The organism is Streptomyces deccanensis (assembly GCF_022385335.1).
Lineage (GTDB): Bacteria > Actinomycetota > Actinomycetes > Streptomycetales > Streptomycetaceae > Streptomyces > Streptomyces deccanensis.
Genome location: NZ_CP092431.1, coordinates 5,481,488 through 5,596,830, shown reverse-complemented (window position 1 = coordinate 5,596,830; position 115,343 = coordinate 5,481,488). Strand labels below are relative to the sequence as shown.

Here is a 115,343-nt window from a genome sequence, read left to right as displayed (position 1 = left end):
GATGCTCGATCCCGCCACCCATTCAGGGACTGGCGAAACGTGTGCATGGTCGGCCCCCTTTGGCTCCCGGCACCCCTACTCCCTCTCGCGTCAAGCAGCTTTGCATGATGCAAAATAGCATGGCGGCGTCAAGCGCCACCTGGGCGCGCAGATGCGGCGGGAGCCCTGTGAACGCTGCGGTGCAGGTCCGGTCGGGCCGGGGCGCATGGGAAAGGCGGCAGCCCGTCCAGCGAGCTGTTCCGGAAGGCGCGTGACGTGGAGGGCAATGATCGGCGCCGTCGGCGTCCGTCTCCCGCGGGGCCATCGCGCTCCCCAGGACGACGGCGGTCAGCGGCTCGACCCGTCTGCGGGACGGTGACGAGGAGCTGCTGCCGTCGGCGGGCGAGGACACCAAGCACCGCGCCGGCCAGTTCACGACCGGGTGACCGCGGCTCCGGCCGAGGACGCGAGGCGGGCCGAGCACTCCAGCAGTTGGGCGTGCACGAGCGCCTGCGGGAGGTTCCCGCACAGCTGGGGCGCTGGGTGACGTCGCACTCCTCGGCGAACAGACCGGCCGGGCCGCACGCCGAGCACGTCCTCTCGAACCAGCGCACCGCCCTGGCCTCCTGGCCCTCCACCTGGGTGGCCAAGGCCACCGACGGACAGACGTCCGCTGCGGGAGGAGCGTCCCGCCCGCAGGCAGTCGACGGACCGTTCGCGTTGATCTCGACCAGCGCATCGAGCTTCCCTCGCGAGCCGACCGGATGGCCCCCGGTTTCCGCCCCGAAGTGAGTCACACGATCGAACAGGGGCGGCCGATCCACGCGCCGCCGCGACGTTGAGTGATCATTTGATCGCACTCGCCCATGGGCCTTCCCGCAGGGCTCGGTCGCATGGGTACCGATCATCCACCGATCGCCAGACCGGCACTTGGTGGAAGTCTGAGGCTTCTCTGAGGAGAGTTACTGACTTCGGCTCGTCAGGGTGACGTTGGTTCGTCGAGGGCCAGGCCGGTGCCCGATATGAAGCGCACATCGCCACCGCGGTCGTCGCGTGATCGCCAACGAGGCAGTCGTAGCACTGGGTGATCACTCCCCGACGACTCCGCCGTCCACCTCTCGGGACACGGGTCCCCCACCGACCGATCGGTGAACCCGCCGATCGGACCCCTTGCGACAGGCGACCGGCCTCCCTCTCGCCACGAGCACCGCCTTCTCCCTCTCGGGCCAGTACCGTGGACTCCTGGCGGGTCGCCAAGCGGCCGTCCGGCACCTGCAGGCCGCCTGTTCGATATCACCGGGCGGACAGCTCCCTCCCCACCACCATGCCGAAGCCGCCATGGATGAGGTGACCGGCGTCGACGTGCCGACCACGACGTGTCCGATCCGTCAGATGCAGTCGCGCACGGTGGAGGCCAGCTCACGGTACATGGCACTCATCGCCTCCGACGCGGTCCGTCATGCCCGGGCGAGCTCCGCGGCGCCGAACGAGACGTCGAACCGGTCGCACCAGATGCTGACGCTGCTGAACCGGGCCGGGTCGACATCCGCAGGCAGTGGGTAGTTCTGACTGCCCTTGTTGCCCTTCAGCCTGCCGAGGCTGACGTACTCGCCGTCGTCGAAGACGTGCCACCCCGCACGGCCCTCCTTCACCGGCGCGTCGGTAAGCCAGACACAGAGGTCGGGCCCGTTGCTGGTGTCGAGGTTCTCCAGCCGTACGACGGGAGAGCCGTCGGCGAGCCGCACGAGTTTCACCGTGCCGGAAGTGGTGTGTTCATGGCTGATCAGCTCACCACTGGCCAACGTCTACGGCCCGGCGGGCGTCGGCGCGAAGGGCGTCGGTGAATCGGTCGGCGAGGTCGCTTCACGCCGATCCTCCTCAGGCGCCGCAGAGGGTTCCACGGCACCCGGCAGAGCCTCTGTCACCGTCTGGTCCTGCCACAGCTTCCACGGCTGGAACCAGTACGACCCCAAGCCGACGGCCGCAACCGCCACCACCAAGACCCCGACCACCCACGGCCTGACCAGCACGGCCCGTACGCGCCCCATCGCGTTCCTCTTTCGGAGAGTCTCTCGCCCACCACCACCCCAATCAACGCAAGGGTCGACCGTCTCGGACCCTTGAGCAGATGGCAGAACGCTTACGGCTCGCGTCTGCCAGGGTGTCCCCGATCCGACCTCCTGCCGACGCGACGCATGCCACCGCCGCCACGACGACACCTCCGGGTTTCGCTCATGTGTACGCCGGCACAGGGGAGTTGTACGCTGCAAAGGTGCAGGGGGACAAGCATCGCTTCGGGGAATACGAGCTGGACACGGCTCGGCACCAGCTCCACCGAGCCGGTGCAGCGGTCCACGTCGAGCCTCGGGTCCTGGATCTGCTGTGCCACCTCGTCGTCCACAGGGACCGTGTGGTCCCGAAGACCGAACTGCTGGACGAGGTGTGGGGTGACCGCTTCGTCAGCGAGGCCGCCCTCACCACGGCGCTACGGACCGCTCGGCTGGCTGTGGAGGACACAGGCAGCCGACAACAGGTGATCCGCACCGTGCACCGGCGTGGTTACCAGTTCGTGGCCGCGACGACGGTCGTCGGCGGCGGCCCGTTCAGCGGCTCCGGCCAGGGGGTCGATGAACGGTCGGCACCGGTCGGCAAACCGAGCGGCGCCGACCGTCAGACCATCCGGTTCTGCCGGTCCGGTGACGGCACACGCATCGCCTATGCCGCTGTCGGCTCGGGTCCGCCCCTGCTCAAGGCAGCCAACTGGATGTCCCATCTCGACCTGGAGTGGACGACTCCGGTGTGGTCGCACTGGCTGCGCGGGCTCGCCCGGGACCGTCGGCTGATCCGCTACGACGAGCGCGGGTGTGGCCTCTCCGACTGGGTGGTGCCCAGCTTCACGTTCGAGGACTGGGTCGACGACCTGGAGACCGTGGTCGAGGCCGCAGGGCTCGACAGGTTCCCTCTGCTCGGGGTGTCGCAGGGCGGTGCGGTGGCGGTCGCGTATGCCGTACGCCATCCTGAGCGGGTCAGCCGGCTGGTCCTCGCCGGGGCCTACGCGCGAGGACGACGGGTCCGGGCCCGAAGCGAGACCGAGGGGGCCGAGGCGGCCCTCGACCTGGATGTGGCCCGGGTGGGATGGATCCACCAGGACCCCAGGTTCCTGCGGGTCTTCGCCTCCCAGTTCCTGCCCGAGGGCACACCCGAGGACTGGGACGAGTTCACCGCTTTCCAGCGGAAGACGACCTCGCCCGCCAACGGGGTCCGTTTCCTTGAGGAGTTCGCCAGGATCGACGTGTCGGACATCGCCCACAGGGTGGCCTGTCCGACGCTGATCCTGCACTCCCGCGACGACGAGCGGGTGCCGGCCTCCCAGGCCAATGAGTTGGCCTCGCTCATTTCCGACAGTCGGCTGGTCCTGCTCAAGAGCCGCAACCACCTGCTCAATGGGTTCGAACCGGCCTGGGACGAGTTCCTGTCGCACATCGACGCCTTCCTGGCCGAGTGAGCGGCGTGGCCTGAGCACCCGGCAGCCGGGTAGCCGCCGGGCCCCGGGCACGCCACCGCGCTTGCGGGCCGATAGGCCGACGGGCGTCCGCCAGGACCCGGACGCCAGTGACCGCGTCACCAGAGACTCCGGGCCTACGCAGTCGGTCTGGTGCGCCCGGGGCGCAGAAGTCAGCCACCGCGATCTTCCCTGGTGATGATGGCACCGAGTCTCCCCGCGCCGTGCCCGGGCTGCCGGGAGTCACTCAACCTGAGCCTTCCGGGCAGGCCCCCGCCGACCTGCGGACGGGCTCGGCGCCAAGCGGCGACCCGCCCGTGTAGCAGGTGCCGTGAGCTGTGACGGGCTGGGCGATGGCGGGGGTGAGTGATCAACCCGCACCGTGGACAGATGGGGCGATCTCCGGTTGTCTGCTCGCCGGTGTTCGGTGTCGCTGCCGGCACCGCGCACAGGGGACGTCCCCCGTGCCTCACCCACCCCGTTCGCGTTTAGTCCGCCGGCCTTGGTGCTCACGCGCGCCTCATCAACCCGGCTCGCCGACTCAGGGAAACGCCCTCAGCCCGTCCTCAGACATGCCCTCAGACGAGCCTCAGACCTCCACCAAGCCTTGGCCCGTCGGCAGACCGGATGCTTGAGCGGTGCCGGGCCGAAGAGCGGTCGTGAGGACATCTCCCCCAGCCCGGCACTCACCTCAGACACGGGGCACATACGAGAGAGAAGGACAGAAGATGCGACTCGACACCACCAGGACGTCCGGCAAGGCCCGGGGTCGACGGGGGCTGGCGCTGCTGATCGCGACGGGTGCCGGGCTGGGCTCCCTGCTGCTGGGAACGGTTCCCGCGCACGCCAACGCCACCACCAAGCACGTTGCCGCGGACGGCATGTCGGTCCAGTTCAAGACGAGCGACAGCAGCAAGAACGTGCGGGGCGACGTCACGTTCACCGTGAACGCGGACGGCAACTGGGAGATCGACGCCGACGCGACCAACCCGCGGCCCGCGGGACGCAACGTCCACTGGGTCTGTGACCTGTCGTGGGACGCGGCGGACGTCAGGCACTCGACCGGCACGAAGTGGGTGCCCCGCAAGTCGACCCGCACCCTGACCGCGCAGGCGTACGACCCCTTCGTCCAGGCGGACTTCGCCACCATCGCCGCCCGCGGGACGGCCGACTGCGACATCGTCATCGGCTAGTCGCACACCGTTCGCACAGGCCGGCCCGACAAGCACACCGGCGTCCGTGAAGTCGTCCGCGACTTCACGGACGCCATGTCAGAAACGCCATGGGGAAACCCACGTAACCCGTGACGAGCGCGCTCACCATGGTTGCGGCGATCGCAGTGATCAGTTCGCCGTCTGTGGATGCGGAGGGCCGGCCGCCCGCGAGGAGTCGCAGGTGTGCCGCCGACCGAGACACGGCTGCGGGTCCGGCGGGTGGTGGTCTCCGGGAGAAACGGAGCTCTACAAGCGAGTAGCCGCGAAGCCGACGAGGATGATGGCGGTCGCGACGATGCCGATCAGGCCGGCCCAGCCTCCCACCAGCGCGCATACCGCCAGGACGGCGAAGGCGGCGAGCATGATCACGGCGAAGGACCATGCGGACCGACCGCGGTCGTCACCGTTCGTGGGGCTTGGCTTCTTCGTCGAGGTCACCGTGGACACGGTAGCCAGCGCGGTCGGCACGACCCTTCGCAGGGTGCCGCAGTGAAGGGTGGCGCTTTGCGGAGCGGCGTGGTGCGGGGCCCTCAAGGCCGACGACAGAGGTGTGGGCGGCTCTGCTGTCGACAGGAAGTCCCGAGCTCGCAGAGAGCTACACGCCAGCTAGCCGTAGCGGTACGAGAACAGGGCTGGGACTGTCAGTTGCCCCTGCCACGATGCCTGTCATGAGCCCGATACCAGAGCTGACGCAGAGAACCCTGACCGTACGCGGTTTCCGCGGCTTCGTGCCGTTCCGTGAGCTGCCCAGCAGCAACGTTCCTACCGGGCACGGAATCTACGTGGTGATCCGCACGCACACCTCACCCCCGTCGTTTCTACCCGTGAGCCCTGCCGGACATCTCAAAGGCCGCGACCCATCCGTGACCGCTGACAAGCTCGGCGATGCCTGGGTGGACGGAGCGACGGTCGTGTACATCGGCAAGGCCGCAGGCCAGGACGGACTGAATCAGAGGCTTGCCGACTATCGCCGCCACGGCACCGGCCTGCTGGCCGGCCACTGGGGCGGACGCTACATCTGGCAGCTGGCCGACTCGGACGCACTGCTCGTCGCCTGGCGGCCGATGACCGAGGGCGACGCGGGTGAGGCCGAGCAGGATCTGATCGACGAGTTCAAAGAGCTCCACGGAGGAGCTCTGCCTTTCGCCAACCTCCGGAACAACGCGCGAAGGACTCCGGAGGCGGACACCAACATCGGCTGAGTCCGGTCACCCTGTACCGCCCAGGAGCCACGCGTCGATGCCGACCGCAACTCCTGGGCGTTCAGGAAGACGAGCGCGCCCCCACATCGAGCCGCACTGCTGGTCCATCAAGATCACCTCGTGGCGGCTTCGGGGGACCTTGGCCGACATACCCGAGAGCATCGAGCGCTTGCCCCGGATGGCGACGGCCTGAACGACCGCCACGCTTACCGGAGTGCGGACCGACATCCGCAGTCAGTCGCCGAAACAGCCGATACAACCGTGCACCACGCCCTGCGGGGCCTCCCGTCGTCGTGGGCGTCCCATGAACCGGACTACTCGGAGAGAAAGTTGTGGAGATGGGTGAGGAAGGTCGGCCAGGCCGGGTCGTCCGCGGTGAACAGGTGGTTGCGGCTGTCGAGCAGGACCAGTCGACTGTCGGGGATGAGCGTGGCCAGTTCCAGGGCCTGTGCGACGGGAACGCGAGGGTCGTCACGTGAGTGGATGATCAGCGTCGGGCAGGTCACATCGTGAGCGATACCGGAGACGTCGATGCGGGTGAACTCCTCCAGGAAGCGCAAGCCGTTGGCGACCGAGGTCGTCTGCCGCTGGTAGGCGGCGAACGCGTCCCACTCCGCAGGAGTGGCGTCGGCGAGGAACTGGGAGGCGAAGTAGCGCACGAAGCTGCTGCTGTCCTGCGAACGCCACCCGGCGCGGGCGATGTCGAGGTCGACCTCGGCGGCGTCGCGCTCGGCGGCACTGCCCGCACGGATCTGCTGTCCCCGGGCATAGGCGGAGGTGAGGATCAGGTGGCTGACCCGCTCGGGGCGAAGCGCGGCGTAGGCGACCGCCACCGCGCCACCCTGGGACACCCCGAGCAGGGGGAAGCGGTCGAGGCCCACGGCATCGGCCACTGCGTCGAGGTCGTCGACCAGGTCGTCAAGCGTGAAGCCGCCCATGTCCCATGAGGAGAGGCCACAGCCCCGCTCGTCGTAGCGGACGAGCTGCCGGCCGCGGGTGAGACCGTCGAACCAGTGCGCCCACATCGGGTTGGTCCGGTCGAGGTCGAGGTGGGTCAGCCAGTTGGCGGTCTTCACCAGGGGTGGTCCCTCGCCGGTGAGAGCGTAGGCGATGCGGGTGCCGTCGGCGGACCGGCAGAACCGAATGACCTCGTGGTCCGCCTCCACCACCGCCGGGATGCCGGGGGCCGAGGACGTGGCGGCAAGAGTGGCGGCCGGAGTGGCGGAAGCCACCGTCGTCCGCGCGACGAACCGATGGCCGTGCGGGAGCATTGTGCGGATCAACTGTTGTCGTGTGTCGCTGTCACCGATCGCGAGACGGGCCGAGCGCAGCGATGCCGCGAGTGCGGCCGCGCTGACCTCGATGGCCTTCTCTCCGCGCCCCATCCTGTCGCGCAGCTCTTCTTCCGGCACGACGCGGCCACGGTGCTCGACCAAGTAGCACAGGAGTTCCAGGACTTGGGGCTCGACATCGACCCGTCGTCCGTCATGGCTGAGTCGACGGCGGCCCGCGTCCAGCGCGTACTGTCCGAATCGGTACACCGCGCTGTCCACACGAAAACTCTACAACGTGCTTTCGTCTACTGGGAGTTGGGTGCCCGCCGCGGTTCCTCCCTGAGCGCCGGGCCCGCGAGCAAGGACACCGCTCAGGAGCGTGCCTGCTCCCGCTCCCTCAGTCGATGTCGGAGGATCTTCCCGGAGGCCGCCTTCGGTATGGCCTCGATGAACTCGACCCGGCGGATCCTCTTGTACGGGGCGACCTGGTCCTCGACGTGGGCCTTCACCTCGGCGGCGGATATCGGCACCCCGGTCATGGGCACCACGAACGCCTTGGGTATCTCGCCCGCCTCCTTGTCCCCGACTCCGATCACGGCCGCGTCGGCGATACCGGGATGCCGCACCAGGATGGCTTCGAGCTCGGCCGGCGCCACCTGGTAGCCCTTGTACTTGATGAGTTCCTTGACCCGGTCGACGATGAACCAGTTTCCGTCCTCGTCGACCCGGCCGATGTCACCGGTGTGCAGCCAGCCGTCGGCGTCGACCGTCGCCTCTGTGTCCTCCGGTCGCCCGAAGTAGCCCTTCATGACCTGTGGTCCACGGATCCACACCTCGCCCGGTTCACCCTCAGCCACGTCCTGACCGGTGTCGGGATCCACCAGGCGTGCCTGCGTCGACGGAAGCAGCTGGCCCACGCACGCGACCGGCTCGTCCCGGTCGCCGTCGGCGTGGATGTGCGAGGCGGGGGACAGCTCGGTCATGCCGTACGCCTGCCCGACCTCCACACCCAGCCGGTCGGCCACGGCCGCCTGCAGTCCGGCGTCGAGCGGCGCCGCCGCGCAGATGACGCGCCGCAGATGCGACAGGTCCAGTCCGGCGACCGCGGGGTGTTTGGCGAGCGCCAGCATCACCGGCGGAGCGACGTAGGCGTGGGTGATGCGGTCGCGCTCCATGCTGGTCAGGAACGCGTCGAGTTCGAACCGCGCGTGCACGTACACGGTCGCGCCACGACGCAGCGCGTTGTTGACCAGCGCGGTCAGCCCGAAGATGTGGAAGAAAGGCAGGATCGCGATGACCCGATCGTTCTCGTCGACCCGATGCAGGGCACTCAGTTGTTCGAGATTGGTGCAGAGGTTGCGGTGGGTCAGCATCACGCCCTTCGGCACGCCTGTGGTGCCACTCGAATAGGGCAGCACGGCGATGTCCACGGCCGGATCGGTCGAGAAGGCCGGTACGGCGCCGTCGTTCAGCAACCCGAGTACCGACCGATGACCGTCCGCACTGTCACAGACCAGGATCTCGATGTCCCGGCCCGTCTGCCGCCGGACCAGCTCAACCGCGGTCCGCGCCGTCTCGACCAGCGCGGACACACTCACCATCAAGCGCGCTTCGGCGTCGATCAGCTGCTTGGCGATCTCGCCGGGCGTGGCCTGCGGCGACAGTGTGGTCACCGTCCCGCCCGCCGTGGTGGTGGCGTAGAGAACCACGGGAAACAGGACCGTGTTGGGCGAGTGCAGCGCGACCACATCCCCCTTGCCGATGCCCTCAGCGGCAAGGCCCGCCGCGAGCCCACGGACCAGCGTGACCAGTTCGGCGTACGTCACCGTCTGTTCACTGGACGCGTCCACCATGGCCGGCCGGGTTCCGCGCCGCGAGGCATCACCGAGCACCCACTCGTGGACGGGACGATCGACGGCGGCGACATCCGGGTATGTGCTCCTGAAGATCATGACGGCTCCCTGTCTCGGTACCTCGGTTTGCTGGACTGGTGGGTACAGCCGTTGGCACTGAGCGGAGCGACGACGGATCAGCGAGAGAGCTGCGCTCAGTCCGATCTCCCCGCCCCTCCTGGACGGGGAGATCACCTGACCGTGCCTCTGCCGACCCGTGTCGCTCCAACTCGGTCCCGGGGCTGGGCGGACCGGGACCGCTCGATCGTCACGCCCACCTCCGCATCGCGGCTTGGTGGAACTCTGAGGCTTCTCTGAGGAGAACCCGAGGGCGGACTCAACGCCCCACGGTCATGGAGGTACACATCGGTCACCTCACCCACAGGCCCTCCAGGTGGGACGAGTCGCACTTCGGTGTGAAGGTCTGTGTCCACTCGGTCCGGGCTCCCGGAGTCTCGCGCGCCCCGGCCTGGTGTCTAGTCGGTGGAGGCTGACCTGATGCACAGCCTTGGCAGCGGGAGACGACAGTGACGAGGCGTACGTGGTCGACCTGTGCGACCGGATCCTCGGTGAGACGTCACCGACCCAGCACCGTCTCACCGACTGTTGGGGCCCCGGCGCAAGCGGGCGGCGAGTCAAAGTGCCGGTCGACACGTACCCGGCCCGGACGCCGACATCGCCTACGGACAGCCGCGTCGCCGTATGACGAGCCTGGACGACCGAGAAGGATGCGCGCTCCCTCGCCCTTTCTCGTCCGTCAAGGCAACCGAGCGCGTTACGGTAAGGCACCTAAGGTGCGGAAGCCGGCGATCGCCGGCTGCGTCCCGCCCGAGCTGGCCCTCTATCGGGAGAAGGGCAGCCTCGCGGCTACTGTCTTACCGCTCCGATGGTTGATGACCTGCACATCTATCGCGAGGCTCCGCACCAGGGGCCAGCCGAACCCGCCCGGCTGCGTCGGATCCGCCGGGCAGGGCTGCGGCGGTACGCTGCTGGCGTCCTCCACCAGGACCTCGACCGTCCCCTGACCGGCTCGCAGAGCGAACCCGGTCATTCCACTGGCGTGCCGCACCGCGTTGGTGACCAGCTCGGACACCACCTGCAGCACGGACTCCGTCTCAGCATCGTCGCCGTCCGGCGCGAGGGCCAGAAGGAAGCCGCGCGTGACATCCCGCGCTCGCTGCGCCAGCTGAGGACCGACTCCGGTCAGAGACGCGTACTCCATGTCTTGTTCGGATGATCGCACCATCGCGGCCTCCGCCGCCGTCGACAAGCAGCACCACCCGGCTTCCCCGGACCGACTGATCCGTCCCAGAGCGTAGGGTCCGTCACCCAAACGGGTCTGCCGCCGCCCGACCGACCGAGGCTGACCACCCTGTAGGTGACCTTCTCGGCGCCCCTACCGCGAGGACGCATCAGCCACCTCATCGGCGAGCCGGACGCGGCAAGTCAAGCCGTGACCGAGGAGCCCTTGCCGACCGGGGTGTCCGAAGCCAGCGCCGACGTCGTCGACCCGGGGCACGTGCCGGGGACGACGCCGGTATCGACCGCCTGTTGGAGCAACTCGTCCGCATCGCGACCCCGTACGCGTTCTATGGGCTGCGCGGGCAGCTCGCCAGGGGGCCGGCGTCCCCGTAGAGGGCGGCGTGCAGGGTTGCGGCCAGTTCACGGGCCCGCTCTTCGCTGTCCACGCCGTGCAGGACGAAGTAGACAGGGCCCGCGTGGGCGTCCGAGCGGACCTCCCCCGCCTGGACCAGGCGCGTGATAGCGCTGCGAGCGGCGTCGTTCACGGTGTCGCCGACGGCATACCCCGGACCTGCGGTCAGCGTGTCCGCCTTCACGGTCCACCACTGGCCCTGGTTCTCGATGGCCACGAACACGGCATGCTCCGCTTTGGCCTGCCGGTACGCGGCAGTGAAGCCGCCGGCGCCGGTGACATCGGGAATCAGGTGTGCGGGGCACGGGATCGGCAGCGGTTCCATGAGGGCATCGTGCCAGGCCCGCAGGCCGGCGGCCCTCTTCCAGGACCGCGAGGAACACGACGGGGGCGAAGCGTGCGTTGGTCCGTCGCCTCGCCTCAGAGCGGGACCGTGCAGTCCGTGGGCCCGCCTCCCGTCCTGTGTCAGGCCCACGTCGACTCCCCGAGGCCGCACGAAGCACACGAAGCTCCCGCCAGGAGGATCACCGCGAACACCGGGACGGCCGTCCGCCGGCCTCCACCGAAGGCTCGACGTGGCACTGCGGGCCGGTCACCCCGGGGCCTGGTGGTGTCAGCCGGTCAGGGCGGCGAGGGTGGCGTCCAGGTCGGCGGATTTGGGCTGGTTGTGGGGGAGTTTCGCGAGGATCTTGGCCATGCCGCAGGTGTTGGTGAGGGCGGAGAAGACCAGGCCGCCGGCGACGCCCGCGGACAGCCGGCGGGCCGCGCTCCAGCGCTGTCCGGCAAGGAGTCCGGTCAGGACGAGGGATCCGGCTGCGAGGCGGACCTGGCGGTCCATGGCCCAGGGGGTGCGGGTGCCGGCGGGGCGGTGGGTGTCGTGGCCGAGCTGGGTCCAGGCGGTGGTGCCGCCACTGAGGGTGGCGGCGCTGATGCCCTGATCGGCCAGGCGCTGGCCGGCGGTGGCGGAGCGGGCGCCGGAGGCACAGACGACGAGGAGGTCGCCGCGGTCGGCGACGGCCTTCAGGGCGGGCAGGGCGGCATCGAGGTGGTCGAGGGGGATGTTGTGGGCGCCGGGCAGGTGGCCGGAGGCGTATTCACCGGGCGTGCGGACGTCGATGACCGTCAGCTCGTGCAGGCGGGCGTTGGCCTGGTCGGCGGTGAGGGCGGTGCTGGATGCCACGGGGGATTTTCCTTTGCTCGGTTGGGGTTACCCCCTTCGATAAGATACCCATAGGGGTATCTCGAAGGAGTGTGGGTTGTGGAACTGGCGATGGCGGCTGAGGAACTGAAGACAGTGGTCAACCGGCTGCGCCGGGCGCAGGGCCAGATCGCCGGCGTGATCAAGATGATCGAGGAGGGGCGGGACTGCGAGGACGTGGTCACGCAGTTGGCTGCTGCTTCCCGGGCGTTGGACAAGGCCGGTTTCGCGATCATCGCCACGGGGTTGCAGCACTGCCTGACGGATGGGGACATGGCCGCTTCCGGTGACCGGGAGCAGATGCGGGCCCGGCTGGAGAAGCTGTTCCTTTCACTGGCCTGAAGCCGTGGTGCCCGCCGGTATCGGATCGTCCGCCTGGTGTGTCACGTGAGAACGTCGATGAGCATGAAGGCGGCCACAGCCAGCAGCACGAGGGCGAAGATACGTTGCAGCAGGGTGCCGGTGACCTTGGCGGCCAGGCGTTTGCCGTCCCAGGCGCCGAGGATCGCGGCCCCGGTGAAGGGACCGATGACCGCCCAGTCGATGCCGGCGGTGGTGGCGCCGCGGGTGGCCAGGGAGGCCATGGAGTTCGCCGAGATGACCAGCAGGCTGGTGCCGACGGCGGCCTGCATCTCGAAGGCCAGCACGGTGACCAGGGCGGGGACGGCAAGGAAGCCTCCGCCGACCCCGAGCAGCCCGGTCAGCGCCCCCAGTCCCGCGCCGGTGCCAGCGGCCTTCGCCGGTTGCACCACAGGCGTCTGACCGGTGCCCGTCTCGCTGGGCCGCAGCATTTTCACGGCGGCGAGGGCGGCGATGGCTGCGAATGCGGCGGTCAGTACGGGCTGTGGCAGGCGGGCTGCGGCGGCTCCTGTTGCGGCGGCGGGCAGGAGCCCGGCGGCGGCGAACAGGGCGCCGGCTTTCCAGCGGACGTCGCCTGTGCGTGCGTGGGCGTACAGGGCGGTGAGGGAGGTGGCGGTGACGATGATCAGGCCGGCGGTGGTGGCGGCGGCCGGGGTGAAGCCGAGGAGGTAGATCAGCGCGGGCACCGCCAGCACACTGCCGCCCCCACCGAGCGCGCCGAGCGCGAGTCCGACCAGGGCTCCTGCGAGCAGGGCCAGGATCAGCGCGCTCACGCTATGACACCGCCGCCGCCCCGGCCGGTGACCGGCAGGCCCTCGCGCGCCCAGGCGGTCATGCCGCCGGTGACGTCGCCGGCCTCGATGCCGCGACCGGCCAGGAGCTTGGCGGCCTGCTGGGAGCGGTGACCGGAGCGGCAGATCGCCACCACCGGCTTGCTCCGCGCGGATGCCGGGAGCGATGCCCCGGCCATCAGGCGGGACAGCGGCAGGTGCAGCGCGTCGGGATCGTGCCCGGCTGTCCATTCCGGTGTCTCGCGGACGTCCAGCAGCACGGCTTGGCCGTCGCTGCTGCGCCGGTGGGCCTGGGTCGGGGTGAGGCGGCCGGGGCCGCGGCGAAAGAGCGAGAACATCGACTGATCCTTTTCGTGCAGGTGGTGCGGGCAGGGCGTGTCAGCCGGTGGCGTCGGGGCGGGTGAGGGTCAGCCCGGCCTCGGTGGCGGCGTCGAAACCGTCGTCGACGGCGACCACGTCACGGCCGGCGGCATCGAGCAGGGAGGCGGCGATCGCCGCGCGCATCCCGCCGGCGCAGTGCACCCACACCACCCCGTCCGGCACCTCGCCGATACGGCCGTGCAACTCGTGGATCGGGATGTGGACCGAACCGTCGATGTGCCCGCCCGCGCGCTCTGCGTCACGGCGCACGTCCAGCACGACCACGTCGTTGCCGCGCTCGCGCACCTGGGCGAGGTCGGCGAAACGGGCGCGAGGAAAGGAGGCGAGCCGCTCGCCGGGGCGGACCCAGTCGGCGGGATCGCCGGTGGCGGCGGCGGCCGGGCGGTCGATACCCACCCGCGCCAGCTCCCGCTGGGCGTCGGTGATCTGCTCCGGAGTGTCGGCGAGCAGGGTGACGGGCTTGCCCCACGGGATCAGCCAGGCCAGGTAGGTGGCGAGCTTGCCCTCGCCCTCGAAGTTGAACGACCCAGCCACGTGCCCCTCGGCGAAGGCCATACGGCTGCGCAGGTCCACCACCCACTCGCCCGCAGCCAGCCGGGACGCGATCTCCGCGGCCTCCGCACGCTTCGCAGGGGTGAGGTCGACCGGCGCGGGCCCCGCGGCGTTGGCCGGCCCCATGTGCGCGTAGTACGCGGGCACGTCCTCCAGCCCGGCGAGCAGCTGCGCGACGAAGGTGTCCACGTCCAGGCTCAGCGCCTCGTTGGTAGCGCGTTCCTTGCCCATCGTGGTCGCGTCCCCCTCGGCCTGCGAGGAGGAGCAGAAGCTGCCGAACCCGTGGGTGGGCAGCACCGGCACCTCGTCGTCCAGCTCGTCGGCCAGCCGATGCGCGGAGGCGTGCTGGGCTCGGGCCAACTGCTCAGTCAGCCTCGGTTCGACCAGATCCGGGCGGCCCACGGTGCCGATCAGCAGCGATCCGCCGGTGAACACCGCCACGTCACGCCCGTCCGCTGCAAGAGCGTAGGAGGTGTGGTGCGGGGTGTGACCGGGCGTGGCGATCGCCCGCAGAACCAGGCCCTCATCCACCGTCACCGTGTCGCCGTCGGCAACCGCGGTGCGGGCGAAGGACACCTGCGCCCCGGCAGGCACCAGGTACTCGGCTCCGGTGACCCGGACCAGCTCCAGGCCGCCGGTGACGTAGTCGTTGTGCACGTGCGTCTCGGCGACGTACGCGATGCGCACGCCGCGCCGGGCCGCCGCGGCGATGACCTGATCGATGTCGCGCGGCGGATCGATGACCACTGCGGCACTGGGTCCGCCGGCCAGGTAGCTGCGGTTGCCCAGGCCCTCGAATTCCAGGGTGTCGACAAAGAACACGACTACGACTCCTCTCCAGAGGTGTACCCCGGGGGGTATCTGATACTCACCATAACAGCTATACCCCTGGGGGTATTCCAGGCGGAACTACCCCGCCCCGACGTCACCTCCCTCGGTCGGGCAATCCCTGTTCGCTTACAGCTACGGCCAACGGGCGTGTAGGGCCGTGTGACCGCCGCAGTCGTCGAGTCCCCCTCGCCGGGCGCCTCGATCAAGCTGCACGAGTGTTTTCGAGTGAGGTAGAAGGGCACGGACACGGCAGGGCTGGGAGCAGGAGGACCTGATCGAGGTCGTAACGCTGCTCGAAGGCGCCATGAATCGGGTGGGAACGAGTCCGGGACGACCAGGCTCGGCTTCACGCTGCCGCTGAAATCCCTTTCGCGATGAAGGAACGGCGACAGAACCCCGTTTCCGGGCTCGGCCAAGGAAGTGCCGACCTCGCAGTGGAGTACGTAGAGCAGCAGGTGAAGGTATCTGCGGCATGGGCGGACTACGACCGGCAGAGCAAAGCGATCCAGCGGCACCGGGGACGAGATCCGGGTGTCCGGTTCCGGACGAACACCGAAAGGGACCAGGACCGGCTGACAGCGTGGCTGGCGGCCGAACCATGTCCGGTGTAGCTGTCGCGGGATCGTCTCGCGGCGGCGGTGGCCCGGTGCCGCAGCCGGGGCAGGTACGTCGGCTGGCGGTCAAGGAGTCTGAGAAGTGGTTCTGTCGTAGCACGACGGTCTGGCTCAGCCACCTCACCCGCTCCTGGCTGAAGGACCTGATCGCAGACGATGGCACCCAGCACAGCTCGGACAGCGCTGGCGCGGTGGCCAGGGGTCAGGCGGTCACACTTCGCCGAGTCGAAGACGGATCCCGGCGCCCCTGGCCCGGACCGCCTGTTGGCCGAGGTGAACAAGCAGAAGCGGGTGCGTCGGAGAAGCTGGTCCACGCCTGGCGGGGCTCGTGGGTCAAAGGATTACCCGGCGGACCTGGAGCAGATGCAGCCGTCGCTGCCGGCCACGGTGTGCCGTGTCCGGCAGGCGGACATCACCGACTCCATGGTGGACCTGTTCGTCCAGCTTGGAGAAGCGATGCTCCTGCGAGTGGCGGAGGCGACGTTGTCGGAGCCGTCCGGGACGGTACGGGGGGGGTCTTCCCGGTGGTCGGCGGAGAGAAAAAGCTCAAGGCCCTGCGGCGGAGGCCGCGGCGAACGAGACCGTCGATGCGAACGCCCTGCGCCGACGGGAGATCCGGGAGGTGGGCGCCAACCGGTGGCACAACCCGGAGGATCACCTACCCGCCGACTTCGAGGACAACCGGGACATCCGCTACGCCTCTCACCCTCTGTTAGCAGCCGCGGCCGGAGTCTTCCCGCATGGCCCAAAGAACGGGAAGCCCCACCTGCCTGCCTGCGCCGGTCAACCGGCCATGGCTGCCACGACCAGCGCGACGAACTGTGGGGCTGGTGTCTGCTCCACCGGCGGCCGCGACGCCGGACGTCCAGTCAGGCTGAGGCAGTGTGCGGAACCCGGCGCTGTCAGTGCCAGAAGGCACAATCGGCTCATGTGGAGCGAGCGTGAGTTCAGGATGGCTGACGGCGCGAAGATCGTCGGTCGGCAGGGCGACGAGATCCGGCTCGGCATCAGCATGCCCTTGGACGAGGACGGCTATATCGGCCGCCAGTGCCCGCAGTGCTCGCTGAGCTTCCGGATGAACGGCGAGGACTACGAGGCCCTTCCTGAGAATCCCGAGCTCTGGTGCGTCTACTGCGGTCATCACGGGGACCACTCCGAGTTCATGACCGCCCAGCAGCGCGAACGCATGATGCGTGCGGTGAAGGACCTCGGCATGCAGATCGTGGCCCAAGGCTTCAACAAAGCCTTTCGCCGCCTTGGCCAAGGTGCTTCACGCCGCGGCAGCGTCTCCTTCTCGGTCTCGTACAAGGAGAAGCCGTTCTACCCACGCCCCTTGCCGGGCGTCGACGAGGAACGACTGGCCCGCGTACGCATCTGCACCGACTGCCACACGCACTACGCCGTCTTCGGAGAACACCGGTACTGCCCGATCTGCGGCCGGATTCCCCCCGCTTCGGTCGCCTTCGACGCCCTCCAGGCCGACACTGCCCGCCTGGACGCGCTGAACGCCGTGCCCTCCGAGGCGAAAGCCGCACTGCGCGAACAAGGCGTGTTCACCCGCAGTTGGGTCGACACCATCGAGAACGTCGTGGGGATAGTCGAGGCCCTGGCCTCCGCGGTGTTCAAGGACGCGGTGACGGACGCAGCAGACCGTCTCAGAGGCAAGGGAAACGTGTTCCAGCGTCTGGACGACATGGCCGACCTCTTTGCAGCCGCCGGATACGAAGATCTCCGCACGGTTCTTGAACCAGCGGTCTGGCAGCACCTGATCGCGACCTGGGCCGCTCGCCACGTGCACACCCACAACGACGGGGTGATCGACGAGAAGTATCTGCGGAAGGTCCCGTCGTCGCCCGCCCAAACCGGCCAGCGCCTGGTCATCACCGAAGCCGATTGCCGCCAGGCGGTCGAAGACGCCACGACCTTGTGCAGGGCACTGTCGACGCTGACCACGGGGTGACCCGGGCCCGCCCGTCAGCGCGTACAACGCGCCCCAGAGCGCTGGCACGCCACGCCGGACAACAGTGTGCTGTCGCAATGCCCCCACTCAGTCAACCTTCGAGTCGGAGCCAGGCCAGCCCTGCGGGGGCCGGACGGCCACTCCCCTCCCGCACGGCTCGCCGTCGTGCCCATAGCGTGCCCATAAGGGCGGACAACCACGGTCAACAACGGTGCGATCCACCCTCACGACCGCCCCAGGAAGAGGACAACTGTGCAGGTCAGAGACGTGGCGTTCACCCAAGCGCCGTGGCTTCCCAAGCTGAGAGCGCGAGTTCGATTCTCGTCACCCGCTCCATACGAAACCCCCAGGTCGGTGACCTGGGGGTTCTTTGTTGTCTAGACCGGTGAGCGGGTGGCGCACCACAACCGCACCATAAGGACTCGGGCTACGTCCCGGTGGCCTCCTCCTTGTGGTGCGCGGAGTCGCCCGTGTGGTTCTTCGCACGCTCGGCGCGCACCATCTCGTCAAGGCCGGCCGCCAAGTCGCGCTGACGCTCGTCGTCGGAGTGCTGGTAGATCAGCGCGGCCTTCTCGGAGGACTGCCCCGCCCGAATCATCGTGTCTTTGAGCGTGGCGCCGGAGCGCGTGGACAGCGTGTGCCCGGTGTGGCGAAGGTCGTAGAAGCGGAAGCCGTCCGGCAGCCCCGCAGCAGCACGGGCACGACGCCACTTCCGGCCGAAGGACGTGCGGCGGAAGGCAGCGCCCTTCTCCCCGACGAAGAGAAGTCCGTCGGGCCCCTTCTCCGCGTACCAGGCGAGGTGGCGCTTGACCTCCTTCTCCAGGAAGGCCGGCAGGACGACGAGACGGGCGCCCGCATCGGACTTGGTGGCTCCGGGAGCGCGCTTCCCGTTCGTCCGCTCGGGCTCGGCGACACGGACCCGGATCACGAGGTTGTCAAGGCGGCTCGCTCCGCTCACCGCGCGCGGCCCGGCCCCCGGCCGGGCCTGCGCTCATGTCTCCGCCCCGCTCCAGCCCGGCCGGCGCCCGTGCCGCGCGCACAGCAATGGCCACCTGATGCCAGAGAAGGGGTACGTCGTGGCTGGGGCGGTCGGCTCCACGGCTTTACGGAGCCACTTTGGCGCGAGCCTCGAAGATCATGGCCCCAACGTCGTGCTTTACCGGGCAGGTCCACAGACTGCCCGACGCGCCGGAAGCTTACGGGGCCATGATCACTCGCGCCAAAGCAGCGCCACCCCAAAGCCGCTCCACCGACCTATCGGCGCTGGTAGCCTGACCGGCCTGGGGGGGTGATCATGACTGAGGCAGATTCCCTACTGGCCATCGAACAAGAGATCATCGAAGCAGATGCGGCCGTAAGTGAGAAGCTTTTTTCCCGAAGAATATCCAGACTTCTACTCTTTGTCATGACTCCGGCGATCGGCGGGGCCATTGCCGCAGGTAACGTTTTCGGCGACTTCTCCAAACCCGGACACGGGCGCGCTTTCATGAATTTTGCTCTTGGGGCGCTATTTCTGGTTTCACTGATCGGCTCGCTATCTATTTGGTCGGACTCCCGCAGCGAACTCCGAAGCGCCCAGGTCAACCTTCGAAAAGCCCTAGCTAAGAAGTCTAATCTGCAGTACTCGTCACACCTAGACGGTCAATCGATCTCGAACGCGTTCCGCAACTATCTTGATTCCGTACCGGGGCTTCGCGATGACTATAGGCGCGGCGCACAAAAATATCGCAACCGGCACAATCGATTCCAGATTACGGTAATCGTTGGTTCAATTCTTACGTCTGTTGCAACGACCGCGGCTGCCGAGCAAGGAATATGGAGCTGGATCGCCGTCGGCTTGAGCGCCATCGTAAGCATTGCAGCTGGGATCATCTCCTACTTCAAATTCCGCGAAAGAAGTATGAATCTTCAGCAAACCGCGGACTCTATTGAACTAGAACTCCAAGCCTTCAGCTTGCGGATTAATCATTACAGCCCCGGCCGCGTGAGCACCGAAGAAGCACCAAGCGCGTTCGCGGAAACGATTGAGCGAATCAAGGATGAGCAGCGGAAGAAGGAACTGCAACTGGAGCAACCCCCTGAAGTGCAGCAAGGCAACACGGCAAGTCGCGGTGCGCCAGCACAGTAGCAGGCCGCCATCATCCAATGAGAAGATGGACAGCAGGGCATGCTCGCCGCCGTGGCGAGCTACCCCGAAGTTCCGACGACTGCGTCGAGAGCCCCGAAAGGGCTTTTCAGAAAGGAGCAGACCAAGGGTCGTCAGAATTCCCCCTTTCAAGGAGTGACAGAGTTCGCTGAATCCCCTCAAAATTGACGCAAGTGGTGTACTTCGCCCAACTGCCTGGCAGTTGACCTTCCCTGGTGTCGATACCATGCACCATTGCTGGAACAGGCCCTGCGGAACTCGACCAAAAGGCTTCAAATGCAACCGACAAAAGAGCACCCAAAAGCCACATTGACTCTTCATGGCTGGACGCAGCCGGATCGTTGACAGCAACGAACTTTAATTTTATCGAGCCCGCGGCGTGAGCCGAAGTCATGAGCCGCAGGTATTCCATCTCGCTATCCAGAGCGGACAAGAAGGTTGCGACTGTCAGGTTCGGACTTTCACTCGAAGCATTCAGGATGATAGTTGAACCGGCACTGTCATTCCTTCGATGCTCTCCGGTACTGGGCCATCCGATATCATCCAGCGCCTTACCCACCCACTCACGCAGGCCTCTCCGTGTCTCGACCTTTAGCGCAGCCGGATTTGCCCACTCAACCCGCATAGCGAGGATGGCGCGCCTGGACTGTTCTGCAGGGACCAGCAATGTTCTGCGAGACTCGAGTGCAGGTTGCTTTTCCGGCTTTTGAGAAGTTGTGCGGCCCGACGCTGCCAACCAAAGCTGGTAGATGCGGCCCTCCTCGGCAGCCGTGTCCGAACCGGGGACCGTTTGCGCTAGCGCCGACACCAGCACCTGGAGTAGCCCCCAGGCCGGTAGGCGGCCGTTTGTGAACGCGTCATGAATCCGACTCCTGCCAGCGATGCCTGGGCCGCCGATACGGACCTCCAGGTCACGCACCGACGGTAGCCCTGCTCGCAAGTGAAGATCATGCAGCGCAGCGTTGAGATCCTTCTGCGGTCCATCTGGCAGAACTGGCCGCTTCAAGATCGCCACAGCTATCCACCCGCTCCGTCCGATTCCGTCCGATTCCGTCCGACGATACCGCCTGTCGTCCGCCCGTGTCCGTGCTGTCCTGCACCAACGCAGCCTGGAAGCGCAGTACTTGTCGTTCGGAGGGACAGTAGGAATGTGGGTAGACACGCTGCCCTGGGGATCCATCGGCCAGAGCGCTCTGATTGAGGTAGCTGGGTCACTGGTAGCCACCGGCTGTATGGCCGCTGGCAGTTGGCTGATCCGCCGCAGTCGTCAGCGGCGCAAGAGGAAGCAGTCCGAGCACGCCGCTGGTCGTCTGTCACAGTTTTCGGAGGATGGTGATCAAGTAGGCACTTGAGCTGTGGTCGGTGGCGCTTGCCCATAGACACTGGTTGCTGGTTGCGTGCAGACGCTGGTCATCGCCGCCCTCGCAGGTTCCGCTGTACAGCAGTGAACTACAGCAAGCACTCCCGTCCGGCAACGCACTCGTGGCTCTCATCGACCAATCCAGTATTTGACATCTACGGCTGACATCAACGACGCCGGGCGGAGGTGTACACCAGCGTCTCCATCCGGCCGCCGCATCAGTCAACGGCACCAGCTGGAGCAGGCGCGGATCGAACTCCTAAGAAGCTGTTGTCTTTTCGGACGTGATCGACGTGTTTCCGCTGGTCGGGGATAGCAGTGGTGATTCCGTGGGAGTCGTGGCCTGCCGGATCGTCGCTCCCCGGGAGGTCATGGATGCCGTCAGTCGTCGGACTGCTGGAACAGCACGAGCTCGCTGCTCGCCGTCGAGTCGACGGGCTGCGGGAACAGGCCGACCGCATCCAGGCCGAACTGGCCGCGGCCGAGCGGGAATGGCAGGAGTGGGCGATTGCCCGCAAGCGGGTCGGCACGGTGCTGGCTCCGGACGGCGACAACACCGTCGGCACGGAGGTCACTGACGATCCGCGGGATGCGGACGCGCCGCCGGACCCCGGGGATGCGGCGAAGCCGAAGTCGCAGGTGCCGGTGTGGCGCCAGGGACTGGCCTGGTCGGTGCTGTCCGTGGACTACCAGCGCATCCTCACGGCGCTCGCGGACCGGAACCGGCTCCATCAAGGGCCGCTGACCTGCCAGGAAATGGCCGCTATGTTCGGCATGGACGTGGTGCCGGCGACGGGTGGAGGCACTGCGCTCGAAAGCGAAACGCCTGGTCGCCCGCGGCTGGCTGGCCGAGCGGCAGCCGGGCCGGTTCACCCTCGCCCAGGGTGTGGCCGGGCAAGGCGGCGCGTCATGAGCAGGGTCATCGACCAGTAGACCATCGCCTCCGCGCTGGCGGTGCGCCGCTCGAAGTCGCGCACCAGACGGCGGCTTCGCATCAGGTGGGCGAAGAGGCGCTCGACGATCCACCGCTTGGGCAGCACCACGAAGCCGCGCATGTCATCGCTGCGTTTTACGATCGCCAGGACCAGGGCGAACGTGGCCAGGCCGTACTCGACGAGGCCGCCGGTGTAGCCGCCGTCGGCCCAGACCAGTTCCAGCCGGTGGTGCACGTCGGCGACCTGTCCGAGCAGAACCTGGGCGGCGATGCGGTCGCCGGTGTCCGCGGCCGTGACCATCACGCCCAACAGCAGGCCGAGCGTGTCGACCACGACATGCCGCTTGCGGCCGTTGATCAGTTTGCCGCCGTCGAAGCCGCGGCTGTCCGATCCGACGACGGCGTCCGCTTTGACGGACTGCGAGTCGATCACTGCGGCCGTCGGCTGCGCGTCCCGCCCCAGCTCCTCGCGGACCCTCGCACGCAACCGGTCGTGGAACTCCTTGACCAGCAAGTTGTCCCGCCAGCGGCGGAAGAATGCGTAGATGCGGTCCCACGGCGGGAAGTCGGCGGGCATCGCGCGCCACTTGATCCCGTTGTCCACGAGATACCGGATCGCATCGAGCATGGCCCGGTGGCAATACCCCTCCGGCCGGCCGCCCCGGCCGCGCATCCAGCCCGGCACCGGCAGCAGCGGGCGGATGACGGCCCACTCCCCGTCCGTCATGTCCGTCGGGTAGCGAGGCTGTCGCGTCCCGTTGTCGGAGGCATTTCCGAACCGGTGAGCCAGGCAGTCACACTCCCAGGTGACCACGCTGGACTGCCCCGCCATCGGCACGCAAGACTGTTGCACCAGGGCCTCCTGTTGCTCGGTGATTCGACACCAACGAGCTGTTCAGGAGGCCCTGTCCGTATGCGCCCAGCGCCCCCCGACCACCCGATCGGGACTCCCGTTCGACGCGCATCTCTCAAGATCGAAAAGACAACAGCTTCTAAACTTGATCTTTAACGTCCAGCATCGAATGATGTCTCGAACTTGATCACTCGGTCCGGTAACTGCCGTACACGAAAGCGGCCCTCGGCTGAACATGTGCTCCGACCAAGGAACACACACGTCCAGCACGAAGGCCGTGAGGGTGAGTTTGCTGCATCGCGATGCCCGGCGAGAGCCGTTGGCGGAACTGTCACGCTTCCGGGGCGAGTTCTACTCCTGCCTGACCAGGCGTTCGGATGCGCTGTTCGAGCTGGCCGACGCGGTGCTGTGTGCGGATGGCCCAATCCGCTCGCTGGTGGAGCTGTCGCTGGTGGGCGAGCATCGCCGTGGACACGGCGGGCTGTATGGCGCCCTGGCCGCGGGCCGGGTGGACATCGCCCGGCTGCGGCGGGCACTGGCCACGGTGCCGCTTCCGCGGGCGGCGGACGGCCGAGCTGGTGCTGGCGGCCGACATCACCTGCTGGCTGCGCCCCGACGCTCACACCTCACCCGAGCGGATCCTGTGCCACACCTACGGACGCGGCAAGGACCAGCACATCCCCGTCCCCGGCTGGCCGTATTCGGTGGTCTGTGCGCTGGAAGCGGGCCGCAGCTCATGGACCGCGCCGCTGGACGCGCTGCGTCTGGTGCCGGGCGACGACGCTGCCACGGTCACCGCCCGGCAGCTGCGTGAGCTGACCGAGCGGCTGATGGCGGCCGGACAGTGGAAGGACGGCGACCCGGACGTGCTGATCGTGGTGGACGCCGGATACGACGTGCCCCGGCTGGCCTACCTTCTCAAGGATCTGCCGGTGCAGGTGCTGGGCCGGATGCGCTCGGACCGGGTCCTGCGCCGGGCGGCGCCGCCCCGAGAGCCGGGCACCCGGGGCCGTCCGCCCCGCCACGGCGGCGAGTTCGTCTTCGGCAACCCTGCCACCTGGAACACTCCCGATGCGGCGACCGTGACCGATACCCGTCTGTATGGCACAGCCATCGCCAGAGCCTGGGACCGGCTCCACCCCCGGCTGACTCACCGCTCCGCATGGGTCTCCCAGCTGGGCGCTCTGCCAGTCATCGAGGGCACGGTGATCCGTCTGCAGGTCGAGTACCTGCCCAGCGGCGCGAGGCCGAAGCCGGTGTGGCTGTGGTGGTCGGGCACCGACGCGACCGACACCCAGGTCGACCTGCTCTGGCAGGTCTTCCTGCGACGCTTCGATATCGAGCACACCTTCCGGCTGTTCAAGCAGACCCTGGGCTGGACCTGCCCGAAGGTCCGTACTCCTGAGGCGGCTGACCGGTGGACCTGGCTGATCCTCGCCGTCTACACCCAGCTGCGGCTGGCCCGCCCACTGGCGGCCGACCTGCGCCGGCCGTGGGAGAAACCGAGCCCGCCGAACAGACTCACCCCTGCCCGCGTCCGCCGCGACTTTCGGCACCTCCGCCCGCAGGCGGCCTGCCCCGCCCAAGCACCGAAACCCTCCCGACCCGGCCCGGGACGACCACCCGGACGCAAGAACACCCGGCCCACCCCGCGCCACGACGTGCACACCGTCCGCAAACCCGGCACTACGAAACAGCGAACGAAGAAGTCAGAGAACCCACGACCCCGCCGCACAGGTTAAAGATCAAGCTAAAGCGCTGCTCTGAGAAGGCATTCGGTCCTTACCTCGGCTGTTGCGGTGGCTGTCATCATCATGGGATGGCAGACGGGCAGTTACCGGCAGGGTGGACTCTGGAGGAGATCCGCGAGGTCTCTGGCGATCGGGAGTCTGTGGCTCTCGACACCGATCGCGTCGTGACGTGGGTGGGCCGGCCCGGGGAAGAGGAACGGCTCCACCCAGAGATCATCTTGGGGTTCCATGGGCTGTGTCTGGTGAAGCCGGTCAGCGATGAGGACTGGTACATGGGCAGTCTGAACGACGATGGCAGTGTCGACTGCTGGAGCGCGTACGGCGACCTGGACGAGGCGCTGCGCGGGCTGTAGCCGCGTTGGCCTCGCTCCAGGTCAACGCAGCGAGGCCCGTCTCAGTTTCCGTCTCATTCAGCTCCGTTCACGGTCGTTCAGACGAGACCGAAGGCGGTGGCCGCTCCCACGACCGGCCGAGCACGAACGCAGGTGAACGGCCTTGGACGCATGCTCGCGTGGCACCACCACAGTTGGAAAGCGTGCTGATGCAGGAGCTGGACTGTGCCACACAGTTTGGCGGATCGTGGTGAGCTTGGGGTGTGGAGACCATCGGGCCTTCCCCCGCGGAGGTGGACACGCGTCGGGGTGGTTATGCGGCCAGCGTGAGCTTATCGGACTCCTGCCGGTGCTGATTTTCGTAGGCCATGGGGCTGAGGTGTCCGTTGGCGGAGTGCCTGCGGCGGGTGTTGTAGCGGGTGAGCCACCGGAAGACGGTCCGTCGGCACAGTTCCGCTCCCGGGTAGTGGTGGGCGCCGCGCAGGGTCTCGCGCTTGAGGGTGGCGTGGAAGCTCTCGCAGGCGGCGTTGTCGGCGGAGGTGCCGACCGAGCCCATGGACTGGGTGACCCCCAACTCGCCGCACAAGTCGGCGAATTCACGCGATGTGTACTGGGCGCCGTGATCGGAGTGGAAGATCGCGCCGCTCAGACCGCCGCGGGTGGCGGCTGCCATGTGCAGGGCGTCGGCGACGAGTTCGGTGCGCATGTGGGCGGCGATGGACCAGCCGACCACCCGGCGGCTGAAGCAGTCCAGGACAGTGGCCAGATAGAGGAAGTCGCCGTCCCCGGTGGGAAGGTAGGTGATGTCGCCCATGTACTTGATCCCGGGCGCGGGGGCGGTGAAGTCCCGCTGGAACAGGTCCGGGACCGGTGTCACCGACGGCTCCGGGATCGTGGTGCGGACCCGTCTTCGCAGGCGTATGCCCGCTATGGAGAACTTGCGCATCACGCGGGCCACCCGTTTCTCATTGATCTTGCGGCCCTCGGCACGGAGCTCGGCGGTGATCCGCGGGGAGCCGTAGGCACCGTCGGAGTCGGCGTGGACGGCGCGGATCTGTTCGGCCAGGGCCCGGTCGGCGGCCTGCCGCGCGGTCCGCGCGTCGGCCGCGTCCCGCCACTTGTAGTAGCTGGAACGGTTCACGCCCAGCACCTGGCACAACCGCTTCACGCCGAAGGCGTCCCGGTGGTCGTGGACGAACTGGAAGCGGTTCACCAGTTCGTCTCGCCGGCGAAATACTTGGCCGCCTTGCGCAGGATGTCCCGCTCGGTGGCCAGCTTCCGTTCGCTCGCCTCAAGCTCGGCCACCCGGGCCTCCAGCTGCCGGATCCGCTCGTCCGGGTCGGCGGACGGTGCCGGCTGTCCTGCCCGGGCCGGCGCTGCCCCACCTGACCGAGCGGCCGCGGGGGCGACGCCGCGACGCTCCCGGTCCCGCAGCACCCACTCACGCAGCGTCGCCCTGTTGATGCCCAGGTCAGCGGCGATGCTCTTGTAGGTCGCCCCGGGCGTGGACTCGTACAGGGCCACGGCATCGGCCTTGAACTCGTCCGAGTAGTCCTTCATCGCCATCGGCGGTGTTCTCGCTTCCTCCGGATCAAGCAGATCCAGTATCAGCGTGTCCACCACTCAGGGGGAGGCCCCATCATCGCCAGTGGCATAGCGGTCCTGGGGGCCCTACTTGGTTCCGGAATCACCTTGGCGTTTCAGCACCGCACCATCGACATGAGTCATCAGTTCGCCCGGCGCGAGAAGCTCCGGCAGGAACGACTCGATGCCTACTCCGCCTACGCCGGCACTTTGGTGAACTACCGACGCTGCCTGGTTCACCTCTGGTTCTGCGAGCACGAGCAGCCACCACCAGAGGACCCTGAAGCAGTGCGCGTTCGCTCCTACGGCCTGCGCTCCAATGCTCAAGAAGCGCTGTTCCGGGTGCAGATGCTCACGGACGACGAGGCGCTGAGCCAAGCCGCGGAAGACGTGCTTGCAGACATCACCAAGGTCATCAGGGCTGAGAACAGGGCCGAATACGACACGATTAGAGCTCAGACCCACGACGGCATCAGGCGGCTGATCAGAGCAGCCAAGCAACACCTCTGAGGCGCTTGCAGCTTGCCGGTTCGTCGATTCGGGGAAGCTGAGGTTCCCCCGAGATGCGGGGAAAGGTGACAGCAGGTCAGATGGGTCTCATGAGAGGAGCCCAGACGATGCCTGCCCCGAGGAAGTACCCGCTGGAGTTGCGTGAGCGTGCGGTGCGGATGTATCGGACCGCCGAGCCGAAGCCGGTGATCCGCCGCATGGCTGAGGAGCTCGGCGTGCATCACGAAGCCCTGCGGAACTGGATCCGGCAGGCCGAGGCCGACGCCGGCGAGCGGGATGACCTGCTCACCACCGAAGAGAAGAACGAGCTCGTCCAGCTGCGGCGCGAGGTGCGGGACCTGCGCCGGGCGAACGAGGTCCTGCGGACGGCCTCGGCTTTTTTCGCCGCGCAGCTCGACCCGACCCGGCCCAGGTGACCGCACTCCTAGACGAGCACCCGCACCTGGGGGTCGAGCCCGTACTGCGGGAACTGCACATCCCCTCCTCCACCTACTACCGCTGGCGCCAGGCTGAGAAGGACCCCTGCGAACGGATCCGCCAGGACACCGAGCTGACCGGGCAGATCCGACGGATCCACCAGGACTCCGGCGGGATCTACGGATCGCCCAGGATCCATGCCGTCCTGAAGCGCGAGGGCGTCCACGTCGGCCGCAAGCGGGTCGAGCGGCTCATGCGCCAGGCCGGCCTGGCCGGGATCAGCCCCCGCAGGAGCAAGGGCTTCACCCGCCGCGACCCAGACGCCGACCTCGCCCCTGACCTGGTGCAACGCGACTTCACCGCACTCGCGCCGAACCGGTTGTGGGTCACCGACCTGACCATGATTCCCACCCTGGAGGGGCCACTGTGGCTGTCGGCGATCCGCGACGCCTTCTCCCGCAGAGTCGTGGCCTGGGAGACCTCCGCCCGCGCGGACGCCGACCTGGTCCTCACCTCGCTCGAGTACGCACTGGCCAGCCGCGAGGTCGCCCCTGGCGAACTCGTCCACCATGCCGATCACGGCACGCAATACACGTCTATCAAGCTCACAACCCGCCTGGTCAGAGCAGGTGTTCAAGCGTCCATGGGCTCGGTCGGCGACTCCTTCGACAATGCCCTGGCGGAGAACCTGTGGATGCTGATCAAGACCGAGTGCATCCGCGGACGGACCTTCGACACCAGAGCCGAGGCGAACCTCGCGCTCTTCGAGTACATCGACGGCTTCTATAACCCCCGCCGCATCCAGAAGCGCCTCGGCTACCTCAGCCCCATCGAGTTCGAGGAGAAGCACTACGCCGACCAGGCAGCGGCCGAACAAGTGAACCTGAAACCACGTCAACCCGCCCTGACCTGCTAGTCAGCCACTCCCGCGCAGCGGGGGAACCTCAAGCGGCCACCGGCGGCCGCACCACAACCGCACCAGATCGAGCGGGGAACAGCGGGGAACCACAGGGAAAGAAGCCGAGCCCGACAAGGCCGCAGCTCGGCCGTTCGTCCAGGTCAGCACTTGTTCCGGACTCGAATGCTCGCAGCTTCCCAGGTCAGCGGCCTGGGGTTTGTGTTTTCCCGAAGGTTGTCCAGCAAGTTCCGGCCCGTCAGGCGCACGAAGATTGGGCACGCGCAGGGCACGGGTTCCCGACGGTAGCCGTACGCGCAACGCCTCCAGCCGCGAAAGACCGGCTTGACCTGCGGATTCGCGGTTCGTTCCGACGCCTCTCCGTGTCAGGGGACCTCAGCCTGCTGTCCTCCCCAAGTCTGAACGTCATCGCGTGCGCAGCGGCGGTGATACTCACCGAAGTCCCTGAAGCCCACATCACGGGTGCGGCGCGTGCACCCCGGGTTCTCTGTCGTAGCCTCTGCCCACCCACCGCTCCCGGAAGCCGTCGATCCGAAGCACCGTGCAGATCCACTTCAACCTCGAAGGCATCGACGACCCAGTAGGACTCGCCCGTTCCATGGACGGTGTGGCCTCCCCGGGCGCCGGCGACTACACCGCATGGGAACTGTCACAGATCAAGAACGCCCCGGCCCCCGTCCAGGCCCGGGTCACCTGGTACGACGAATATGGGGACGTCGTCTCCATGCCTTTCGGAGGGTGAACCCTTCCTAGTCTGGTCCTACCAAGCGTCCCATCGCCGCCTAGTGCTGCGCGAAAGCCCGGGAGGCGGAGCGGACGGGACGGTGGAGATCGAGTTTCTGGACGTCCTGGGCATGAAGCTGAGGTCCCAGTACCCCGAACTCCTGATCTCCGCCGCCCCCGACACGGTCACCGCCGACATCGACGAGTTCGTGGCCATCCCCGCCAGACAGTCCAGGGGACCAACTCTCGTGAGGCGGCCGCTGTTTGAGGGTCGGTACTACGACGGCGGCTTCTGCTCACCCTGCGTGGCCTGCAGGTCAGCCAGTAGCTCGGCCTGCCCGGCGAGCACCCCGGAGAGGATGGTCCGGGCGACCCGCAGAAGCTCCGCGACCTGTGGGCTGGTGAGCGAGTAGTACACGGTCGAACCCTCCTTGCGGGTCTTGACCAGATTCGCCCGCCGCAGCACCGCCAGTTGCTGGGACAGATGAGCGGGCTCGATACCGACCTCGGGCAGCATCTCCGCGACCGCGTGTTCACGTTCGCTCAGCAGTTCCAGGACCCGGATACGGGCCGGATGGCCCAGCGTCTTGAAGAACTCGGCCTTCAGTTGGTACAGCGGCGTACTCATCGTGCCGTCCCCTCCCCGACGCGACGGCACGGCCCCTCCGGCCGGAACACGGCGCATCGCAACCACCCACTCGTCAAAAACATGCGGACCATCCTCGCCTGCGGCACCGGCCACGCCGAACCCGGATGCGAGTGACCAGAGCAGCTGGGATCCAGACGGCTGGGACGACGCCTGCGCCCTCGGGACCATCGGATTCATCGGAGCCATCGGAGCCATCGGGCCGGCATACGGGAAAACCGCCCGGGGCGTCGACTTGCGCGGTCGCGCAGCAGGGTGTCGGATCAGGCCTTCTTCACGACGCTGGACTTGAGCTGCATCGCGCCGAACCCATCGACCCTGCAGTCGATGTCGTGGCCGTCCACACCGTCGACCAGGCGGATGTTGCGCACCTTGGTGCCCGCCTTGATCCCGCTCGGGCTGCCCTTGACCTTCAGCGTCCTGACGACCGTCACGGTGTCGCCGTCGGCGAGCACATTGCCGACCGCGTCCTTGATCACCCTGCTTCCGGAGGCACCGTCCGCGGACTCCGCGGCCGGTGACCACTCGTGTCCGCACCCCGGGCAGACCAGGAGCGCACCCATCTCGTAGGTGTAGGCGCCGGAGCATTCGGGGCAGGGGGAAAGGTTGTCACTCACGGCACAGGTGTCTTTCAGTCGGGGAGCGGAGACAGGGGGAGGGAGCGGAGACGGGCGTCAGGTGGGCCAGCCGTCGGTGCGCCACGCCTGCTGCGCTTCGTCGGGCCGTGACGTGTGCCGGGCGTGGACGGAGAGGGCGGTGGCCAGGTCGCCATGGACGGGGATGTCCGGGCAGTCGCCGGGCGGGACGAGCGAGCCGTCGGCGGGGATGGCGGCCAGTTCCAGGCTCCGGCCCATGCCCGCGAGGCGGCGTGCGGTCTCGGTGATGGCCAACTGGCCTTCCGTGGACCATCCGCGCAGTCCGGTCAGGTCGAGGATGACCGGTCCGGTGCCGCGGGCGACGACCCAGCCGACCGCTCCGTCGAACCGACGGACCGCTGCCGGGCCCAGGTAGCCTGCGACGGAGAGCACCCCGAAACCGTCCTCGACGGTGTAGCGCCACTCGATGGTCATGACGGTGAACTTCCTTGCGTGGGCGGCCCGTTGAGGTCAGAGGGGGAGAGTTGTCCAGATGCTCTTGCCGTCGGCGTCGCCGTGCACGGCGACGGTGCCGCCGAGTTGCCGGGTGAGCTCCATGACCATGCCGAGACCGCCACCGGTGCCGGGCTCGGCATGGTGCAGCGAGGGCTGGTGGGGGTGGCGGTCGTGGACGGCGAAGGCCAGGCGGCCTCCGCTCGCCGCATACATGACCGTGATCTGCGGGGACACCTCGGCGGTGTGCCGGACGCTGTTGGTCACCAGCTCACTGAGGATCAGCAGCGCCGCGTCCACGACGGGCCGGCGCAGATCTATCCCCCACTCGACCAGCGCCTCTTCGGCGGTCTCGCGGGCGAGACGGACGGCGGACGGCTCGTTGGGCAGGGTGAGCACGTGCCGGTACGGAAGGACATCGAGAACGGGGACCATCATGTCTCCAGGCGGGCGAGGCGGAAGCCGGTGACGCTCTGGGGGTGCAGGCGCAGCAGAGTGTCGTGCGGGCCGTGCGTCCAGCCCGGCAGGGTGCGGCGGTAATGGTCTGTCTCGTCAGGCTCGCCGAGTACGTCGGCGGGGCCGTGGACGGTGACCGTCCAGCCGGTGCCGTGCACCGCCCGGATCTCGTCCACGTGGTAGGTCACCGTGGCCGGCATCGCCGCCGCCTGGACGGGGGCCCGGACGATCAGTCGGCCGTACTCCCACACATGCCGGGCCGGCCGTACGACGGTCAGCTGCCGCTGCTGGTGCAGCAGCCGTCCCAGGCTGCTGCCTTCCAGTAGCCACAGGGCCTCCGTTCCAGAGATCTCCACCAGTCGCAGCGGGGCGGGGGCAGTGCTCATCGGACGGCTTCCTCGCTGGGGGTTCGGGGCTTCCGGGCGGGTACGGCGGTCAGGACTCCCGTCGTCGCCAGGTGGTCCCGGGCGGCCCGGATCGCCTCGGGGGTGGTGTCGTACTCCCGGCCGTCGTGCCGCAGCGGTTCCAGCGCTCCGACGGAGTCCAGCACCTGGCGCTGGCCGGCGCGGATCCCGGAGGCCAGGACGAGGATGCCGCGCCGCTTCAGTTTCTCCACGGCGTCCTTGAGGACCAGCGCGCCGGTGGCGTCCATGGTCGACACCCGCGACATGCGCAGGATGACGACGCGTACGTCAGCCACGTCGGTCAGCTCCAGCAGGAAGCGGTGCGCGGCGGCGAAGAAGAGCGGCCCGTCGATGCGGTACGCGACGATGTGCTCGGCGAGGAGGGCGTGTTCTTCGGCACTGTGGTCGCCGCGGTCGAGGGGGACCTGGTCGAAGCGGGCCTGCTTGGCCACGGCGCGCAGGGCGAGGGCACCCGCGACGACCAGACCGATGATCACCGCGTACACGAGGTCCAGTACCAGGGTCGCCACCGCGGTGAGAACGAGGATCAGCGCATCCGAGCGGGTGGCCTTGGCCATCGCCCTGAGCGAGCCGACCTCCACCATGCGGACCGCGGTGGCCAGCAGCACGCCGGCGAGGGCGGCGAGCGGGATCCTGGAGACGAGGGGAGCCGCGGCGAACACGATCACCGCGAGGATCGCGGCGTGGGTCAGGGCGGCCAGCCGGGAGACGGCACCTGTGCGGACGTTCACCGCGGTCCGGGCGATCGCGCCGGTCGCGGGCACCCCGCCGAACAGCGGGGCCGCGATATTGGCCAGTCCCTGGCCGAACAGCTCGCGATCGGGGTCGTGCCGCTGCCCCACCGTCATGCCGTCCGCCACCGAGGCGGACAGCAGGGACTCCAGGGCCGCGAGCGCCGCCACGGCCACCGCCGGGGCGAGCAGGGTGCTGAGCGAACCGAGGTCCAGGAAGCCGAGTGAGGGCGCGGGCAGCCCGGACGGAAGGTCACCGATCGGCTGCGCCGCGTCCAGGTTCGCGAGCTGGGAGACGGCCGTGGCCGCGATGACCGCGACGATGGAGAACGGGACGGTCGGCCTCCAGCGGGCGCCCACCAGCATGACCGCGGCCACCGCGACCGCGAAGCCGACCGCCGTCCAGTTAGGGTCCTCCGCGAAATCCACGACGGCCCGCCAGGTCACCACCAGCACGCGATCGCCCTCGGCCTTGGGCACCCCGAGCGCGTTCGGGACCTGCTGCAGTCCGATCACGCAGGCGATCCCGAGAGTGAAGCCCTCCACCACGGGCGCGGGCACGTACTGCATGTACTTGCCGGCCCGCAGCGCTGCCAGCGCCACGAGCATGACGCCGGCCATCAGCCCGACGGTCAGCACGCCGGTCGGCCCGTACGCGCCGACGATGGGCACCAGCACCACGGTCATGGCCCCGGTCGGCCCGGACACCTGGAGGTTGGACCCGCCGAACAGCGCGGCGAGCGCGCCGGCGACCACGGCGGTCGCCAGTCCGGCCTCGGCACCGAGACCGGAGGAGACACCGAAGCCGAGAGCGAGCGGCAGGGCCACGATCGCCACGGTGAGACCGGCGAGCAGGTCCCTGCGCGGATCGCGTCGCATGTCCGCCAGGTGGGCGCGGGCGGGCAAGAGCGCGGTGAGCCGGGCCCCGGCCCGGCTGATACCCGAAGTCATCGCGCCGCGCCCTCGGCTTCCCGCAGCTCTGTCAGCAGCTCGCCCTGCCCGGCGAGCATCTCGGTCAGGATCCGGCGCGCGGCCCTCATCAGATCGGCAACGTCCCCGCCCGCCAGCTCATAGACCACCGTCGAGCCGTCCCGGGTCGAGGTGACGATCCCGGAACGCCGCAGCACCGCCAGCTGCTGGGACAGGCCGGACGGCTCCACCTCGATGGCGGCGAGCAGGTCCCGGACCGGCAGCGGCCCGTCCTGCAGCAGTTCCAGGACGCGTATGCGTACCGGATGCCCCAGCATCCGGAAGAACTCGGCCTTGGCCTGGTAGAGCGGAACAGACACAACCCCTCGGTTTCCCTGCGAACCCCACTCCGTGGGGCGGGCACAAGGCTGTGCCCGCGGCCACCGGACCATGCGTAGCCAACCTCAGCATCTAGCTAATTGCGAAATTTGGCAATTCTTCATGAGTGGCTGATGGGCAGCATCGCACCCTCCGCTTCGCCGGCCACACCACGGCCTGGGCGCAGATCGGCAGGACCGGCACAGCCGGCGGGCGGCCCGGCTCCGGCTGGAGGCGGAGTCCGGCCTCTTACGTGGGTTGCAGAGCCTCTACCTGTGGTTCGAGGCGCCATTCGTCCTGCAGCGCGAGGACGGCCCCATACCCCCGGCCATAGGCTCGATCACATCGAGAACGCGGTCGGCCACCGCTTCTACGACGGCTTCCAGGACCGGCTCCGCCAGCGGCTCTTCAGCACTCTTCCACGCTCATCCACGCGCTTCCGCGTATCCGTCGCAGCTCTCCAACGAACTCAGGGGGATCTCCCATGTCCAAGCGCATTGTCGTCTCGTCTCTCATCGGCGCCGTCGCCCTCGGCGGGGTCGCCGTCGGCGGCCTCGCTCTGGCCTCGACCCCCACGGAGCCGACTCTGGAGCACGGCTCGGCTCGCTACACCGCTCCGTCCGACAGCAGCGCGGGCTCGCTCACCTACACCGTGGACGTGAACGACGACTCGGGCATCCGAGGCCTCAAGGTCCTTGCCTGGCCCGCGAGTTCGAAGCTCGACCCGACCGCGGCGGAGCTTCGCTCGGCGGATGAGCGCGCCACGTGCCGGAGCACCTCGGAGGAGACCTCCCGCTGCACGTACACGCTGAAGGTCACGAAGCGGGAGGCGGCCGACCTGGCCAAGGGCACCTGGTACGTCTCGGCACTGGCGACGGCCGAGGACGGGGGCACGACGTTTGTGCCCCGCGCCGCCACGTTCGTCGTCACGCGCTGACACGCCGGTCGAACCGTCGTTCAGTGGGGCGGTCTGCCGGAAGCGCGGCTTCCGGCAGACCGCTCCTGCTTGTGGGCCCATTCTCCGCAGTGCCGGCACTTTCACGCAGGACGCAGGCGACCTGCCCGGCAGGGGCCAAGAGAGCGTACGCCGAGGTCAGAAGCGACACGGCCGCCCAAGCGCCGTCGCTTCCCAAGCCGAGAGCGCGAGTTCGATTCTCGTCACCCGCTCCAGATAGAAACACCCCAGGTCAGCGACCTGGGGTTTGTTTGGCGTCTAGAGCAATCTGGTGGCTTCGTGCCCTCGCGTGGGGCGTCACGAGGCCGAATCATCTCCTATCGCGAGACGCGTTTTTGGTACATCTGAGCCCCGCGCAACGGCCGTCGCGCCCAGAGGCGCGGATGGCCCGGAAGCGCCGGCCGGGTTCGAGCGGATCCCTTCGGACGGGGACTGCCTCCTGCCCCTGGACGAGGGTGAGTCGCCCTCGTCCAGGGGTACCGTGCGGCGACGGAGGCTCAGTGTGCGGCGCGGCGGGCCAGTGCCCCGCGTGAGCGGGTCACCAGTGCGGCGAGCAGGGCGGCGCCGAGGGGCACGGCCACCAGGAGGGCGGCGAGTGTCTCCCAGGGGACGATGATCGGCACGTACGGCGGGGCGTCACCGGCGCCGCCCCAGCCGTTGTCGAGAGCCTCCTGGTAGAAGCGCGTCTGCTCGCGCTCCTCGGTGAGCCTCAGCCCGACCGCGGGCAGGACACCGGCCGCCGAGCCGAGGACCACACCCATCGCGGCGACCACACCGCACTGGAAGCCGCTGAGCCTGCGGCGCACCGAAGGCGGGGCTCCGACCGCGGCGAGCGTCTTGAGATCGGCCTCCGCGTCGGCCTGGGCGAGGCCGGTGGCGATGCCGGCCGCACCGATGGTGACCAGGCCGGCGAAGACGGTCAGCGCGAGCAGGACGAGCCCGTTCTTGTCGACCCAGCCCTGCTCCACGGTCAGCTCGACGTTGCTGCCGAGCTTGGCGATCTCGGCGTCGAGCTTCTGCCGCTCCTCGGTGCTGGGGATCCGGTCGGTGCTGAAGAAGGAGCCGAGGGGGACGGTGGTCAGTCCGGCGGCCTTGGCGGCGGCGGGGCTGAGCACGCTCTGCACTCCGTAGGAGTCGGGCGAGCCGGGCACCTGGTAGGCGGGGAAGGACTTCAGCTCGCCCGGGACGGGCTTGTTCTGCTCGGCGGCGCGGTCGGCGGCCTTCGGGTCGGTGATCAGCTTGATGCCGACGGCGCCGTTCCTGTCGACCTGGGGCCTGTGGAAGCTGACGAGCTTTCCGTCGGCGAGGGCCTTGGCCGCGCCCGGGTCGTCGATGCCGAGAACCTTCAGGAGCGGGGCATCGGCGATGAGAAGACCGCCGTCGACGTAGATGCCGCTGCCGTCGGACGAGAGGCAGCGCCAGTCCTTGGCGAGCGCGCGCCGCTGCTCCTTGCTGTACTTCTCCGCGGGGTCGGAGCCGTCGGGGGTGCTGGCCCACAGCGGGCACTCGTTGGCCGGCGGGATGACGACCTCGAAGCGGCCACAACCCTCGCCCTCGCCCCACGGGGCGCAGCCGGGCTTGCCGACGGCGATCCGGAACACGTCGGCGCGGACGTCGACGGGCAGCGTCCGCTGCACGGCGTCGCGGACCTCGGGGACGTCCCGGCCGCCCTCCTCGGTGACGAGCGCGGCGACGGCCCCGTGCGGCAGGGCGGCCCGGTACTCGGCCAGACTCTGGGCGTCGCTGCTCGCGGCGTACGTCGAGACGGCGACGGTGCCCGCGACGGCGGCCAGGACGGCGGCGACAGCGGGTGCCGTACGGCCCCGGTTGCGGACGGCGTCCCGCAGGGCGAGGCGCGGCGAGAGCGGCAGCCAGCGGCCGGCCCTGCCGAACAGACCGACCAGGGCGGGCGTCATGGCGACCACACCCAGCTCGGCGATGGCCGAGCCACCCGCGACCAGGACGAACTGGTCGGAGAAGACCGAGCCGTACAGGGCGATGGCCGCGCCGAGCAGGACGGCGCCCAAGCCGATCAACGGCAGCACGCGGTTGCTGCGGCGCACGCCGCGACGGCCGGTGAGGGAGGCCAGGACGGTCTGCCGGGAGGCGGTGACGGCCGGGACGATCGCGGCGAGCAGGCCGGTGAGGACGGCGAGCGCGGCGATGGCGAGCAGTTCCAGCGGCCTGACGGTGAAGCCGCCGAACCGCTGCCCCATGTAGTCCTCGAGGAGTGGCCGGAGGGCGAAGGTCAGGACCAGGGCGAGGACCATGCCGACCACGGCCGCCGCGACGCCGATGACGAGACCGCCGCTCAGCACGATGGCCCGGATGTGGCTGCGGGCACCGCCGTTGGCGCCGACCAGGCCCAGCTGGCGGCGGGAACGACGGGCACCGACGGCGAACGCGGGCCCGGCGAGCAGGCAGATCTCCAGCATCGCCAGGCCGACGACCGTGCCCACGGCGGCGAGCGCGGCGGCGTCGGCGCCCCCGCTCTCGTAGTTGGCCCAGCCTTCCTTCTGGTAGAGCGGCACCTCGGAGTCGGCGGGCGGGTCGAGGGCCACGGCCCGAGAGGTGACCAGGACGCCCTTGGCGTTGATCGCCTGGACCGTGTTCCACGTGAAACCACCGGACTTCTTCACCAGATAGGTGGTGGAGTCCTCGGGCTTCGGCAGTCCGGCCTTCTCGACCGCCTTGGCGTACGGCGCGAGGAAGGCCCCCGGCAGGGCGTTGACCTGCTGTGCCTTGAGGTCGCTGGGCAGCTCGTACGAGCCGCTGATCACATAGGTGCGGTCGAAGCCGCGGGCGGTGAGGGTGGAGCCGACGGACAGCCCGCTGCTCTCCAGGAATTGGGTGGTCGCGGCGATCTCGTCGTTCTTCTCGGGGAAGCGGCCCTCCTGCAGCCGCATGATGCCCCGGGCGACGGGATCGCCGGCGGCCAGCTCACGGACCTCGGCCTGGAGCAGACCGTGCCTGGTGGTCAGCTTGGCGCTGCCCCTGCTGTCGGTCAGCACCGTCGAACCGGCCGGAATGCTCTTGGTGACATCGGTCGGGCCGTCGGGCCAGGACTTGCCCGGCGAGTCGTAGTCCCCGGCCGGGGTGTGCTGCTCGCCCGCGGGGTCCTGCAGGATGGCCACGCCGGCCGCTCCGGCATCGGAGAAGCGAGCGTCGGCGGCACCCAGGGTGCGCTCCATCCGCTGCGCGGGGGTGAGTTCGGCGCTGCGCAGGGTCAGGTCCAGGGCGCTCACGCCCAGGATCGGCAGCGCGATCATGGCGAGGACGAGGAAGCTGCGGCCCTTGGAGCGCCAGGCGTCACGGCGGGCGATGCGGACCGCGGCCCGCCAGGAGTGGAACCAGGTCGTCACCGCTGGGCCGCCCGGCCGGTCAGGAGCGAGTCGGCGTCGCTGCGTACGGTCTGGTCGACGACGGCGCCGTCCCGCAGGAAGACGACCCGGTCGGCCCAGGCGGCGAACCGCGGCTCGTGGGTGACCATGATGCCGGCGGCTCCGGCGTCGCAGCGGGAGCGCAGCAGGGCCAGCACGGACTCACCGGTCTCGGAGTCGAGGGCGCCGGTGGGCTCGTCGGCGAGGACGAGTCGGCGGTCGCCGACGAGGGCGCGGGCGATGGCCACGCGCTGCTGCTGGCCGCCGGACATCTCGTCGGGGAACCGGTCGGCGAGATGGCCGAGGTCCATCTCGGTGAGGGCGGCGAGGGCCTCGGTGCGGGCCTTGCGGGCCGATATGCCGTCCAGTTCGCGGGGCAGGGCCACGTTCTCGGCGGCGGTGAGGGCCGGGATGAGGTTGTAGTCCTGGAAGACGTAGCCGATGCTGCGGCGGCGCAGGGCGGCGAGCCCCTTGATGCCGAGGGCGGTGATGTCGGTGCCCTCGACGAAGACCTGCCCGGAGGTGGGGGTGTCGAGGCCGCCGGCGATGGTGAGCAGGGTGGACTTGCCGGAGCCCGACGGGCCCATGACGGCGACGAGTTCACCGGGGTGGACGTCGAGGTCGATGCCGCGCAGGGCGTGCACCTCGGTGGCGCCGGAGCCGTGGACGCGGGTCAGGTTCCGCAGACTCAGCGCGGGATGCTGCTGTGTGGACATGGTTCCCCCTCGGGCGTACGCCGGCGAACGGCCGAACGTCGGTGCGACGGACGGTCGTTGGCAGCGCCGTGCGTACGGTATGGGTCTGGTCGGGTGGTTCGGATCTTCATGTGGGTCGGGTGGACCCGGTGGGCCCGGTGGGTCGGGTGGGTCGGGTGACCCCGGTGGGCCCGGTGGGCCCGGTGGGCCCGGTGGACTCGGTCGGCCCTGTGGATCCGGTCGTTCGGGTGCTCAGGGCCGGTCGTGAAGCGCGGACGTCACGGGCGGACGTCACGGGCGGACGTCACGGGCGGACGTCACGGGCGGACGTCACGGGCGGACGTCACGGGCGGACGTCACGGGCGGACGTCACGGGCGGTGGCGTGCGGCCTCCTCTGCCTCGGCCCCCGCCCGCGCTCCCGTCCCCGCCGCTACGCCTGCCGCCCCCGGCGAGGCCGGCTCCGGCCCCGCCGCCTGGGCGGTCGACGAGAGACGGATCAGCCGGGACTCGCAGTGGTCGAGCCAGCGCGCCTCGGCCTCGGTCTGGAAGATCAGCTGCTCCAGGACGAGGAGCCAGGCGATGTCATCCCGCTCCCGAGCCCCGTTCTTCTCCACGGCGGCGAGGGCCTGCGCCTTCAGCCGGGTGTAGTCCTGCATGGCCTTCACGGTGTGCCGGCGCTGGGACTGGATGACGTCACGGATGTCGACCCCGGGCGCCCCGACGGCCATGGCCAGCTTGATGGCCAGCTCGTCACGGGCCGGGCTGGTGCGGTCGACGGGGTTCTCGAACCAGCTGCGCAGTTCGACGCGGCCGCTGTCGGTGATCGCGTAGAGCGCGTGGCCGGCCTCGTCCTCGCCGTCCTGCACGACCATGCCGTCGCGTTCGAGCCGGCTGAGCGTCGTGTAGACCTGACCCACGTTGAGCGGCCAGGTGGAGCCGGTACGGGACTCGAACTCCGTACGGAGCTGCGAGCCGTAGCGCGGGCCGTGTTCGAGGAGGGCGAGAAGCCCGTGGCGGATGGACATACCGAGTATGTATACCGAGTAAGTCCGCGTGGACCAAGCGTCCTGAGGCGGACCCCGGAGGTACGACTCAAGGGGGACCCGGGCCGTCGTGAGCCGCGCGGCGGCGGCGCGTCCGCGCCCCGAGGAAGCCGATGCCGAGGCCCACCAGAGGCGGCCCCGCGCCCAGTGAGAGCACGGGAATCCGCCGGTCGGAGAGGTCGAGGGGGGCCTCGGTACCAGTCTGGTGAGCGGCGGTCGGCGGCTCCGCGGGCGAGCTCTCGGCGGCCGGGGCGTCCGTCTCGGGTACCACCTCGCCCCCCTCGTCCGACTCCTTGGCGGGCTCCTCCTCTGTTGCCGTTTTAGTACGAGCGGGCTCCACCGGGCTCGTGGAGAACGGCGAGCCGGAGGGGCCGGCCGGTCGGCCGGGCCACTCCCGGCCCTCCCCCGCCGACCGCCCCGCGAGGGAGGCGGAGTCCGCTGGGAGCGTGCGCGTCGGGCGGCCCCGAGGGCTCGGGAACCGCCGGACGGACGGGCGATCGGACGGGGTGGGTGCGGCGGTCGTGGCCGCGGAACCGTTCGGAGCGGGACATGAGCGGGACGTGAGCGGGCGGTGCGGCGGAGGCCGTCGCCGTGGCCGGGCACGAGGGGGCCGACGGGCGCGGACCAACGGGATGGGGGGCGGCCCGGGGGCCCCGGAAAGGGAGTTCCCCTACACGGCCGACGACGTCGCCGACGGCCTTCTCTCGTTCGTCGGCAAGGCCCAAGGAGTCCTCAACCGGCAGCAGGATGCTTGATGCGGGCCACCGCATCCTCAAAGACGCCATGCGCGCAGCCGCGACGGCCTCACTCGACTGCCGTTCGAGGCGGAGCCACTCCCGGTCGCTGGGGCCAGCCGGAAGCCCTGCTCTGCCCCATCCGTGCTTCGCGCCCGTAGCGTGCCCTTCAGAGCGGACAACCACGATCAAGAACGGTGCAACCAGCCCCTCACACCTGCCGCCTGACAACGCATTTCTCCAGGTCAGAGGCCCTACCTCTACGCAAGCGTCGTCGCTTCCCAAGCTGAGAGCGCGAGTTCCATTCTCGTCACCCGCTCCATGCGAAACCCCAAGTCAGCGACCTGGGGCTTGTTTGTTTGCCGCGATCTGGTCGCGCTTCTTCCGATATGACCCCCTGGAGTACCTGCTCAACGCCGCCACCAAGCCGACGAAATACATCCGCTGAGACCAGGCCGGGTGGGACACCTCCAAGGGCACCCCGTGCGCGCGTTCGAATGACAGGACGACGAACGCGCGCACTCACTTCGCCAGGCCGACGCCGGCTCGGCGGCCGTCCGGGCCGACGTCACGCAGGAACGCCGAGCGGCGGGTGCTCGAGCACGCGGGGCTTGTACTCGACCAGCTGGATGCGGCCGTCGAAGGTGCGGTGCTCGATCATCTCGAGGGCAACGTCCGGATAGCCGTCGTAGATGCGTTCCTCGCCCGTGGCCCCCGTGATCACCGGGAACATCACGACCCGGAACCGGTCGACGAGTCCGGCTCGTAGCAGGGACCGGCTCAGGCTGAGGCTGCCGATCGTGCTGAGGAGCCCCGAGCCACTCGATTTCATGGCACGGACCGCCTCGACGGCGTCGTCGCGGACGAGCGTGGAGTTGGCCCACGTCAGTGGCTCCTCGAGTGAGGAGGAGAACACCACCTTGGGCGCTTGCGTGAGCTCGTCGACGGACGCCTCTTCCTCGGGCCGGAACTCGTCCTGGCCCTTCGGGACCTCGCCCGCGGCGAAACCCGACATCAGGCGGTAGGTGTTCGCTCCCATCAGATAGGTGACCTCGGGCTGCTCGCCGAGCCACGCGAGGTACTCCGGGCCCTCGAGTCCCCAGAAGCCGGGCCATCCCTCTCCCGATGCGCAGCCGTCGAGGGAGGTGATGAAGTCGACGAGAAGCTCCGACATGGCAGTGTCCTTTCCTGGGTGTCACGAGCTTGGACCGGCCGGGAGCCACAAACTCATCGGCCACGCTGTGGAGTAACGAGAAAACCCGTGACGCTGCAGCCGATCAGGTCTCGGCGGCGCAGCCATGCCGGCGCGCACCACGACGAGAATGCGACCGCAACGTCCCATCGAAGAATGCCCGCACTCCGGGCACCATGAGCACAGCCGGAGCCGAACGGGCGGTCAGCAGCGGTGGCTCCCGACACACAAAACCACCGCAGGCAGCGATATCCGCGCAGGTCAGCGCCATAGTATCGACCCAAGCACCGTCGCTTCCCCTGAGGTCTCACCGCCGTCGTGGCCCGTCAGTCCAGCCAGACGAGCATCGCGTTGTCCGCCCCGGCAGCAGCCTCGAAGAACTGTGTGAGGCCGTCGTACCAAGGACGCCCCCACTCCAGCGAGCCGGGCTCACTCCATCCGAGCGGATACACCTCGGCGCTGGTCAGTTCAGCGGGATCCACGCCAGTGATGAGCTGGGCATAGCTGGTGGCCCGCAGTGCTTCCGCGGCGAGCTGGACCCGCTCAGGCCGCAGGTACCTCGGAGGCCCGTACCCCCAATCCTCATCCTCGGCGAACGGCTCCTCACCGTGGATCACGTTCACGGGGAACTCAGCGCGCGCCAGCAGGAAGCGGAGCATGTCCCAGGTCTTGTACGTGCTGAAGTGACGCGCTTCGGCCGGCGCAGGCTCCGTCTCCTCCTCGGCGTCTTGGACCTCTTCGACGAAGTCCAGAGCCCAGTCGGGGTCTTGGATCGCTCGGTCAAGCTCAGCAGCCGTGACACGCAGGTACTCACCGATCATGCTCATAGCCGGAGACTAGATCGCGATCCGCAAGTCCTGCCGGGTGGCCCAGGCTTGGCGGTCGACGACGTTCTTGTGCGGCAGCACGAAGGAGCTCTCCATCGCCGCGTTGTCGCCGACCGCACCGACCCGGCCCATCGAGCCGACCATGTTGTGTCGTGGGCTTCATGGTCACCACCCCTCGGGGCTCTCCGATCACGAACAGGGCCTGGCCGCCGGCCTCGTCACCATGACCCAGCAGGTCGGCATCACCATGGGCAGGCCGATCATGCGCGCCGTCGCGACCGCCGCCATGACCGGCGTCGGCGCCTCGGCCGTCCTCGGCGATCTGAAGGTCGCGATCGCGGTGAACGCCGCCATCGTGCTCCTCGGCACCCTCACCAGCGCCCTGTTCCTGCGTGGCGCCCGGTCGAGTGCGCGGTAACAGTGGGCGGTACGAGCCTCGGTGTGACGTGGACGCCACAGCCGATGCTGAGCACCCCGCTGATCTTTTCGAAGACCGACTTGAACGCGGTGCAGTCGACCCTTTGATCTGGAGTGACGACGAGGGAGCGCGGACGGCAGCCGCCGTCCACGCTCAGATGGACTTGCCCCGCCTCCACCAAGCGGCCGGAATCCTGGTGTTCCACCTCGTCGGCCCCCTTTGAAGCGGGCGCGGAGGCCGGACCGGTGTGGGCGCCGCGCTCGTGTGAGGGCCGTCGCCGGGTTCCGACTCGCGGAGCGGGAACCCGGCGGGATCGGCGAATCAGCGGACGTCGACGTAGTCGCCCGGGGCGGTGGCGGGTGTGGTGGTGGATGTGCCGGCGAAGGTGTAGCGCCAGTAACCGTCTGTCGACGCCTTCGCCGTCGTCTTCAGCTTCCCTGAGCCGTCAGTCGTGATCGTCTTGACCGTCGTGTAGGTGGATGTCCCCTTCTTACGGAACTGCAGCTTCACCTTCTGACCGGAGTAACCGTGGTAGCCGCCGCGCGTCTCCCAGTCCGCGCGGGCGAGCTTGCCGGTGACGGTGAGGGTCTTGCCCTTGGCCACCGGTTCGGGAGCCGCGTTGGCTGACAGCGTCGCGTCCCGCACGACGAGGGCCGACTTCGCAGCGTGCAGGTCGACATGGCCCGTGCCGTCCGCCGACTCGGCCCAGGCGGCCAGCTTCCAGGTGCCTGCGAGGGAATTGCGGCCGAGGTTCCAGCGCGGCTGGATGTAGGCGAACTGCACCTCACAGGTGGAGGTGGTGGCGCTGACCTTGGCGCACTCCCCCGGCCAAGTGCCGTAGAGGACGGCGTCGGGAGTGTCGTACGAGCCCTTGTAGAGGTACATATCCCCGCTCGCGATCCCCGACGGGTCGGTGGCGGTGAACTTCGCCTTGAAGTGCTGCAGCGGCTGGTCGGTGAGCCACACCTGTTTGCCTCCGTTGACCACGACGTTCGAAATGCGGGTCGCCCCCACCGTCTCGTCGCCGTGCGGGGCCGGACCGGCGAACGCCCGTGTGATGGTGCGGTTCAAGCTGCCGCCCTGGCCGTCGGCGGCGGTGACGCGCAGCGAGACGAAGGAGGCGGTGGCGGGCAGGTCGAGCGTCGCCGAGCCATCCTCCGCGACGTCCAGGTCCGTCCAGGTGGCGCCGTCGTCCGTGGAGTAGGCGAGCCCGGTGATCCGGGTGTTGGCCGTCGCCGCGTCCGTGTTGCGAGTGGCAGCGCTTGCCTGCACGTGGACCGGGCCGGTAGCCGCCCGGCCGTATCCGTCGAGCCCGGACACGCTCAACTTGGCGTCGATGAGCGGGAGTTCGCGGCCTTCCGAGTAGCTTGAGCGGAACGTCCATTGGTTGTGTACATCCGTGGACAGCCGGGAGTACGGGACACGGCGGTGGACGGTCTGCTCGAGGGTGTACGTCCTTTCCCAGGACGGCAGGCTGGACGACGTCAGGGAGTGGTACGCGTCGAGGCCGTCGGCCTGGGCGTAGGTGATGCCGTCGGAGGAGGTGAGCTTGTACGAGTACGTCGCGCGGCCGTCGATCGCCGCGTGGCCGGCAGAGTCACCGAAGGCATTCAGCTCGGTCACCCGGATCTTCCCGAAGTCCCGCTGCGAACCGCCCCACTCCGAGCGAAGAGGCTGCAGTGGGGCCGCGCCCAGGGTCTCGCCCGCGCTGGTCCCTGCGGGCAAGGTCCGGTCCGGGAGGTTGAGGCTCAGCTCGCCGGTTCCGTAGGACAGCAGTCGGCTGTAGGTGACGCCTGGTGTGGTGTATTCGGTGACCGTACCGGCGACGGGTGTCGCGGAGCCGATAAAGACGCCCGTCCACTCGCCGAAGGACGGGACACTCTGCAGCGAGGCCGTGGTCCGGGTGCCCGGAGCGCTCACCCTCGTCACGGTCTTGGCCAGTTTCGAAGCACGGACCGTCGCTACGGGCGAAGCGGGCACGGTCGTCGTGAAGCTGTGTGTGAGGTCGTAGCGGTAGGGACTCGGCACACTCGCCGAGGCGCCCTTCTTGGCGAGCACCTCGTGCAGGCGCAGCGAGACGCCACTGACCGAGAAAGGAGTGACGTACACCTTGTCAGCTCCCGAGCCGGCGAAGCCGGCCAGGTCGCCGCCCGGAACGCTGATCCACGCGGCGGACGCGTCCCGGGTGGCGGTGGTGTCGTCGGTGCGGATCGCGGTCTCCTTGGCCGCGCGCTGATCGAAGGTGACCGTCTTGGCGGCCGAGCCGACCGAGAAGGTACGGGTGAGCAGATAGCTCGGCTCCAGCCAGTCGTTGTGCAGCGCGACCGAGAAGTAGTCACCCGGCGGCAGCTTCACGGTCGCCGAAGGGCCCGCGGTGTCGCTGTCGACGGCGTACGCCGTCCAGGTCTTGCGGTCCCAGACATAGAACGATTTGAATCGGACGTCGGCATTCGTGATGGTCAGCTTGACCGAGTACGTCGACGCGGCGGTGTACGTCGTCGGGGGAATGCTCCGGGCGTCTTCGGTGCGCGCAGTGGGCTGGAGCTCCGCGGTCGGGCGGTCCGCAGCGGACTTGCCGGTCGGCCGCACGGACACGGTGCCGTTCACCGACGCGACCGAGTACCGGGACAGTGCGGGGGCGTCTGAATCGTCCGCCGTCACCCGGATGTCACGTCCGCCGATGAGCTCGACGCGCCCGCGGTCCCCCAACTCGGCGCTCTGCCCGGCGCGGAACGCCGTGCCCTCCGCAGGCGAGACCGTCCCCGTCGTGGCCGGTCCGCCACCCGACACCGACGCCGTCGACGCGGACGCGGACGCGGATGCGGACGCGAGCAGCGTCGAGGCGGTCAGCACCGCGCCGCACAGCCCCGCCGCGGCCCGTCTTCGCGTCCGGCCCACACGAAAAATGGACATACGTTACCCCCTCTGATGGTTCCCCCTGGACCCGTCCCGGCTCATTCGCCACAGGAGACGATCAGCTCACTCTACGGGGCGGTACCGACATCGCTGAGGGGATTCCCATGCACCAAGGTGCCTCGACCTCGGCATCCTCGGCGGCAAGGCGGACTACCGCCCGGCGAACGCCGCACAGTTCCTGATCGCCATCTGTCCGTGCGTGGCGATGCACTCCCGTCTGCCTCCGCCACACCGATTTCGGCGGATGATCAAGCGCCGTAGCGGCAGCGCAGATCTTCGGTGATCGTCGACATCAGCTCGGCCCCGCCTCGCGTGTGTATCGGCACGAAGTCCGCGGACTGCTCGAGGTGGAAGGCCGAGCCCGGAACCTCGCCGCCGGGGTGTCCACATGCTCGACCGCGAACGTGCACGGCGATCAGGCCAGCCCCTGGGAGTACGTCGGCCGCCTCGCAGCCGCCGGCGGTAGGCCGTGCCGTCGACAACGATCCGTCGTGATCCCTTGCGGACCAACGCCATGGCTCCCCCTCCCACAGCAACGATGCCGGCGAGCTCGGCCCCGCCCCCGTCTCGGTTTCCGGCTCATTCAGCGCCCTTCACGGCCGTTCAGTAGTGATCGCCAAGCCCGTGCCCGCGCGCACCGCCACCTGCCCCGCACGCCAAAAGTCCCGCATAAGCACGGAACTTGGAGCCGTCTGGTTCAATCTGCGATTTCGGCTCGCGAATCGCGCGCGAAATATTGACGCAGTTCAACGGAACCCCAATGATCCAGTCGGTCGACACCTCGACCATTGTTCGGTATTACGAACACGCAAGGGCCGCACCTCGCCGGATTCCGGACAGCCTGACGGGGCCGACCGGAACCGCTGACTCAAGGAATGACGAGGTTCCGCATGCACAGACGTAGTTTCAGCCGCAAACACCCGTCTGCCGTGCTCGCCGGGGCGGTCACGGCTCTGGCCGCCTTGGCGGCGACGCTCGTCGCCAGCCCCGCTCAGGCGGCCACCACCAGCGCCGTGCGCGGCGTTGCTTCCGGCCGGTGCCTCGATGTGTCGGGCGCCAACCAGGCCGACGGCACGAACGTGCAGATCTGGGACTGCCACAGCGGGACCAACCAGCAGTGGACGCTGACGGACAACAACCAGCTGACCGTGTACGGCAACAAGTGCCTGGATGTTCCGGGCCACGCCACCACGGCCGGCACCCGGCCGGTGCTCTGGTCCTGCAACGGCGGTACCAACCAGCAGTGGCGGGCGAACGCCGACGGCACGATCGTCGCCGTGGAGTCCGGGCTGTGCCTGGACGTCAGCGGCGGCGCCACAGCCAACGGCACGGCGGTGCAGCTCTGGAACTGCAACGGCGGCAACAACCAGAAGTGGACCGGCCTGTCCACGCCGCCGAGCGGCACGTGCGCTCTTCCGTCGACCTACCGGTGGAGCTCGACGGGTCCGCTGGCGCAGCCGGCGAACGGCGCGGTCGCGCTGAAGGACTTCACCACCGTGCCGATCAACGGCCAGAACCTGGTCTATGCCACCAGCTCTGACGGGTCGTCGTGGGGCGCGATGATGTTCAGTCCCTTCAGGAACTGGTCCGACATGGCGACGGCCACCCAGACCAGGATCAGCGGGGCAGCGGTGGCGCCCAAACTGTTCTACCTCTCGACCAAGAACATCTGGGTGCTGGCCTCGAACGGGTGGGGTACCAACTGGCCCTTCACCTACCGCACGTCCAGCGACCCCACCAATCCAGGCGGCTGGTCCGCCCCGCAGCCGCTGTTCACCGGCAGCGTCCCCACCGGCGGCCCGATCGACCCGACCCTGATCGCCGACGACCAGAACATGTACCTGTTCTTCGCCAACGACAAGGGCAGCATCTTCAAGTCGACCATGCCGATCGGGAACTTCCCGAGCAGCTTCGGCTCGTCGTACGAGACGGTCATGAGCGACACCGAGGAGCGCCTGTTCGAGGCCCCGGAGGTCTACAAGGTCCAGGGCCAGAACCAGTACCTCATGATCGTCGAGGCGAGGGGCAGCAACGGGCGCTACTTCCGCTCCTTCACCGCCCCCAGCCTGAAGGACAGGTGGACCGAGCAGGCCGGCACCGAGAGCAACCCCTTCGCGGGCAAGGCCAACACCAACCAGACCTGGACCAACGACATCAGCCACGGTGACCTGGTCCGCGTCAACGCCGACCAGACCATGACCATCGACCCCTGCAACCTGCAGTTCCTCTACCAGGGCAGGCCTCCCTCCTCGGACGGCACCGACTACCTGAAGCTGCCGTACCGGCCGGGCCTGCTCACCCTGCAGCGCTGACCACGGCGTGGGCAGACCCACCAGCTGACCGATATCCACCACCTTGCGGAACCCCACCGCCTTGAGGAACCCCAGCCGCGCGTCGGCCGGGGTTCCTCCCTTTCGCGGACTTTCCTCGTGGGAGGGGCCGAAGCCCCCTGACGCCACCGGTTCCCTCGAAGCAAGGCTGACCGGCTGTCCCGGGCGCGGCGGAGGCGACGGTTGCCGAAGCCCCTCTCGCCGGTTACGACTCGACCAACGCCTGGTGCACCCGACATGACCTGAGAAAAGCCCACGACTCGCGGCAACCATGTGCGGAGTCTGTGACCACAAGGAAGCGGATCCGGCCAGTTCCGGTGGCCGGATCCGGCTTTCTCTCGTGAACGGCTTGCAAGGAGAACACCCCCCTCATGAACAACCCCACGAACGGCGGGCGCCGCGGGCGTCATCGCCGTCGCTGGACCGCCACCGGTCTGGTCCTCGGCGTGCCCGCCGTCCTCGTGCCGTACCTCCTCTACGCGCAGGAGGAGTCACAGGCCGCGACGATCGACGGTACTGCCTACTACCGGCTGGTTTCCGTGCGCAGCGGCAAGGTGCTGGACGTCAGCAGCTTCTCCACCGCCGACGGCACCCGTATCCAGCAGTACACCGACCAGAACACCGCCAACCAGCAGTGGAAGCTGGAGCCCAAGGGGGACGGCTACTACGAGCTGGTGAACCGCAACAGCGGCAAAGTTCTGGGCATAGCGGGCAATTCCACCGCGCAGGGGGGCGCGGCCGAGCAGCAGACCGACAGTTCCGCCACCTCTCAGGAATGGCGGATCAGCAACGTGAGCGGTTCCGACGCCGTCACCTTCACCTCCCGCAGGAGCGGCCACGTCCTGGACGTGGCCGGGGGATCGACGGCCCAGGGCGCGGCGGTCATCCAGTATCCGAGCCGGGGCACCACCAACCAGCAGTGGAAGCTGCTGAAGGTGGCCGATGCCCCGGCAGCCGGGGCCGACAGCGGGCAGACCACGGCCGCGGCAGGACCGTATGTGTGGAAGAACGCCCAGGTGGTGGGCGGCGGTTACGTCACCGGGCTGGTGTTCAACCAGAAGGAGAAGGGCCTGCTGTACGCGCGCACCGACATGGGTGGCGCCTACCGCTGGGACACCGCGGCCGAGCAGTGGATCCCGCTGACCGACTGGATCGGCGAGAAGGACTGGAACCTGCTGGGCATCGACTCGCTGGCCACCGACCCCGTCGACCCCAAGCGGCTCTACCTCGGGGCGGGCACCTACACCAACGACTGGGCGGGCAACGGCGCGATCCTGCGCTCCACCGACCGGGGCCGCACCTTCAAGCGCACCGATCTGCCCTTCAAGCTGGGCGGCAACGAGGACGGCCGCGGGGCGGGCGAGCGGCTGGTGGTCGACCCCGCGAACAACGCCAACCTGCTCCTCGGCAGCCGCAAGAACGGCCTGTGGCGCAGCACCGACCACGGCGTCACATGGCGCCAGGTCTCCTCGTTCCCCGTCAAGGACGGGGCGAGCAGCGGCGCGGGCATCTCCTTCGTGACGTACGGCCCGGCCGGCAGCAAGACGATCTACGTCGGTGTCGGCGACAGGTCCACCTCCCTGTACCGCTCCACCGACGGCGGCAGCACCTGGAAGGCCGTCTCCGGTCAGCCCACCGGCCAGCTGCCGCAGCACGGCGTGCTCTCCGGTGACGGCTCGCTGTACCTGACGTACACCGACAACCTCGGACCCAACGGCGTGACGGCGGGCTCGGTGTGGAAGTACACGCCGGGCAGCGGGACGTGGAAGAACGTCTCCCCGTCCAAGGGCGATTACGGCTTCTCCGGTCTGGCCGTCGACCCGCGCAAGCCGTCCACGGTGATGGTCACCACCCTCGGGCGCTGGTGGCCCGAGGACGAGATCTACCGCAGCACCGACGGCGGTACTACGTGGAAGGCACTGGCCGACAAGTCGGTGCGCAACGCCTCCGCCGCCCCTTACGTCGGCACCCACACCGGGCACTGGATGACCGCCCTGGCCATCGACCCCTTCAACTCCGGGCACGTGCTGTACGGCACCGGCAACGCCATCCTGCGCAGCAAGGACGCGGGCGCTTCCGACAGCGGCGGCACCAGCCACTGGAGCATGGGGGCCCGAGGGCTGGAGGAGACCTCGCTGCTGGACGCGATCGCCCCTCCCGGCGGCGCCACCGTCATCACCTCCATGGGCGACCAGGGCGGCTTCCGGCACGACGACCTGACCAAGGTGCCCTCCGGGCGGCTGAAGAACCCGATGATGACCAACAGCACCGACATCGACTTCGCGCAGTCCAAGCCCGCGCTGATGGTCCGCGTCGGCCGGGGCGGCGAGCAGGACGGCGCCTGGTCCACCGACGGCGGCAGCAGCTGGAACGGCTTCAAGGCAGAGCCGGTGGCCGGCGCCCAGGACGGCCGTGTCGCCCTCGCGGCGGACGGCTCGGCCATCGTCTGGACCCAGGCGGGCCAGGCCCCGTACCGCTCGACCGACAAGGGAGCGAGCTGGTCGAGGGTCAGCGGCCTGGGCGACGACGCCGTGGTCGTCGCCGACCGCTCCTCGGCCAGGACCTTCTACTCCCTGTCCGGCGGCACGCTCTACGCCAGCACCGACGGCGGCGCGACCTTCACCGCCCGCGCCACCGGCCTGCCGTCCGGCCGCCTCACGGCCGTCCCCGGCATCGCCGGAGACCTGTGGATCGCCGGCAACGCCAAGGGGCTGCTGCACTCCACCGACGGCGGCCGCACCTTCACCACGCTCAGCTCGGTGAAGTCCGCCTCCGCCCTCGGCTTCGGGAAGGCCAAGTCGGGCACGTCGTACCAGGCCCTGTACCTGCTCGGTACCGTCAAGGACGTCACCGGAGTCTTCCGCTCCACCGACAAGGGCGCCACCTGGGTCCGCGTCAACGACGACGCCCACCAGTGGGGCGCCATCGGCAGCGTCGGCGTCATCACCGGCGACCCCGACACCTACGGCCGCGTCTACGTCGGCACCAACGGACGCGGCCTCCAGTACGGCGACCCGTCCTGACCCACCCACCCGAGCGGGGCCGCAGCCACCACGGCGGCGGCCCCGCCATGGCGGGGGCCTCAAAAGGTGTGCATCCGCGACCCGGCCGCGGGACGACTCCTCTCGACGAGGAAGCCCCCGGACACCCATGGTGGGGCGTCGACCAGGACGACGGCACTGCCCCGCGGCTCGGCCTGCGCAAGGCGGCCGCTCCCGTCGCTGCATGTGGAGTCTTCTGCGGTGGGGGTACATCTCGCTACGCTCGCCGTCATGACGACCGTCCGGTTGCTGGCCAGGCAGGTGTGGAGGCGCTGCACGCGTGCGTTCTGGAGCATCGACCGGGCCCTTGGTGGGCTGGAACAACCCACCCGCACGCAGCAGTTCGCCGCCCGACGCCCCGTCGCAGTGGGCGTAGGGACGGCAGCACCGGCGGCCGCGCTCCTGGGGGTCGCCAACCTCGACAGTGTGGACACGGTCGGCGATGTCATGCTGCTTCTGGGCGGCGGTTCGGCGTTCGGCCTGGTCTTCGGGCTGACGGCCTTGGGCGAACGCGCCAGGCAGCGCCGACTCCAACGGCTGGGTCTTTGGGAGCCTCCCGTCAGAGGCTGATGGCTTGCCGCCATTTCAACTGTCACGTGGCGATGCAGCGAAGAGGTACAGCAGCCCAAGCAACCCGCGGCGCCCGACACAGGCCCTCACTGCTCTCCGCACAGCCTGCATGGGTGGGTTTTGAACCCACGGCGAGTTGTGCCACGGCGGTTTTTCGAGATCGCTTAGGGCTTGACTCGCCCGTCGAGGCTTCACCGCCCCCGTTGTTGCCTCGCTGACGCGGATCGCGTACGCAGAGGGTCCAGGAATCGCGTGCCCCCCTACGCTTCTACGACCAGCGACCAACGGGGGCGGCAGCGTGGGTCTCTTCGTCGGCATACTCGTGATCGTCATCGGGCTTCCAGTGCTTGGCATCCTGAGCCGCAAGGTCAGTAACGGCCGGCTGTGGCGGACCGGGATGGCCATGTGGTTCGTGGGCTCTCCGGCACTGCTCGGTCTTGGCGGTTGGCTGATCTACCGGAGTCTCTGAACCAGGACTTCATCCGCGGAATCCCCGCCTCCGTCGCAACGTAGTCTTAGGCCAGCCTTGGCTGACCGACGGGGAGAGGGTGGATGTCGAGAGCCGTGAGCCTCCGGGTGGGGTGGATGGGGGTCGGCCTTCTGCTGTTGGTGTCGGCGGTGGTGCTGAGTCTCGCCGTCGGCAGTCGCGCGATCGCGCCCTCGGTGGTGTGGGACGCCCTCGTACACGGCGGGGGGAGTGACGACGCTCAGGTCGTGCGGTCGCTGCGGGTGCCGCGGACGGTCATCGGTGTGCTGGTCGGCGTCGCACTCGCCGTCGCCGGAACGGTTCTGCAGGGCATCACCCGCAACCCGATCGCCGAACCGGGCATCCTGGGCATCAGCCAGGGGGCGTCGCTGGGTGTCGTCTGCGCCATCGCCTTCCTCGGCGTGCATTCCCTGACCGGGTACGTCTGGTACGCGTTCGCCGGCGCCGGTGTCGCGGCCGTGTGCATCTACGCCGTCGCCGGCAGCGGTCGAGGCGGGGCCACACCGGTCAAGCTGGCGCTCGCGGGGGCCGCGATGAACGCGTTCATCGCCTCCCTGATCTCGGCGATCCTGACGACCGACGCCCGGGCTCTGGACGAGTTCCGCTTCTGGGACGTCGGTTCGATCAGCGGCCGGGACGCGTCGATCGCGGGACAGGTCTGGCCCTTCCTGCTCGTCGGACTGCTGCTCGTGCTGGGCATGGCCCGCGGCCTGGACGCCCTCGCGCTCGGTGACGACATCGCCCGGGGGCTCGGCCGCAACGTCGCGCTGCTGCGGGCGACCGGTGCCCTGGGCGCGACCGTGCTGACGGGCGCCGCGGTCGCGGCGGCGGGCCCCATCGCCTTCACGGGCCTCGCCGTACCGCACATCGCCCGCGCCCTCGTGGGTCCGCAGCATCGCTGGCTGCTGCCCATGGCCGCGCTGCTCGGGCCGGTGATGCTGCTCCTCGCGGACGTCCTCGGCCGGGTCGTCGTACGCCCCTCGGAGGTGCCGGTGGCCGTGATGACCGCGCTGGCCGGGGTGCCGTTCCTGGTGGTGCTGGTGCGGCGGAAGAAGGCGGTGGCGGTCGCATGACGTCCGTCCCCCAGCGCGCTCCCCTCCGGCCCGCCGGACAGTTCGTCCTGCGGGCGGGGCGCGGCAGCAGCTTCCTGCTGCACCGCCGGGCCATGACCGTGGCCGGCGCCCTCGCCGTCCTGCTCGTCGGCGCCGTCGTGGTCTCGCTGTGCGTCGGGGAGGCGTACGTCTCTCCCGGCGAGGTCGTGCGCGTGCTGCTCGGTCTGCCCAGCCCCGACGAGCTCGTCGTCGGCACGCTCCGGCTGCCGCGGATGGTGACCGGGCTGCTCGTGGGCGCCGCCTTCGGTGTCTCCGGGGCGCTGATCCAGACCGTGGCCCGCAACCCGCTCGCCAGCCCCGACGTCATCGGCGTCACGCACGGGGCGGGCGCGGCGACGGTCGCCGCGATGACGTTCGGTGTCACCTCGTACGCCGTCCTGCCCTACGTGTCCGTCGCGGGCGGTCTCCTCGCCGCCCTGCTGGTCTACCTGCTCGCGTGGCGGGGCGGGCTCGCCGCCTCCCGGTTCGTCCTGATCGGCATCGGCGTCTCGGTGGCGCTCGGCTCGCTGACCCGGCTGTTCGTGACCAAGGGCGACTACCTCGTGGCCCAGCAGGCCAAGACCTGGCTCACCGGCTCCCTCAACGGCCGCGGCTACGACCAGGCGGCGCCGCTCGCGACGGTCCTCCTCCTCATGCTGCCGTTCCTGGTGTGGGCGGCGTGGGCACAGCGCGGATCGGCGTTCGACGAGGACACGGCCACCGCCCTCGGCGTCCGGCTCGGGCGGACGCGGCTCGGGCTGAGCGTCGTCGGTGTCGTCCTCGCCTCCGTGGCGACCGGCGCCGCGGGACCCGTCGACTTCGTGGCGCTGCTCGCCCCGCAGACAGCCCGCCGGCTCACCCGCACCCCGCACGTCCCGCTGGTGTGCTCGGCGCTCATGGGCGCGCTGATCGTGGTCGTCGCGGACGTGCTGGCCCGTCGTCTGCTGTCGCCGCTGGAACTTCCGGTCGGCGTGTTCACCGCCCTGGTGGGCGCCCCCTACCTGATGTGGCTGATCGTCCGCACCCGTAGCAGCCGTACCGGAGGAACCGCGTGACCGGCGACCAACCGACCATCGACCTGACCGACGACCGGCCGAGCGGACCGGTGACCGGCGCTCGCCTCACCGCACGAGGACTCACCCTCGCCTACGAGGACCGCGTGGTCGTCGAGGACCTGGACGTGGCGATCCCGGACGGGAAGGTCACGGTCATCGTCGGTCCCAACGCCTGCGGCAAGTCCACCCTGCTGCGTGCGCTGGGCCGGCTGCTGAAACCCCGTGAGGGCGCGGTGCTCCTCGACGACACCGATCTGTCCCGCATCCCGAGCGGGCGGATCGCCCAGGCGGTCGGGCTGCTGCCGCAGACTCCGGTGGCACCGGAGGGGATCACGGTCGCGGACCTCGTCGCACGCGGTCGGATGCCCCATCAGAAGTGGTGGCGGCAGTGGTCGGCGGCGGACGAGGCGCACGTCGCCGAGGCGATGGAGCGCACCTCGACCCTCGACCTGGCGGAGCGTCAGGTCGACGAACTGTCGGGCGGACAGCGCCAGCGTGTGTGGATCGCCATGGCCCTGGCCCAGGACACCGACCTGCTGCTGCTCGACGAGCCGACGACGTATCTGGACATCGCCCACCAGGTCGACGTCCTGGATCTCGTACGGCAGTTGAACCGTGAGCGCGGCCGGACGGTGGTGGCGGTGCTGCACGACCTGAACCAGGCGGCGCGCTACGCCGACCACCTGATAGCCATGCGGGCCGGGAAGATAGTGGCGCAGGGGCCGCCCGCCGACATCGTCACCGCCGAACTGGTCCAGGACGTCTTCGGGTTGGCGTCGGTCGTCGTGGCGGATCCGGTGACGGGGGGTCCGCTGGTGGTTCCCGGACCGCCGCGGCCGACGGAGCGCCGGGACGGAGCGTGACTGGAACCGCCCCCTCCGGGTAGGGGCGACGCACAGGATCGCATAAGGTAAGCCTTTCCTAAATCTTTTGCCAGGATTGGCCCGAGATCGCCCTTGTACGACGGGAGTCCCCCATGTCCGTCCGCCGTCGCAGCTCCGCCGCAGCAGCCCTCACCCTCGCCGCCGCCCTCGCTCTGACGGCGTGCGGTGGCTCCTCCGAGGGGGAGAGCGCGTCCGCCGGCGCGGGCTCCGGAGACAAGAAGGCGGTCGCGCAGGGCGGGGACGAGTTCGCCGACGCGGCCAAGAAGACCGCCGCGATGGGAACCGACGCCAAGGCCGGCGAGTGGCCGCGCACGATCACCCACGCCATGGGCGAGACCGAGCTCAAGGCGCAGCCCGAGCGCGTCGTCGTCCTCGACGTCGGCGAGCTCGACAACGTGGTGTCGCTGGGTGTCGAGCCGGTCGGCCTCGCGCCCACCGAGGGCTCCCCCGAACTGCCGTCCTACCTGAAGAAGGACGCGGGCAGCCCGAAGAACGTCGGCACCATCAACAACCTCAACCTCGAGGCGATCGCCGCGCTCAAGCCCGACCTGATCCTGGGCAGCCAGCTGCGGGCCGCCGACAAGTACGACGAGCTGTCGAAGATCGCGCCGACCGTCTTCTCCCTCCGCCCGGGCTTCACCTGGAAGGAGAACTACCTCCTCAACGCGGCCGCCCTCGACAAGACCGCCGAGGCGAAGCGGAAGCTCGCGGCCTACGAGGAGAAGGCGAAGGCGCTGGGTGAGAAGCTCGGCGCCGACAAGCCGACCGTCTCGATGGTCCGTTACCTGCCGGACGGCGTGATCCGCCTGTACGCCAACGCCTCGTTCATCGGCACGATCCTGAAGGACGTCGGTGTTCCGCGGCCCAAGAACCAGGACATCAACGACCTGGCGGCCGAGGTCAGCGCCGAGAACATCGACCAGGCCGACGCCGACTACATCTTCACCGGCGTCTACGGCGACCCGAAGGCCACCGACAAGTCCAAGGCCCAGGGCAACCCGCTGTGGAAGAACCTCGGTGCGGTCAAGGCGGGCCACGCGTACGACGTCCCGGACGAGACCTGGTACCTCGGCCTCGGCGTGACCGCCGCCGACGAGGTCCTCGCCGACCTGGAGGAGCACCTCACCAAGTAGGCCGGTCGGACAGACCCCCGCCGCGGGAGCGGAGTGCCCGTCTCGCCTCCGGTGTCCTCCGTGACCCCGGCAGGCGCGGGCGGCGGCGGGGGCGCGACCTGATCGCGACGGGTGAAAGCGCGCTATCGTCGAAGAGACGGGCGTCATCGACAGCGTCCTGGCCTCGTCGGACGGGTCGGCCGACCGCGACGAGGGGCCGTGCGGCGAGCGTCCGCCCACTGGGTGAGCCGCCGGCGGCTGGGGGCGCGTGGCGTCGGGTCGGTCTCTCACGGGAAGGACGGCCTGCCATGCGGAGCGACCCCGAGGTCCTCGAGTTCCTGAACGAGCAACTGACAGCGGAGCTGACGGCGATCAACCAGTACTTCCTGCACGCCAAGATGCAGGAGAGCAACGGTTGGACGAAGCTCGCCCAGCAGACGCGCCATGAGTCGTTCGACGAGATGAACCACGCGGAGACTCTCACCGACCGCATCCTGTTGCTCGACGGCCTGCCCAACTACCAGCGGCTCTTCCATGTGCGGGTGGGGCAGAGCGTCACCGAGATGTTCCAGGCGGACCGCGAGGTCGAGGTCGAGGCGGTCGACCGTCTCCGGCGCGGCATCGAGGTCATGCGCGCCAAGGGCGATGTCACCTCGGCGAACATCTTCGAGTCGATCCTCGCCGACGAGGAGCACCACATCGACTACCTCGACACACAGCTCGGTCTGATCGAGAAGCTGGGCGAGCCGCTCTACCTCGCCCAGGTCGTCGAGCAGCCCGAAGGCTGACCGCCGGGCCCACATCGTCGCGGCCCGTCGGCGACCACAGCACGGCCCGCCCGGCGCATGTCCCTGGGCGCGAGGGCCGTCCGGCGCATGTCCGTGCGCGCGAGGCCCGTCCGGCATGTCCACGCGCGCGATGGGTCGCCGATCGCCTCTGAGGGTCTTTACGGGTCGGCCTCACCCCGACACCACACTAAAGTGGCGATATGCGGTATGTGCGAGGTTAGCCTGAACTAAGCAAGTTTAGGCTGACCTAACCAGTGCCGGCATGACCGGTGACGGAGGAGCGGGACGTGACGATCTCCGGGATGAGGCCCCTGCTGGCATCGGCCCTCGGCGGCCTGTTGGCGCTGGGAGTCACGGCCTGCGGCTCCGAGCAGGCCGCGCAGACCGAGGCCGCGGGCACAGCCGAGGCGCGGGCGCGTACGGACGAGAAGATCACCGTCTACAGCGGTCGGAGCGAGTCGCTGGTCAAGCCGGTGCTGGAGGACTTCCAGGAAGCCAGCGGCATCACCGTCGAGGTGCGCTACGGCGACACCGCGCAGATGGCCGCCCAGTTGCAGGAAGAGGGCAGCCGGAGCCCGGCGGACGTCTTCCTCGCCCAGGACGCCGGGGCCCTGGGGGCCGTGGCCGAGAAGGGTCTCTTCGCCAAACTGCCCGAGGATGTGCTGGACAAGGTGCCGTCCGCCTACCGGGACGAGGACGGCGAGTGGGTCGGCGTGACGGGCCGGGTGCGCACGATGGCCTACAACACCGACCAGGTCCCCAAGGACAATCTGCCCGAGTCGGTGTTCGAGCTGACCGAACCGGAATGGAAGGGCAAGGTGGGCATCGCTCCCACCAACGGCTCGTTCCAGGCGTTCATCACGGCGATGCGGGTGGAGGACGGCGACGAGAAGACCGAGGACTTCCTCGCAGGACTGAAGGCCAACGACGCGCAGATCCGCGAGGGGAACTCGCAGATCGTCGCCGACGTCAACTCCGGCCGGCTCGCCTCGGGGCTGGTCAACCACTACTACGTGTACGAGCTGGCGAAGGAGGAGGGCACCGACGTCGACGCCCTCAAGGCGAGGAACCACTTCTTCCCGAACAAGGACATCGGCAGCCTGGTCAACGTCTCCGGTGTGGGCGTGCTGGACAGGGCCGGCGACGACACCGACGTCCGCGAGTTCGTCGACTACCTGCTGGGCACCCAGGCCCAGACCTACTTCGCCGAGCAGACGTACGAGTACCCGCTGATCGACGGCGTCGACGCCGCCCCCGGCCTGCCCTCGCTGTCGTCGCTGAACACGCCGGACATCGACCTCAACGACCTGGACGACCTGGCCACCACCATCAGGATGATCAAGGAATCGGGGCTCGTCTGACCACTCGGACCACCCTGCGCCGGGCGCGGCGACTGGTGCCGCGCCCGGCACTGGCCTGCGGGGCGTCGCTCGCCGTCGGCGTCGCGCTCATCCCGCTGGCCTATCTGGGGATCCGGGCCGGAGAAGCGGGCTGGGACCGGATCACCGAGGAACTGCTCACCGAGCGCACCGGAGCACTGATCGGCCGAAGCCTGGCGCTCGCGGCGGTCGTCACCTCCGCCTGCACGGTCCTGGGTGTCGCCGCGGCGTTCCTGGTCACCCGCACCGACCTGCCGGCCCGGCGGCTGTTCGGAGTGCTCGCCGCGCTGCCGCTCGCGATTCCCAGCTACGTCGCCGCCTTCGCCTGGGTGTCCGCCGTGCAGGACTTCGAGGGTTTCTGGGCAGCGGCGCTCGTGCTCGCGCTGGTCTCCTACCCGTACGTGTACCTGCCGGTCGCGGCCGCGCTGGTCGGCGTGGATCCGGCGCAGGAGGAGGTGGCCCTGTCCCTGGGACGCGGCCAGTGGCGTACGACCGTCGGTGTGACGCTGCGCCAGGTGCGGCCGGCGGTGGCGGCGGGAGCGCTGCTGGTCGCGCTGTACGTGCTCTCCGACTTCGGCGCGGTCTCGATCCTGCGGGTGAACGTACTCACCCGGGCCGTCTTCACCTTGATCAACCTCGGCTTCGACCGCACCGGGGCGCTCGTGCTCGCCACGGCCCTCGTCGCCCTCACCATCCTGGTCCTCCTGGCCGAGCAGTTCAGCCGACGGCGCGCGGCCCGCTACGCCCGCCTCGGCGGCGGGGCGCCACGGCCGCCGACGCGACTGCGCCTGGGCCGGTGGCGCGGGCCGGCCGTACTCGGGCTCGCCGCGGTGATCGGGGCGGCGCTCGGGGTGCCGGCGGTGAGTCTGGTGCGGTGGTTCGGCGAGGGGGTGTCGCGGCCGGGGTCCCTCGGCGAGCTCGCCGACGCGGCGGGGAACTCGCTGTGGGTCTCCCTGCTGGGCACCGCCCTGACCCTGCTGCTCGCGCTGCCGGTGGGGCTGCTGTCCGCCCGCGTGCCCGGCCTGCTGGCCGTGGCGCTGGACCGCCTGGCGTATCTCTCGCACGCGCTGCCCGGCCTCGTCATCGGACTGTCGCTGGTGTTCTTCGGCATCAACGTGGCCTACCCGCTCTACCAGAGCGTGTGGCTGCTCGCGCTCGCGTACGCGGCCCTGTTCCTGCCCCTCGCGGTCGCGGCCGTCCACGGCGCCGCGGCCCAGGCCCCACCCGTACTGGAGGACGTGGCCCGCTCGCTCGGACGGCGCCGCGCGTACGTACTGCGCACGGTGACCCTGCCCCTGGCCGCACCCGGCATCGGCGCCGGTGCGGCGCTCGTCTTCCTCACCTGCATGAAGGAGCTGCCCGCCACGCTGCTGCTGCGCCCCACCGGAATGGACACCCTCGCCACCGGTCTGTGGAAGCACACGTCGGTCGCCGCGTACGCGGCCGCCGCGCCCTACGCCGCCCTTCTGGTGCTCATCGCCGCCGTACCGACGTGGTGGCTGTCGGCCCGCACGGGCGTCCTCACCCGTACAGGCGGCTGACATGGCGGAACTGAGCATCATCGGCGTCCACAAGCGCTATGGCCGTGTCCAGGCGCTGTCCGGCGTGGACCTCGCCGTCCGCTCCGGGACGCTGGTCGCCGTGCTCGGTCCCTCCGGCTCCGGCAAGACGACGCTGCTGCGCTGCGTCGCGGGCTTCGAGGCGCCGGACGCCGGAGAGATCCGGATCGACGGCCGCCCCGTCGCCACCCCCGACGCGTCGGTGCCGCCGGAGCGGCGGCGGATCGCGGTGGTGCCCCAGGAAGGCGCGCTCTTCCCCCATCTGTCCGTCCTCGGCAACGTCGCCTACGGCCTCGACCGGGCCTCCCGGCGGGCCGGCCGGGCTGCCGCCGTGCTGGACCTGGTGGGGCTGGCGGGTTACGAGGACCGCATGCCGCACCATCTGTCCGGCGGACAGCAGCAGCGCGTCGCGGTCGCCCGGGCGCTCGCGCCGCGCCCCCCGATCGTGCTCCTCGACGAACCGTTCAACGCCCTCGACGCCGCCCTCCGGGCCGAGCTGCGACGGGACGTCTGGCAGGCCCTGCGCGCCGACGGCGCCACAGCCGTCCTCGTCACCCACGATCAGGCCGAGGCACTGTCGATGGCCGAGGAGATCGGTGTCATGCGGGACGGCCGCATCGTCCAGACCGGCCCTCCGGAACTCCTCTACGGAGCACCGGCCGACCCCTGGGTGGCCGGGTTCGTCGGCGAGGCGGTGTGGCTGCCCGGTGTGGCGGAAGGCGACCGAGTGCGCACCCCGCTGGGCACGATAGGACTCACGCCGCTCGAAGGCGGTCCGCCGGCCGGGCCGACGCTCGTGCTGCTACGGCCCGAGCAGATCACGCTCGCCTCACCGGACGCCAGGGGCGCGGTCACCGCGACCGTGGTGCGGCGCGACTTCTACGGCCACGACGCGATGCTCGCCCTGCGCTTGGCCGACGGCACACCGGTGGCCGCCCGCGTCTTCGACCCGGCAGCCGTCCCGCCCGCCGTCGGCGACCAGGTCCGCCTGCACGTCCGCGGCACCGGCCGCGCCTTCCCACCCGACGAGCGACCGGGCGGCCCCACGGTCAGCGCCCCGAGGCATTTGCCGTAGGTGGGCGGCGCGGTCTCCGGCCGCGCGGGGGCCGGTCTCCTCCGTCAGGTACAGAGTCCTCTACCTGTGGTTCGAGGCGTCATTCGTCCTGGAGCGCGAAGCCAGGGCCGGGCCCCCGCTCATAGGCTCGATCACATCGAGAACGCGGTCGATCGCCGCTTTCCCAACCACCCAACGAATTCAGGGGGATCTCCCATGTCCAAGCGCATTGTCCTCTCCTCGCTCATCGGCGCCGTCGCCCTCGGTGCGGTGGCCGCCGGCGGCCTCGCTCTGGCCGCGGCCCCCACGGAGCCGACCCTGGAGCGCGGCGCGGCTCGCTACACGGCTCCGTCCGGCGGCAGCGCCGGCTCGTTCGTCTACACCGTGGACGTGAGCGACGACTCTGGCGTCCGAGGCCTCAAGGTCGTTGCCTGGCCCGCGAGTTCGAAGCTCGACCCGACCGAGAAGGAACTGCGCTCGACGGAGAGCGCCACGTGCCGGAGCATCTCGGACAAGGCCACCCGCTGCACGTACACGCTGAAGGTCACGGAGCGGGAGGCGGCCGACCTGGCCAAGGGCACCTGGTACGTCTCGGCACTGGCGACGGCCGAGGACGGGGGCACGACGTTCGTTCCCCGCGCCGCCACGTTCGACCTCACGCGCTGACCCTCCGGGGAACCGTCGTTCAGTGAGGCGGTCTGAGTGCCGCGGGCACGGCCGGGAGGCGGAGTGGGCGGGAGCTGCCCGGGTGGTGGCGGATGATGGGCGGTATGCGTATCCGCATCGACGCCGTCGATCTGCCCGGGCTCACGTGTCCGGCCCGTGCCGACGGGAGGGCGCCCGCGTACGACAACGTCCACGTCGCCGTGCAACGGCGCGACCGTCCAGCCGAGCTCCTCGCCCCGCAGCGCGGTGACGCGCCGTCCGCGACCTGGACCCTGGAGTGCGCCGCGAGCACCTCACCGGCCGGCACCGAGGTCAAGGGCCCGTACGTGCAGGACCGGCTGGGCCGCCGGTTCATCTACCTGTCGTGGGGCACGGTCGACGAGTCGGGCACCTTCACGATGTTCCGCCGCGCCAAGTTGATGCTCGACGTCGTCCCCGCCGACGTACTCGACGCCGCCGCACGCGAGGGCCTGCTGGTCGGACGCCTCGGCCTGACCGACGCGGACGGCGGCCCGCTCTGCGCACGGGTCGAGCCCCCGCACATCACCTGGACCGCCGAACGCGACGTACAGGAGCCGTAGGCTCTCCGGCCTTGCTGCGGGCGCCGGTCGGGGGGCGGATGGGCCGATCAGGGGGAACCGTGGGGCCTCGGGGGTGAGCGGTGGCCGGAAGTCGTCCGTCGTGCGCAGACTGCGGGGGCAGGCCTGTGCTCGTCGTCCATCGCGGGGTACCCCGCCGGGACGCGTGTCGACCCCCTCACCAGGAGGCGCCCCCATGACCTTCAATCCTCTGGAGCAGCGGGGCATCCCGCTGGACCGTCAGTTGCGCAGCTGGCGCGAGCTGAACGTGCAGCCGATCGACCCGGACCACTGCGACCCGTACACCCGGTGCCGGATCATCACGATGAACGGCATCGAGGTCGAGGCGATCCTCTTCAGTCACCAGCTCGCCCGCAACACCGTCGACCCCGAGGTCAAGCGGCAGCTCGCCCGGACCCGTTACATCGAGGCGCAGCAGCAGAAGGTCGTGAACTGGCTGCTGCCCGGCGTCTCCTCGGTGCTGGAGACGACGATCGCGTACGAGCAGGTCGCGGTGGACCTGACCGCGTGGGTGGCGCGGATGGAACCGGATCCGTATCTGCAGCAGGCGTACCAGTTCGGTGTGCTGGAGGACTTCGACCATCTGTACCGGTACGCGAACCTGTACGAGATGATCGAGCACCGCAAGGCGGAGTCGATCGTCGACGGGCTGACCGAGGTCATGCCGGGCCGGCCGACGAAGTACCACCACCGCGACCCGTACGACAACGTGCGTGACCCGTACGCCAAGGACGAGACGAACCCGCTGTCGAAGCTGCACGCGCTGACGATCATGTCGGCCGAGCAGCAGACCATGAACTTCTACATGAACACCGGCCCCACCTACATGGAGCCGATCGCCCGTCAGCTCTACCAGGAGATCGGGCTCATCGAGGAGGAGCACGTCACCCACTACGAGTCGCTGGTCGACCCGGGTGAGACGTGGTGGGAGCAGCTGGTCAACCACGAGTACAACGAGTGCTACCTCTACTACTCCTTCATGGAGCAGGAGAGCGACCCGAGGGTCAAGGCCATCTGGGAGCTGCATCTGAACATGGAGCTGGAACACCTCCATCTCGCCTGCGACATGATGCGCCGCCACGACGGACGCGACCCGGCGTCCGTGCTCGCGCCGGAACTGCCGAACGTGCTCACCTTCGAGCCGAACAAGGGCTACGTGCGGGAGCTGCTGGACACGCAGATGGACCTGACCACGCTCGGGGCCGGCTATGTGCGCGAGGCGCACGAGCGGTTCGAGGCGATGCAGGAGCAGATCCACGGCGGCGAGGCGCCGCCCAGCGAGCGGGTCATGGTGGAGCACGACGACATGTTCGGCCGTGAGTACCGCGTCGAGTCCGAGGGCGAGCACCCCGACCCCGCCATGCGCGAGAAGTGAGGGCAGCCGAGATGACCGAGCTCCACACCCCCCAGGCCGGCGACGACCGGGCCGCGGACAACGACGTCGTGGCACTGCTGATGCGGCAGCACGGCGACATCCGCAACCTCTTCGACGAGGTCGAGGCGAGCAGCGGTGAGGAGCGCCGCGACGCCTTCCGCCGTCTGGTGCGGCTGCTGGCCGTGCACGAGACCGCCGAGGAGGAGGTCGTCCATCCCTTCGCCCAGCGCTCCCTGCCCGGCGGCGAGAAGGTGGTGGAGGAGCGGCTCGCGGAGGAACGCGCGGCCAAGGAGACGTTGGCCGCGCTGGACGACGTCGACACCGACGACCCGAAGTTCATGCCCATGCTGCTGAAGCTCCGCAGGGACGTCCAGGAGCACGCGCGGGCCGAGGAACGCTACGAGTTCACCCACATCCGCCGCAGCGCCGACGCGGCCAAGCTGGCCTCCATGGCGAAGGCCGTCAAGGCCGCCGAGGCCGTCGCACCCACCCGGCCCCACCCGGGCGTGGAGTCGGGCGCGGCGAACGTGATGCTCGGGCCGGTCGCCGCCCTCATGGACCGCACCAAGGACGCGGTGCGCAAGGCCATGGGCAAGGACGGCTGAGGAACTGCCGTCAGGCCGTCGCGTTCAGCAGGTCGGCCAACAGCTCGGGCCGTTCCAGGGCGATGAAGTGGCCGGCCTTCGGCACCTGGGTGAAGTCGGCGGCCGGGAGCAGTCGTCTGTTGGCCTCCCGGTCGGAAGGGCGGGACCAGTCCTTCTCGCCGTAGACGAGGTGGACGGGGGCCTTGACCTCGGGGTAGCGGGAGCGGGCCGCGATGAGGCTGGGCAGGGCCTGGTACACGCCCCGCGCGACGGTCGGGTAGCCGGGGCGCTTGCCCACCTGGAGGAGCTCGTCCACGTAGTCCTCCCGCAGCGCGCTCCTGTCGCCCAGGCCGCCCTGGAAGATCTTGGTGAGCGCCGGCTTGGGCTCCACCCCGGCGATCACCGGGCCCACCCCCGGGGCGAGGACACCGCTGACGACCACCCGGGCGAGGAGGCCGGACCGGGCGATTCCACCGCGGAAGTCGTAGGTGTTGACCGCGACGACGCGGCGGACCCGTTCCGGGAGGTCGGCCGCGGTGGTCAGGGCGAGCACCGCCCCCATGGACTCGCCCACCAACGTCACGTCGTGCAGGTCGAGTTCGGTCAGGAGGCGTTCGACGCCCGCGCGCATGGCCGGCTCGTCGTACGACGCCCCGGGCACGATCTCGGAGTAGCCCATCCCCGGCAGATCGAGGGCGTACACGGTGTACCGGTCCGCGATCAGCGGGATGAGGTGGCGGAAGTGCTCGGCCTGGGTGCGCACGGTGTGCAGCAGGACCAGGGGGGCGCCGGTGCCCGCCTTGAGGTAGCGCAGGGTTCCCTGGCGGCCGTCGGATCCCGGGCGCGGGGCGAGGGTGTGGCTGGTGGTCCCCGGGACGTGGATCGAGGGACGGGGCTCGTGGGCGGGCATGTCGACGACTCCTTGCGTGGGTGGGGATTACTGCGCCAGTTGGGGGTACAGCGCTGCCAGGTCGCCGGCCAGGCCCGCCTTGACCTGCCGTGATATGTCGTCGGCGAGCACCTCGTGCGCGCCGGTCTCGATGCCGTCGAGGGCGAGCGCGGCGACGTCGCGGGGGGCGGACTTGGGCGCGTCGACGCCGGCGGCGAGGTCCGTGTCGACGTATCCGACGTGCAGGCCGGTGACGTCGATGCCGCGGGGCCGCAGTTCCAGGCGCAGGGAGTTGCTCTGCGACCACAGGGCGGCCTTGGAGGCGCTGTAGGAGCCGCCGAGGGCCAGCCAGGACAGCACCGAGTGCACGTTGAGGAGGTGGCCGCCGCCGTTGCGCTCGATGACCGGGACGAAGGCCCGGGTGAGCAGGAGCGGGCCGTAGAAGTTGGTCTCGAACTCCCGGCGTACGTCGTCGACCGGGGAGTCGAGGAAGGACGCGCCGACCGAGGCGCCGGCGTTGTTGATCAGCACGGTGACATCCTGCGCCTGCGCGGCGGCCGCCGCCACGGAGGCCGGGTCGGTGACCTCCAGCGCCACCGGGACGGCGTCGGGGTGCGTCACGGAGCGCGGGTCGCGGGCCGTGGCGTAGACCTTGCCGGCACCGCGCGCGTACAGCTCCTCCACCAGCGCCTTGCCGATGCCCCGGCTGCCGCCGGTGACGAAGACGTTCGCGCCCTTCAATGCGGTCATGACTCTCCCCTTGAACGAGAAACCGATCGGTTTCAACCAAGGTAAACCGTTCGGTTTCAGAGTGCAAGCCCGGACGGACCCCGCGCTTGCGTCCTGGAAACCGATCTGTTTACCTGTCTGGAAACAGATCGGTTTTCGGCCATTCGGGGTCGGCCGATGATGATCAGCGATCAGTGATCAAGGGGAACAGTGAGTACCACCTACGACCGTGAGGCACCCGCCTCCGGAAAGACAGACTCGGGCCGCCGCGGCTCCCATGCCGTGCGCTGGTGGGTGCTGGTCGTGCTCGGCACGGCGCAGCTCATGGTCACGCTCGACGCGACCGTCGTGAACATCGCGCTCCCCGCGGCGCAACAGGACCTCGGCTTCAGCGACGGCAGCCGGCAGTGGGTCATCACGGGGTACGCCCTGGCGTTCGGCAGCCTGCTGCTGCTCGGCGGCCGGCTCGGCGACCTGTTCGGCCGGCGCACCACCTTCGTGACCGGACTGGCCGGCTTCGCGGCCGCGTCCGTCCTCGGCGGCGCGGCCGACAGCTTCGGCATCCTCGTCACGGCACGCGTGGCCCAGGGGCTCTTCGCCGCGCTGCTCGCGCCCGCCGCGCTCTCCCTGCTCAGCGTGACCTTCACCGACCCGGCCGAGCGGCCGAAGGCGTTCGGCATCTTCAGCGCGCTGGCCGGTGCGGGCGGCGCGGTCGGGCTGCTGCTCGGCGGCGTGCTCACCGAGTGGGCGTCCTGGCGCTGGGTGATGTACGTGAACGTCGTCTTCGCGGCGGTCGCGCTGGTGGGCGCGGTGCTGCTGCTGGCCAAGCCCGCGGTCACCGAGCGGCCCAAGCTCGACATCCCCGGCACCGTCGTGGTGAGCGCGGGACTGTTCGCCGTCGTCTACGGGTTCGCGCACGTCGAGTCCACGAGCTGGACCGACCCCGTCGCCCTCGGCTCCATGATCGTCGGCGCGGTGCTGCTCGCGGTGTTCGTCCGGCTGGAGGCCAGGGTCGCGCATCCGCTGCTGCCGCTGCGCCTCGTGCTGGACCGGACCCGCGGTGGCTCGTTCCTGGCGGTGTTCGTCATCGGCATGGGGATGTTCTCGATCTTCCTGTTCCTGACCTACTACCTCCAGGCCAGCATCGGCTACTCGCCGATCAAGACCGGTCTGGCGTTCCTGCCGATGGTCGGGGGCATCGTCGCCGCGTCGACCACGGCGCCCTCGCTGCTGCTGCCCCGGGTCGGTCCGAAGATCGTGATCAGCACGAGCTTCCTGGTCGCCGCGGCCGGTATGGCCCTGCTGACCCGCCTCGAACTGGACAGCGCCTACGCCGCCGACATCATGCCCGGCATGATCCTGCTGGGCCTCGGCCTCGGTGGAGTGATGACCACCGCGTTCCAGGGCGCGACGGCGGGCATCCATCACGAGGATTCGGGCGTCGCCTCGGCGCTGATCAACACCGGCCAGCAGGTGGGCGGCTCGATCAGCACGGCGCTCCTGACCACCGTCGCCTCCTCGGCCACGACCGACTACCTGTCCGCGCACGAGCCGGGCGCCCTGACCGTGGCGCGGGCCGGGGTCGAGGGCTACACGGCCACCCTGGCGTGGGGCGCCGGGTTCTTCGTGGTCGGCGCCGTGCTCTCGGCGCTCCTGATACCGAACGCGGCGCTGGCGCGGTCGGAGGGTGAGCCCGTGATCGCCCACTGACGCACCGGCGCAATAAACCGATCGGTTTCCAATTGCCCGGAATCGGGTTAACCTCGCCCTATGAGCACCGAGACCAAGTCAAGCTCCCGAGAGCGGCTGCTGGAGGCGGCGGCCACGCTCACCTACCGGGAGGGCGTCAACATCGGCATCGACGCGCTGTGCAAGGCGGCGGGGGTGTCGAAGCGCTCCATGTACCAGCTGTTCGGGAGCAAGGACGACCTGCTGGCAGCGGCCCTCGGGGAGCGCTCCGCCGCCTTCGTGGCGACCCTGCTGCCCGCCGCGGACGACGGCCGGTCGCCCCGCGAGCGGATCCTGCACGTCTTCTCGCAGGTGGAGGCGGATGCCGGCTCTCCCGAGTTCCACGGCTGCCGGTATCTGGCCGTGCAGATCGAGCTCAAGGACCAGAGCCACCCCGCGAGCCGGGTCGCCCATCAGGTCAAGGCGAACCTGACCGCCTTCTTCCGCGCCGAGGCCGAGCAGGGAGGGGCGGGCGACCCCGATCTGCTGGCCCGGCAGCTGATCCTGGTCTTCGACGGCGCCAGCGCCCGGGCGGGCATCCGCGCCGACACCCTCACCGGGCTCGTCGCACCCACGGTGACCACCCTGCTGGACGCGGCGGGCGTGCGCTGACGCTGACGCGTCACCCGACCGGAGCGAGGGGTCAGTCTCCGGACTCAAGTGCCTTGAGCGCGATGTTGAGTTCGAGGACATTGACGCGGGGCTCGCCGATGAAGCCAAGGGTGCGGCCCTCCGTGTGGTCGTCGACGAGTTTCTGGACCCGGTCGACGGGCAGGCCGTTCCTCCGGGCGACCCGGTGGACCTGGAGGTCGGCGTAGGCCGGGGAGATGTCCGGGTCCAGGCCGGAGCCGGAGGAGGTCACCGCGTCGGCGGGCACCTCGGACGGCTCGACCGTGTAGCCGGGCACCGAGTTGTCCTCGACCACGGCGGCCTTGGCGGCGGTCACCCAGTCGACGAGGTCCTTGTTGTCGGCGGCCCGGTTGGTGGCGCCGGAGAGGATCAGCTTGTACCGGGTGTTGACGGTGTTGGTGCCGAGCCCGTGCTGCGGGCGGCCCTGGAACCACCTCAGGTCGGGCTCCGGGGTCTCCTGGCCCTTCCTCGGCGGCAGGTCGTACGCCTGGCCGATGAGCGAGGAGCCGACGACCTTCCCGTCCGCCTCGATCTCCGAGCCGTTCGCCCGGTCGGGGAAGAGGGCCTGCCCGACACCGGTGACGGCCAGCGGGTAGAGGACGCCCGTGACCAGGGTCAGCACCAGCAGGGCGCGCAGCCCGGCCCACAGCAACCGGGCCGTGTTCGATACGGAGGTGTTCATGGCGGTCAGCACGCCTTTCGAGAACTACAGCCCGGGGACGAGGGAGATGAGCAGGTCGATGAGCTTGATGCCGAGGAAGGGCGCGATCAGTCCGCCGAGGCCGTAGACGGTGAGGTTGCGGCGGAGCATCCGGTCGGCGCTCATCGGCCGGTACCGCACGCCCTTCAGGGAGAGCGGCACCAGGGCGACGATGACGAGCGCGTTGAAGACGACGGCGGAGAGGATCGCGGAGTCCGGTGAGGACAGGCCCATGATGTTGAGCTTGTCCAGGCCCGGGTAGACGGCCGCGAACAGCGCGGGGATGATCGCGAAGTACTTGGCGACGTCGTTGGCGATGGAGAACGTCGTGAGCGCGCCCCGGGTGATGAGGAGTTGCTTGCCGATCTCGACGATCTCGATCAGCTTGGTCGGGTCGGAGTCGAGGTCGACCATGTTGCCGGCCTCCTTGGCGGCCGACGTGCCGGTGTTCATGGCCACGCCGACGTCCGCCTGGGCGAGGGCCGGCGCGTCGTTCGTCCCGTCGCCGGTCATCGCGACCAGCTTGCCGCCCGCCTGCTCGCGTTTGATGAGGGCCATCTTGTCCTCGGGGGTGGCCTCGGCGAGGAAGTCGTCGACGCCCGCCTCCTCGGCGATCGCCTTCGCGGTCAGCGGGTTGTCACCCGTGATCATGATGGTCCTGATGCCCATGCGGCGCAGCTCGTCGAACCGCTCCCGCATGCCGTCCTTGACGACGTCCTTCAGGTGGACGACGCCCAGCACCCGTGCCCCGTCGGCGTCCTCGACCGCGACCAGCAGCGGCGTACCGCCCGCCCGGGATATCCGGTCGGCGGCCGTCGCCGCGTCCTCGGCGACCGTGCCGCCACGCTCCTCGACCCAGCGGACGACCGAACCGGCCGCCCCCTTGCGGACCATGCGCCCGTCGACGTCGACACCCGACATCCGGGTCTGGGCGGTGAAGGCGATCCACACGGCTCCCGTGAGTTCGCCCCGGTGGCGCTCGCGCAGCCCGTACCTCTCCTTCGCCAGGACGACGACGGAACGGCCCTCGGGGGTCTCGTCGGCCAGTGAGGAGAGCTGGGCGGCGTCGGCGAGTTCGGCCTCCGTCGCCCCGGCCACCGGCACGAACGCGGCCGCCCTGCGGTTGCCGAGCGTGATGGTGCCGGTCTTGTCGAGCAGCAGGGTGGAGACGTCCCCGGCGGCCTCGACCGCGCGGCCGGACATGGCGAGGACGTTGCGCTGGACCAGGCGGTCCATGCCCGCGATGCCGATGGCGGAGAGCAGGGCGCCGATGGTCGTCGGGATGAGGCAGACCAGCAACGCCACCAGGACGACCATGGTCAGGTGCGTGCCGGCGTAGTCCGCGAACGGGGGCAGGGTCGCCACCGCCAGCAGGAACACGATCGTCAGGGACGCCAGCAGGATGTTCAGGGCGACCTCGTTGGGCGTCTTCTGCCGGGCCGCGCCCTCGACCAGGCCGATCATCCGGTCGATGAAGGTCTCGCCCGGCTTCGTCGTGATCCGGACGACGATCCGGTCGGAGAGGACCTTCGTGCCGCCGGTGACGGCGGACCGGTCGCCGCCCGACTCACGGATCACCGGGGCCGACTCCCCCGTGATCGCCGACTCGTCCACCGAGGCCACGCCGTCGACGACGTCACCGTCGCCGGGGACGACGTCACCGGCCTCGCAGACCACCAGGTCGCCGACGCGCAGTGCGGTGCCGGGGACCCGCTCCTCGCCGTCCCCGACGACCCGCCGCGCCACGGTGTCGGTCCTGGCCCTGCGCAGGGTGTCGGCCTGTGCCTTGCCCCGGCCCTCGGCGACGGCTTCCGCGAGGTTGGCGAAGACGACGGTCAGCCACAGCCAGGCGCTGATGGTCCAGCCGAACCAGTCGGCCGGGTCCGTGAAGGAGAAGACCGTCGTCAGCGCCGAGCCGATCCACACCACGAACATCACCGGCGACTTGACCATCACCCGGGGGTCGAGCTTGCGGAACGCGTCCGGCAGGGACCTCACCAGCTGCCGGGGGTCGAAGAGGCCCGCGCCGACCCGGCCCTCGGGGGACTTGTGCCCGGTGGGGACGTCGCTGTGCGGCGCCCGGGCCGGAGTGGCTGTGGACATCTCTTCGCCTTCGGTACGGGTGGTCATGACGCCAGCCCCTCGGCCAGCGGGCCCAGCGCGAGCGCCGGGAAGTACGTCAGACCGGTGATGATCAGGATCGTGCCCACCAACAACCCGGTGAACAGGGGCTTTTCGGTGCGCAGGGTGCCCGCGGTGACGGGCACCGGCCGCTGCTCGGCGAGCGAACCGGCGAGCGCGAGGACGAAGACCATGGGCAGGAAGCGGCCGAGCAGCATCGCGATGCCGAGCGTGCTGTTGAACCACTGCGTGTCGGCGTTGAGCCCGGCGAAGGCCGAGCCGTTGTTGTTGGCGGCGGACGTGTAGGCGTAGAGGATCTCGGAGAAGCCGTGCGCGCCGCTGTTGGTCATCGAGTGCGCCGGGGTGGGCAGGGCCATCGCGGCGGCGGCCAGGACGAGCACCAGGGTCGGGGTGACGAGGAGGTAGCAGGCGGCGAGTTTGATCTCGCGGGTGCCGATCTTCCTGCCCAGGTACTCGGGGGTGCGGCCGACCATCAGCCCGGCGATGAACACCGCGATGACCGCCATGATCAGCATGCCGTAGAGGCCGGAGCCGGTGCCGCCGGGCGCGATCTCGCCCAGCATCATGCCGAGCAGGGTGATGCCGCCGCCGAGGCCGGTGAAGGAGGAGTGGAAGGAGTCCACGGCACCGGTCGAGGTGAGGGTGGTCGCCACCGCGAAGATCGACGAGGACCCGACCCCGAAGCGGACCTCCTTGCCCTCGTACGCCCCGCCCGCGAGCTGCAACGCCGGGCCGTGGTGGGCGAACTCGGTCCACATCATCAGGGCGGTGAAGCCGAGCCAGATGGTGACCATGGTGGCGAGGATCGCGTAGCCCTGCCGGACCGAGCCGACCATGATCCCGAACGTGCGGGTCAGGGCGAACGGGATCACCAGGATCAGGAAGATCTCGAAGAGGTTGGTGAAGGGCGTCGGGTTCTCGAACGGATGGGCCGAGTTGGCGTTGAAGTAGCCGCCGCCGTTGGTCCCCAGCTCCTTGATGGCCTCCTGCGAGGCGACCGCGCCGCCGTTCCACTGCTGCGGGCCGCCCAGGAACTGGCCGACCTCGTGGATCCCGGAGAAGTTCTGGAGGGCGCCGCACGCCACCAGCACGATCGCGGCGACGAACGCGCCCGGCAGCAGGACGCGGGTCACCCCGCGCACCAGGTCCGCCCAGAAGTTGCCCAGCTCACCGGTGCGGATGGGGGTCCCCCCGCTAGAGCGAAGCCGAGAGTGGGGGAGGGCGAAACCGCGGACGAGCGCCACCGCGACCGCGATGCCGACGGCCGCCGAGACGAAGTTCTGCACGGCGAGACCGGCGGTCTGCACCACGTGCCCCATGGCCTGTTCGCCGTAGTACGACTGCCAGTTGGTGTTGGTGACGAACGAGACGGCGGTGTTGAACGCCTGGTCCGGGTCGATGGAGGCGAAGCCCAGCGAGCCGGGCAGCACGCCCTGGAGCCGCTGGAGGAGGTAGAGGAAGAGGACACCGACGGCCGAGAACGCGAGGACGCCGCGCAGATAGGCGGGCCAGCGCATCTCGGTGTCGGGGTCGGCGCCGATGCCCCGGTAGATCCACTTCTCGACCCGCCAGTGCGTGTCGGAGGAGTAGACCCTGGCCATGTAGGTGCCCAGGGGGAGGTGGGCGAGCGCCAGCGCGCCGACGAGGGCGAGCAGTTGGAGGACGCCGGCGAGTACGGGACCCACGGCCCCCGGCGCGGCAGCAGCCGAAGTCACCGTCAGAACCTCTCGGGGAAGAGCAGGGCGAGGACGAGGTAGCCCAGCAGGGAGACGGCCACGACGAGGCCGACGACGTTCTCGGCGGTCACAGCTTCGTCACCCCCTTGGCGACGAGAGCCACCAGCGCGAACAGCGCGATCGTGGTGACGACGAAGGCCACATCGGCCATCGTGAACTCCTGGCAGAGGTGCGGGAGGGACTCGGACGCTTCGAGGAAACCCCGCCCCTGGCCGGAATCGGCCGGTCGTTGACGAGTCCCTGACGGTGGCGGCCCCACCTTTGACGGGGCCCATACGCCGCCGTCGTACGCCCCGTCGTACGCCCCCGTCCCCCTCCCCCAGGCTCACGCCGGTCTTAACGCAAGCTTGACGCCCCGGTGTGATCCAGCCCTCGGCCAGGGGTGCCACGCTCTGCCTACGCTGCTTTCGCCGTCCGCGTGATGGTCCTCCCCCCAGCTGAGCCGCACATCAGGAGAGCCCGCCGATGGCCACCACCGAGCACCCCCCTTCCACCGAACGCCCCCCTTCCGCCGGACACCCCGCTGCCGGCCGGCTGCGGGCCTGGATGCTTCAGGGACTGTCCGACATGGGCAAGGGCGGCGGCCCCACGGGCCCCCACGCGGAGCCCGAGCCGCCGCACAAGGGCCAGCCCTGGTGGCGGGTGATGTGCCTGACCGGCGTCGACTACTTCTCCACCCTCGGCTACCAGCCCGGCATCGCCGCCCTCGCCGCCGGTCTCCTCTCCCCGGTCGCGACCATCGTGCTCGTCGTCGTCACCCTGGCCGGCGCCCTGCCGGTCTACCGCCGGGTGGCCGAGGAGAGCCCGCGCGGTGAGGGCTCGATCGCGATGCTGGAGCGGCTGCTGTCGTTCTGGAAGGGCAAGCTGTTCGTCCTGACCCTGCTCGGCTTCGCCGCCACCGACTTCCTGATCACCATCACCCTGTCGGCGGCCGACGCCTCGACCCACCTGGTGGAGAACCCGCATCTGGAGAGCGCCCTGCACGGCCGGCAGCTGCTGATCACGCTCGTCCTGGTGGCGCTGCTCGGCGCGGTCTTCCTCAAGGGCTTCCTGGAGGCGATCGGCGTCGCCGTGGCCCTTGTGGGCGCCTACCTCGCGCTGAACGTCGTCGTCGTGGTCGTCGGCCTGTGGCACGTCGCCACCGAGGGACACGTGGTCACCGACTGGTCGAGCGCCCTGACCGCCGAGCACGGCAACGTCTTCGTGATGATCGGCGTCGCCCTGCTCGTCTTCCCCAAGCTCGCCCTCGGCCTCTCCGGCTTCGAGACCGGCGTCGCGGTCATGCCGCACGTCAAGGGCGACGAGGGTGACACGGAGGAGCACCCGCGGGGCCGTATCCGCGACACCAAGAAGCTGCTGACGGCCGCCGCCGTGATCATGAGCGTGTTCCTGATCTGCACCAGCTTCATCACCACCCTGCTCATCCCCGAGAAGGAGTTCGAGCCGGGCGGCGAGGCCAACGGCCGCGCGCTCGCCTTCCTCGCCCACCAGTACCTGGGCGGCGTCTTCGGCACGGTCTACGACGTCTCCACGATCGCCATCCTGTGGTTCGCGGGGGCCTCGGCCATGGCGGGCCTGCTGAACCTCATGCCGCGCTATCTGCCGCGCTACGGCATGGCCCCGCACTGGGCGCGGGCCGTCCGCCCCATGGTGATCGTCTTCACCCTCGTCGGCTTCCTGGTCACCTGGATCTTCGACGCGGACGTCGACGCGCAGGGCGGCGCGTACGCGACGGGCGTCCTGGTCCTGATCTCCTCGGCGGCGATCGCGGTGACGATAGCCGCCCGCGAGGCGGGTCAGCGCAACTGGACGATCGGCTTCGGCGTCATCTCGGCCGTCTTCCTCTACACCACCGTCCTGAACGTCATCGAACGCCCCGACGGTGTGAAGATCGGCGCCTGCTTCATCGCGGGCATCATCCTGGTCTCGCTCCTCTCCCGCCTGGCGCGCGCCTTCGAGCTGCGGGTGACCGGCGTGACGCTCGACCCGCTGGCGGAACGATTCGTCCGCGACATGGCCCACCGCAGGATCCGCTTCATCGCCAACGAGCCCGACAGCCGCGACGAGGCCGAGTACCGGGACAAGATCGAGCAGATCCGGGCCGACAACGACCTGTCGGAGCGGGAGGACTTCGTCTTCGTCGAGGTGACGGTGACGGACCCCTCGGAGTTCGAGGCGGGCCTGACGGTCCGGGGCGAGGTCCTCCACCACCGCTACCGCGTCCTCGCCCTGGAGTCCTCCTCCGTCCCCAACGCCCTGGCGGCCCTCCTGCTCCACGTCCGCGACGCGACGGACCGCACCCCGCACATCTACTTCGAGTGGACCGAGGGCAACCCCTTCGCCAACTTCCTGCGCTTCCTCCTCTTCGGCCAGGGCGAGGTCGCCCCGGTCACCCGGGAGGTCCTGCGGGAGGCGGAACCGGACCGCGCCCGCCGTCCCCGCGTCCACACGGGCTGACGCGGGGACGGCGTGGCCGGGCCGGCTCAGTAGGAGCCGTTGGCCTGCCAGAACGCCCATGCGTCACAGGGGCTGCCGTAGCGTTCGTTCATGTAGTTCAGGCCCCACTTGATCTGCGTGGCCGGATTGGTCCGCCAGTCCGCCCCGGCGGACGACATCTTCGAGCCGGGATACGCCTGGACGAGGCCGTACGCCCCGGACGAGGGATTGACCGCCTTGTAGTTCCAGTCGGACTCGTGATCCACGATGTTGCTGAAGCACGTGAACTGGCCGCCGGGCACGATCTGCCGTGCGATGGCCTGGACGTCGGCGACGCTGTACGAGGACTGCTGCGTGACACCGGAGGACTCCGTCGACGAGCCTCCGGCCTGCTGCTGCTCCTCCTGGCCGTCCTCGGCGTCCCGCAGGGCCTTCCGTTCGGCCTCCTTCCGCTTGGCCTCCTTCTGCTGGGCCTCCTTCCGCTGGGCCTCCTGCTGCTTGGCGATCGCGTCCTTGGCGGCCTGCACGCGGGCCGCCTCCGCCGCGGTCTGCCTCGCGCTGGTGTCCGCGGCGACGGACTGCGCGTCGGCCTGTTGGTTCAGCGAGGCCGTCTGGATCCGGGCCTGGCCTTCCATGGGGATGTCCGCGAGGAGGGTCGACCCGCTCGCCGTCGTCCCGGCGTCGGCCACGGCCTGGCCGGTGCCGCTCTGGCCGACTCCCGCGACGGCACCGACCGTGGTGACCGCGGTGGCCGAGGCCACCGCGAATCCCCGGACTAAGTTCCCGCTCACACGTTGTCCTTCCAGCTTCGTCGGATCAAGAAGTGGGACTTCGCAGGAGTAAGACGGTCGATCAGCCACACCGGTGGCACGGATCGCGAGCGGGCCGGCGGAGGCAGTCCCGCACGGCCTCGGTCGAGCCGCTCGGCGCGGCGTGCTCAGCCGTGCAGTTCGCGGTAGGCGGCGACCGCGCCGGGGTGCAGGGGGACCACGCCGGTGGAGATCAGGCTGCGGACGTCGAGGAACTGGGTGCCGAGGGCCGTCGTCGGGACCAGGCGGGTCGCTCGGCGGACCAGGACCCGGGTGAGGGCGGCCGCGACGGGCACCGGCAGGTCGGGACGGCACAGGAGCAGGTTGGCCACCCCGATGGTGGCCACCTCGGGCGTTCCCCGGTACGCCCCGGCCGGCACCGCCACCGCCTCCAGACCCGAGCCGGTCCGTCCCGGGCCGGTGCGCAGCCGGGGCAGCAGGTCGGCCAGCGGCAGGAGGCGGATACCGGGCCGGGACTCCAGACCGGAGAGCACGGGCAGCGGCACACCGCCCGCGACCAGCAGGGCGTCGATGGCCCCCTCCCGCATCGCGCGCGCCGCCCCCGGCATCAGCAGGTGGCGGACCTCCACGTCGGCGCCCGGGGTCAGGCCCGCCGCGCGCAGCAGACGGTCGCCGAGCACCGCGCCGCCGGATCCGGGCGCGCCCAGCGAGACCGTACGCCCCGCCAGGTCGGCGACGCCGCGGACGGTCGCGTCGGCGCGCACGGCCAGCTGTACGTAGTTCTCGTAGACCCTGCCGATGGCGCGGAGCGGGATACCCCGGGCGAACGGCGCGGTCCCGCCGTACGCGGCCCACGCGATGTCCGCCAGGGCCAGCGCCACCTCGGCCCGGCGCGCCTGGAGCAGCCGTACGTTGGCCACGCTGCCCTCGCTGTTGACCACCTCGCAGGACAGCCGGGGGTAGACGGTCGTGACCTGGTCGGCGAGGAGCCGGCCGAAGGCCGTGTAGAACCCGTCGGGCTCGCCGGTCGCGATCCTCAGCGCACCCTCCGGGCCACGGTCCGCGTGCCGTACGTCGGCCGTCGCGACCCCTGCCAGCAGTCCGGTGCACGCCGCCGCGCCCAGTGCCGCGCGCAGGGCGGTACGGCGGGCGGGGCGCGGGGTGGGGCGGAGGACGGCGGGGCGAGGGGCGGGGCCGGTCCCGTCGTACGCGCCTTCGCCGGGCCCGCCGTACGCACCCTCCCCGTTCATGCCGGTCCTCCCTTCGGCAGTACGACCCGCACCCGCAGACCGTGCGGCTCGACGGCCGCGCACTCGACGCGGCCGCCGCGGCCGGTCACGAGTTGCTCGGCGATCGCCAGGCCGAGGCCGCTGCCGCGTACGGCGCGGTGGCGTTCCGAGCGCCAGAAGCGGGTGCCCGCCTGGGTGAGCTCCCCGGGGGCGAGGCCCGGCCCGTCGTCCCGTACCTCGAACACGGCGTCGGGACCCTCGGTGAAACAGCGCGTGGCGACGTGGGCACCGCGCCCGGCGTACTTGATCGCGTTGTCGAGGAGGATGTCGGCCACCTGCGCCAGCTCGCCCTCCGCGCAGGTCATCAGGACGGACGGGCCGGCGGTGAACTCCAGCCGCACTCCGGCCTGTTCGGCGACCGGCCGCCACAGCTGGGCCTGGGCCGCGGCGACCGCCGTCGCGTCGCAGCAGGCCTCCCGCGCGTCCGTGACGGACAGTTCGCCGGCGCGGTGTTCGGCGTTCGCGAGGGCGAGCAGGTCGTCGAGGAGGTGCTCCATGCGCGCGAGTTCGGCCGTGACGCCGGTGTAGGTGCGGGTGGCGGAGGCGGGCAGCCGGGACTGGAGCGAGTCGATGCGCAGGCGCAGTGCGGCGAGCGGATTGCGCAGCTGGTGGGATGTGTCGGCCACCAGGCGGCGCTGCTGTTCCAGTGCGGTGGTCACCGCGTCGGCCATGCGGTTGAAGCCCGTGGCCAGCTGGCGCAGTTCGGGTGGGCCGCCGGCGCGGGCGTGCTCGGCGGGCAGCCCGGCCGCCAGCGCGCCGACCGCCCGGTCCAGACGGTGCAGGGGGCGCACGACCCACCGCGTGGCGGAGCGGGCGAGCAGCACACAGGTCACCGCGAACAGGCCCGCGCCCGCCAGGACCAGCGCCCAGCGCAGGGCGATGTCGTCCGCGGCGGCCCGTACCGAGACCCGCAGGACCACGGCGCCGGAGACCCGGGTGCCGGTGCCCACCGGGCGGGCGAGCAGATGGGTGCCGCGCGACCAGGGGCGCAGCGTGCCCCCCGGCGAGACGCGCTGGTTGCGCAGCGCCGCGTCGACCAGGCGGGCGACGGCGGGGTCGGCGGCGCGCATGCCGCCCGTCTGCGCCACCGGGGCGCGGCGGGCGTCGACGACCACGACCGCCTCGCCGTACAGCTCGGTGTAGCGGGTCACCTCGGCGGTCAGCGCGCCGGTGTCGCCGCTCTCGGCGGCCTGCCCGGCCAGTCCGGCGAAGCGGTCGAGGTCGGCGGTGCGGGCGGCGACGAGCTGCTGGGTGCGCTGGGACGCGGTGACACCCAGCAGGGGCACGGCGAACCCGGCCACCGCGAGCACCGCGAAGGCGAGGACGACGGTCAGTACCCGGGTACGCACGGCAGGGCCCCGGCCCGCTCAGCCGCCGAACCGGTAACCGAAGCCCCGGATGGTGGTCAGCACGTCGGGACGGCCGAGCTTGGCCCGCACCTGGGTGAGGTGGACGTCGAGCGAGCGGGACACGGCGAGGTAGGCGTCGCCCCACACCTCGTCCATCAGCTGCTGGCGGCTGACGGCCGTTCCGGCGCGGGCCGCCAGCGCGGCCAGCACCGCGAACTCCTTGGTGGTCAGCCGCACCTCGGCGCCGCCGACCGTCACCCGGCGCGCGTCCAGGTCGACCTCGACGTCGTCGACGCGGACCGTGCGCGGCGCCGGGGCGGCGGACGGCCCGGCGCGGCGGGTGACCGCGTCGATGCGGGCCAGCAGTTCGGCCAGCCGTACCGGCTTGACCAGGTAGTCGTCGGCGCCCAGCCGCAGACCGCGCACCACGGACCGCTCGTCGCCCCGGGCGGTGAGGACCACCACCGGCACGCCGCTCACCGCGCGCAGCTTGCGCAGCACCTCCAGGCCGTCGACGTCGGGCAGGCCCAGGTCGAGGAGCAGCAGGTCGGCCTGGCGGTGGCGGGCGAGGACGTCCTCGCCGCGCCGCACCCGGGTGGGCAGGTGACCGTGCTCGTACAGGGCCTCGGCCAGCGCACCGGCCACGCCGTCGTCGTCCTCGGCCAGCAGTACGTGCACGGTCGCCTCCTTCCGTCCCGCAGGACCTGTCTGCCCTACGGGCGGGCGGCTTCCTCGTCGAGCGGCGAGCCGTCCGACGTCTCGCGCATCCGAATGTAGACGAGCAGCGAGATCAGGACACAGGCGGTGACGTAGAAGAAGTACCAGCTCTCGTGCCCGGCGTTCTTGAACCAGAGGGCGACGTATTCCGCGGTCCCGCCGAACAGGGCCACGGTCAGCGCGTAGGGCAGACCGACGCCGAGCGCCCGGATCGAGGTCGGGAACAGCTCGGCCTTCACGATGGCGCTGATCGAGGTGTAGAGGGAGCTGACGGCGAGCGGTACGACCATGAGCAGGAACGCGTACACCGGGTCGCTGGTGCGGGAGAGCAGGGTGAGCGAGGGCACCACCACCAGGGCGCCCAGCACCCCGAACGTGATCAGCATCGGACGGCGTCCCACCCGGTCGGAGAGCAGACCCATGACCGGCTGCAGCAGGACGAAGACGAGCAGCGCGAAGAAGTTGATCCAGGCCGCCGTGGGCTTGGCGATGCCGCTGGTGTTGACCATGAACTTCTGCAGGTACGTGGTGTACGTGTAGAAGAACAGCGTGCCGCCCATGGTCAGCCCGACGACGGTCAGGCACTGCCGCGGGTACGACAGCAGCAGCCGCAGGCTCCCCCGGGCCGGCTCGCCGTCCTGCCGCTTCCCGTCCTCGCCCCCGCCCCCTGCCTCGGCCTCGGCCGCCGCGCGTTCGAAGCTCTCCGACTCGTCCATGCCGCGCCGCAGCCACAGCACGACGACCGCGCCCGCTGCGCCGACGACGAACGCGATCCGCCAGCCCCAGGCCTCCATCTGCGCGGTGCTGAGCACCTGTTGCAGGACGATCTGCAGGCCGAGCGCCGTCAGCTGACCGGCGATGAGGGTGACGTACTGGAAGCTGGAGTAGTAGCCGCGGCGGCCGGGCGAGGCCACCTCGGACATGTAGGTGGCCGAGGTGGAGTACTCGCCGCCGACCGACAGTCCCTGGAGCAGCCGCGCGGCCACCAGGAGGATCGGCGCGGCGACCCCGATCGAGCCGTACGACGGGGTCAGCGCCACGATCAGCGAACCGGCCGCCATGAGCGTCACCGACAGCGTCAGCGCCGCGCGGCGGCCGCGGCGGTCGGCGTAGCGGCCCAGGATCCAGCCGCCGATCGGCCGCATCAGGAAACCGACGGCGAACACGGCGGCAGTGTTCAGCAGTTGGGCGGTCTGGTCGCCGGAGGGGAAGAAGACGGAGGCGAAGTAGACGCTGAAGGCGGTGTACGCGTACCAGTCGTACCACTCGATCAGGTTGCCGATCGATCCGCGCACGATGTTGCTGACGACCCTGCGTTCGTCGTGGCGCGGCTCGCGCGCCCGCTCGGTCGTGGTCTGTGTGGCCATCGGAACTCCCTTGTCAGCGGCCCGGGAGCACACAGAGTCGACGGCGGAGCGGCCCCGCTCAACAGCGGGAACGAAGTCCTAACAGTCCCTTAGGGCTGAGGTGACGGCGCCCGCGTCCGTGGTGGCGCCGTCGGCCCTCCCAGGGAGCGGGAGAGCCGACGGCGCCTCATGGAGATGCGCGGTGTGCGGTGTGCCGTGTGCGGGATGGGCTAGGCGGCGTCGCTGACCGTGCCCGTGAACTGCGGGCCCTCGATCGCCGCTCCGTCGGGGGCGTAGGTCCACAGGCGCAGGCGCAGCGACTCCGTGTCCTCGCTCAGCCCGTCGGTGACGGTCGGTACGGACACGTCGATGCTCAGGCTGCCCGCCGGCACCTCGGACATGATCACCGCGACGTCCGACAGCGCGGACAGGGGCCGCTCCGGATCCGGCGAGGCCCCGAAGGTCTCCTCCAGCCACGCCGCGGGCACGTCCGTGGTGGACAGTTCGGTGCCGGCGGAGACGGGCAGCAGCTCCAGATCCGTCCAGGTGACGACGTCGGCGGGCGCGGAGAGGCTGATCCGCCAGACCAGCGGCCGGCCCTCGGTGACCTGGTCGGCGACCGGGGTCACGGTCACCTCGGGCTGGGGGTCGTCGTTGCGCGCGGTGACGCCGCCCAGATAGGAGCCGACGACCGCGCCGCGTACGGACTTGACGGCCACCACATGGAGATCGTCGGCCCCGTAGCGGGTGTTGCCCTCGACCGACACCGGCACGTCGACACGGGTGCCCGCCCGGACCCGCACCGTGCGCGCGACCGGCCGATCGGCGCCCGGCTCGGCCACGAACAGCCGGACCTCGCCGCTGCCCGACCCCGAGACCTGGACCGGCACCTGGTAGGTGCGGGTGCCGGAGTCGCCCTCCTCGACGCTCAGGTGCCCGACGTCCACGCGCGCGAGCCGCGCGGGCTCAACGACCGGGGTGCCCGGGCGCCAGCCGTGCGCGTCCATCAGCCAGGCCGTCCCTGACGCGGTACGCGGGGTCAGGCGCAGCGTCGCGACGTGGCCGAGGTCGATGCGTTCCCGGGTCTCGGCGGTCAGCGGTACGCGGATCTCGCGCGCCCAGTAGGAGGAGGTGCGGGAGGTGCCCGGCAGGCCGTCGACGGTCACCCGGCCGAGGTCCGCCCGCTTGCCGGAGGTGTCGGTGAGGGCGACGTCCAGTTCGGTGCCGGTGGTGTTCGGCGGGACGATCACGCGCAGGCTCAGCTGCCGCGCGCCGGACAGGGAGACCGGGCGGGCGGGGCTGAGCGTGGTGGCGGTGCCGGCGCGGCTCCACTCCATGGCCAGCGCGTACCGGTCCGGCTCCTTGCCGGGCGTCACCCCGCGCCACTGGGCGAAGTGCGGGGAAGCGGTCATGAGATCGGGGTCGAGGCAGGAGGCGCCGGGGTCCGGGTCCACCTGGGCGCACAGCCGGCCGCCGCCGACCGTGGCGGAGGGCACGGGCAGGAACGCCCCCGAGCGGGCGGCGCCGACGGCGTGGGTGAGGACGCGGGCGGGACCGGCGGACGCGGCGCGCACGGGCGAGCCGTCGAGCAGCGGGCGGGCCGCGTCGTCACCGGCGACGAACAGCCGGGCCGCGGCGGCTATGTACGTCGAGCCGGCCTTCTGCTGCTGCGCGGCGGTGAGCCGGGTCGCGGTGCCCGGCGAGCACAGCGGGTCGTGCTCGTCGCCGCCGTACAGGAAGTCGTCGTTCGCCGGTGCCGTGGCCTGGCCGGGGGTCCACTCGCTGTTGAAGTAGTTGTGGTTGGCGCCGGTCATGTAGACCGCGCTGTGCAGGGCCTTGCCGCGGCTGACGCCTCGGGTGCCGTCGACGTAGAGCTCGCCCTGGAGGTCGATGACGTCTCCGTCGCAGCCCGGCAGGATCGTCACGGACGGCACGTCGGGGGCCGGGTTCTGGCCGAAGATCGTGGGGCCTATGAGGACGGTTCCGCGTATCGTCCAGCGGGTCTCGCCGTGGTAGCCGTCCTCGTCGGCGGGCGGTGGGGTGAGGCTGTCCAGCGCGGCGCGGTCTGCGCCCTCGCCGCCCCGGGAGTGGCCCACCAGCATGACCCGGCCGAGGTCGGCGCGGGGCGCCCGGCGTACGACGTCGGGGGCGGTGGACGGGTCGGCGGCCCAGTCCGCCCAGTGGGCCAGGTGCAGCCGTATCAGCGAGGAGCGGGCCTGGGCACCGGCGTCGTCGGCCTGCCAGTCCTGGGCGTTGATCGCGTTGGCCGAGATCGAGACCGTCACATAGCCCTGGGAGGCGAGGAGTCGCTGGTCGTGCTGGTAGCCCCGGTAGCTCGGGACCGGTTCGTGGCCGGCCGGGCAGGGCCATTCGAGGGTCACGTCTTCGCCCTGGAAGCAGGTGACGTGGCGTCCGTGGAGGAACAGCGCCAGCGGGCGGCTGCCCGGGGCGTCCTCCGGCGCGACCACCACGGCCTTCATCTCGACGTCGGTGTCGTAGCCGGGCAGGTGGACCGACGGCAGGGAGTACTCGCCGCTGGTCGTACGGAACGGGCCGGGCACACCGGGGTCGACCTTGTTCACGGTCGCCGTGCGGGGCAGGCGCGACGGGTCGTCCGACGCGGCGTCGAGTGCGCGGCGCTCACGGGCCGCGGCCTTCGCTCCGGCCGCGTCCAGCCGGCGCCCGGCTGCCTCGACCCGCAGGTCGTCGGTGCTGCCGAGGCGCACGCCGTCGAGCGGCAGCCGGAAGGTGCGCCCGTCCGGGGCGGGTCTGGGGATGCCCAACAGGCGGTCCCCGCTGCGGAATTCGACCTGGGCGTCGCCCACCGGCACCTTCTCGGGCGAGCGCCACACCAGCTCCGCGGACTTCCCGGAGCCGGTGGTCCGCCAGCCCTCGGGTAGTCCTGCGGACGCGGGGGCCGACAGCCGCCCGGGGTCCGGTTCCGGCGCCGCGAGCGCCGCCCCCGGCGACGCCAGCGCCAGCGCGAGGACCGCCGCCACGGCGGTCGTCACGCGCGAGACACGGATCACTTCTTGTTCCTCCTCATCGCCCTGTCACGTCGTCGCACAGTATTCGCACAAGTTCCGACTCCAGTGCAGAACAAGTCACGTGCGATCAGGGAGAGTTGGGGGTCCAGGACGCCAACTGTCGCGCCGGGAGACCGATGCGGGTCCGGACGTGTGGTGCCGTGACCGTGCGACGACGGCGGGTCCTGCCGTCAACACCTGACGTCAGGACCCGCCGTGCCGACGTACGGTCGGTCTCACTTCAGGTGGCGGTCGAAGAAGCGGCAGCCGTCTTCCAGCTCGAACCACGGCGTGCCGGTGTGGCCGCCCAGGTTGGCGTGCAGGGTCTTCTCCTTGCTGCCGAAGGCGTCGAAGAGGTCCAGGGCCCGTTGCCGGGGGTTGCCCTCGTCGTCCCACTGCAGCAGGAACAGCAGCGGAACGGTGACCTGCCGGGCCTCCTCGCGCTGGGCGCGGGGCACGTATCCCCCGGCGTGGAAGCCCGCGGCCGCGATGCGCGGCTCGACCGCCGCCAGCCGGATACCGAGGGCCGCCCAACCGCCGGAGTACCCGACGGGACCGCCGATGCCGGGCAGTTGGAGGAGGGCGTCCAGGGTGGTCCGCCAGTCCGGGACGGCGTTCTCGACCAGGGGGCCGACGAGGGACTCGAGAAGCTCGTCGACCGGTTCGCCGGCCCGCATCGCCCGCCCCAGCTCGGCGCGGACCCGCTCGTCGGCGGCGGAACGGGGACGGTCACCGCATCCGGCGGCGTCGATGGTGGCCACCGCGTAGCCGCGTGCCGCGGTGTATCGGGCGCGGGCGACCAGCCGGGGGTCCGCCTTGGGCAGGCCGTTGTTGTGGGCCATCAGGATCAGCGGGAGCGGTGCGGAGGATGCGGGCGTCCATTCGGGCGCCCACAAGGTGCCGGGGATCTCGCCGAGGGTGAATTCGCGTTCGAGGACGCCGTCGTCGAGGCGTTGCTCGGAAATGAAGCGCATGGTCGTGCCTTTCGGGAGTGCGCGCGAACGGCGCTCCCGGACGACGACCTATCGCCCGACCGTGACCCCGGAGGGGAGCACCCATGTCGATACTGCGTTCACGGGTACCACCTCCTCGTTCTCTCGCACGGCCACCGGGAAGCTAGCAGCGGTCGTACGTCCGCCGCCAACGAATTTGCGGCGACGGACACTGAACGGCCGCCGGGCGGACGCGGAACGGCCGCCGTCGGGCAGTCAGCCACGGGTGCTGTTCGGTCGATCGGTGCGTGCGAGGATGGCGGCCGTGACCGGATCGTCGTCCTCACCCGGCGCCGAGGGCAGTCCTCGCGGCCCCGGACTGGGTTCCCGCACCGCCGCCGTGCTCGTGTTCGGGTCGTCGGCGGCGGTCCTGGTGGTGGAGATCGTCGCCCTGCGGCTGCTGGCTCCCTATCTCGGTCTCACCCTGGAGACCAGCACCATGGTGATCGGCATCGCCCTCACGGCGATCGCCGTCGGCTCGTGGCTGGGTGGGATCCTCGCCGACCAGGTCGACCCGCGCCGCCTGATCGGCCCCTCGCTCGGCGTGTCGGGAGCGGTCGTGGCGCTCACCCCCGCCGTGCTGCGCACCACCGCGGAGTGGGCACCGGCGCTGCTGCTATTGATCGCGTCGCTGACCATCCTCGTACCGGGCGCACTGCTCTCCGCGGTGACGCCGATGGTGACGAAGCTGCGTCTCACCCGCCTCGCCGAGACCGGGACGGTCGTCGGCCGGCTGTCGGGCGTCGGCACGGTCGGCGCCATCGTCGGCACGGTCCTCACCGGCTTCGTCCTCGTGTCGCGGCTGCCGGTGAGCGGCATCCTGGTCGGCCTGGGCATCCTGCTGGTGGTCGGCTCGGCGCTGGTCGAGTGGCGTACGCGCCGGTGGGGCGGGACCCCCGCCCTGGCCCTCGCGGTCGTCGCCGGCGGCCTCGGCACCGCGGTCGCGCCCGGTGCCTGCGACGCGGAGACCCGGTACCACTGCGCCCGGGTCGTGGCGGACCCCGACCGGGACGGCGGCCGCACGCTCGTGCTGGACGGCGTGCGGCACTCCTACGTCGACATCGACGATCCGACGTTCCTGGAGTTCACGTACGTGCGGGCCATCGCGTCGGCGGTCGACGCGGCCTTTCCCGAGGGCGAGCCGCTCGCCGCCCACCATCTGGGCGGTGGCGGACTCACCCTCCCCCGCTACCTCGCCGCCACGCGGCCCGGGACGCGCAGCCTCGTGTCCGAGATCGACAGCGGGGTCGTACGCATCGACCGTGAACGGCTCGGTCTGCGGGCGGAGGCCGGGATCGACGTACGTGTGGAGGACGGCCGACTGGGTCTGCGGGCGCTGCCCGCCGACAGCCGGGACCTCGTCGTCGGTGACGCCTTCGGGGGCGTCAGCGTGCCGTGGCACCTCACCACGGTGGAGGCGATGGCCGACGTACGCCGGGTCCTCGAACCCGACGGCCTGTACGTCGCCAACCTCATCGACCACGGCGACCTGGCCTTCGCCCGCGCCGAGGTGGCCACGCTCGCCGAGACCTTCGAGCACGTCGCCCTCGTCGGCGACCCCTCGAACATCGGCCTCGACCCGACGGCCACCTCCGAAGGCGGCAACCTCGTGGTGCTCGCCTCCGACCGGCCCGTCGACCTGCACGCGACCCAGCAAGCCCTGGACACCCGCCGAATCGGCTGGCGGATCACCACCGGCGCCCCCCTCACCACCTGGACCGCCGACGCCCGCCCCCTCACCGACGACTACGCCCCCGTCGACCAACTCCTCCAACCGTCCGACACGCGACGGAGCCGATGACCTGACCTCCGCTCCGGTGACATGGCCGGTACCGACGCCGTCCGCGGTCGTGAGCGCTGAGAAGGCGGCCTCGTTGTGCGAGGCCGCCCCCTTTTTCTCCGCGTCGGTTACAGGCCGATCGGGTTGAGGTAGGTGGCCGGGCGGGTGGCGGCGTCCTGCTTGAGGATCTGGCCGCCGAAGGGCCACGTCAGGGTGAAGTGGTCCGTCTCGTTCGGCGGGGTCACCAGGAACTTCGCGGGGACGAACTTCTCCGCCCGGGGCGTCGACGCGGCCACCGGGAGCAGGGTGATGCTGAAGTCCACCGTGTCCCCCTTCTCCAGAGTCAGCTTCTGCGGCTTCTGGGCGGAGCGCATCAGCGACCACGTGCCGTCGGTCGTCTGCGCGCCGACCATGTCGACACCGGCGAACCCGGAGAGCGTGCAGGTGCGCTCGCTCTTGTTGGTGAACCAGATGTAGGCCTGAGTCTGCTTCTCGGTCTGCTGCATCTCGGGCTTCGCGTCATCCCCCATGGCGAAGCCGGCCTTCAGGTCCGCGGTGTGACAGCGGGTCGGCGCGGCGGCGGAGGCCGGAGTGGCGGCAGCGGCGGTGCCGGTGACGACGATCGCCGCGAGGGCCATGGCGGTCAGCTTGCTCTTCATGAGATCTCGGATTCCCCTCGAACACGAATCGGCGCACGCCTCGGTGCGCTTCTGCACCCCTCTAGATGCGCGATACAAGGAAGGGGTTCAGCGGAGCGGGAAGTCTTTTGCGACCCCCGGCGTCCATGCCCTTTCCGCCACCGGAGTTGCCCCAAAGGGCAGCCTGAAAGAACTCCGCCACGGCGAAGCAACCCGGTTCCCCGCCGACCCGTATTAACAGTCGACCGATGCGCAATCTGTCGAATTCGGAAGGTGGAGAATTTTCATGCGACAACTCGCCAAGCGGGTGACCCTGGCCGCGACGACGACCCTGGCGCTGACGGCCTCCCTGACCGCCGTCACCACGACGAACGCTTTCGCGATCAATGAAGTCGGCTGCGGTCGCGCCGACTTCGTGCAGGTCACCTACCATCAGCCCGGCCGCTCCGACACCAACGTGTGCTTCGCCAACGCCGGAACGGCCCCCCTTCCCGGCAACTCCTGGATCACCCGCATCTCGACCGGAAACAACCGCGTCCAGTGGTTCGGCGACGCGGCATGGCAGCCCGCCGCCGGAATCAACAAATGGAACGTCATGACCTGGCCGAATCACCCCGGCGGGGTGAGCGCGTCCTGGATCAAGATTCTGTGAATCGGCGGTAATTGCCCCTGGGGGCAAAACCGTATGGGTGTTTCGTCGGCAACTGCCGCAGTCGGGGCGGCGATCCAGACCGGTCGCCGCCCCTTCACCCCAGGGCTTCGGCGTAGTCGCATGACGTCCGGTTCGTGATCATCCGAGGCCGAGGAGTGCGAGGGGGTGGCGAGGGTCGCGGTCGTTGCGGCGGAGACCAACCGCGATGTTCTTCACCCCGGCCGTGCGTAGGGCTCCGACGGCGAGGCTGCGCCCGGTGGAAGAGTCCCCTGACGTGGGCATGATGCAGGGCAGGGACGACACCGGCACACTCGGGGGGCGCATGCTGAACAACATCAAACACAACCTCAGGCGGAGAGATTTCACCCAGGGATGGTTCTGGGTGGAGGTGTTCGACGCGGTGTCCGATTTCGTACGGTCCCGCTCGGTGTGGGTGACGGTGGGTAACGCGGGCACATTCCTCAGCGCCCTGGCCGGGTTGGTGTACTACTGGTCGCGCCCGATTTGGTTCGCGGGCTACGCCGTCATCCAACTCGCCTGCCTGGCCTGTCAGGCGATCGCCTTGATCCCGGTCGTGTGGCCGGGACGGGACGACGCAGATTTCTCCGATCTCCACCAGAGCCTGACCGTGATTACCGTCTGCGGTTCGTGGATATTCGGCGTGTTGCCCGGCGCGTTCCTGCTCATGTTCTTCGACGTGGACACCAGCAGGCCGCCGTGGGCCGCCCTGTTCTTCTCGGGGATGGCCCTCATGATGGCCTGCATAGCGGGCGGGATCACCGGGATATTCCTCTCCGCCAAAAGCACACAGCTCCGCGAAACGGCCGGGCCGCCGGGCGGGCCCGACCGGGAGGACAGCGGAGACAGCGCCGACGTGGACTCGGGCGGCTTCGACGTCGACTGACCGGCCCTGCTTCCAGGACTTCGACGTTGTCGTGTGGGGCCCGGTTCATGACGGTCTGTCAACTCGGTGGTACCCGGAACGTGGCAGGCACGGGCTTCGAAGATCATGGAGTTCTCTACGCCCCGTGATCCGAGTGGAAGACCGTGCCTGTCGACGCATCATCGCTGATCCCGCGCGCCCTTGACCAGCTCCGCAAGCATCCCGAGGTCGTATCCGACGAGGTCCCGCGCCTGCTGGAGCGGCTGGCCGAGGTGCCCGACCCACGAGACCCACGCGGTGTACGGCACGCTCTGGTTGCCGTGCTCGCGCTGGCCGCGTGCGCAGTTCTGGCGGGGGCGACCTCTGTGCTGGCAGTCAGCGAATGGATCGCCGACGCCCCGCCACACATCCTGGAACCCTCGGCATACGCCTCGACCCACTGTTCCCGAAACGGCTCCTGCCTGCGGAAACGACGGTCCGGCGGCTCCTGGCCCGCATCGACGGCGACGCGCTGGACCGGGCGGTCGGACGATGGCTCGCCGACCGCCGCCCGAAGGCGACCGGGCTGCGCGGCCTCGCAGTGGACGGCAAGAGCCTGCGCGGCGCGGCCAGAGCGAAGGGCCGCAAGATCCACCTGCTCGCCGCACTGGAGCACGCCACCGGCCTGGTCCTGGCCCAGCTGGACGTCGGCGAGAAGACGAACGAGATCACCTGCTTCCAGCCGCTGCTGGACACCGTCGCTGACCTGGCAGGAACCGTCGTCACCAGCGACGCGATGCACACCCAGCGCGAGCACGCTGACTACCTCCTCGGCCACGGCGCCCACTACATCGTGATCGTCAAGGGCAACCAGAAGAAGCTGCGTCGGCAGCTCAAGTCCCTTCCCTGGAAAGACATCCCGCTTCAGGGACGCACCCGGGGCATCGGCCACGGCCGCTCGGAGATCCGCCGGATCAAGGTCGCCACCGTCAACAGCCTCCTCTTCCCCGGAGCCCGCCAGGCCGTCCAGATCAAGCGCCGCCGCACCGACCGCAAGACCGGCAAGACCACCGTCAAGACGGTCTACGCCGTCACCAGCCTGACCGCCGAACAGGCCACTGCGGCCCAGCTCGCCGAACTCGTCCGCGACCACTGGAAGATCGAGGCCCTGCACCATGTCCGCGACACCACCTTCGCCGAGGACTCCTCCCAGCTGCGGACCGGCAACGCGCCCCGCGTGATGGCTACCTGGCGCAACCTCGCTATCGGAGTCCTCCGCACGGCCGGAGTGAAGAACATCGCAGCCGGCCTTCGCCGCAACGCCCGCGACCCACGCCGCCCCCTCGCACTCCTCGGCCTCGGATGATCACGAACCGGACGTCATGCGACTACGCCGAAGCCCTGCCCTTCACCCCGGCCGCCGGCCCTTCACCCGGGCCACCGAGCCTCACTACGATCACCGCCATGGACTGGCTCGAGCGCATCGCGGGACTGCGGCAGTGGACCAGGAACGGGACGCGCGCTCCGCACAAGCCGTTGCTGCTCCTGCACGCCCTCGGCCGCTTCCAGCAGGACCCCGACGGCGAACTCCGTTACAGCGCGGTCGAGGAGGACCTCCAGCGCCTGCTGACCGAGTACGGACCGCCCCACAAGACATCACCGGCGTACCCGTTCCACCACCTGGTCAGCGACGGCGTGTGGGAGGTCCGTACGGATCGCGGCCCCGGCAGTCCCGGCAGCGGGATCCGGGACCTGCGCGAGTCGGGTGCCACCGGCCGGCTCGCGCCGGAACTTGGTGCCGCGCTGCGCGGCGAGCCGGAACTGCTGCACCGGATCACGCGGTTGCTGCTGGACCGGCACTTCCCACCCTCCGTGCACGGCGAGTTGTGCGAGGCCGTCGGCCTGGATCCGGAGCCGACGGAGGTCGTGCACCTCTCGGCCGCGCGCAGGCAGCGGGACCGCCGCATGCGCGACCTCGTACTGACCGCCTACGAGTACCGGTGCGCCTTCTGCGGCTACGACGGCAGGCTCGGCCCCGTCCCGGTCGGCCTGGAAGCCGCCCATGTGCGCTGGTGGGCACTGGGCGGACCGGACGACGTCGACAACGGGCTGTGCCTGTGCTCGCTCCACCACAAGCTCTTCGACAAGGGTGTCCTCGGGGTCGGCGCCGACCACCGCGTCCTCGTCTCCCAGCGCTTCGTCGGCCACAGCGCCGCCGCCCGCGAGCAGGTCCTCGCGCTGGCGGGCCGCGCGCTGATCGGCCCGCAACCGGGCGTGCGCCCTGTGGCGGCCGGCCACCTCGACTGGCACCTCAGCCAGGTCTTCCGCGGCACACCACGCCCCGCCGCGGCTGCCTGACGGCACGTCCGCAGACCTGAATCACCGCTGTCACAGACCTTGTTGGGGCGCCCGCGCCTGCCTCGCACGGACAGGAGAGGCGGAGGCACGCGGCTACCGCCTCAACACCGGCTGTGCCTCAAGGGGCACCTCCGCCCACACCGTCTTGCCCACCGGGCGACGAGGCTCCGATCCCCAGCGCGCGGCCAGGACGTCCACCAGCAACAGCCCTCGCCCGGACTCGCCCTCGGGGTACGACGAGGGCGGGGCCGTGGGTGGCCGCTTCGCGGAGGCGGCGTCGGCGACCTCGATACGAACCAGCCCTGCCGCCAGGTCGAGGGCGAGCCGGAGACCGAAGTCCCGTCCGGGGACTCGGCCGTGCCGTACGGCGTTCGCGGCGAGTTCGCCGACGACGAGAGCGACGCTGCACGACACGTCGGACGCCGCCGGGTAGCCCCACTCCTCCATGTGCCTGACGGCGAGGCGCCGGGCAAGCCGCGCACCTCGCGGAGAGGAGACGAACCGCTCGGCGATCGCGGGGAGTTCACCCGGCTTCACCTCGTCGCCGAGCGCGACGGTTTCTGCCGCGAGGTGCGCGGTGCTCCGCCGTGGTCCGTCTGCCGGGGTGGTGGTTGCTGTCCGCACGGCTGTTCCGTCCTTGTCTGTCGAGCTGAGACATCTCGCGGAGTACGCGAATCGTCACGTTCCGTGTCCAAGAGTCGTCTGATCGCCCTACGCTCGACAGGTGACGCAGCCTTACTTTTCAGTCCGTAAGGAACGGAAGTGACGCTTTGGCCAACGGAATTGATCCCAGCGCGTCGATGGCGGCGCTGTTCGGCGCGCGGGTGCGCAGGCTCCGCACGGCGGCCGGACTGACGCAGGCCGAGCTCGGTGACCGGACGCACGTGGTGAGCACGCGGATCACCCAGATCGAGCGGGCGTCCGGAGCGAAGCCGACGCTGGAGCTGGCGCGGGCGCTGGACGCGGCCCTCGGCGCGGACGACTTGTTGGTGGACCTGTGGCCGTACGTGTACCGGGAGGCGTTCCCCGACTGGTCGCGCAAGTTCATGGAGTACTCGGCGCGGGCGGTGGTCATCCGGCAGTACGCGGCGCATGTGGTGCCGGGTCTGTTGCAGACGGAGGACTATGCGCGGGCTGTTCTCAGCTTGGACGCTCTGTTGGACGGCGAGGAACAGTTGGAGGAGCGAGTCACAGCCCGTATGGGGCGGCAGGAGAGGCTGAGTTCACCCGGCCGGCCGGAGCTCTGCGTGATCCTGGACGAGGCGGTACTGAGACGTCCGATCGGTGGCCACGCCGTGATGCGGAAGCAGTTGGCGCGACTGCTGGACGCTGCCACGGAACGTCACATCGCTGTGCAGGCACTGCCCTTCGACCAAGGCGGGCATGAGGCCATGGGCGGTTCGCTGACGATCCTGACCCTGTCGGACGGCTCAGAAGTGGCCTACACAGAGGGTTCGGACTATGGCCAATTGATCGAGGAACCAACCAACGTCAGCCGTTACAAGGTGATTTACGATCGGCTGCGGGCGGCAGCCCTGCCCCCGGTCATGTCAATCGACATGATCCGGTCCACGATGGAGGGCAACTACCGTGGCTCGAATCTCCCGTCTCGATCTGAACGGCGCCGCTTGGCGCAGGAGCAGCTACAGCAATCAGGCGGGGGGCGACTGCGTGGAGGTGGCCGACGGGTTCCGAGAGGCCGTCGTCCCGGTCCGTGACAGCAAGGTCCCGTACGGTCCGGCATTGTGCTTCCACGCCGCCTCCTGGGCCGCGTTCATAGGCGAGTTGAAAGCCGGGCCGCACCACCGCCCCTGAGACAGCCGGGCCCCGGCCGCCGTCCGTCTTCCGGGCCCGCCGGGCCCTTGCCCACGAGGGTCCGGCGGGCCGCTGACCTCCCCAAAGAACCGGGGGAAAGAACTACCCGCCCACCCACCCTCCCTGACCGCGAGGGGCGCATCACCCGTCCGAGTGACCGGCTTGCAGGCGCAGGATGCGGGCGGTTACGTTCGCCGCGACAACCGCACACAGACTTCGGCCCCCGGCCGGGACGGCAATCCCGAACGAGGGCCTGACCAACCAGGAAGACAACACCTTCCCGATGGCTGATTCGCAGTCTAACGCGCCCCTGCGCGCCGACGCCGGAGCTGCTCCGACCTCCGGTGTGATCCATGTACGCACCCGGCTGACGGCCGACTTCACCGTGATCTCCAACGCCCTCGCCCAGCGGCGCGGCAGCGCGGTCACGGTCGGCGTCGCGACGTACATCTCCTCCCTGCCCAGCGGCACCCCCGTGAGCATCACCGCCCTGTGCGCCCACTTCGACGAGGGCGAGATCCTCATCTCGCGAGCGCTGAGGGAACTGGAAGCGGCCGGATACCTGGAACGCCGCCGCGAGCGAACGCCCACCGGCCAGGTCCGCACCCGGACGTACTTCTACGACGTACCCGGCGGCAAGCCCGACCCGGATCCCGGCGGGTCTCCCAGGCCGCCCAAGCCTCGCCGCCCCCGGAAGCGGCCAGCCGCGGCCACGCCCGCACCCGCGTCCGGGGCCGTGCGGGACGCAGTGGAGACGCCCGTACAGACGCCCGTACAGACGGAGGTGGAGACGGAGAAGGCACCGGCCCCACTCACCGACGCCGACCCCCGAGCCATCGCCGTACTCGCCGGCCTCCGCCGGGTCGATCCCCGCCTCGTGCTGTCCGCGCGAGAAGCCGCCCGCCTCGCCCCGGCCGTCACCCGGTGGCTCGGCGCAGGCCTCCTGCCCACCCAGATCACCGACCACCTCACCGCACGACTCCCGGCAGACCTCCTCGTCCGCCCGGTCGGCATCCTCGCCTACCGCCTCAAGGAGACACCCCTGACCACACCGGCACCGGCGACCGGAAGCCCCGAAACCCCAGAACGCCCGGTGATCCTGCACATGCGGAACTGCGACGGCTGCGACCGAGGCTTCCGCTCCGCGGGACACAGCCGCTGCCGGGACTGCCGGAACCGGAGCCAACTCCCCGCGACGGGCTGAGCCGGTGACGGTGGCAGGGTGTGCGGTCCCACCGCAGGTGGCACACCGCGCCCCGCCACGGCACGCCTGACGACACGTCACGGTTTCCGCTCTTCTCGTTCAGGTGATTTTCGTCCAGTAGGGAACTTCTGGGCACCTACCATCCCTTCCCGTGACAGATAGGAAGATCCGGAGAGCAGCCGATGTGGTCGTCCTCGGTGCCGGGCCGGCCGGGCTCGTGCTCGGCAATCTCCTCCAGGACAGCGGGATCGACTGCGTCGTGCTGGAGCGCGCCGAGCGCGCGCACGTCCAGACCCGGGCGCGCGCCGGGTTCCTGGCCGCCCGCACCGTACGGATCCTGGAGCGGCACGGGCTGGCCGAGGGGCTGCGGCGGCACGGACAGGCCCACAGCACCTGCGAGTTCCGCACGGAGGACGGCCGGTTCCGGCTGGACTACAGCGGCCTCGGGCGCGGTGAGCGGCACACCGTCTACCCCCAACAGCACCTGGTCACCGACCTGTTGACCCGGTTCCTGGCCGCCGGCGGCCGGGTGCGCTTCGCCACCGAGGCCGTGGACGTCCTCGACGCCGACACGGATCGGCCCTCGGTGACCGTGCGCGAGCCGGACGGGCGGCCCGGCCGGTGGCGGGCGCGGTACGTGGCCGGGTGCGACGGGCGGCACGGCGTGGCCCGGCGCTCGCTGCCGGCCGGCTCGGTGCGCCGGCACCACCTGGACCACGGGGTGACCTGGCTCGGACTGCTCGCCGAGGCGCCCCCCAGCCTGGACGCCGTCGGGTACGCGACGCACGAGCGGGGCTTCGCCGGGCACATGGCGCGGACCAGTGAGATCACCCGTTACTACCTGCAGTGCGAGCGCGGGACCCCGGCCGCCGCCTGGTCCGAGGAACGCGTCTGGGACGAGCTGGAGCTGCGGATGCGGGCGACGGAGTACGGCCCGCTGCACCGGGGTCCCGTGGTGGGGCGGGCCGTCGTCGACCTGGAGTCCGATGTGCTCGAACCGCTGCGCCACGGTTCGCTGTTCCTGGTGGGCGACGCCGCCGGACTCATCAGCCCGTCCGCCGCGAAGGGCGCCAACCTCGCCGTCCTGGAGGCCGAGTTGCTCGCCCGCGCCCTGATCGACGACCTCCGCCACGGCGACACCGAGGGCCTCGACGCCTACTCCACGCGCAGTCTGGCGTACATCTGGCGGGCGCAGGAGTTCTCGCACTGGATGATCGGGCTGCTGCACGGCCCGTCCGGCACGGACGGCACGGACGGCACGTCCCTGTTCCACAACGCCCTGCGGCGCTCCCGCCTCGCGTCGCTGCGCGACTCACGCAGCCGCCAGGACTGGTTCGCCGAGCACTACGTCGGCGTATGAGCTCCCCCCTTCCCTCTCCGCCCCCACCTCCCCACCCCCGAATGAGGATCCCCGCGATGATCACGACGATCACGACGTCGTCGGGCGACACGTCCCGCCTGCGCGCGACGGTCGACTTCGTCAAGGAACAGGACACCGCCGCACTGCTCCCGCTGCTGCTGCCCGGACTCGACGGTCCCGAGCTGCGGGCCCTGACGGAGCGCTGCCGCTTCTCGCATGCCGCGCTGCTCGTCTTCCCCTCCGACGAGGCGGAGTTGCGCGCCATGCTCACCGCCTGCGGCCTCGGCACGGTGCCCTCGCCGAGGCCGAGCGTCGTCGTGCGCGAGCGACTGGCCGTACGGCACCGGCGGCCGGTGGCCGAGCTGGACGTCTCCATCCTGCGACCGGTGGTGACCGGCGCGGACGGGGAGCGCCGTACGGTCGAGGTGTTCGCGCTGACCGTGCCGCCGGGGTCGGGCCTGGAGCCGCTGGCCGCGCGGGAGCGGGAGCGGGAGCACGAGACCCACCTCGCCTTCGACGTCGTGGCACCCGACCCGCTGGCGCTGCGCGGCCTGTGCGCGACCTTCGCGCGCCACGGGGCCACCCCCGACGGCGGCGGCTACAACGCGCACGAGAACGGCACCGTGTTCTACTTCGACGCGCCCGCCGAGGCCAAGGCCGGGTACCGGCGCGTGGAGCTGTACGTCCCCGGCGACCACCGCGACCTGCTCGCCGACCACCTCGCCGGGCATCGCGCCCGACAGCCCGCCGAAACGCTCCTGCGCCTGCTGACCGGGGCCTGGACGACCCAGGCGCTGACCGCCTTCGCCCGGCTCGGGGTGGCCGACGCCATGGACGGCGAACGCGGGACCGGCGTGGCGGAGCTGGCCCGGGAGGTCGACGCACGGCCGGAGAACCTCGCGGTTCTGCTGCGGTACCTCGTGATGCTGGGTGTGGTGGCGGAGGGCCGCGACGGCTTCCGGCTCACCGCGCCGGGCGCGCTGCTGCGGGCGGAGGCGCCGGGGTCGATGCGGGCGCTGGCGCTGATGTACGGCGGCCCGTTCTACCGGTCCTTCGCCGAACTCGGGCACACCGTGCGCACGGGAGAGGTCGCCTTCGACCACCTCTACGGCGAGAACCACTTCGACCACTTCGCTCGCGACCCCGAACTGGCGGAACTCTTCGACCGGTCCATGGCCGCCGGAGCCGCCATGTTCGACCCGCTGCCCACGCATCCGGCGCTCACCGCCGCCGCCGAGGCGCCGGCCGGGGCCACGGTGGTCGATGTCGCGGGCGGCAACGGGGAGTTGCTCGGCCGCCTCCTCGCCGCGCACCCCCGGTTGAACGGGGTCCTGCTTGAACGGCCGCACGCCGTCGAGGCCGCCCGCCGCCTGCTGACGGAGGCGGGCCACGGCACCCGCTGCGCCTTCGTGGCCGGCGACTTCGCGGACGTGCCCACGGGCGGTGACGTCTACGTCCTGTCCCGCGTCCTGCACGACTGGGACGACGAGCGCTGCCGCGAGATCCTGCGCCACTGCGCCCGCGCGATGCCCGACCACGCCGAACTGCTCGTCGTCGAGCGTGTCCTGCCCTCCGACGGCTCGGTCTCGCTGGCCACCGCCTGGGACCTGCACATGATGTGCAACGTCGGCGGACGCGAACGGCGCGCCGACCACTACGGCCAGCTGTTCGCCGACGCCGGCCTCGCCCTGGTGGACCTGACCCCGCTGCCCCTGGACGGTCACGTACTGCACGTGCGGAAGGCCGAGCATGCGCACAGGTGTGAACAGCGGTGTGAACAGCGGCACTCGGGCCGGTGATCAGTGTGTCCCGGTAAGCGCTGTCTCGCGGTAAAAGCGCGCGGCTACTCTGCTCTCACTGAACAGCCTAGAGAAGGCACGGCACAGGAAAAGGTGACGGGCATGCCGCTGAGGCCCGGTGATGTGGAGTTCATAGGCGGCTACACGCTGACCGACCGACTCGGCAGCGGCGGCATGGGCATCGTCTACCTGGGCCGCTCCGCGTCGGGACGGCAGGTCGCGGTCAAGGTCGTCCACCCGCCCTACGCGCAGGACGAGGAGTTCCGTACGCGGTTCCGGCAGGAGATCGCGGCGGCGCGCCAGGTGAGCGGGGCGTTCACGGCGCCGGTCGTGGACGCCGACCCGGACGCCGAGCAGCCGTGGATGGCGACGCTGTACGTGCCCGGCCGCACCCTGTCCGATGTCGTGGCCCAGGACGGCCCGTTGACCGGACGCGCCTTGCGCACGCTCGCCCTGGGCCTCGTCGAGGCGCTGCGGGACATCCACCGGGCCGGGGTGGTGCACCGCGACCTGAAGCCGAGCAACGTGCTGATGGCCGAGGACGGTCCCCGCGTCATCGACTTCGGCGTCTCGCACGCCGTCGACAACGAAGCCCTCACCGTGACGGGGCGACTGATCGGCACCCCGCCCTTCATGTCGCCGGAGCAGTTCGCCTCACCCCGGGAGGTCACCGCCGCGTCGGACGTGTTCTCCCTGGGGTCGGTGCTCGTGTACGCGGCCACCGGCACCCGCCCGTTCGACGGCAGCAGCCCGTACCTGACGGGCTACCAGGTGATGTACGAGGCGCCGGCCCTGGACGGGGTCGCCGAACCGCTCCGGAGCATCGCCGAACGCTGTCTGGCCAAGGACCCGACCGCCCGCCCCGACCTCGCGGACCTGCACCGCATGGTGCTGACGCTGCCGGATTCCCCGGACTCGTCGGACTCCCCGGCCTCTACGGAATCGCCGGCGGCATCGGGGTCGCCGGGGGCATCGGGGTCGCCGGGGGCACCGGAGTCGCCGGGCACCTCCGGTGGGCGTCCCGCTCGTCGGGGGCGGCGGGGGCTGCGCGTTCTCATCGGTCTCGCCGCCGTCCTGGTCGTCACCGGGCTGAGCTTCACGCTGATGACGACGAGCGGGGAGACGGAGGAGAAGAGCCCGGCGGACCGGAGCGACAGCTCCCCGTCGGCCGGTGCGCCCGCCTCCTCCACCGCATCCGCGCCGACACCGGGAGCTGGGTCGGGGTCCGGGGCCGCCGGGGTGGCGCTGCCGCCGAAGCACGTGCGGTGGGACTACCAGATCGGCGGCGCGTACTCCCTGCCGGCCGGCGTGCGGGTGGTCAGCCGTAGCCACGAGGACCCGGCCGCGCCGGGGGCGTACAACATCTGCAACTTCAACGCCCTCCAGGCGCAGGAGGACGCGGAGGACGACTGGGACTCCGATCTGCTGCTGCGCGACGCCGACGGGAAGGTCGTCCGCGACGAGGAGTGGAACGAGGCGGTCCTGGACATTCGCACGGCCGCCAAGCGGGAGCGCGTCGCCTCGCGGGTGAACGGCTGGATCGACGAGTGCGCGGCCAAGGGGTACCAGGCGGTCGAGCCCGACAACTACGACACGTTCACCCGCTTCCCGGACCACCTCACGGCCGATCAGGCCAAGGCCTTCATGAAGCTGCTGTCGGCGCACGCCCACGCGAAGGGCCTGGCCGTCGCCCAGAAGAACACCCTGGAGCTGGCGCCCGACCGCGCGTCCGTGGGCATGGACTTCGCCGTGGTGGAGGAGTGCGGCGAGTGGGACGAGTGCGGGGACTTCGCGAAGGCGTTCGACGACAACGTCTTCGTCGTCGAGTACACGGCGAAGGGCCTGGCGAACGCATGCGAGGGCTGGGGCGGCGAACTGAGCATCGTCCGCCGCGACCAGGACGTGGTGCCCGAGGGCACCGGCGGCTACCTCGAACAGACCTGCTGACCCCGGCCCGGCCGTGTGGGGGCGGTCGGGCGGTGAGGGGGCGCGCTCCGGCGGTCGTCAGCAGGTCTGTGGTGGAGTGGGCGGTATGAGCGACATCGAGACGATCACGGTGCCCGACCTGCTGCGGGGCTATCCCGGGGTGGCGTTCGGCGGGTACGTGGCGGGGGTGCTGGCCCGGCGGGCGGAGGCCGGGACCGTGCGGGTGGACTTCCGGCGGCCGACGCCCGTCGACGTGCCGGTGGGGCTCGCGCGGACCGCCGACGGCGGGGCCGTGCTGACCGGCGCGGACGGGGTCCTCGCGGCGGCCGTGCCCGACGAGGCGGACCTCGCGGCACTCGGCGTACCCGCACCCCCGTCCTGGGCAGAGGCGTCCGCGGCGGCCGAGGCCTATCGCGCGGCACCTCCGGCGGGGGCCGTGGACTGCTTCGGCTGCGGGCTCGACCGTACGCCCGACACCGGGCTCCGCCTGCACTGCGGAGGCGTTCCCGGGCGGGACCTGGTGGCCACCGCGTGGACACCGGGCCCCGCGCTCGCGGACGCCGACGGGATGCTGCCGGCGGAGCTGGTGTGGGGAGCGCTGGACTGCCCGGGAAACGCGGCGGGCCGGCAGCTCGGGACGATGCCCGGGGGCGCGGTGACCGCCTCGCTGACCGCCCGGCTGCTCCGGCCGGTGCCGATCTCCGCGCGGTTGGTGTCGTACGCGTGGGTCGTCGCGGAGGAGGGCCGGAAGCACCGTGTGGGCGCCGCCCTGGCCACGGCCGAGGGCGACCTCTGCGGCACCTCCTCGGCCCTGTGGGTGGCCCCCCGCCCGGCCTGACGCGGCGTCAGGCCGGGTGTCGGGAACGGCCGATGCGGTCAGGTCGGCATGGCCTCGCGGACGAGGGCCGTGTCGACGAACTGTTCGAAGCGGACGATGAGGCCGCCGCGGACGGTGAAGTGGTGGGCGACGCGGACGTTGATGTGCTTGCCGGTGGCCTTGTTGGTCGCGGTGTAGCGGGCGAGGACGACGACGTTCTCGCCGTCGACGACATAGGTGTCGTCGTGGGCGGTCCAGTCGTCCCAGTCCTGGCCGAGCTTCTCCATGACGTGGGACGTGACCCCGTCGGGGGTGCGGTAGGTGCCGGCGAGGGGGAAGCCCGCCATCTCCGTCCACTCCACGTCGGGGGCGAGGGTGGCCCGCAGGGCCGCCAGGTCACGCGCCGCGGAGGCGAGGTACTGACGGCGTACGACGTCCGCCGGGGCGGTGGACGTGGCGAAGTCGGTGGTGGTCATCCCCGTCAGCCCCACTTCATCTCGCCCTTGGCGACCTTCGCGCCGATCTGCGCGGCGATCCCCATCCCGTTGTCGGGGTAACGCTTGACGAGCGCCTCGGTGAGGGACGCGCCGTCGGCGGCCTTGTCCAGCTCCTCCTCGAAGGCGAGCAGGTAGGCGCGGGTCGCGGCGATGGCGGAGGCGTCGGCCGGGGTGCCGGGCAGACGGTGCCCGGGGACGACCAGCTCGGGGTCGAGCGCGGCCATCTCGTCCAGCAGGTCGATCCAGGCCGCGCGGTCGCCCGGGGTGGGGGTGTCGGCGACCCAGACGTGCTCCTGCTGGAAGAGCAGCACGCCGCCGAGGAGGGCGCGGGACTCGGCCTGCCACAGGTAGTGGCGGTCGGGCAGGGCGGCCGGACCGCCCCTGAGCTCGAAGCGGTGGCCCTCCAGGGTGAGGTCACCGGTGAGCGGTTCGAGGTCGACCAGGCGGGTGGGCAGGTTGGCGCCGAGGGCCGCCCAGGCCTTGAGCTTGCCCTCGTAGGAGTGGTGGATGTGGTCGATGACGAGCGGGGTGGCGACGAAGACCGCGTCGGGGAAGGCGTCGGCGATCACTTCGGCGCCGAAGTAGAAGTCGGGGTCGCCGTGGGAGACGAAGACGGTGGTCAGCTTCTTGCCGGAGTCGAGGATCGCGGCGGCCAGGCGGTGGCCGTCGGCGCGGGTGAAGGCGGCGTCCACGAGCAGGGCCTCGTTCTCGCCGGTGACGAGGGTGGCGGTCTTGTTCTTGCTGCCTGCCGGGAAGTCGAGGTCGAGGACCTTGTAGGAGAGGGTGCTCATCGTTGGCTCCTTGACGGGGGTGTGCGGGGGATCCCAGGGGGCGGGGACGGGGGCGGGGGTGGTTCAGAGGATGGCCGCGGCGGCGAGCCGCGCGTCGATCTCGTCGGCGGTGGCGCGGCCGTACGCCAGTTCGGTGACGCTTCCCTGGCCGTCGACGGCCAGGAGGGTGGGGAAGCCGGTGACGCCCAGTTCGGCGGCGCGGCGGAAGTCGGCCTCCGCCGCCGCCTTCGTCCCGGGCGACTCGAACGCGGTGACCACGGCGTCGGCGTCCAGTCCGGCGCCCTCGGCGATCTTCCGGTAGGTGGCCGGGTCGGAGAGGCTGAGGCCGTCGACGTAGAACGCGCGCTGGAGTTCGACGGCCAGTTCCGCGGCGCGGTCGGGGGCGGCGTCGCGCAGGGCGGCCATGCCGCGCGCGGCGGCTTCGGAGTCCATCACGAACGACCCGTCCGCGACGAGCCGCTCGTACGCCTCGCCGAACTCGGCGCCGGTCAGCTCGGCGATCTGGGCGTTGGCACCCCGGACGTGACCGAACCGCCGGATCGGCACCCGTCGCGAGCCGGTGAACAGGCCGCCGGAGACGACCTCGACCGGCAGGTCGGGGTGGCGGGCGACGACCTCGCTCAGGGTGCCGGAGAACCCGTGCGACCAGCCGCAGTAGGCATCGAAGACGTAGACCAGCTTCATGGAAATCCTCGGCGGGGCGTGGCGCCCGCCGGTTGCGGGCGACTCACCTGAGAGAACAGTAACTGACGCGTCAGACATTCTCTCCGGGCGCGTGACGCCCGCCACACCTCTCGCTCCCCCGCTCCCACACTGCCAAGTGGTCCTACGCGGTCCTACGCGGCAGCGCCGGGCCTCCCGTCGGAGGGCGGAGGGTCTTCGCGGTCCGAGGTCGGCCAGACGTACGGCAGATCGTCCGGCTCGCCGGGGAAGGAAGGGGCGTAGATCTCCGGGTCCTTGCGCAGGAGTGCCGACCGGTGGCTGCGGTGGAAGGCGTCGTCGCCGAGCCAGGGCGGGAGTTCCCCGGCGGCGGCCAGTCGGGCCTGGTCACGTGGGCGCGTGTCGGGGCGGAACGCGGCGAAGTCGGCGACCAGGGTGGCCGCGCAGCTGTCCTGATGCCCCAGATCGCACCAGACCGCGCAGACCTCCAGGCCGTACCGGACCAGCGCCTCCTCGTACCCCGCCCACATCCGTACGGCCGGATGCCGGCGCCACCCGTACCCCGGCACGATCAGCCCCCGGAGCACCTGCAGCGCCTCGACCCGCTGCTTGCCGAGCCGGCGCCGGTCCAGGACCAGCGCCGAGGCCCGGAAGCCGGGATACGGAAGGAAGGTCTGCATGCCGTCGTCCCCCTCGCGGGTCGCCGGACGCTCACCGGGTGTGCGCGGGCGCGGTCGTCGGGCCCGGGACCGGGTACCCCTGTCCCACGGAGTGAAGACCATGGGTCGTGTTCCTGACGCCTCGGCGGCGGGCGAGGTACAGGACGACCGCCGCGTAGAGGACGACCAGCGGGACGTCCACGGCCAGCATCAGCGGGCCCATGTCGGCGGCCGTCTCGTCGGTGTCGAGGCCGCCTGCGATCGCGGCCATGAAGCCCATGGCGAGGAGGTTGTTGAGGACGTGCAGGGCGATCGCCGCCTCCAGGCCGCCCGTGCGGATGGTCAGCAGGCCCGCGACGAGACCGAACACCACCAGGTCGACGAAGCCCCAGGGTGTCCCCCAGCCGTGCGCGGCGGCGAAGAGCACCGCCTGCGGTGCCACCGCGACCCACGGTGAGCGGAACCAGGCTCCGACCGCCTGGATCAGCCAGCCGCGGAAGACGTACTCCTCGGCCGCGGCCTGGAACGGTACGAGCAGACAGACGGTCGCGAGGCCGAGCAGGAACGGGGACAGCCCCGCCCAGGTCAGCTCCGGTCCGCCGCCCTCGGGGGCGGGCAGCAGCAGGGACAGGCCCATGATCGCGGCGGACACGGGCAGCGCCACCGCGAGGCACAGCCCCAGCCAGCGCCACCGCAGCGCGCCCGTCACCGAGGAGACCGTGCCGGCCGGGCGGCGCTGCACCCAGCGCGCGGCCAGCAGCACCACCGGGATGCACAGGGCGAGGGAGAGCAGGGTCAGGGCGGTGTCGCCGGTCCCGCCCCAGACGACGTTGCCGTCGGCGTCGCGGGGACGGTCGAGGACCGCACCGGCGATCTCGCCGCCGACGAACACGGCGAGGGCGACGAGGATCGCACCGCCGAGCACCATGGCGGTCCCCAGCGGCGACCGCCACCGACCGGGGGCCCCGGCCGCCACCGCCATCCGGTGATACGGAAGGGGCTCCGCCGTGGGCACGGGGGCCGGGGGCGGATACCAGGGCAGGCCGGGGGCCGGGGTGCCGTAGGGGGTCGGGGTGAAGTACTGGGGCGGGCTCCCGTACGGAGCCGGCGGTGCCGGGTGTCGGGGCGGCTCGTCGGTGCCGGAGGGGTGACTCGTCGTCATTCCCTCAGCATTCCGGTGGTGCGCAGCCTCCACGTCGGCCGTGGGCACGACCCGTGTCTCCACCCTGGGATAGGCAGGACCCCGACAGCGAACCGAAAGTATGATCGACGCCATCATGGCGCTCCTACGGAACTGGCTGCTGCCCGCGCTGTTGGCCGTCGCGCAGTTGTCCCTCTGGCCGGGGCTCGCGCTCTCTCGCGGCCAGACGGTGGAGACGACGGCACTCGTCGTCGGCCCGGCCGTGACCGTGGTCGCCTGCGTCGTCCTCGGGGTGCGCGGGCGCCACCCGGTCGTCGCGGCGCTCGTCATCGACACCCTGTTGACCGCCGGGTTCGTCGTGCCGGACCGGGCGCTGGTTGCCGCCGCGGTGGCGGGTGTGGTCGCGCTGTACTCGGTGGCGGTGCGGCGTCCCGCCCGTACGGCGGTCCTCGTCGCGTCCGTCCTGGTCGCCTCGGGCGTCGTCAGGGCGCTGCTGCTGTACGACTCGGCGGTCGACGTGGGCGGTGAGGCCCTGGCGAGTCTCGCGGTGTACGCGGGAACCGTGGGGGTCGGTCGCACCCGCCGCCGGTGGCTCGCCGGACGGCGGGCCGCCGAACGGGAGTTGGCACGGGCCGAGGCCGTACGGGTCACCGCGGCGACCACGGAACGCCACCGGCTCGCCCGTGAACTGCACGACGTCAGCGCGCACCACCTCACCTCCGTGGTGGTCACGGCGAACGCCGCCCGCCACGTCGGTGACCGCGACCCCCGGCTGACCGCCGACGCCCTGCGGTTGGCGGCGGAGGCCGGGCGGGAGACCGTGGCCGCGCTGCACCGGCTCGTCGCGGTGATGATGACGTCGGCGGCCGACGAGGAGAGCCCGCTCGCGGAACGCGTGGGCGAACTCGCGGCGGGCTGCGTACGTCTGGGCCAGCGCGTCGACGTGGACATCGCCCCCGGCGCGGCCGGCCTGACGGGGCCGGTGGCCGAGGCCGCCTTCGGCATCGCACGCGAGGCCCTCACCAACACGCTCCGCTACGCCCCCGGCGCGACGGTACGTGTGGTGATCCGCGACTCCGACGGCACCCTGGACGTCCTCGTGGAGGACGACGCGACCCCGCCCCCGGCCACGGGCTCCACCACCGCGGAGGCCGCCGGCGCGACTCCCCCCGCCACCTCCGACGCGACGCGGGGCACGCAAGGCCTCGGCGGCGGGCGCGGGACCGCCGGGATGCGGGACCGGGCGCGGGGGGTCGGGGGGACGCTCGTGTCGGGGGCCCGGGGGGACGCTCCCGGGTGGGCGGTGCGGGCGCGGCTGCCGTGGCCGCAGACGGGCGGCGGCGTCAACTCGGTTCGGTCGCGCTGGAGTTGGGCCGACGCGGCGACCGTGCTGGCCCTGATCACGCTCCCGGTCGTCGCCGTGCTCATCGAGCGGCCCGGCGCCACCGTCGCGGCCTGCCCGCCCGCCGTACTCCACGCGCTGGCGCTGCTGTGGCGGCGCCGGGCCCCCTGGACCGTGCTCCTCGTGGTGCTGGCCACCGCCTGGATCCCGGCGCTCTGCCTGGCGTTCGGGCTGCTGCCGGCGAACGTGGCGTGGGCGCTGACGCTGGCGGGGGCCGGCGCGGACTGTGTCGCCCTGTACGCGGTGGCGGCCTTCGCGGGGCCCGCCGACCGCACCTGGCCGGCGATCGGGCTGGTCGCCGCCGGTCTCGCGTCGACGACGGTCGCGCTGGGCCTGCTGGACGGCGCCGACGCGGCCCGGGCGGAGGGCATCGGCCCCTGGTTCCACGTCTTTTTCGCCGTCCTCCTCACGCTGCCTCTGGCCGTGGTGACGGCCGGCGTGTGGGGCGTGGGCGTGTTCGTCCGCAGGCGCCGCGAGTACGTCACCCAGCGGGAGGTCAGTCATATGTCGGCGGTGGTGTGGTCCGCCGTCGTCGAGGCGCACGCCGAGCGGCAGCGGATCGCCGCCGAGCTGCGTCAGGCCGTGCTGCGCCACGCGCACGAGGTGGTGGCACACGCCGAACGCGACGACCTCGACGGCGCCGCGGACCAGGCCAGAGCGGGCCTGGCCGCCATGCGCGAACTCCTGGCCGTACTGAAGGGACCGGCCGAACCGCTGAACGCGACGACCGGCCCCTGACGGGAACGGGGCGTCAGGGGCGCCGGTCTGACGGGAACGGGTGACAGGGGTCCCGGTTCAGTCGGCCCGTTCGGCGAGCGTGTGGGCGACGAGCGCGTTGGCGTGGCCGTGCCCGAGGCCGTGTTCGCTCTTGAGCCAGGCGACGAGCTCCATGTGCCGGCTCAACGGCGACGACCGGATCAGTTCCTTCCACTCCGCGATCGGACGGCCGTACTTCTTCTCGATCGAGGGGAAATAACTGGCGGGGCCCTTCACGGGTGCGGTCATGGCGGTCGCGTCCCTTCCTGTCCGGCCCGGCATTGCCCGGCCTCGGTCGTTCTTCGTCCGTCATGACCGGCGCGGGCGGCGGAACTCATCGGCCTCCGGGAGTGATCCGGGCCACAGCGGTCACTTCAGGTCCTCGGCCGTGTAGTAGTCGCTGCCGAGCAGGATGTACTCGTAGTTGGACTTGTCGACGCTGATCGGCTGGAGGAGGTACGCGGGGACCGCCTTGACCCCGTTCTTGTAGGCGCGCCTGTTGTTCAGCTCGGGGGTGTCGCCGTTGAGGATGTCGTCGGCCATTTCCGCGGCCCGCTCGGCGAGCTGCCTGAGGTCCTTGTAGATGGTCTGCGACTGCTCGCCCGCGATGATCGACTTCACCGAGGCCAGTTCGGCGTCCTGTCCCGTGATGACGGGCAGGGGGTTCCCGGCGGTGCCGTAGCCGTCCGCCTTCAGGGCGTTGATGACGCCGATGGAGATGCCGTCGTACGGCGAGAGGACCGCGTCGACCTTCTCGGTGCGGTAGGACTCGGCGAGGACCTTGGTCATCCGCTTCTGCGCGGTCGGCCCGTCCCAGCGCAGGGTGGTGATCTGGTCCATGTCGGTCTCGCCGGACCGGACCACCAACTGCTTGTTGTCCAGGTACGGCTGGAGCAGGTGCATCGCGCCGTCGAAGAAGAACTTGGTGTTGTTGTCGTCGGGGGAGCCGGCGAACAGCTCGATGTTGAACGGACCCTTGCCGTCCTCCAGGCCGAGCTTGTCGATGATGTGGCGGGCCTGGAGCCGGCCGACCTGCTCGTTGTCGAAGGAGACGTAGTAGTCGACGTTCTTGGTGCCGAGGATGAGCCGGTCGTAGGAGATCACCGGGATGTCCGCGGCGGCGGCCTGCTTGAGCACGCCGCCCAGCGACTTGTTGTCGATGGCCGCGACGATGAGGGCGTCCACGCGCTGCTCGACCAGCTTCTCGATCTGGGCGACCTGGGCCTTGGGGTCGTCGTCGCCATAGACCAGTTCGGTCTTGTACCCCTTGGCCTTCAGGTCCTCCACGACGCTCTTGCCGTCGGTGAGCCAGCGCTCGGAGGCCCGGGTCGGCATGGCGATACCGATCGTGCCGCCCCCGGAAGCGACCTCGGCCTCCGAGCCGCCGCAGGCGGACACGGTGAGAGCGAGGGAGGTCGCTCCGGCGAGGGCCGCGAGGACGGCTCTTCGGTTGCGCATGGTGATCGTTTCCCGTTCTGGTCGTCGTGGGCAGGGTGACGGCGCGCCGGATGACCGCGGGAGGGCGGCGGAGCGGGTCGGGTCGTCCCGGGGAGCATCCGCTCGGCGGCCGGGTGGACCGCGCGGGGCCGCCGAGGTCGTCGGGGGCTCACCGCACACCGGCTGTTCCGACCCCGCGGCCGGAGCGTGCCGCGACGCCGGTCGGGCCGCGTCACTGCGCTCCGACCACGTGGGGGCTGATTCCGGTGATACGCGGGCACGTGCCTTTCAACCGTTCGAAATCTCGTCACATGGTCGGAATATTGGCGAGACATTAGGAGGGTATGTGCCGGGTGTCAACGGAACGAACACGATTGGTTGCAGAGACGTGTGGGGCCGGTGGTGCGGAAGTGACGCGAAAGTGGGTGCGCCGTTGGGGCGGCGCACCGGTGCCGTACTCCTGCCGTACGAGTGAAAGGGCTGGTCAGGGGCTGGTCAGGGGCGGTAGGCGGCGCGGTTGTGGTAGGTGACCTTGCCGACGGGGAGCTTGGTGGGGGCGAAGAGCTGGTCGACCGTGACGAAGTGGAAGCCGCGGGCCTTGAGGGCCTTGATGATGCCCGGCACCGCGTCGACCGTCGTCCTGTGGATGTCGTGCATGAGGACGATGTCGCCGGGCCTGGTCTCCGCGTTGACGTACTTGACGAGCCGGGCCGCGTCCTTGTACTTCCAGTCGAGGGTGTCGACGCTCCAGTGCACCAGCGGTCGCCCGGCGGCCGAGCGGACGGTCGCGTTGTGGGCGCCGTAGGGGGCGCGGAAGGTGGTGGGCTTCTTGCCGGTCGCCTGCTTGATCGCGGTGTCCGTGCGGGAGAGCTGCGACTTGACCTTCGCGGCGCTGAGCTTGGTCAGGTTCGCGTGGTCCCAGCTGTGGTTGCCTATCTGGTGGCCGGCCTGCGACGCGGCGCGCACCGTCGCCGGGTACTTCTGGACGTTCGTGCCGACGGCGTAGAACGTCGCTCTGACATCCCGGTCGTTCAGGACGCCCAACAGCCGCTGGGTGTCCTTGACCGGCCCGTCGTCGAAGGTCAGGGCGACGCACTTCACCTTGCGGCAGTCGACGGCCTGGGGGGCGGCGGAGGCGGACGAGGCGGTGCCGACGAGCGTGGTGGCGCACAGTGCGGTGGTGACGGCCGAGATGACGAGGCGACGTTCCATCAGATCCTCCGATGACGGCGAGCTTCCCTTGAACTCCCCTTGCGGGCAGCGGACTTCCCTGTAAGACGCGCACGACGCGTCCTTGGATGTATGCGAAGGGCCGCACGATTCGGAGGGTTTCGTACCGGTTCGGCGGGGCGGACGTCCGGCCCCGGTCCGCCCTCCCGCGATCCGGTCCGGGGCCGCCCCCGCGTCCCCGGCGCGGGCCCTCACATACCGCCGCCGGCCTCTCCCGGCGCGCACCCTCTGACGCCGCACAACTGGCCCTGTTTACAAGGAAGTTGCGAGGGGAGGAAAGGTACGGGACAGGGGCGGGGTGGTCGTGTGAGGTGGCGTCGTCGGTCGAAGTCCGGGACCTCCGCGGCCGGTGCGGAGCCGGAGCCCCCACCCACGCCCGGCGCGGGCCCGGCCGACGAGGACCCCGACGCCGCTCTCAAGCGGCGCGTGGGCGCGCTGTTCTCCGAGGCGCAGGAACGGATGCTCGAAGGCCTGTCCCCCCAGGCCGTGCCGCTTCAGCAGGAGGCCCGGCGGCTGATGTACCTGCTGATCGACCGGAACCCGGACGACCTTGAGGCCCGGCGGATGCTCGGCAGCCTCCTGTACGGCCTGGGCTCCACGCTGGCCGCCGCACACCAGCCGGACGAGGCTCTCGCCGTACTCACGGAGTGCGCCGGCGTCTACGAGGCACTCGTCGGCGCCGGTGAGTCCGACATGGCGCCGCTCCTCGCGGACGTCCACGCCCGCAAGGCCCAGGCGCTGACCCGGCGGGGGCACGGCGTGTCCGCCGTCGTCGAGTCGGACCAGGCGGTCATGGCCTACCTGGACCTCGGCGCCGACTCCGGCGACAGCCCCCTGAACCTGGACCTCGCCCGGGTCCTCAGCCTGCACGCGGGCGTGCTGTACGAGTACGGCGACCGGGACCTCGCCGTCTGCGCCGCGGACTGGGCCGTCCGGTACTACTTCGCCAAGGCCGGGACCGTCAACGGCGGCCCGCCCGCCGAGGCCTTCACCCACGGGCGGTACCTGCGGCAGGCCGCCGCTGTCGCGGCGCGGGTCCACACCGAGCAGGGCAGAGCCGAGATCGCCCTGGCGGTCGGGGCGACGGAGGTGCACAGCGCGCGGGTGATGGCCCTGCCGGACGGGCCGGACGACCGAACCAACCTGGCCTCCGCCCTCACCCGCCACGGACTCAACCTCCGGGTCGCGGGCCGTACGGCCGAGGGCAACGACCTCGTCCGGGAGGCCCGCGGCATCGATCCCGCCGTCGAGGCCGACGCCACGAGGGAGTGGCAGGCGCTGACCGGCCGGAGCGCCGGGCCGGGGCGCCCGCACACCTCCTACTCCGCCGCGATCGCCGCCGCGGCCCGCCTGCTCGGCGAGGACGAGGTGCCGTCCGTTCTGCGCGACCTCGCGTTCGACCCGGCGGCCGGGGCCACGACCGTGACGCCCTCGCTGCGCTGCGCGCCGCAGAGCGCGCCCGTCCTCGCGACCCTGCTCGCCCTCGTCGCCGTCCGCCTGCTGGACGATCCGGACCCGTCCGCCACCCGGGCGGCCGGCCTCCTCGGGCGCGAGGCGCACTGTCTGTTCGCCTCGGCCTCACAGGGCCGGGTGACGGCCATGCGCCTCCAGTTCCGCGAGTTCGGGGGCTCCTGGGCGCGGCTGCTGCTCGCCCTGATCCCCACGTTCGCGGCCAGTCCCGGGGCCGCGGCGCTGGCGGAGGACCTGACGGGCTGGCTGGGCGGCGTCGCTCTCCAGCTCCAGCCGTTCACCCTCGTCGACGAGCCGACCCGCCGGCTGGTCGAGCAGTGCACCGCCCTCATCGAGCGCCAGGGCTCCTGACCGGACCCACCCGGCACACACACGCAGGAACCCACCCGGCCCCCACACGCGGGACCCACCCGGCACATACGTGCACGGCACACCCTTGCCGGGAACTTAGGCCCGCCTTACTATGGTCAATCGCACCACTCAGGGCCCCGGACGTCACACCGGTCCGCCCGCGGCGAGCGCTTCACCGACGCAGCCTGGCCGTTCCTCCCCCAGTGCCTCAAGGGCCTGGGAGGCACACCCAGCCGGAACACGTCACGGGACCCGCCCTTGAATCACGCATCTGCCACGCCCGTCGGTCTGTACGACCCCGCCCGCGACCACAGCGACTGCGGCGTCGGCTTCCTCACCCGCCTCGACGGGACGCCGAGCCATGACGTCATCCTCAAGGGCGACGAGGCGCTCCGCGCCATCCCGCACCGCGGCGGCACCTCCGCCGAGGGTGTCGGCGACGGCGCGGGCGTCAGCGTCGACCTGTCGGTGGAGTTCTTCGCCGCGCTCACCGGCGAGGACCTGCGCGCCGGGCACTTCGGCGTCGCCAACTGCTTCGTGCCGACCGACCCGGACCGCCGCGCCCGCGCGGTCGACCTCGTCGGCCGGTGCGTCGCCGACGAGGGCTTCGAGACGCTGCTCGTCCGGGACGTGCCCGTCGACCACAGCGTGGCCCGGCCCGCCGCCGAGCAGTACCAACTGCCCATCGTGCAATGGGTGTTCCGCGCCCCCGAGGAGTGGTCGCGCGAGGACGTGGACGCGGCCGCCCACCGCGCGCTGCTCGCCGTCGAGGCCGTCGCCTACGCCGACACCGACACCTACGCCGGGCTGTACCCGCTCTCGCTCAGCACGCGCACCCAGGTCCTCAAGGGCCGCCTCAACTCCGGTGAGCTCGTCGGCTACTTCCGCGACCTCACCGACCCCCGCCACTCCGTCCGGTCCCTGTACTTCCACACCCGGTTCTCCACGAACACCGAGCCGCACCCGACGATGGCGCAGCCGTTCCGGCTGATGGCGCACAACGGCGAGCTGAACACCGACCGCAAGAACCGGCTCTCCGACGAGGCCCTCGCGCGCGCCCGGACCCGCAGCATCGTGCGCCCGCCGGGCCAGTCCGACTCCAGCCGCCTCGACCAGACCCTGCAGAGCCGCGTCTTCGACGACGGCCTGGACCTCGTCGAGGCCGTCGTCTCCCTGATGCCGCCCGCCTGGGAGAACGACCGCACGCTCCCCGCCCCCGTCCGCGACATGCTGGAGTATTTCTCCCTCTACGAGGAGAAGAACGACGGCCCCGCCGCCCTCATCTTCAGCGACGGCGACGTCGTCGGCGCCCGCCTGGACCGGCTCGGGCTGCGCCCGCTGCGTACGGTCGAGACGGCCGAGTACCTGATGGTGGCCTCGGAGGCCGGCCAGGTCGCGTTCCCGGACGACGAGGTGGTGCGCCGGGGCCGCATCGAGGCCGGCGGCATGCTCGTCGTCGACCACCGCACCGGACGCGTGCTGCGCACCCGTGACGTGCTCGACGCCCTCGCCGCGCGCCGCCCGTACGGCGAGCTGCTCGACGCGGCCCGGGTGAACCTCGACGACCTGCCCGCCCCCGACTACTACCGGGGCACCACCACGCTCGGCTACGACGGCGACCTGAGCCTCGCCGGCCGGTACGTGGCGTACGCGCTGAACCAGGAGAGCTTCCGGTTCATGCTCGACCCGATGCTCGCCACCGGCTCGGAGCGGATCTCCGCGATGGGCTACGGCAACGCCATCAACGCGCTCAGCGACACCGAGGGCGGCATGGCGAAGTACTTCTCGCAGCGGTTCGCCCAGGTCACCAACCCGCCGCTGGACAGCATCCGCGAAGCCGACGGCATGAGCATGCGGGTCGCGCTCGGCCCGAAGCCCGACGGCACCCACGCCACCAACGGCCGCCAGCTCGTCGTCTCCTCGCCCGTGCTCGGACACCTCGACATGGTGCGGCTGCGGGACCAGCGGATCGTGCCGCTGGAGCGGTTCGCCATGCTCTACGAGCCGGTGGCCGGGGACGAGACCGCGAACGCCGACGCCCTACGGACGGCGCTGCACCGGCTCTGCGACGACGTCGAGCGGTTCGCCGCCGAGCAGGGCGGCATCGCTCTGCTCACCGACCGGGCCGTCTCCTCCACGCGCGCCCCGCTGCCCGTGATCCTCGCCGTCGCGGCCGTCAACCAGCGGCTCATCGAGACCGGGCTGCGGCTGCGTGTCTCGCTCGTCGTGGAGAGCGGCCAGCTGGCCTCCTCGCACCACGTCGCGACCGCGCTCGGCTTCGGCGCCTCCGCCGTCTACAGCCTGAGCGCGCGGCTGCGCGCCGAGGAGAAGTTCCCCAGCGCGGCGGCACCGGCCGGCGAGATCACCGAGACCGACCGGGCGCTCGCCAAGTTCCGCAAGGCGGCCGAGAAGTCCCTCGCCAAGACCATGGGCCGTGTCGGTCTGTGCACCGCCGAGAGCTACATCGGCGGCGAGTTCTTCGAGCCGAACTACCTCGACACCCGCGACGACGTCTTCGCCCAGGCCTTCCCGCACATGGAGGCCCCGGTCGGCGGCGTCGGGTTCGCCCGGATCGCGCAGGCCGCCACGGACTGGCACGAGCGGGCCCGCACGGTCGAGACCGAGCAGCAGATCCCGCTGCTCGGGCTGTTCAAGGAACGGTCCGACGGCGCCGGCCACTCCTTCGGCGTCACCGCCGTACGCGGCTTCGGCGACATGGTCGAGGAGCGCCCGGAGTTCGGGAAGCCCGACGACTCCGACGCGCTGCGCCTGCTCACCCTCGGCCAGCTCGACGACGCGTTCGGCATCACCGACGCCGCGTACCGCAACACCGGGTACGACGCGCTCAGCGACGCCGAGATCGACGCGTTCCGGATCACCCCCGGCTACCGCGCCTTCCTGCGGACCACGCACGAGGAGCGCTCGCGCCGCCCGGCCGCGCTGCGGGACGTGCTCGCGCTGCCCGCCGACGTCACCGGCCTGCGTACGGCCGAGGACTTCGCCCGGGAGCTGGGCCGGTTCTCCACGGACGGGAACGCGAGCGTCACGGTGCGCGGGCTGGCCGTGACGGTCACGGCGGACGGCGTCCACCTGCGCCTCACCTCCCCGGGGCCCGAGGCGGCCGAGCGTCACGCCGCCCTCGCCGACGGCCTCGCCCGCCTCGGTGACGTACGGACCGTCGCCGTGGACGCCGACGGCGTCACGGTCACCGCCTCCGGCACCGCCGCCCACCTCCTCGCCCTCCTCGACAGCGCCCCCGACAGCGTCCCGCTCGACGAGGTGCAGCCCGCGCACGAGATCACCCGCTCGCTCGCCTCCGGCGCGATGAGCCACGGCGCGCTCGTGGCGACCGCGCACGAGGCCGTCGCGCACGGCACCAACATGGTCGGCGCTCTGTCGAACAGCGGTGAGGGCGGCGAGCACCACACCCGGTACGGCACCATCCGGGGCTCCCGGATCAAGCAGTTCGCGTCCGGCCGCTTCGGCATCTGGGCGGGCTATCTCGCCGACCCGATGCTCCAGGAGCTGGAGATCAAGATCGGGCAGGGCGCCAAGCCCGGCGAGGGCGGCCAGCTGCCCGCGCCGAAGGTCACCGTGGACATCGCGGCGGCCCGTGGCGGCACCCCCGGCATCGAGCTGATATCGCCTCCCCCGCACCACGACACGTACTCCATCGAGGACCTCGCCCAGCTCATCCACGACTGCAAGGCCGCCCGCGTCCGCGTCATCGTCAAGCTGGTCTCCTCGGAGGGCATCGGCACCATCGCGGTCGGGGTGGCCAAGGCCGGCGCGGACGTCATCAACGTCGCCGGGAACACCGGCGGCACGGGCGCGGCGGCCGTCACCAGCCTCAAGTACGCCGGGCGTTCGGCGGAGATCGGTGTCGCCGAGGTCCACCAGGCGCTCGTCGCCAACGGCCTGCGCCAGAAGGTCGTGCTGCGCTGCTCCGGCGCCCACCAGACCGGCGGCGACGTCGTCAGGTCGGCCCTGCTCGGCGGCGACAGCTTCGAGTTCGGCACGACCGCGCTGATGATGCTCGGCTGCGTCATGGCGAAGAACTGCAACGTCAAGTGCCCGGCCGGCCTCACCACCAACCCGGAGGTCTTCGAGGGCGACCCGCGCGCGCTGGCCCAGTACCTCCTCAACATCGCGCACGACGTCCGCCAGATCCTCGCCCGCCTCGGCCTGCGCTCGCTGCGCGAGGCCCGGGGCCGTACGGACCTGCTCCAGCTCCTCGACCACCCGGCGAGCGTCGGCCGCCTCGACGTCCGCCGCCTCCTCGCGCGCGTGCCGGAGAAGATCGTCGAGAACCCGGAGTACCTGGAGAAGGACTTCACCACCGACGACGCCCTCATCGAGCGGGTCCGCGAGGCGCTCCTCGACCGGCGCGAGCCGTCCCTGCTCGTCGACGGCGTCCGCCTCGGCAACAGCGACAAGTCGGTGGGCGGGCAGCTCGGCATCGACGTGGAACGCCTCCTCAACCACGAGTTCGAAGGCGCTGTACCGGCCGTCACCACCGACGACCGGGGCCGCCGCCGGCTGGTCGACGGCGCCGTGACCGTCCGCACCACCGGCTCGGCCGGACAGTCGTACGGCGTCTTCTGCAACGACGGCATCACCCTCGAACACACCGGCACCGCCAACGACGGTGTCGGCAAGAGCCAGAGCGGCGGCCGGATCGTCGTCCGCGCGCCCGGCGGCGGCAGCACCGAACGCGGCGGCAACGTCCTCGTCGGCAACTTCGCGCTGTTCGGCGCGACCGGCGGCCGGACCTTCGTGCAGGGCGAGGCGGGCGACCGGTTCGCCGTGCGCAACTCCGGTGCGACGGCAGTCGTCGAGGGCGTCGGCGACTTCGGCTGCGAGTACATGACCGGCGGCACGGTCCTCAACCTCGGCGGCTTCGGCAAGGGCCTCGGCAACGGCATGAGCGGCGGCTTCCTCTACCAGTACGACCCCTCCGG

General features: G+C 70.5%; 97 protein-coding genes and 7 pseudogenes (1 of these 104 cut by a window edge). 50 read left to right on the top strand and 54 right to left on the bottom strand.

Annotation, left to right across the window (positions count from 1 at the left end):
• Nucleotides 1-1,436: 1,436 nt before the first annotated feature.
• Nucleotides 1,437-2,027 (bottom strand): annotated as a pseudogene (locus L3078_RS24945) (DM13 domain-containing protein).
• A gap of 224 nt (nucleotides 2,028-2,251) precedes the next feature.
• Here L3078_RS24945 and L3078_RS24940 point away from each other — a divergent pair.
• Both L3078_RS24940 and L3078_RS24935 read left to right on the top strand, forming a co-directional pair.
• Nucleotides 2,252-3,484 carry an alpha/beta hydrolase gene (locus L3078_RS24940; protein WP_239756181.1) on the top strand — a complete coding sequence of 411 codons (1,233 nt, stop codon included), beginning with the start codon at nucleotides 2,252-2,254 and terminating at the stop codon, nucleotides 3,482-3,484.
• 725 nt (nucleotides 3,485-4,209) lie between these two features.
• Nucleotides 4,210-4,674 (top strand): hypothetical protein, encoded by a 465-nt coding sequence (locus L3078_RS24935; RefSeq protein WP_239756180.1) that lies wholly within the window; start codon nucleotides 4,210-4,212, stop codon nucleotides 4,672-4,674.
• 267 nt (nucleotides 4,675-4,941) lie between these two features.
• Here L3078_RS24935 and L3078_RS24930 read toward each other — a convergent pair whose 3' ends face one another.
• Nucleotides 4,942-5,133, bottom strand: coding sequence for a hypothetical protein (locus L3078_RS24930; protein ID WP_239756179.1), 192 nt, complete (start codon nucleotides 5,131-5,133; stop codon nucleotides 4,942-4,944).
• A gap of 221 nt (nucleotides 5,134-5,354) precedes the next feature.
• Here L3078_RS24930 and L3078_RS24925 point away from each other — a divergent pair, with 221 nt between their 5' ends.
• Nucleotides 5,355-5,897 carry a hypothetical protein gene (locus tag L3078_RS24925; protein ID WP_239756178.1) on the top strand — a complete coding sequence of 181 codons (543 nt, stop codon included), beginning with the start codon at nucleotides 5,355-5,357 and terminating at the stop codon, nucleotides 5,895-5,897.
• Nucleotides 5,898-6,211: 314 nt separating this feature from the next.
• Here L3078_RS24925 and L3078_RS24920 read toward each other — a convergent pair whose 3' ends face one another.
• The 5 genes from L3078_RS24920 to L3078_RS24900 form a co-directional block, all read right to left on the bottom strand.
• Nucleotides 6,212-7,450 (bottom strand): alpha/beta hydrolase, encoded by a 1,239-nt coding sequence (locus L3078_RS24920; RefSeq protein WP_239756177.1) that lies wholly within the window; start codon nucleotides 7,448-7,450, stop codon nucleotides 6,212-6,214.
• Between the two features lie 92 nt (nucleotides 7,451-7,542).
• Nucleotides 7,543-9,123 carry an AMP-binding protein gene (locus L3078_RS24915; RefSeq protein WP_239756176.1) on the bottom strand — a complete coding sequence of 527 codons (1,581 nt, stop codon included), beginning with the start codon at nucleotides 9,121-9,123 and terminating at the stop codon, nucleotides 7,543-7,545.
• Nucleotides 9,124-9,904: 781 nt separating this feature from the next.
• On the bottom strand, nucleotides 9,905-10,285 hold the full coding sequence (locus L3078_RS24910) for an ATP-binding protein (RefSeq protein ID WP_239756175.1): 381 nt from the start codon (nucleotides 10,283-10,285) through the stop codon (nucleotides 9,905-9,907).
• Between the two features lie 367 nt (nucleotides 10,286-10,652).
• Nucleotides 10,653-11,042, bottom strand: coding sequence for a hypothetical protein (locus L3078_RS24905; protein ID WP_239756174.1), 390 nt, complete (start codon nucleotides 11,040-11,042; stop codon nucleotides 10,653-10,655).
• 288 nt (nucleotides 11,043-11,330) lie between these two features.
• Complete coding sequence (locus L3078_RS24900; protein WP_239756173.1) at nucleotides 11,331-11,897, bottom strand: rhodanese-like domain-containing protein; 567 nt, start codon at nucleotides 11,895-11,897, stop codon at nucleotides 11,331-11,333.
• 78 nt (nucleotides 11,898-11,975) lie between these two features.
• Between L3078_RS24900 and L3078_RS24895 the strand changes: the two genes are divergently transcribed.
• A complete protein-coding gene (locus L3078_RS24895) occupies nucleotides 11,976-12,257 on the top strand; it encodes a metal-sensitive transcriptional regulator (RefSeq protein ID WP_192365928.1) in 282 nt (93 codons plus the stop codon).
• Nucleotides 12,258-12,298: 41 nt separating this feature from the next.
• Here L3078_RS24895 and L3078_RS24890 read toward each other — a convergent pair whose 3' ends face one another.
• From L3078_RS24890 to L3078_RS24880, 3 genes are read right to left on the bottom strand one after another with little or no spacing between them, the layout of a single operon-like run.
• A complete protein-coding gene (locus L3078_RS24890; protein ID WP_239756172.1) occupies nucleotides 12,299-13,048 on the bottom strand; it encodes a sulfite exporter TauE/SafE family protein in 750 nt (249 codons plus the stop codon).
• Entirely contained in the window at nucleotides 13,045-13,404 is a 360-nt protein-coding gene (locus tag L3078_RS24885) for a rhodanese-like domain-containing protein (RefSeq protein WP_239756171.1), read from the bottom strand. Before L3078_RS24885 ends, L3078_RS24890 begins: the two co-directional genes overlap by 4 nt.
• 40 nt (nucleotides 13,405-13,444) lie before the next feature.
• A complete protein-coding gene (locus tag L3078_RS24880; RefSeq protein WP_239756170.1) occupies nucleotides 13,445-14,821 on the bottom strand; it encodes a rhodanese-like domain-containing protein in 1,377 nt (458 codons plus the stop codon).
• 1,551 nt (nucleotides 14,822-16,372) lie between these two features.
• Here L3078_RS24880 and L3078_RS24875 point away from each other — a divergent pair.
• Complete coding sequence (locus L3078_RS24875) at nucleotides 16,373-17,404, top strand: hypothetical protein (RefSeq protein WP_239756169.1); 1,032 nt, start codon at nucleotides 16,373-16,375, stop codon at nucleotides 17,402-17,404.
• A gap of 427 nt (nucleotides 17,405-17,831) precedes the next feature.
• Here L3078_RS24875 and L3078_RS24870 read toward each other — a convergent pair.
• Nucleotides 17,832-18,344: pseudogene (locus L3078_RS24870) on the bottom strand (tyrosine-type recombinase/integrase); the annotation flags it as partial.
• A gap of 354 nt (nucleotides 18,345-18,698) precedes the next feature.
• Between L3078_RS24870 and L3078_RS24865 the strand changes: the two are divergent.
• Entirely contained in the window at nucleotides 18,699-19,532 is an 834-nt protein-coding gene (locus L3078_RS24865; protein WP_239756168.1) for a DUF4231 domain-containing protein, read from the top strand.
• A 106-nt stretch (nucleotides 19,533-19,638) separates the two neighbouring features.
• Here L3078_RS24865 and L3078_RS24860 read toward each other — a convergent pair whose 3' ends face one another.
• The gene (locus L3078_RS24860) at nucleotides 19,639-20,565 is read right to left on the bottom strand and encodes a hypothetical protein (protein WP_239756167.1); all 927 of its coding nucleotides are present in this window, start codon (nucleotides 20,563-20,565) and stop codon (nucleotides 19,639-19,641) included.
• A 720-nt stretch (nucleotides 20,566-21,285) separates the two neighbouring features.
• On the opposite strand from L3078_RS24860, the gene L3078_RS24855 reads away from it, so the two are divergent.
• Nucleotides 21,286-21,843, top strand: a complete 558-nt coding sequence (locus tag L3078_RS24855) for a hypothetical protein (RefSeq protein WP_420864022.1) — start codon at nucleotides 21,286-21,288, stop codon at nucleotides 21,841-21,843.
• Here the strand turns inward: L3078_RS24855 and L3078_RS24850 are convergent.
• Entirely contained in the window at nucleotides 21,780-22,571 is a 792-nt protein-coding gene (locus tag L3078_RS24850; RefSeq protein ID WP_239749116.1) for an IS5 family transposase, read from the bottom strand. The genes L3078_RS24855 and L3078_RS24850 overlap by 64 nt on opposite strands.
• 361 nt (nucleotides 22,572-22,932) lie before the next feature.
• Between L3078_RS24850 and L3078_RS24845 the strand changes: the two are divergent.
• Nucleotides 22,933-24,439: pseudogene (locus tag L3078_RS24845) on the top strand (NF041680 family putative transposase).
• A 77-nt stretch (nucleotides 24,440-24,516) separates the two neighbouring features.
• Entirely contained in the window at nucleotides 24,517-24,801 is a 285-nt protein-coding gene (locus tag L3078_RS24840; protein WP_239756166.1) for a hypothetical protein, read from the top strand.
• A gap of 292 nt (nucleotides 24,802-25,093) precedes the next feature.
• On the opposite strand, the gene L3078_RS24835 is transcribed toward L3078_RS24840, so the two are convergent.
• Nucleotides 25,094-26,346 (bottom strand): IS3 family transposase gene (locus L3078_RS24835; RefSeq protein ID WP_239760151.1). Its coding sequence is split into 2 segments (ribosomal slippage): nucleotides 25,094-26,004 and nucleotides 26,004-26,346, totalling 1,254 coding nucleotides; the frame shifts between segments, so codons are not numbered across the junction.
• A 126-nt stretch (nucleotides 26,347-26,472) separates the two neighbouring features.
• Here L3078_RS24835 and L3078_RS24830 point away from each other — a divergent pair.
• The 4 genes from L3078_RS24830 to L3078_RS24815 all read left to right on the top strand — a co-directional run bounded on the left by L3078_RS24830 (nucleotide 26,473) and on the right by L3078_RS24815 (nucleotide 28,949).
• Complete coding sequence (locus L3078_RS24830) at nucleotides 26,473-26,874, top strand: hypothetical protein (protein WP_239756165.1); 402 nt, start codon at nucleotides 26,473-26,475, stop codon at nucleotides 26,872-26,874.
• Nucleotides 26,875-26,981: 107 nt separating this feature from the next.
• Nucleotides 26,982-27,290, top strand: coding sequence for a transposase (locus L3078_RS24825; RefSeq protein WP_053756971.1), 309 nt, complete (start codon nucleotides 26,982-26,984; stop codon nucleotides 27,288-27,290).
• Nucleotides 27,287-28,207, top strand: a complete 921-nt coding sequence (locus L3078_RS24820) for an IS3 family transposase (RefSeq protein WP_239748969.1) — start codon at nucleotides 27,287-27,289, stop codon at nucleotides 28,205-28,207. The genes L3078_RS24825 and L3078_RS24820 overlap by 4 nt, the downstream gene beginning before the upstream one ends.
• A gap of 541 nt (nucleotides 28,208-28,748) precedes the next feature.
• Complete coding sequence (locus L3078_RS24815; RefSeq protein ID WP_239756164.1) at nucleotides 28,749-28,949, top strand: hypothetical protein; 201 nt, start codon at nucleotides 28,749-28,751, stop codon at nucleotides 28,947-28,949.
• Nucleotides 28,950-29,207: 258 nt separating this feature from the next.
• On the opposite strand, the gene L3078_RS24810 is transcribed toward L3078_RS24815, so the two are convergent.
• The 7 genes from L3078_RS24810 to L3078_RS24780 all read right to left on the bottom strand — a co-directional run bounded on the left by L3078_RS24810 (nucleotide 29,208) and on the right by L3078_RS24780 (nucleotide 33,565).
• On the bottom strand, nucleotides 29,208-29,558 hold the full coding sequence (locus L3078_RS24810) for an ArsR/SmtB family transcription factor (RefSeq protein WP_239756163.1): 351 nt from the start codon (nucleotides 29,556-29,558) through the stop codon (nucleotides 29,208-29,210).
• Nucleotides 29,559-29,839: 281 nt separating this feature from the next.
• Nucleotides 29,840-30,193, bottom strand: a complete 354-nt coding sequence (locus L3078_RS24805; protein WP_239756162.1) for a zinc ribbon domain-containing protein YjdM — start codon at nucleotides 30,191-30,193, stop codon at nucleotides 29,840-29,842.
• A 57-nt stretch (nucleotides 30,194-30,250) separates the two neighbouring features.
• The gene (locus L3078_RS24800; RefSeq protein ID WP_239756161.1) at nucleotides 30,251-30,646 is read right to left on the bottom strand and encodes an STAS domain-containing protein; all 396 of its coding nucleotides are present in this window, start codon (nucleotides 30,644-30,646) and stop codon (nucleotides 30,251-30,253) included.
• 36 nt (nucleotides 30,647-30,682) lie between these two features.
• Entirely contained in the window at nucleotides 30,683-31,099 is a 417-nt protein-coding gene (locus L3078_RS24795) for an ATP-binding protein (protein WP_239760455.1), read from the bottom strand.
• Nucleotides 31,099-31,506, bottom strand: a complete 408-nt coding sequence (locus L3078_RS24790) for a pyridoxamine 5'-phosphate oxidase family protein (RefSeq protein ID WP_239756160.1) — start codon at nucleotides 31,504-31,506, stop codon at nucleotides 31,099-31,101. Before L3078_RS24790 ends, L3078_RS24795 begins: the two co-directional genes overlap by 1 nt.
• Complete coding sequence (locus tag L3078_RS24785) at nucleotides 31,503-33,227, bottom strand: SulP family inorganic anion transporter (RefSeq protein ID WP_239756159.1); 1,725 nt, start codon at nucleotides 33,225-33,227, stop codon at nucleotides 31,503-31,505. Before L3078_RS24785 ends, L3078_RS24790 begins: the two co-directional genes overlap by 4 nt.
• Nucleotides 33,224-33,565, bottom strand: coding sequence for an ArsR/SmtB family transcription factor (locus tag L3078_RS24780; protein WP_239756158.1), 342 nt, complete (start codon nucleotides 33,563-33,565; stop codon nucleotides 33,224-33,226). The genes L3078_RS24785 and L3078_RS24780 overlap by 4 nt, the downstream gene beginning before the upstream one ends.
• Nucleotides 33,566-34,047: 482 nt before the next feature.
• Between L3078_RS24780 and L3078_RS24775 the strand changes: the two genes are divergently transcribed.
• Nucleotides 34,048-34,500, top strand: a complete 453-nt coding sequence (locus tag L3078_RS24775; RefSeq protein WP_239756157.1) for a DUF5707 domain-containing protein — start codon at nucleotides 34,048-34,050, stop codon at nucleotides 34,498-34,500.
• 515 nt (nucleotides 34,501-35,015) lie between these two features.
• On the opposite strand, the gene L3078_RS24770 is transcribed toward L3078_RS24775, so the two are convergent.
• The 6 genes and pseudogenes from L3078_RS24770 to L3078_RS24745 all read right to left on the bottom strand — a co-directional run.
• Complete coding sequence (locus L3078_RS24770; RefSeq protein WP_239756156.1) at nucleotides 35,016-37,880, bottom strand: ABC transporter permease; 2,865 nt, start codon at nucleotides 37,878-37,880, stop codon at nucleotides 35,016-35,018.
• Nucleotides 37,877-38,614, bottom strand: a complete 738-nt coding sequence (locus L3078_RS24765) for an ABC transporter ATP-binding protein (RefSeq protein ID WP_239756155.1) — start codon at nucleotides 38,612-38,614, stop codon at nucleotides 37,877-37,879. The genes L3078_RS24770 and L3078_RS24765 overlap by 4 nt, the downstream gene beginning before the upstream one ends.
• Nucleotides 38,615-38,962: 348 nt before the next feature.
• Complete coding sequence (locus tag L3078_RS24760) at nucleotides 38,963-39,619, bottom strand: PadR family transcriptional regulator (protein WP_239756154.1); 657 nt, start codon at nucleotides 39,617-39,619, stop codon at nucleotides 38,963-38,965.
• A gap of 1,320 nt (nucleotides 39,620-40,939) precedes the next feature.
• Complete coding sequence (locus L3078_RS24755) at nucleotides 40,940-41,545, bottom strand: dihydrofolate reductase family protein (RefSeq protein ID WP_239756153.1); 606 nt, start codon at nucleotides 41,543-41,545, stop codon at nucleotides 40,940-40,942.
• Between the two features lie 344 nt (nucleotides 41,546-41,889).
• Nucleotides 41,890-42,390, bottom strand: a complete 501-nt coding sequence (locus L3078_RS24750; RefSeq protein WP_239756152.1) for a YfbM family protein — start codon at nucleotides 42,388-42,390, stop codon at nucleotides 41,890-41,892.
• Nucleotides 42,391-42,402: 12 nt separating this feature from the next.
• Nucleotides 42,403-42,543 (bottom strand): annotated as a pseudogene (locus tag L3078_RS24745) (IS3 family transposase); the annotation flags it as partial.
• Between L3078_RS24745 and L3078_RS24740 the strand changes: the two are divergent.
• Nucleotides 42,540-42,808, top strand: a pseudogene (locus L3078_RS24740) (MFS transporter); the annotation flags it as partial. The pseudogenes L3078_RS24745 and L3078_RS24740 sit on opposite strands and share 4 nt — an antisense overlap.
• Before the next feature lie 321 nt (nucleotides 42,809-43,129).
• Here the strand turns inward: L3078_RS24740 and L3078_RS24735 are convergent.
• Nucleotides 43,130-45,721: a hypothetical protein gene (locus L3078_RS24735; protein WP_239756151.1), complete on the bottom strand. Its 2,592-nt coding sequence runs from the start codon at nucleotides 45,719-45,721 to the stop codon at nucleotides 43,130-43,132.
• A gap of 606 nt (nucleotides 45,722-46,327) precedes the next feature.
• The gene (locus tag L3078_RS24730) at nucleotides 46,328-46,504 is read right to left on the bottom strand and encodes a hypothetical protein (protein WP_239756150.1); all 177 of its coding nucleotides are present in this window, start codon (nucleotides 46,502-46,504) and stop codon (nucleotides 46,328-46,330) included.
• Between the two features lie 110 nt (nucleotides 46,505-46,614).
• Here L3078_RS24730 and L3078_RS24725 point away from each other — a divergent pair, with 110 nt between their 5' ends.
• The 16 genes from L3078_RS24725 to L3078_RS24650 all read left to right on the top strand — a co-directional run bounded on the left by L3078_RS24725 (nucleotide 46,615) and on the right by L3078_RS24650 (nucleotide 64,319).
• Nucleotides 46,615-48,036, top strand: a complete 1,422-nt coding sequence (locus tag L3078_RS24725) for a non-reducing end alpha-L-arabinofuranosidase family hydrolase (protein ID WP_239756149.1) — start codon at nucleotides 46,615-46,617, stop codon at nucleotides 48,034-48,036.
• A gap of 389 nt (nucleotides 48,037-48,425) precedes the next feature.
• On the top strand, nucleotides 48,426-51,077 hold the full coding sequence (locus tag L3078_RS24720) for an RICIN domain-containing protein (protein ID WP_239756148.1): 2,652 nt from the start codon (nucleotides 48,426-48,428) through the stop codon (nucleotides 51,075-51,077).
• A 249-nt stretch (nucleotides 51,078-51,326) separates the two neighbouring features.
• Complete coding sequence (locus L3078_RS24715; RefSeq protein WP_239756147.1) at nucleotides 51,327-51,665, top strand: hypothetical protein; 339 nt, start codon at nucleotides 51,327-51,329, stop codon at nucleotides 51,663-51,665.
• Between the two features lie 298 nt (nucleotides 51,666-51,963).
• Nucleotides 51,964-52,134: a hypothetical protein gene (locus tag L3078_RS24710; RefSeq protein WP_239756146.1), complete on the top strand. Its 171-nt coding sequence runs from the start codon at nucleotides 51,964-51,966 to the stop codon at nucleotides 52,132-52,134.
• An 83-nt stretch (nucleotides 52,135-52,217) separates the two neighbouring features.
• The gene (locus L3078_RS24705) at nucleotides 52,218-53,225 is read left to right on the top strand and encodes a FecCD family ABC transporter permease (protein WP_239756145.1); all 1,008 of its coding nucleotides are present in this window, start codon (nucleotides 52,218-52,220) and stop codon (nucleotides 53,223-53,225) included.
• Nucleotides 53,222-54,298: a FecCD family ABC transporter permease gene (locus L3078_RS24700; RefSeq protein ID WP_239756144.1), complete on the top strand. Its 1,077-nt coding sequence runs from the start codon at nucleotides 53,222-53,224 to the stop codon at nucleotides 54,296-54,298. Before L3078_RS24705 ends, L3078_RS24700 begins: the two co-directional genes overlap by 4 nt.
• Nucleotides 54,299-54,348: 50 nt before the next feature.
• Complete coding sequence (locus L3078_RS24695; protein ID WP_239760454.1) at nucleotides 54,349-55,161, top strand: ABC transporter ATP-binding protein; 813 nt, start codon at nucleotides 54,349-54,351, stop codon at nucleotides 55,159-55,161.
• Between the two features lie 113 nt (nucleotides 55,162-55,274).
• Nucleotides 55,275-56,315 carry an ABC transporter substrate-binding protein gene (locus L3078_RS24690; RefSeq protein WP_239756143.1) on the top strand — a complete coding sequence of 347 codons (1,041 nt, stop codon included), beginning with the start codon at nucleotides 55,275-55,277 and terminating at the stop codon, nucleotides 56,313-56,315.
• Nucleotides 56,316-56,602: 287 nt separating this feature from the next.
• The gene (gene bfr, locus L3078_RS24685; protein WP_239756142.1) at nucleotides 56,603-57,082 is read left to right on the top strand and encodes a bacterioferritin; all 480 of its coding nucleotides are present in this window, start codon (nucleotides 56,603-56,605) and stop codon (nucleotides 57,080-57,082) included.
• A 287-nt stretch (nucleotides 57,083-57,369) separates the two neighbouring features.
• The gene (locus tag L3078_RS24680; RefSeq protein WP_239756141.1) at nucleotides 57,370-58,443 is read left to right on the top strand and encodes an iron ABC transporter substrate-binding protein; all 1,074 of its coding nucleotides are present in this window, start codon (nucleotides 57,370-57,372) and stop codon (nucleotides 58,441-58,443) included.
• Nucleotides 58,444-58,478: 35 nt separating this feature from the next.
• A complete protein-coding gene (locus L3078_RS24675) occupies nucleotides 58,479-60,002 on the top strand; it encodes an ABC transporter permease (RefSeq protein ID WP_239756140.1) in 1,524 nt (507 codons plus the stop codon).
• Nucleotide 60,003: 1 nt separating this feature from the next.
• Nucleotides 60,004-61,095, top strand: a complete 1,092-nt coding sequence (locus tag L3078_RS24670) for an ABC transporter ATP-binding protein (protein WP_239756139.1) — start codon at nucleotides 60,004-60,006, stop codon at nucleotides 61,093-61,095.
• 195 nt (nucleotides 61,096-61,290) lie between these two features.
• A complete protein-coding gene (locus tag L3078_RS24665) occupies nucleotides 61,291-61,740 on the top strand; it encodes a DUF5707 domain-containing protein (RefSeq protein WP_239756138.1) in 450 nt (149 codons plus the stop codon).
• Between the two features lie 104 nt (nucleotides 61,741-61,844).
• Complete coding sequence (locus L3078_RS24660) at nucleotides 61,845-62,321, top strand: DUF5990 family protein (RefSeq protein ID WP_239756137.1); 477 nt, start codon at nucleotides 61,845-61,847, stop codon at nucleotides 62,319-62,321.
• A 193-nt stretch (nucleotides 62,322-62,514) separates the two neighbouring features.
• The gene (locus tag L3078_RS24655; protein WP_239756136.1) at nucleotides 62,515-63,714 is read left to right on the top strand and encodes a hypothetical protein; all 1,200 of its coding nucleotides are present in this window, start codon (nucleotides 62,515-62,517) and stop codon (nucleotides 63,712-63,714) included.
• A gap of 11 nt (nucleotides 63,715-63,725) precedes the next feature.
• Nucleotides 63,726-64,319, top strand: coding sequence for a hemerythrin domain-containing protein (locus L3078_RS24650; protein ID WP_239756135.1), 594 nt, complete (start codon nucleotides 63,726-63,728; stop codon nucleotides 64,317-64,319).
• A 10-nt stretch (nucleotides 64,320-64,329) separates the two neighbouring features.
• Here the strand turns inward: L3078_RS24650 and L3078_RS24645 are convergent, their stop codons facing one another.
• Both L3078_RS24645 and L3078_RS24640 read right to left on the bottom strand, forming a co-directional pair.
• A complete protein-coding gene (locus L3078_RS24645) occupies nucleotides 64,330-65,208 on the bottom strand; it encodes an alpha/beta fold hydrolase (protein ID WP_239756134.1) in 879 nt (292 codons plus the stop codon).
• A 27-nt stretch (nucleotides 65,209-65,235) separates the two neighbouring features.
• Complete coding sequence (locus L3078_RS24640; RefSeq protein WP_239756133.1) at nucleotides 65,236-65,937, bottom strand: SDR family oxidoreductase; 702 nt, start codon at nucleotides 65,935-65,937, stop codon at nucleotides 65,236-65,238.
• A 189-nt stretch (nucleotides 65,938-66,126) separates the two neighbouring features.
• Here L3078_RS24640 and L3078_RS24635 point away from each other — a divergent pair, with 189 nt between their 5' ends.
• Together L3078_RS24635 and L3078_RS24630 are read left to right on the top strand one after the other, a co-directional pair.
• Entirely contained in the window at nucleotides 66,127-67,626 is a 1,500-nt protein-coding gene (locus tag L3078_RS24635; RefSeq protein WP_239756132.1) for an MFS transporter, read from the top strand.
• Between the two features lie 60 nt (nucleotides 67,627-67,686).
• Nucleotides 67,687-68,256 carry a TetR/AcrR family transcriptional regulator gene (locus L3078_RS24630; RefSeq protein ID WP_239756131.1) on the top strand — a complete coding sequence of 190 codons (570 nt, stop codon included), beginning with the start codon at nucleotides 67,687-67,689 and terminating at the stop codon, nucleotides 68,254-68,256.
• Between the two features lie 31 nt (nucleotides 68,257-68,287).
• Here L3078_RS24630 and L3078_RS24625 read toward each other — a convergent pair whose 3' ends face one another.
• From L3078_RS24625 to L3078_RS24605, 5 genes are read right to left on the bottom strand one after another with little or no spacing between them, the layout of a single operon-like run.
• Complete coding sequence (locus tag L3078_RS24625; protein WP_239756130.1) at nucleotides 68,288-68,956, bottom strand: potassium-transporting ATPase subunit C; 669 nt, start codon at nucleotides 68,954-68,956, stop codon at nucleotides 68,288-68,290.
• 24 nt (nucleotides 68,957-68,980) lie between these two features.
• Nucleotides 68,981-71,077, bottom strand: coding sequence for a potassium-transporting ATPase subunit KdpB (gene kdpB, locus L3078_RS24620; RefSeq protein WP_239760453.1), 2,097 nt, complete (start codon nucleotides 71,075-71,077; stop codon nucleotides 68,981-68,983).
• A 23-nt stretch (nucleotides 71,078-71,100) separates the two neighbouring features.
• Nucleotides 71,101-72,801 (bottom strand): potassium-transporting ATPase subunit KdpA, encoded by a 1,701-nt coding sequence (gene kdpA / locus L3078_RS24615; RefSeq protein WP_239760452.1) that lies wholly within the window; start codon nucleotides 72,799-72,801, stop codon nucleotides 71,101-71,103.
• A 32-nt stretch (nucleotides 72,802-72,833) separates the two neighbouring features.
• Nucleotides 72,834-72,923, bottom strand: a complete 90-nt coding sequence (gene kdpF / locus L3078_RS24610; protein ID WP_060886496.1) for a K(+)-transporting ATPase subunit F — start codon at nucleotides 72,921-72,923, stop codon at nucleotides 72,834-72,836.
• Nucleotides 72,920-73,111 (bottom strand): hypothetical protein, encoded by a 192-nt coding sequence (locus L3078_RS24605; protein WP_239756129.1) that lies wholly within the window; start codon nucleotides 73,109-73,111, stop codon nucleotides 72,920-72,922. Before L3078_RS24605 ends, kdpF begins: the two co-directional genes overlap by 4 nt.
• Nucleotides 73,112-73,317: 206 nt before the next feature.
• On the opposite strand from L3078_RS24605, the gene L3078_RS24600 reads away from it, so the two are divergent.
• On the top strand, nucleotides 73,318-75,309 hold the full coding sequence (locus tag L3078_RS24600) for an APC family permease (RefSeq protein ID WP_239756128.1): 1,992 nt from the start codon (nucleotides 73,318-73,320) through the stop codon (nucleotides 75,307-75,309).
• A gap of 26 nt (nucleotides 75,310-75,335) precedes the next feature.
• Here L3078_RS24600 and L3078_RS24595 read toward each other — a convergent pair whose 3' ends face one another.
• The 7 genes from L3078_RS24595 to L3078_RS24565 all read right to left on the bottom strand — a co-directional run bounded on the left by L3078_RS24595 (nucleotide 75,336) and on the right by L3078_RS24565 (nucleotide 84,759).
• On the bottom strand, nucleotides 75,336-76,079 hold the full coding sequence (locus tag L3078_RS24595) for an aggregation-promoting factor C-terminal-like domain-containing protein (protein WP_239756127.1): 744 nt from the start codon (nucleotides 76,077-76,079) through the stop codon (nucleotides 75,336-75,338).
• Nucleotides 76,080-76,225: 146 nt separating this feature from the next.
• The gene (locus L3078_RS24590) at nucleotides 76,226-77,308 is read right to left on the bottom strand and encodes a TAXI family TRAP transporter solute-binding subunit (protein ID WP_239756126.1); all 1,083 of its coding nucleotides are present in this window, start codon (nucleotides 77,306-77,308) and stop codon (nucleotides 76,226-76,228) included.
• Nucleotides 77,305-78,696, bottom strand: a complete 1,392-nt coding sequence (locus L3078_RS24585) for a sensor histidine kinase (RefSeq protein ID WP_239756125.1) — start codon at nucleotides 78,694-78,696, stop codon at nucleotides 77,305-77,307. The genes L3078_RS24590 and L3078_RS24585 overlap by 4 nt, the downstream gene beginning before the upstream one ends.
• 18 nt (nucleotides 78,697-78,714) lie before the next feature.
• A complete protein-coding gene (locus L3078_RS24580) occupies nucleotides 78,715-79,374 on the bottom strand; it encodes a response regulator transcription factor (RefSeq protein WP_239756124.1) in 660 nt (219 codons plus the stop codon).
• A gap of 35 nt (nucleotides 79,375-79,409) precedes the next feature.
• Nucleotides 79,410-80,780, bottom strand: a complete 1,371-nt coding sequence (locus L3078_RS24575; RefSeq protein WP_239756123.1) for an MFS transporter — start codon at nucleotides 80,778-80,780, stop codon at nucleotides 79,410-79,412.
• Between the two features lie 209 nt (nucleotides 80,781-80,989).
• Nucleotides 80,990-83,788: an alpha/beta hydrolase gene (locus tag L3078_RS24570; protein ID WP_239756122.1), complete on the bottom strand. Its 2,799-nt coding sequence runs from the start codon at nucleotides 83,786-83,788 to the stop codon at nucleotides 80,990-80,992.
• Between the two features lie 233 nt (nucleotides 83,789-84,021).
• A complete protein-coding gene (locus L3078_RS24565; RefSeq protein WP_239756121.1) occupies nucleotides 84,022-84,759 on the bottom strand; it encodes a dienelactone hydrolase family protein in 738 nt (245 codons plus the stop codon).
• A gap of 283 nt (nucleotides 84,760-85,042) precedes the next feature.
• Here L3078_RS24565 and L3078_RS24560 point away from each other — a divergent pair, with 283 nt between their 5' ends.
• Nucleotides 85,043-86,578: a fused MFS/spermidine synthase gene (locus tag L3078_RS24560; protein ID WP_239756120.1), complete on the top strand. Its 1,536-nt coding sequence runs from the start codon at nucleotides 85,043-85,045 to the stop codon at nucleotides 86,576-86,578.
• A gap of 107 nt (nucleotides 86,579-86,685) precedes the next feature.
• On the opposite strand, the gene L3078_RS24555 is transcribed toward L3078_RS24560, so the two are convergent.
• Entirely contained in the window at nucleotides 86,686-87,216 is a 531-nt protein-coding gene (locus L3078_RS24555; RefSeq protein ID WP_239756119.1) for a DUF4232 domain-containing protein, read from the bottom strand.
• A 265-nt stretch (nucleotides 87,217-87,481) separates the two neighbouring features.
• Between L3078_RS24555 and L3078_RS24550 the strand changes: the two genes are divergently transcribed.
• Entirely contained in the window at nucleotides 87,482-87,847 is a 366-nt protein-coding gene (locus L3078_RS24550) for a beta/gamma crystallin domain-containing protein (RefSeq protein ID WP_239756118.1), read from the top strand.
• 322 nt (nucleotides 87,848-88,169) lie between these two features.
• The gene (locus L3078_RS24545; RefSeq protein ID WP_239756117.1) at nucleotides 88,170-88,751 is read left to right on the top strand and encodes a hypothetical protein; all 582 of its coding nucleotides are present in this window, start codon (nucleotides 88,170-88,172) and stop codon (nucleotides 88,749-88,751) included.
• Between the two features lie 158 nt (nucleotides 88,752-88,909).
• On the opposite strand, the gene L3078_RS44630 is transcribed toward L3078_RS24545, so the two are convergent.
• Complete coding sequence (locus tag L3078_RS44630) at nucleotides 88,910-89,038, bottom strand: hypothetical protein (RefSeq protein WP_275593166.1); 129 nt, start codon at nucleotides 89,036-89,038, stop codon at nucleotides 88,910-88,912.
• Here L3078_RS44630 and L3078_RS24540 point away from each other — a divergent pair.
• From L3078_RS24540 to L3078_RS24530, 3 genes and pseudogenes are all read left to right on the top strand, one after another.
• Nucleotides 89,003-89,083 (top strand): annotated as a pseudogene (locus tag L3078_RS24540) (hypothetical protein); the annotation flags it as partial. The gene L3078_RS44630 and the pseudogene L3078_RS24540 sit on opposite strands and share 36 nt — an antisense overlap.
• Nucleotides 89,084-89,112: 29 nt before the next feature.
• Nucleotides 89,113-89,922 (top strand): annotated as a pseudogene (locus L3078_RS24535) (ISAs1 family transposase); the annotation flags it as partial.
• 251 nt (nucleotides 89,923-90,173) lie between these two features.
• Nucleotides 90,174-91,067, top strand: a complete 894-nt coding sequence (locus L3078_RS24530; RefSeq protein ID WP_239756115.1) for a phosphorothioated DNA-binding restriction endonuclease — start codon at nucleotides 90,174-90,176, stop codon at nucleotides 91,065-91,067.
• A 93-nt stretch (nucleotides 91,068-91,160) separates the two neighbouring features.
• Here the strand turns inward: L3078_RS24530 and L3078_RS24525 are convergent, their stop codons facing one another.
• Nucleotides 91,161-91,691, bottom strand: coding sequence for an ATP-binding protein (locus L3078_RS24525; RefSeq protein ID WP_239756114.1), 531 nt, complete (start codon nucleotides 91,689-91,691; stop codon nucleotides 91,161-91,163).
• Between the two features lie 176 nt (nucleotides 91,692-91,867).
• On the opposite strand from L3078_RS24525, the gene L3078_RS24520 reads away from it, so the two are divergent.
• The 7 genes from L3078_RS24520 to L3078_RS24490 all read left to right on the top strand — a co-directional run bounded on the left by L3078_RS24520 (nucleotide 91,868) and on the right by L3078_RS24490 (nucleotide 100,009).
• Nucleotides 91,868-92,785, top strand: coding sequence for a helix-turn-helix domain-containing protein (locus tag L3078_RS24520; protein ID WP_239760451.1), 918 nt, complete (start codon nucleotides 91,868-91,870; stop codon nucleotides 92,783-92,785).
• Entirely contained in the window at nucleotides 92,739-92,882 is a 144-nt protein-coding gene (locus L3078_RS24515; protein ID WP_319103933.1) for a DUF397 domain-containing protein, read from the top strand. Before L3078_RS24520 ends, L3078_RS24515 begins: the two co-directional genes overlap by 47 nt.
• Nucleotides 92,883-93,165: 283 nt before the next feature.
• Nucleotides 93,166-94,086, top strand: coding sequence for a hypothetical protein (locus L3078_RS24510; RefSeq protein WP_239756112.1), 921 nt, complete (start codon nucleotides 93,166-93,168; stop codon nucleotides 94,084-94,086).
• Between the two features lie 184 nt (nucleotides 94,087-94,270).
• Entirely contained in the window at nucleotides 94,271-95,446 is a 1,176-nt protein-coding gene (locus L3078_RS24505) for a 4-hydroxybenzoate 3-monooxygenase (RefSeq protein ID WP_420864184.1), read from the top strand.
• Between the two features lie 56 nt (nucleotides 95,447-95,502).
• Nucleotides 95,503-97,245, top strand: a complete 1,743-nt coding sequence (locus tag L3078_RS24500) for an acetylserotonin O-methyltransferase (protein WP_239756110.1) — start codon at nucleotides 95,503-95,505, stop codon at nucleotides 97,243-97,245.
• A gap of 102 nt (nucleotides 97,246-97,347) precedes the next feature.
• A complete protein-coding gene (locus tag L3078_RS24495) occupies nucleotides 97,348-99,192 on the top strand; it encodes an endo alpha-1,4 polygalactosaminidase (RefSeq protein WP_239756109.1) in 1,845 nt (614 codons plus the stop codon).
• An 85-nt stretch (nucleotides 99,193-99,277) separates the two neighbouring features.
• Complete coding sequence (locus L3078_RS24490) at nucleotides 99,278-100,009, top strand: hotdog fold domain-containing protein (protein WP_239756108.1); 732 nt, start codon at nucleotides 99,278-99,280, stop codon at nucleotides 100,007-100,009.
• Nucleotides 100,010-100,047: 38 nt separating this feature from the next.
• On the opposite strand, the gene L3078_RS24485 is transcribed toward L3078_RS24490, so the two are convergent.
• The 5 genes from L3078_RS24485 to L3078_RS24465 form a co-directional block, all read right to left on the bottom strand.
• Complete coding sequence (locus tag L3078_RS24485) at nucleotides 100,048-100,464, bottom strand: nuclear transport factor 2 family protein (RefSeq protein WP_239756107.1); 417 nt, start codon at nucleotides 100,462-100,464, stop codon at nucleotides 100,048-100,050.
• Nucleotides 100,465-100,469: 5 nt separating this feature from the next.
• Entirely contained in the window at nucleotides 100,470-101,276 is an 807-nt protein-coding gene (locus L3078_RS24480) for an MBL fold metallo-hydrolase (RefSeq protein WP_239756106.1), read from the bottom strand.
• A 63-nt stretch (nucleotides 101,277-101,339) separates the two neighbouring features.
• Complete coding sequence (locus L3078_RS24475; RefSeq protein ID WP_239756105.1) at nucleotides 101,340-101,960, bottom strand: DsbA family protein; 621 nt, start codon at nucleotides 101,958-101,960, stop codon at nucleotides 101,340-101,342.
• Nucleotides 101,961-102,112: 152 nt separating this feature from the next.
• A complete protein-coding gene (locus L3078_RS24470; protein WP_239756104.1) occupies nucleotides 102,113-102,616 on the bottom strand; it encodes an MSMEG_6728 family protein in 504 nt (167 codons plus the stop codon).
• A 31-nt stretch (nucleotides 102,617-102,647) separates the two neighbouring features.
• Nucleotides 102,648-103,757 (bottom strand): CPBP family intramembrane glutamic endopeptidase, encoded by a 1,110-nt coding sequence (locus L3078_RS24465; RefSeq protein WP_239756103.1) that lies wholly within the window; start codon nucleotides 103,755-103,757, stop codon nucleotides 102,648-102,650.
• A 115-nt stretch (nucleotides 103,758-103,872) separates the two neighbouring features.
• On the opposite strand from L3078_RS24465, the gene L3078_RS24460 reads away from it, so the two are divergent.
• Nucleotides 103,873-105,876, top strand: coding sequence for a sensor histidine kinase (locus L3078_RS24460; protein WP_239756102.1), 2,004 nt, complete (start codon nucleotides 103,873-103,875; stop codon nucleotides 105,874-105,876).
• A gap of 57 nt (nucleotides 105,877-105,933) precedes the next feature.
• Here L3078_RS24460 and L3078_RS24455 read toward each other — a convergent pair whose 3' ends face one another.
• The 3 genes from L3078_RS24455 to L3078_RS24445 form a co-directional block, all read right to left on the bottom strand.
• On the bottom strand, nucleotides 105,934-106,143 hold the full coding sequence (locus L3078_RS24455) for a DUF4287 domain-containing protein (protein WP_239756101.1): 210 nt from the start codon (nucleotides 106,141-106,143) through the stop codon (nucleotides 105,934-105,936).
• A gap of 120 nt (nucleotides 106,144-106,263) precedes the next feature.
• Nucleotides 106,264-107,352: a multiple monosaccharide ABC transporter substrate-binding protein gene (chvE, locus tag L3078_RS24450; protein WP_239756100.1), complete on the bottom strand. Its 1,089-nt coding sequence runs from the start codon at nucleotides 107,350-107,352 to the stop codon at nucleotides 106,264-106,266.
• 474 nt (nucleotides 107,353-107,826) lie between these two features.
• On the bottom strand, nucleotides 107,827-108,543 hold the full coding sequence (locus L3078_RS24445) for a polysaccharide deacetylase family protein (RefSeq protein WP_239756099.1): 717 nt from the start codon (nucleotides 108,541-108,543) through the stop codon (nucleotides 107,827-107,829).
• A gap of 324 nt (nucleotides 108,544-108,867) precedes the next feature.
• Between L3078_RS24445 and L3078_RS24440 the strand changes: the two genes are divergently transcribed.
• Together L3078_RS24440 and L3078_RS24435 are read left to right on the top strand one after the other, a co-directional pair.
• Nucleotides 108,868-110,382, top strand: coding sequence for a hypothetical protein (locus L3078_RS24440; RefSeq protein ID WP_239756098.1), 1,515 nt, complete (start codon nucleotides 108,868-108,870; stop codon nucleotides 110,380-110,382).
• A 258-nt stretch (nucleotides 110,383-110,640) separates the two neighbouring features.
• Nucleotides 110,641-115,343, top strand: partial view of a glutamate synthase-related protein gene (locus L3078_RS24435; protein WP_239756097.1) — the 5' portion only. 814 nt of this gene lie beyond the right edge of the window; the window shows 4,703 of its 5,517 coding nt (coding positions 1-4,703); its start codon is at nucleotides 110,641-110,643; its stop codon lies beyond the right edge, outside the window.

Excerpts from the sequence above, each read along its gene's own strand:
- L3078_RS24645 (WP_239756134.1), bottom strand. The coding sequence starts at position 65,208 with ATGCCCGCCCACGAGCCCCGTCCCTCGATCCACGTCCCGGGGACCACC.
- L3078_RS24700 (WP_239756144.1), top strand. The coding sequence starts at position 53,222 with ATGACGTCCGTCCCCCAGCGCGCTCCCCTCCGGCCCGCCGGACAGTTC.
- L3078_RS24910 (WP_239756175.1), bottom strand. The coding sequence starts at position 10,285 with ATGGAGTACGCGTCTCTGACCGGAGTCGGTCCTCAGCTGGCGCAGCGA.
- L3078_RS24925 (WP_239756178.1), top strand. The coding sequence starts at position 5,355 with ATGCCTGTCATGAGCCCGATACCAGAGCTGACGCAGAGAACCCTGACC.
- L3078_RS24565 (WP_239756121.1), bottom strand. The coding sequence starts at position 84,759 with ATGCGCTTCATTTCCGAGCAACGCCTCGACGACGGCGTCCTCGAACGC.
- L3078_RS24545 (WP_239756117.1), top strand. The coding sequence starts at position 88,170 with ATGCTGAACAACATCAAACACAACCTCAGGCGGAGAGATTTCACCCAG.
- L3078_RS24480 (WP_239756106.1), bottom strand. The coding sequence starts at position 101,276 with ATGAGCACCCTCTCCTACAAGGTCCTCGACCTCGACTTCCCGGCAGGC.
- L3078_RS24485 (WP_239756107.1), bottom strand. The coding sequence starts at position 100,464 with ATGACCACCACCGACTTCGCCACGTCCACCGCCCCGGCGGACGTCGTA.
- L3078_RS24705 (WP_239756145.1), top strand. The coding sequence starts at position 52,218 with ATGTCGAGAGCCGTGAGCCTCCGGGTGGGGTGGATGGGGGTCGGCCTT.
- L3078_RS24790 (WP_239756160.1), bottom strand. The coding sequence starts at position 31,506 with ATGAGCACTGCCCCCGCCCCGCTGCGACTGGTGGAGATCTCTGGAACG.
- L3078_RS24460 (WP_239756102.1), top strand. The coding sequence starts at position 103,873 with ATGGCGCTCCTACGGAACTGGCTGCTGCCCGCGCTGTTGGCCGTCGCG.
- L3078_RS24690 (WP_239756143.1), top strand. The coding sequence starts at position 55,275 with ATGTCCGTCCGCCGTCGCAGCTCCGCCGCAGCAGCCCTCACCCTCGCC.
- L3078_RS24875 (WP_239756169.1), top strand. The coding sequence starts at position 16,373 with ATGTGGAGCGAGCGTGAGTTCAGGATGGCTGACGGCGCGAAGATCGTC.
- L3078_RS24530 (WP_239756115.1), top strand. The coding sequence starts at position 90,174 with ATGGACTGGCTCGAGCGCATCGCGGGACTGCGGCAGTGGACCAGGAAC.
- bfr (WP_239756142.1), top strand. The coding sequence starts at position 56,603 with ATGCGGAGCGACCCCGAGGTCCTCGAGTTCCTGAACGAGCAACTGACA.
- L3078_RS24795 (WP_239760455.1), bottom strand. The coding sequence starts at position 31,099 with ATGGTCCCCGTTCTCGATGTCCTTCCGTACCGGCACGTGCTCACCCTG.
- L3078_RS24885 (WP_239756171.1), bottom strand. The coding sequence starts at position 13,404 with ATGTTCTCGCTCTTTCGCCGCGGCCCCGGCCGCCTCACCCCGACCCAG.
- L3078_RS24500 (WP_239756110.1), top strand. The coding sequence starts at position 95,503 with ATGATCACGACGATCACGACGTCGTCGGGCGACACGTCCCGCCTGCGC.
- L3078_RS24855 (WP_420864022.1), top strand. The coding sequence starts at position 21,286 with ATGCCGTCAGTCGTCGGACTGCTGGAACAGCACGAGCTCGCTGCTCGC.
- L3078_RS24785 (WP_239756159.1), bottom strand. The coding sequence starts at position 33,227 with ATGACTTCGGGTATCAGCCGGGCCGGGGCCCGGCTCACCGCGCTCTTG.
- L3078_RS24850 (WP_239749116.1), bottom strand. The coding sequence starts at position 22,571 with ATGACGGACGGGGAGTGGGCCGTCATCCGCCCGCTGCTGCCGGTGCCG.
- L3078_RS24935 (WP_239756180.1), top strand. The coding sequence starts at position 4,210 with ATGCGACTCGACACCACCAGGACGTCCGGCAAGGCCCGGGGTCGACGG.
- L3078_RS24905 (WP_239756174.1), bottom strand. The coding sequence starts at position 11,042 with ATGGAACCGCTGCCGATCCCGTGCCCCGCACACCTGATTCCCGATGTC.
- L3078_RS24510 (WP_239756112.1), top strand. The coding sequence starts at position 93,166 with ATGGCTGATTCGCAGTCTAACGCGCCCCTGCGCGCCGACGCCGGAGCT.
- L3078_RS24760 (WP_239756154.1), bottom strand. The coding sequence starts at position 39,619 with ATGTCCATCCGCCACGGGCTTCTCGCCCTCCTCGAACACGGCCCGCGC.
- L3078_RS24775 (WP_239756157.1), top strand. The coding sequence starts at position 34,048 with ATGTCCAAGCGCATTGTCGTCTCGTCTCTCATCGGCGCCGTCGCCCTC.
- L3078_RS24490 (WP_239756108.1), top strand. The coding sequence starts at position 99,278 with ATGAGCGACATCGAGACGATCACGGTGCCCGACCTGCTGCGGGGCTAT.
- L3078_RS24715 (WP_239756147.1), top strand. The coding sequence starts at position 51,327 with ATGACGACCGTCCGGTTGCTGGCCAGGCAGGTGTGGAGGCGCTGCACG.
- L3078_RS24660 (WP_239756137.1), top strand. The coding sequence starts at position 61,845 with ATGCGTATCCGCATCGACGCCGTCGATCTGCCCGGGCTCACGTGTCCG.
- L3078_RS24630 (WP_239756131.1), top strand. The coding sequence starts at position 67,687 with ATGAGCACCGAGACCAAGTCAAGCTCCCGAGAGCGGCTGCTGGAGGCG.
- L3078_RS24915 (WP_239756176.1), bottom strand. The coding sequence starts at position 9,123 with ATGATCTTCAGGAGCACATACCCGGATGTCGCCGCCGTCGATCGTCCC.
- L3078_RS24670 (WP_239756139.1), top strand. The coding sequence starts at position 60,004 with ATGGCGGAACTGAGCATCATCGGCGTCCACAAGCGCTATGGCCGTGTC.
- L3078_RS24665 (WP_239756138.1), top strand. The coding sequence starts at position 61,291 with ATGTCCAAGCGCATTGTCCTCTCCTCGCTCATCGGCGCCGTCGCCCTC.
- L3078_RS24600 (WP_239756128.1), top strand. The coding sequence starts at position 73,318 with ATGGCCACCACCGAGCACCCCCCTTCCACCGAACGCCCCCCTTCCGCC.
- L3078_RS24825 (WP_053756971.1), top strand. The coding sequence starts at position 26,982 with ATGCCTGCCCCGAGGAAGTACCCGCTGGAGTTGCGTGAGCGTGCGGTG.
- chvE (WP_239756100.1), bottom strand. The coding sequence starts at position 107,352 with ATGCGCAACCGAAGAGCCGTCCTCGCGGCCCTCGCCGGAGCGACCTCC.
- L3078_RS24650 (WP_239756135.1), top strand. The coding sequence starts at position 63,726 with ATGACCGAGCTCCACACCCCCCAGGCCGGCGACGACCGGGCCGCGGAC.
- L3078_RS24465 (WP_239756103.1), bottom strand. The coding sequence starts at position 103,757 with ATGACGACGAGTCACCCCTCCGGCACCGACGAGCCGCCCCGACACCCG.
- L3078_RS24590 (WP_239756126.1), bottom strand. The coding sequence starts at position 77,308 with ATGAACGGGGAGGGTGCGTACGGCGGGCCCGGCGAAGGCGCGTACGAC.
- L3078_RS24625 (WP_239756130.1), bottom strand. The coding sequence starts at position 68,956 with ATGAACACCTCCGTATCGAACACGGCCCGGTTGCTGTGGGCCGGGCTG.
- L3078_RS24720 (WP_239756148.1), top strand. The coding sequence starts at position 48,426 with ATGAACAACCCCACGAACGGCGGGCGCCGCGGGCGTCATCGCCGTCGC.
- L3078_RS24575 (WP_239756123.1), bottom strand. The coding sequence starts at position 80,780 with ATGGCCACACAGACCACGACCGAGCGGGCGCGCGAGCCGCGCCACGAC.
- L3078_RS24470 (WP_239756104.1), bottom strand. The coding sequence starts at position 102,616 with ATGCAGACCTTCCTTCCGTATCCCGGCTTCCGGGCCTCGGCGCTGGTC.
- L3078_RS24765 (WP_239756155.1), bottom strand. The coding sequence starts at position 38,614 with ATGTCCACACAGCAGCATCCCGCGCTGAGTCTGCGGAACCTGACCCGC.
- L3078_RS24750 (WP_239756152.1), bottom strand. The coding sequence starts at position 42,390 with ATGAGCATGATCGGTGAGTACCTGCGTGTCACGGCTGCTGAGCTTGAC.
- L3078_RS24810 (WP_239756163.1), bottom strand. The coding sequence starts at position 29,558 with ATGAGTACGCCGCTGTACCAACTGAAGGCCGAGTTCTTCAAGACGCTG.
- L3078_RS24755 (WP_239756153.1), bottom strand. The coding sequence starts at position 41,545 with ATGTCGGAGCTTCTCGTCGACTTCATCACCTCCCTCGACGGCTGCGCA.
- L3078_RS24555 (WP_239756119.1), bottom strand. The coding sequence starts at position 87,216 with ATGAAGAGCAAGCTGACCGCCATGGCCCTCGCGGCGATCGTCGTCACC.
- L3078_RS24725 (WP_239756149.1), top strand. The coding sequence starts at position 46,615 with ATGCACAGACGTAGTTTCAGCCGCAAACACCCGTCTGCCGTGCTCGCC.
- L3078_RS24735 (WP_239756151.1), bottom strand. The coding sequence starts at position 45,721 with ATGTCCATTTTTCGTGTGGGCCGGACGCGAAGACGGGCCGCGGCGGGG.
- L3078_RS24800 (WP_239756161.1), bottom strand. The coding sequence starts at position 30,646 with ATGACCATCGAGTGGCGCTACACCGTCGAGGACGGTTTCGGGGTGCTC.
- L3078_RS24840 (WP_239756166.1), top strand. The coding sequence starts at position 24,517 with ATGGCAGACGGGCAGTTACCGGCAGGGTGGACTCTGGAGGAGATCCGC.
- L3078_RS24640 (WP_239756133.1), bottom strand. The coding sequence starts at position 65,937 with ATGACCGCATTGAAGGGCGCGAACGTCTTCGTCACCGGCGGCAGCCGG.
- L3078_RS24865 (WP_239756168.1), top strand. The coding sequence starts at position 18,699 with ATGACTGAGGCAGATTCCCTACTGGCCATCGAACAAGAGATCATCGAA.
- L3078_RS24520 (WP_239760451.1), top strand. The coding sequence starts at position 91,868 with ATGGCGGCGCTGTTCGGCGCGCGGGTGCGCAGGCTCCGCACGGCGGCC.
- L3078_RS24475 (WP_239756105.1), bottom strand. The coding sequence starts at position 101,960 with ATGAAGCTGGTCTACGTCTTCGATGCCTACTGCGGCTGGTCGCACGGG.
- L3078_RS24655 (WP_239756136.1), top strand. The coding sequence starts at position 62,515 with ATGACCTTCAATCCTCTGGAGCAGCGGGGCATCCCGCTGGACCGTCAG.
- L3078_RS24495 (WP_239756109.1), top strand. The coding sequence starts at position 97,348 with ATGCCGCTGAGGCCCGGTGATGTGGAGTTCATAGGCGGCTACACGCTG.
- L3078_RS24455 (WP_239756101.1), bottom strand. The coding sequence starts at position 106,143 with ATGACCGCACCCGTGAAGGGCCCCGCCAGTTATTTCCCCTCGATCGAG.
- kdpB (WP_239760453.1), bottom strand. The coding sequence starts at position 71,077 with ATGTCCACAGCCACTCCGGCCCGGGCGCCGCACAGCGACGTCCCCACC.
- L3078_RS24550 (WP_239756118.1), top strand. The coding sequence starts at position 87,482 with ATGCGACAACTCGCCAAGCGGGTGACCCTGGCCGCGACGACGACCCTG.
- L3078_RS24445 (WP_239756099.1), bottom strand. The coding sequence starts at position 108,543 with ATGGAACGTCGCCTCGTCATCTCGGCCGTCACCACCGCACTGTGCGCC.